The 111,095-nt window shown below is 71.0% G+C and carries 111 protein-coding genes and 2 pseudogenes (2 of these 113 only partly in view); 51 read left to right on the forward strand and 62 right to left on the reverse strand.

Going from position 1 to position 111,095, the window contains the following annotated elements; genetic code table 11:
* From AC3IX6_RS32335 to AC3IX6_RS32370, 8 genes are all read left to right on the forward strand, one after another.
* Positions 1–3,413: the 3' portion of a tetratricopeptide repeat protein gene (locus AC3IX6_RS32335; protein ID WP_489366834.1), read on the forward strand. Its footprint begins 967 nt before the window's first position; 3,413 of the gene's 4,380 nt are visible here — the last part of the coding sequence; its start codon lies off the left edge, out of view; the stop codon is at positions 3,411–3,413.
* Positions 3,414–3,502: 89 nt separating this feature from the next.
* Positions 3,503–4,342 carry a HipA family kinase gene (locus AC3IX6_RS32340; RefSeq protein ID WP_327307865.1) on the forward strand — a complete coding sequence of 280 codons (840 nt, stop codon included), beginning with the start codon at positions 3,503–3,505 and terminating at the stop codon, positions 4,340–4,342.
* Positions 4,339–4,722, forward strand: a complete 384-nt coding sequence (locus tag AC3IX6_RS32345; RefSeq protein WP_489366835.1) for a DUF3037 domain-containing protein — start codon at positions 4,339–4,341, stop codon at positions 4,720–4,722. The genes AC3IX6_RS32340 and AC3IX6_RS32345 overlap by 4 nt, the downstream gene beginning before the upstream one ends.
* 205 nt (positions 4,723–4,927) lie before the next feature.
* Complete coding sequence (fabG, locus tag AC3IX6_RS32350; RefSeq protein WP_489366836.1) at positions 4,928–5,689, forward strand: 3-oxoacyl-ACP reductase FabG; 762 nt, start codon at positions 4,928–4,930, stop codon at positions 5,687–5,689.
* Positions 5,690–5,708: 19 nt separating this feature from the next.
* Positions 5,709–6,470, forward strand: a complete 762-nt coding sequence (locus tag AC3IX6_RS32355; RefSeq protein WP_489366837.1) for an SDR family oxidoreductase — start codon at positions 5,709–5,711, stop codon at positions 6,468–6,470.
* A 152-nt stretch (positions 6,471–6,622) separates the two neighbouring features.
* Complete coding sequence (locus AC3IX6_RS32360) at positions 6,623–8,206, forward strand: ABC transporter substrate-binding protein (RefSeq protein WP_489366838.1); 1,584 nt, start codon at positions 6,623–6,625, stop codon at positions 8,204–8,206.
* 195 nt (positions 8,207–8,401) lie between these two features.
* Positions 8,402–9,070 carry a uracil-DNA glycosylase gene (locus AC3IX6_RS32365; RefSeq protein ID WP_243339745.1) on the forward strand — a complete coding sequence of 223 codons (669 nt, stop codon included), beginning with the start codon at positions 8,402–8,404 and terminating at the stop codon, positions 9,068–9,070.
* Between the two features lie 96 nt (positions 9,071–9,166).
* On the forward strand, positions 9,167–9,667 hold the full coding sequence (locus AC3IX6_RS32370) for a hypothetical protein (RefSeq protein ID WP_489366839.1): 501 nt from the start codon (positions 9,167–9,169) through the stop codon (positions 9,665–9,667).
* Between the two features lie 60 nt (positions 9,668–9,727).
* Here the strand turns inward: AC3IX6_RS32370 and AC3IX6_RS32375 are convergent, their stop codons facing one another.
* Entirely contained in the window at positions 9,728–10,315 is a 588-nt protein-coding gene (locus tag AC3IX6_RS32375; protein ID WP_489366840.1) for a hypothetical protein, read from the reverse strand.
* Between the two features lie 72 nt (positions 10,316–10,387).
* The gene (locus AC3IX6_RS32380; protein ID WP_489366841.1) at positions 10,388–10,912 is read right to left on the reverse strand and encodes a DinB family protein; all 525 of its coding nucleotides are present in this window, start codon (positions 10,910–10,912) and stop codon (positions 10,388–10,390) included.
* Positions 10,913–10,994: 82 nt separating this feature from the next.
* Between AC3IX6_RS32380 and AC3IX6_RS32385 the strand changes: the two genes are divergently transcribed.
* A complete protein-coding gene (locus AC3IX6_RS32385; protein ID WP_489366842.1) occupies positions 10,995–11,900 on the forward strand; it encodes a Gfo/Idh/MocA family protein in 906 nt (301 codons plus the stop codon).
* 19 nt (positions 11,901–11,919) lie between these two features.
* Here the strand turns inward: AC3IX6_RS32385 and lnt are convergent, their stop codons facing one another.
* The 5 genes from lnt to AC3IX6_RS32410 all read right to left on the reverse strand — a co-directional run bounded on the left by lnt (position 11,920) and on the right by AC3IX6_RS32410 (position 16,036).
* The gene (lnt, locus tag AC3IX6_RS32390; protein ID WP_489366843.1) at positions 11,920–13,482 is read right to left on the reverse strand and encodes an apolipoprotein N-acyltransferase; all 1,563 of its coding nucleotides are present in this window, start codon (positions 13,480–13,482) and stop codon (positions 11,920–11,922) included.
* A 49-nt stretch (positions 13,483–13,531) separates the two neighbouring features.
* Complete coding sequence (locus tag AC3IX6_RS32395) at positions 13,532–14,011, reverse strand: nuclear transport factor 2 family protein (protein WP_489366844.1); 480 nt, start codon at positions 14,009–14,011, stop codon at positions 13,532–13,534.
* 69 nt (positions 14,012–14,080) lie between these two features.
* Positions 14,081–14,257 (reverse strand): DUF8839 family protein, encoded by a 177-nt coding sequence (locus AC3IX6_RS32400; protein WP_243339660.1) that lies wholly within the window; start codon positions 14,255–14,257, stop codon positions 14,081–14,083.
* Between the two features lie 114 nt (positions 14,258–14,371).
* Positions 14,372–15,250, reverse strand: coding sequence for an undecaprenyl-diphosphate phosphatase (locus tag AC3IX6_RS32405; RefSeq protein WP_489366845.1), 879 nt, complete (start codon positions 15,248–15,250; stop codon positions 14,372–14,374).
* 48 nt (positions 15,251–15,298) lie between these two features.
* Positions 15,299–16,036, reverse strand: a complete 738-nt coding sequence (locus AC3IX6_RS32410; RefSeq protein WP_489366846.1) for a TVP38/TMEM64 family protein — start codon at positions 16,034–16,036, stop codon at positions 15,299–15,301.
* Positions 16,037–16,085: 49 nt separating this feature from the next.
* Here AC3IX6_RS32410 and AC3IX6_RS32415 point away from each other — a divergent pair, with 49 nt between their 5' ends.
* From AC3IX6_RS32415 to AC3IX6_RS32430, 4 genes are all read left to right on the forward strand, one after another.
* The gene (locus AC3IX6_RS32415) at positions 16,086–16,811 is read left to right on the forward strand and encodes a DNA alkylation repair protein (RefSeq protein ID WP_489366847.1); all 726 of its coding nucleotides are present in this window, start codon (positions 16,086–16,088) and stop codon (positions 16,809–16,811) included.
* Between the two features lie 272 nt (positions 16,812–17,083).
* Complete coding sequence (gene tuf / locus AC3IX6_RS32420) at positions 17,084–18,268, forward strand: elongation factor Tu (protein ID WP_489366848.1); 1,185 nt, start codon at positions 17,084–17,086, stop codon at positions 18,266–18,268.
* Positions 18,269–18,378: 110 nt separating this feature from the next.
* A complete protein-coding gene (locus AC3IX6_RS32425) occupies positions 18,379–19,269 on the forward strand; it encodes a patatin-like phospholipase family protein (protein WP_489371627.1) in 891 nt (296 codons plus the stop codon).
* Between the two features lie 67 nt (positions 19,270–19,336).
* Positions 19,337–20,128 (forward strand): spermidine synthase, encoded by a 792-nt coding sequence (locus tag AC3IX6_RS32430; protein WP_489371628.1) that lies wholly within the window; start codon positions 19,337–19,339, stop codon positions 20,126–20,128.
* Positions 20,129–20,229: 101 nt separating this feature from the next.
* Here AC3IX6_RS32430 and AC3IX6_RS32435 read toward each other — a convergent pair whose 3' ends face one another.
* Both AC3IX6_RS32435 and AC3IX6_RS32440 read right to left on the reverse strand, forming a co-directional pair.
* Positions 20,230–21,642 (reverse strand): MFS transporter, encoded by a 1,413-nt coding sequence (locus tag AC3IX6_RS32435; protein ID WP_489366849.1) that lies wholly within the window; start codon positions 21,640–21,642, stop codon positions 20,230–20,232.
* Positions 21,643–21,714: 72 nt separating this feature from the next.
* Positions 21,715–22,776, reverse strand: coding sequence for a DUF8017 domain-containing protein (locus AC3IX6_RS32440; RefSeq protein ID WP_489366850.1), 1,062 nt, complete (start codon positions 22,774–22,776; stop codon positions 21,715–21,717).
* Between the two features lie 95 nt (positions 22,777–22,871).
* Here AC3IX6_RS32440 and AC3IX6_RS32445 point away from each other — a divergent pair, with 95 nt between their 5' ends.
* On the forward strand, positions 22,872–23,333 hold the full coding sequence (locus AC3IX6_RS32445; RefSeq protein WP_489366851.1) for a DUF4442 domain-containing protein: 462 nt from the start codon (positions 22,872–22,874) through the stop codon (positions 23,331–23,333).
* 44 nt (positions 23,334–23,377) lie between these two features.
* Here AC3IX6_RS32445 and AC3IX6_RS32450 read toward each other — a convergent pair whose 3' ends face one another.
* Positions 23,378–24,679, reverse strand: coding sequence for a site-specific integrase (locus AC3IX6_RS32450; protein ID WP_489366852.1), 1,302 nt, complete (start codon positions 24,677–24,679; stop codon positions 23,378–23,380).
* Positions 24,679–24,936 carry a helix-turn-helix transcriptional regulator gene (locus tag AC3IX6_RS32455; protein WP_489366853.1) on the reverse strand — a complete coding sequence of 86 codons (258 nt, stop codon included), beginning with the start codon at positions 24,934–24,936 and terminating at the stop codon, positions 24,679–24,681. The genes AC3IX6_RS32450 and AC3IX6_RS32455 overlap by 1 nt, the downstream gene beginning before the upstream one ends.
* Before the next feature lie 341 nt (positions 24,937–25,277).
* On the opposite strand from AC3IX6_RS32455, the gene AC3IX6_RS32460 reads away from it, so the two are divergent.
* The 4 genes from AC3IX6_RS32460 (at position 25,278) to AC3IX6_RS32475 (ending at position 29,291) form a co-directional block, all read left to right on the forward strand.
* The gene (locus tag AC3IX6_RS32460) at positions 25,278–25,616 is read left to right on the forward strand and encodes a helix-turn-helix domain-containing protein (RefSeq protein WP_489366854.1); all 339 of its coding nucleotides are present in this window, start codon (positions 25,278–25,280) and stop codon (positions 25,614–25,616) included.
* A 68-nt stretch (positions 25,617–25,684) separates the two neighbouring features.
* The gene (locus tag AC3IX6_RS32465; protein WP_489366855.1) at positions 25,685–26,131 is read left to right on the forward strand and encodes a hypothetical protein; all 447 of its coding nucleotides are present in this window, start codon (positions 25,685–25,687) and stop codon (positions 26,129–26,131) included.
* Between the two features lie 128 nt (positions 26,132–26,259).
* Positions 26,260–27,189 (forward strand): bifunctional DNA primase/polymerase, encoded by a 930-nt coding sequence (locus AC3IX6_RS32470; protein WP_489366856.1) that lies wholly within the window; start codon positions 26,260–26,262, stop codon positions 27,187–27,189.
* Positions 27,186–29,291, forward strand: coding sequence for an AAA family ATPase (locus AC3IX6_RS32475; RefSeq protein ID WP_489366857.1), 2,106 nt, complete (start codon positions 27,186–27,188; stop codon positions 29,289–29,291). Before AC3IX6_RS32470 ends, AC3IX6_RS32475 begins: the two co-directional genes overlap by 4 nt.
* 131 nt (positions 29,292–29,422) lie before the next feature.
* Here the strand turns inward: AC3IX6_RS32475 and AC3IX6_RS32480 are convergent, their stop codons facing one another.
* On the reverse strand, positions 29,423–29,662 hold the full coding sequence (locus AC3IX6_RS32480; protein WP_489366858.1) for a hypothetical protein: 240 nt from the start codon (positions 29,660–29,662) through the stop codon (positions 29,423–29,425).
* Positions 29,663–29,850: 188 nt separating this feature from the next.
* Here AC3IX6_RS32480 and AC3IX6_RS32485 point away from each other — a divergent pair, with 188 nt between their 5' ends.
* On the forward strand, positions 29,851–30,204 hold the full coding sequence (locus tag AC3IX6_RS32485) for a hypothetical protein (RefSeq protein WP_489366859.1): 354 nt from the start codon (positions 29,851–29,853) through the stop codon (positions 30,202–30,204).
* 90 nt (positions 30,205–30,294) lie between these two features.
* On the opposite strand, the gene AC3IX6_RS32490 is transcribed toward AC3IX6_RS32485, so the two are convergent.
* Positions 30,295–31,005: a hypothetical protein gene (locus AC3IX6_RS32490; protein WP_489366860.1), complete on the reverse strand. Its 711-nt coding sequence runs from the start codon at positions 31,003–31,005 to the stop codon at positions 30,295–30,297.
* A gap of 805 nt (positions 31,006–31,810) precedes the next feature.
* On the opposite strand from AC3IX6_RS32490, the gene AC3IX6_RS32495 reads away from it, so the two are divergent.
* Both AC3IX6_RS32495 and AC3IX6_RS32500 read left to right on the forward strand, forming a co-directional pair.
* Positions 31,811–36,361 (forward strand): DNA cytosine methyltransferase, encoded by a 4,551-nt coding sequence (locus AC3IX6_RS32495; RefSeq protein WP_489366861.1) that lies wholly within the window; start codon positions 31,811–31,813, stop codon positions 36,359–36,361.
* Positions 36,362–36,901: 540 nt separating this feature from the next.
* Positions 36,902–38,029 carry a tyrosine-type recombinase/integrase gene (locus AC3IX6_RS32500; RefSeq protein ID WP_489366862.1) on the forward strand — a complete coding sequence of 376 codons (1,128 nt, stop codon included), beginning with the start codon at positions 36,902–36,904 and terminating at the stop codon, positions 38,027–38,029.
* Between the two features lie 158 nt (positions 38,030–38,187).
* Here AC3IX6_RS32500 and AC3IX6_RS32505 read toward each other — a convergent pair whose 3' ends face one another.
* The 3 genes from AC3IX6_RS32505 to AC3IX6_RS32515 all read right to left on the reverse strand — a co-directional run bounded on the left by AC3IX6_RS32505 (position 38,188) and on the right by AC3IX6_RS32515 (position 40,228).
* The gene (locus AC3IX6_RS32505; protein ID WP_489366863.1) at positions 38,188–38,766 is read right to left on the reverse strand and encodes a pentapeptide repeat-containing protein; all 579 of its coding nucleotides are present in this window, start codon (positions 38,764–38,766) and stop codon (positions 38,188–38,190) included.
* A gap of 300 nt (positions 38,767–39,066) precedes the next feature.
* On the reverse strand, positions 39,067–39,309 hold the full coding sequence (locus tag AC3IX6_RS32510) for a hypothetical protein (RefSeq protein ID WP_489366864.1): 243 nt from the start codon (positions 39,307–39,309) through the stop codon (positions 39,067–39,069).
* Between the two features lie 151 nt (positions 39,310–39,460).
* Positions 39,461–40,228: a transposase gene (locus tag AC3IX6_RS32515; protein WP_489366865.1), complete on the reverse strand. Its 768-nt coding sequence runs from the start codon at positions 40,226–40,228 to the stop codon at positions 39,461–39,463.
* A gap of 135 nt (positions 40,229–40,363) precedes the next feature.
* Here AC3IX6_RS32515 and AC3IX6_RS32520 point away from each other — a divergent pair, with 135 nt between their 5' ends.
* A complete protein-coding gene (locus AC3IX6_RS32520) occupies positions 40,364–40,867 on the forward strand; it encodes a hypothetical protein (RefSeq protein WP_489366866.1) in 504 nt (167 codons plus the stop codon).
* A 21-nt stretch (positions 40,868–40,888) separates the two neighbouring features.
* Here AC3IX6_RS32520 and AC3IX6_RS32525 read toward each other — a convergent pair whose 3' ends face one another.
* The 3 genes from AC3IX6_RS32525 to AC3IX6_RS32535 form a co-directional block, all read right to left on the reverse strand.
* Complete coding sequence (locus AC3IX6_RS32525) at positions 40,889–41,068, reverse strand: hypothetical protein (RefSeq protein ID WP_489366867.1); 180 nt, start codon at positions 41,066–41,068, stop codon at positions 40,889–40,891.
* Between the two features lie 340 nt (positions 41,069–41,408).
* Entirely contained in the window at positions 41,409–41,618 is a 210-nt protein-coding gene (locus AC3IX6_RS32530) for a hypothetical protein (RefSeq protein WP_489366868.1), read from the reverse strand.
* Positions 41,619–41,683: 65 nt separating this feature from the next.
* On the reverse strand, positions 41,684–41,986 hold the full coding sequence (locus AC3IX6_RS32535; RefSeq protein WP_489366869.1) for a hypothetical protein: 303 nt from the start codon (positions 41,984–41,986) through the stop codon (positions 41,684–41,686).
* A 233-nt stretch (positions 41,987–42,219) separates the two neighbouring features.
* Here AC3IX6_RS32535 and AC3IX6_RS32540 point away from each other — a divergent pair, with 233 nt between their 5' ends.
* A complete protein-coding gene (locus AC3IX6_RS32540) occupies positions 42,220–42,567 on the forward strand; it encodes a hypothetical protein (protein ID WP_489366870.1) in 348 nt (115 codons plus the stop codon).
* Positions 42,568–42,659: 92 nt separating this feature from the next.
* On the opposite strand, the gene AC3IX6_RS32545 is transcribed toward AC3IX6_RS32540, so the two are convergent.
* Positions 42,660–43,001 carry a hypothetical protein gene (locus AC3IX6_RS32545; RefSeq protein ID WP_489366871.1) on the reverse strand — a complete coding sequence of 114 codons (342 nt, stop codon included), beginning with the start codon at positions 42,999–43,001 and terminating at the stop codon, positions 42,660–42,662.
* Between the two features lie 106 nt (positions 43,002–43,107).
* Between AC3IX6_RS32545 and AC3IX6_RS32550 the strand changes: the two genes are divergently transcribed.
* From AC3IX6_RS32550 to AC3IX6_RS32570, 5 genes are all read left to right on the forward strand, one after another.
* On the forward strand, positions 43,108–43,350 hold the full coding sequence (locus AC3IX6_RS32550) for a hypothetical protein (RefSeq protein WP_489366872.1): 243 nt from the start codon (positions 43,108–43,110) through the stop codon (positions 43,348–43,350).
* Between the two features lie 185 nt (positions 43,351–43,535).
* Positions 43,536–43,838: a hypothetical protein gene (locus AC3IX6_RS32555; RefSeq protein ID WP_489366873.1), complete on the forward strand. Its 303-nt coding sequence runs from the start codon at positions 43,536–43,538 to the stop codon at positions 43,836–43,838.
* Positions 43,839–43,840: 2 nt separating this feature from the next.
* Entirely contained in the window at positions 43,841–44,419 is a 579-nt protein-coding gene (locus tag AC3IX6_RS32560; RefSeq protein WP_489371629.1) for a helix-turn-helix transcriptional regulator, read from the forward strand.
* A 332-nt stretch (positions 44,420–44,751) separates the two neighbouring features.
* On the forward strand, positions 44,752–46,005 hold the full coding sequence (locus tag AC3IX6_RS32565; protein WP_489366874.1) for a fibronectin type III domain-containing protein: 1,254 nt from the start codon (positions 44,752–44,754) through the stop codon (positions 46,003–46,005).
* A gap of 281 nt (positions 46,006–46,286) precedes the next feature.
* Complete coding sequence (locus AC3IX6_RS32570) at positions 46,287–46,847, forward strand: hypothetical protein (protein ID WP_489366875.1); 561 nt, start codon at positions 46,287–46,289, stop codon at positions 46,845–46,847.
* Between the two features lie 109 nt (positions 46,848–46,956).
* Here the strand turns inward: AC3IX6_RS32570 and AC3IX6_RS32575 are convergent, their stop codons facing one another.
* From AC3IX6_RS32575 to AC3IX6_RS32595, 5 genes are all read right to left on the reverse strand, one after another.
* Positions 46,957–47,625 (reverse strand): class I SAM-dependent methyltransferase, encoded by a 669-nt coding sequence (locus AC3IX6_RS32575; RefSeq protein ID WP_489366876.1) that lies wholly within the window; start codon positions 47,623–47,625, stop codon positions 46,957–46,959.
* A 110-nt stretch (positions 47,626–47,735) separates the two neighbouring features.
* On the reverse strand, positions 47,736–48,242 hold the full coding sequence (locus tag AC3IX6_RS32580; protein WP_489366877.1) for a hypothetical protein: 507 nt from the start codon (positions 48,240–48,242) through the stop codon (positions 47,736–47,738).
* Positions 48,243–48,336: 94 nt separating this feature from the next.
* On the reverse strand, positions 48,337–48,492 hold the full coding sequence (locus tag AC3IX6_RS32585; RefSeq protein WP_489366878.1) for a hypothetical protein: 156 nt from the start codon (positions 48,490–48,492) through the stop codon (positions 48,337–48,339).
* The gene (locus tag AC3IX6_RS32590; protein ID WP_489366879.1) at positions 48,489–48,686 is read right to left on the reverse strand and encodes a hypothetical protein; all 198 of its coding nucleotides are present in this window, start codon (positions 48,684–48,686) and stop codon (positions 48,489–48,491) included. The genes AC3IX6_RS32585 and AC3IX6_RS32590 overlap by 4 nt, the downstream gene beginning before the upstream one ends.
* A gap of 316 nt (positions 48,687–49,002) precedes the next feature.
* The gene (locus AC3IX6_RS32595) at positions 49,003–49,575 is read right to left on the reverse strand and encodes a hypothetical protein (protein ID WP_489366880.1); all 573 of its coding nucleotides are present in this window, start codon (positions 49,573–49,575) and stop codon (positions 49,003–49,005) included.
* A gap of 200 nt (positions 49,576–49,775) precedes the next feature.
* Between AC3IX6_RS32595 and AC3IX6_RS32600 the strand changes: the two genes are divergently transcribed.
* Positions 49,776–50,855: a helix-turn-helix domain-containing protein gene (locus tag AC3IX6_RS32600; protein ID WP_489366881.1), complete on the forward strand. Its 1,080-nt coding sequence runs from the start codon at positions 49,776–49,778 to the stop codon at positions 50,853–50,855.
* Between the two features lie 18 nt (positions 50,856–50,873).
* The gene (locus AC3IX6_RS32605; protein WP_489366882.1) at positions 50,874–51,455 is read left to right on the forward strand and encodes an HD domain-containing protein; all 582 of its coding nucleotides are present in this window, start codon (positions 50,874–50,876) and stop codon (positions 51,453–51,455) included.
* A 76-nt stretch (positions 51,456–51,531) separates the two neighbouring features.
* Here AC3IX6_RS32605 and AC3IX6_RS32610 read toward each other — a convergent pair whose 3' ends face one another.
* The 4 genes from AC3IX6_RS32610 to AC3IX6_RS32625 form a co-directional block, all read right to left on the reverse strand.
* The gene (locus AC3IX6_RS32610; RefSeq protein WP_489364150.1) at positions 51,532–52,761 is read right to left on the reverse strand and encodes an IS30 family transposase; all 1,230 of its coding nucleotides are present in this window, start codon (positions 52,759–52,761) and stop codon (positions 51,532–51,534) included.
* Between the two features lie 75 nt (positions 52,762–52,836).
* Positions 52,837–53,319, reverse strand: a complete 483-nt coding sequence (locus AC3IX6_RS32615; RefSeq protein ID WP_489366883.1) for a hypothetical protein — start codon at positions 53,317–53,319, stop codon at positions 52,837–52,839.
* Between the two features lie 458 nt (positions 53,320–53,777).
* The gene (locus AC3IX6_RS32620; RefSeq protein WP_405435598.1) at positions 53,778–54,293 is read right to left on the reverse strand and encodes a DinB family protein; all 516 of its coding nucleotides are present in this window, start codon (positions 54,291–54,293) and stop codon (positions 53,778–53,780) included.
* 182 nt (positions 54,294–54,475) lie between these two features.
* Positions 54,476–55,063 (reverse strand): hypothetical protein, encoded by a 588-nt coding sequence (locus AC3IX6_RS32625; protein WP_489366884.1) that lies wholly within the window; start codon positions 55,061–55,063, stop codon positions 54,476–54,478.
* Positions 55,064–55,285: 222 nt separating this feature from the next.
* On the opposite strand from AC3IX6_RS32625, the gene AC3IX6_RS32630 reads away from it, so the two are divergent.
* On the forward strand, positions 55,286–55,735 hold the full coding sequence (locus AC3IX6_RS32630; protein ID WP_489366885.1) for a hypothetical protein: 450 nt from the start codon (positions 55,286–55,288) through the stop codon (positions 55,733–55,735).
* 139 nt (positions 55,736–55,874) lie between these two features.
* Here the strand turns inward: AC3IX6_RS32630 and AC3IX6_RS32635 are convergent, their stop codons facing one another.
* From AC3IX6_RS32635 to AC3IX6_RS32675, 9 genes are all read right to left on the reverse strand, one after another.
* Positions 55,875–56,789, reverse strand: a complete 915-nt coding sequence (locus tag AC3IX6_RS32635; protein WP_489366886.1) for a GIY-YIG nuclease family protein — start codon at positions 56,787–56,789, stop codon at positions 55,875–55,877.
* Between the two features lie 382 nt (positions 56,790–57,171).
* On the reverse strand, positions 57,172–58,014 hold the full coding sequence (locus AC3IX6_RS32640) for a hypothetical protein (protein ID WP_489366887.1): 843 nt from the start codon (positions 58,012–58,014) through the stop codon (positions 57,172–57,174).
* Between the two features lie 11 nt (positions 58,015–58,025).
* Complete coding sequence (locus AC3IX6_RS32645; protein WP_489366888.1) at positions 58,026–58,688, reverse strand: hypothetical protein; 663 nt, start codon at positions 58,686–58,688, stop codon at positions 58,026–58,028.
* A gap of 302 nt (positions 58,689–58,990) precedes the next feature.
* On the reverse strand, positions 58,991–59,497 hold the full coding sequence (locus AC3IX6_RS32650; RefSeq protein WP_489366889.1) for a hypothetical protein: 507 nt from the start codon (positions 59,495–59,497) through the stop codon (positions 58,991–58,993).
* 163 nt (positions 59,498–59,660) lie between these two features.
* Entirely contained in the window at positions 59,661–59,924 is a 264-nt protein-coding gene (locus AC3IX6_RS32655) for a hypothetical protein (RefSeq protein WP_489366890.1), read from the reverse strand.
* Complete coding sequence (locus tag AC3IX6_RS32660; RefSeq protein ID WP_489366891.1) at positions 59,921–60,127, reverse strand: hypothetical protein; 207 nt, start codon at positions 60,125–60,127, stop codon at positions 59,921–59,923. Before AC3IX6_RS32660 ends, AC3IX6_RS32655 begins: the two co-directional genes overlap by 4 nt.
* Before the next feature lie 154 nt (positions 60,128–60,281).
* A complete protein-coding gene (locus AC3IX6_RS32665) occupies positions 60,282–61,496 on the reverse strand; it encodes a DUF2637 domain-containing protein (protein ID WP_489366892.1) in 1,215 nt (404 codons plus the stop codon).
* A gap of 448 nt (positions 61,497–61,944) precedes the next feature.
* The gene (locus tag AC3IX6_RS32670) at positions 61,945–62,535 is read right to left on the reverse strand and encodes a helix-turn-helix domain-containing protein (protein WP_489366893.1); all 591 of its coding nucleotides are present in this window, start codon (positions 62,533–62,535) and stop codon (positions 61,945–61,947) included.
* A 7-nt stretch (positions 62,536–62,542) separates the two neighbouring features.
* A complete protein-coding gene (locus AC3IX6_RS32675) occupies positions 62,543–63,295 on the reverse strand; it encodes a hypothetical protein (protein WP_489366894.1) in 753 nt (250 codons plus the stop codon).
* Between the two features lie 697 nt (positions 63,296–63,992).
* Between AC3IX6_RS32675 and AC3IX6_RS32680 the strand changes: the two genes are divergently transcribed.
* The 3 genes from AC3IX6_RS32680 (at position 63,993) to AC3IX6_RS32690 (ending at position 67,672) form a co-directional block, all read left to right on the forward strand.
* Entirely contained in the window at positions 63,993–64,145 is a 153-nt protein-coding gene (locus AC3IX6_RS32680; protein WP_382738637.1) for a DUF2191 domain-containing protein, read from the forward strand.
* A gap of 235 nt (positions 64,146–64,380) precedes the next feature.
* Entirely contained in the window at positions 64,381–66,897 is a 2,517-nt protein-coding gene (locus AC3IX6_RS32685; protein WP_489366895.1) for a beta-glucosidase family protein, read from the forward strand.
* Between the two features lie 61 nt (positions 66,898–66,958).
* Positions 66,959–67,672 (forward strand): DedA family protein, encoded by a 714-nt coding sequence (locus AC3IX6_RS32690; protein WP_489366896.1) that lies wholly within the window; start codon positions 66,959–66,961, stop codon positions 67,670–67,672.
* 60 nt (positions 67,673–67,732) lie between these two features.
* Here the strand turns inward: AC3IX6_RS32690 and AC3IX6_RS32695 are convergent, their stop codons facing one another.
* The gene (locus AC3IX6_RS32695) at positions 67,733–68,278 is read right to left on the reverse strand and encodes a gamma carbonic anhydrase family protein (protein WP_489366897.1); all 546 of its coding nucleotides are present in this window, start codon (positions 68,276–68,278) and stop codon (positions 67,733–67,735) included.
* Between the two features lie 125 nt (positions 68,279–68,403).
* Between AC3IX6_RS32695 and AC3IX6_RS32700 the strand changes: the two genes are divergently transcribed.
* Positions 68,404–69,162 (forward strand): acyltransferase, encoded by a 759-nt coding sequence (locus AC3IX6_RS32700; protein ID WP_489366898.1) that lies wholly within the window; start codon positions 68,404–68,406, stop codon positions 69,160–69,162.
* A gap of 65 nt (positions 69,163–69,227) precedes the next feature.
* On the opposite strand, the gene AC3IX6_RS32705 is transcribed toward AC3IX6_RS32700, so the two are convergent.
* Entirely contained in the window at positions 69,228–69,449 is a 222-nt protein-coding gene (locus AC3IX6_RS32705) for a PASTA domain-containing protein (RefSeq protein WP_489366899.1), read from the reverse strand.
* A 231-nt stretch (positions 69,450–69,680) separates the two neighbouring features.
* On the opposite strand from AC3IX6_RS32705, the gene AC3IX6_RS32710 reads away from it, so the two are divergent.
* Positions 69,681–70,634: an IS481 family transposase gene (locus tag AC3IX6_RS32710; protein ID WP_489366900.1), complete on the forward strand. Its 954-nt coding sequence runs from the start codon at positions 69,681–69,683 to the stop codon at positions 70,632–70,634.
* 161 nt (positions 70,635–70,795) lie between these two features.
* Here AC3IX6_RS32710 and AC3IX6_RS32715 read toward each other — a convergent pair whose 3' ends face one another.
* Positions 70,796–71,665, reverse strand: coding sequence for an EamA family transporter (locus tag AC3IX6_RS32715; protein ID WP_489366901.1), 870 nt, complete (start codon positions 71,663–71,665; stop codon positions 70,796–70,798).
* Between the two features lie 126 nt (positions 71,666–71,791).
* On the opposite strand from AC3IX6_RS32715, the gene AC3IX6_RS32720 reads away from it, so the two are divergent.
* Positions 71,792–72,373, forward strand: a complete 582-nt coding sequence (locus tag AC3IX6_RS32720; RefSeq protein ID WP_489366902.1) for a helix-turn-helix domain-containing protein — start codon at positions 71,792–71,794, stop codon at positions 72,371–72,373.
* Positions 72,374–72,439: 66 nt separating this feature from the next.
* Here AC3IX6_RS32720 and AC3IX6_RS32725 read toward each other — a convergent pair whose 3' ends face one another.
* Both AC3IX6_RS32725 and AC3IX6_RS32730 read right to left on the reverse strand, forming a co-directional pair.
* Entirely contained in the window at positions 72,440–73,282 is an 843-nt protein-coding gene (locus AC3IX6_RS32725; protein WP_489366903.1) for an HAD family hydrolase, read from the reverse strand.
* A 144-nt stretch (positions 73,283–73,426) separates the two neighbouring features.
* A complete protein-coding gene (locus tag AC3IX6_RS32730; protein WP_489366904.1) occupies positions 73,427–73,831 on the reverse strand; it encodes a CoA-binding protein in 405 nt (134 codons plus the stop codon).
* Positions 73,832–74,063: 232 nt separating this feature from the next.
* On the opposite strand from AC3IX6_RS32730, the gene AC3IX6_RS32735 reads away from it, so the two are divergent.
* Positions 74,064–74,690 (forward strand): YigZ family protein, encoded by a 627-nt coding sequence (locus AC3IX6_RS32735; RefSeq protein WP_489366905.1) that lies wholly within the window; start codon positions 74,064–74,066, stop codon positions 74,688–74,690.
* A 28-nt stretch (positions 74,691–74,718) separates the two neighbouring features.
* Here the strand turns inward: AC3IX6_RS32735 and AC3IX6_RS32740 are convergent, their stop codons facing one another.
* Both AC3IX6_RS32740 and AC3IX6_RS32745 read right to left on the reverse strand, forming a co-directional pair.
* Complete coding sequence (locus tag AC3IX6_RS32740) at positions 74,719–75,924, reverse strand: NAD(P)/FAD-dependent oxidoreductase (protein ID WP_489366906.1); 1,206 nt, start codon at positions 75,922–75,924, stop codon at positions 74,719–74,721.
* Positions 75,925–76,110: 186 nt separating this feature from the next.
* The gene (locus tag AC3IX6_RS32745; RefSeq protein ID WP_489366907.1) at positions 76,111–77,751 is read right to left on the reverse strand and encodes a LuxR C-terminal-related transcriptional regulator; all 1,641 of its coding nucleotides are present in this window, start codon (positions 77,749–77,751) and stop codon (positions 76,111–76,113) included.
* A gap of 200 nt (positions 77,752–77,951) precedes the next feature.
* Here AC3IX6_RS32745 and AC3IX6_RS32750 point away from each other — a divergent pair, with 200 nt between their 5' ends.
* Together AC3IX6_RS32750 and AC3IX6_RS32755 are read left to right on the forward strand one after the other, a co-directional pair.
* A complete protein-coding gene (locus AC3IX6_RS32750; protein ID WP_489366908.1) occupies positions 77,952–79,124 on the forward strand; it encodes an exonuclease SbcCD subunit D in 1,173 nt (390 codons plus the stop codon).
* On the forward strand, positions 79,121–82,132 hold the full coding sequence (locus tag AC3IX6_RS32755; RefSeq protein WP_489366909.1) for an AAA family ATPase: 3,012 nt from the start codon (positions 79,121–79,123) through the stop codon (positions 82,130–82,132). Before AC3IX6_RS32750 ends, AC3IX6_RS32755 begins: the two co-directional genes overlap by 4 nt.
* 34 nt (positions 82,133–82,166) lie before the next feature.
* On the opposite strand, the gene AC3IX6_RS32760 is transcribed toward AC3IX6_RS32755, so the two are convergent.
* From AC3IX6_RS32760 to AC3IX6_RS32775, 4 genes are all read right to left on the reverse strand, one after another.
* Entirely contained in the window at positions 82,167–83,894 is a 1,728-nt protein-coding gene (locus AC3IX6_RS32760) for a DUF885 domain-containing protein (protein WP_489366910.1), read from the reverse strand.
* A 153-nt stretch (positions 83,895–84,047) separates the two neighbouring features.
* Positions 84,048–85,505, reverse strand: a complete 1,458-nt coding sequence (locus AC3IX6_RS32765; RefSeq protein WP_489366911.1) for a GNAT family N-acetyltransferase — start codon at positions 85,503–85,505, stop codon at positions 84,048–84,050.
* 115 nt (positions 85,506–85,620) lie between these two features.
* Positions 85,621–87,219 carry an alkaline phosphatase D family protein gene (locus AC3IX6_RS32770; RefSeq protein WP_489366912.1) on the reverse strand — a complete coding sequence of 533 codons (1,599 nt, stop codon included), beginning with the start codon at positions 87,217–87,219 and terminating at the stop codon, positions 85,621–85,623.
* A 137-nt stretch (positions 87,220–87,356) separates the two neighbouring features.
* A complete protein-coding gene (locus AC3IX6_RS32775) occupies positions 87,357–88,196 on the reverse strand; it encodes an alpha/beta fold hydrolase (RefSeq protein ID WP_489366913.1) in 840 nt (279 codons plus the stop codon).
* A 436-nt stretch (positions 88,197–88,632) separates the two neighbouring features.
* On the opposite strand from AC3IX6_RS32775, the gene AC3IX6_RS32780 reads away from it, so the two are divergent.
* Entirely contained in the window at positions 88,633–89,394 is a 762-nt protein-coding gene (locus tag AC3IX6_RS32780; protein ID WP_489366914.1) for a GntR family transcriptional regulator, read from the forward strand.
* 117 nt (positions 89,395–89,511) lie between these two features.
* The gene (locus AC3IX6_RS32785) at positions 89,512–89,712 is read left to right on the forward strand and encodes a hypothetical protein (protein ID WP_489366915.1); all 201 of its coding nucleotides are present in this window, start codon (positions 89,512–89,514) and stop codon (positions 89,710–89,712) included.
* A 128-nt stretch (positions 89,713–89,840) separates the two neighbouring features.
* Here the strand turns inward: AC3IX6_RS32785 and AC3IX6_RS32790 are convergent, their stop codons facing one another.
* The 3 genes from AC3IX6_RS32790 to AC3IX6_RS32800 all read right to left on the reverse strand — a co-directional run bounded on the left by AC3IX6_RS32790 (position 89,841) and on the right by AC3IX6_RS32800 (position 92,959).
* Entirely contained in the window at positions 89,841–90,998 is a 1,158-nt protein-coding gene (locus AC3IX6_RS32790) for an ROK family transcriptional regulator (protein WP_383942172.1), read from the reverse strand.
* 112 nt (positions 90,999–91,110) lie between these two features.
* The gene (locus tag AC3IX6_RS32795; protein ID WP_489366916.1) at positions 91,111–91,761 is read right to left on the reverse strand and encodes a response regulator; all 651 of its coding nucleotides are present in this window, start codon (positions 91,759–91,761) and stop codon (positions 91,111–91,113) included.
* Between the two features lie 4 nt (positions 91,762–91,765).
* Complete coding sequence (locus tag AC3IX6_RS32800) at positions 91,766–92,959, reverse strand: sensor histidine kinase (protein WP_489366917.1); 1,194 nt, start codon at positions 92,957–92,959, stop codon at positions 91,766–91,768.
* 108 nt (positions 92,960–93,067) lie between these two features.
* Here AC3IX6_RS32800 and AC3IX6_RS32805 point away from each other — a divergent pair, with 108 nt between their 5' ends.
* Both AC3IX6_RS32805 and AC3IX6_RS32810 read left to right on the forward strand, forming a co-directional pair.
* A complete protein-coding gene (locus tag AC3IX6_RS32805; RefSeq protein ID WP_489366918.1) occupies positions 93,068–93,979 on the forward strand; it encodes an ABC transporter ATP-binding protein in 912 nt (303 codons plus the stop codon).
* Positions 93,980–94,005: 26 nt separating this feature from the next.
* On the forward strand, positions 94,006–94,755 hold the full coding sequence (locus AC3IX6_RS32810) for an ABC transporter permease (RefSeq protein WP_489366919.1): 750 nt from the start codon (positions 94,006–94,008) through the stop codon (positions 94,753–94,755).
* Positions 94,756–94,792: 37 nt separating this feature from the next.
* Here the strand turns inward: AC3IX6_RS32810 and AC3IX6_RS32815 are convergent, their stop codons facing one another.
* Both AC3IX6_RS32815 and AC3IX6_RS32820 read right to left on the reverse strand, forming a co-directional pair.
* Entirely contained in the window at positions 94,793–95,443 is a 651-nt protein-coding gene (locus AC3IX6_RS32815) for an HAD family hydrolase (protein WP_489371630.1), read from the reverse strand.
* A 394-nt stretch (positions 95,444–95,837) separates the two neighbouring features.
* Positions 95,838–96,110, reverse strand: a complete 273-nt coding sequence (locus AC3IX6_RS32820; RefSeq protein ID WP_489366920.1) for a YrhB domain-containing protein — start codon at positions 96,108–96,110, stop codon at positions 95,838–95,840.
* A gap of 59 nt (positions 96,111–96,169) precedes the next feature.
* Here AC3IX6_RS32820 and AC3IX6_RS32825 point away from each other — a divergent pair.
* From AC3IX6_RS32825 to AC3IX6_RS32840, 4 genes and pseudogenes are all read left to right on the forward strand, one after another.
* Positions 96,170–96,942: pseudogene (locus tag AC3IX6_RS32825) on the forward strand (transposase).
* Between the two features lie 577 nt (positions 96,943–97,519).
* Entirely contained in the window at positions 97,520–97,744 is a 225-nt protein-coding gene (locus tag AC3IX6_RS32830) for a hypothetical protein (protein ID WP_489366921.1), read from the forward strand.
* Positions 97,745–97,878: 134 nt separating this feature from the next.
* Positions 97,879–98,187: a hypothetical protein gene (locus tag AC3IX6_RS32835; RefSeq protein WP_489366922.1), complete on the forward strand. Its 309-nt coding sequence runs from the start codon at positions 97,879–97,881 to the stop codon at positions 98,185–98,187.
* 64 nt (positions 98,188–98,251) lie between these two features.
* Positions 98,252–99,189: pseudogene (locus AC3IX6_RS32840) on the forward strand (IS5 family transposase).
* Between the two features lie 638 nt (positions 99,190–99,827).
* Here AC3IX6_RS32840 and purB read toward each other — a convergent pair.
* From purB to AC3IX6_RS32860, 4 genes are all read right to left on the reverse strand, one after another.
* Entirely contained in the window at positions 99,828–101,261 is a 1,434-nt protein-coding gene (gene purB / locus AC3IX6_RS32845) for an adenylosuccinate lyase (protein ID WP_489366923.1), read from the reverse strand.
* A 143-nt stretch (positions 101,262–101,404) separates the two neighbouring features.
* The gene (locus tag AC3IX6_RS32850) at positions 101,405–102,196 is read right to left on the reverse strand and encodes an SGNH/GDSL hydrolase family protein (RefSeq protein WP_489366924.1); all 792 of its coding nucleotides are present in this window, start codon (positions 102,194–102,196) and stop codon (positions 101,405–101,407) included.
* Between the two features lie 71 nt (positions 102,197–102,267).
* On the reverse strand, positions 102,268–103,287 hold the full coding sequence (locus AC3IX6_RS32855) for a hemolysin family protein (RefSeq protein WP_489366925.1): 1,020 nt from the start codon (positions 103,285–103,287) through the stop codon (positions 102,268–102,270).
* Complete coding sequence (locus AC3IX6_RS32860) at positions 103,284–104,624, reverse strand: hemolysin family protein (RefSeq protein ID WP_489366926.1); 1,341 nt, start codon at positions 104,622–104,624, stop codon at positions 103,284–103,286. Before AC3IX6_RS32860 ends, AC3IX6_RS32855 begins: the two co-directional genes overlap by 4 nt.
* 320 nt (positions 104,625–104,944) lie before the next feature.
* On the opposite strand from AC3IX6_RS32860, the gene AC3IX6_RS32865 reads away from it, so the two are divergent.
* Together AC3IX6_RS32865 and AC3IX6_RS32870 are read left to right on the forward strand one after the other, a co-directional pair.
* Positions 104,945–105,376 (forward strand): GNAT family N-acetyltransferase, encoded by a 432-nt coding sequence (locus tag AC3IX6_RS32865; protein ID WP_489366927.1) that lies wholly within the window; start codon positions 104,945–104,947, stop codon positions 105,374–105,376.
* A complete protein-coding gene (locus tag AC3IX6_RS32870; protein WP_489366928.1) occupies positions 105,373–106,023 on the forward strand; it encodes a hypothetical protein in 651 nt (216 codons plus the stop codon). The genes AC3IX6_RS32865 and AC3IX6_RS32870 overlap by 4 nt, the downstream gene beginning before the upstream one ends.
* A gap of 58 nt (positions 106,024–106,081) precedes the next feature.
* Here the strand turns inward: AC3IX6_RS32870 and AC3IX6_RS32875 are convergent, their stop codons facing one another.
* The 4 genes from AC3IX6_RS32875 to bioB all read right to left on the reverse strand — a co-directional run bounded on the left by AC3IX6_RS32875 (position 106,082) and on the right by bioB (position 110,490).
* A complete protein-coding gene (locus AC3IX6_RS32875; protein WP_489366929.1) occupies positions 106,082–106,948 on the reverse strand; it encodes a DMT family transporter in 867 nt (288 codons plus the stop codon).
* 258 nt (positions 106,949–107,206) lie between these two features.
* Complete coding sequence (bioD, locus tag AC3IX6_RS32880; RefSeq protein ID WP_489366930.1) at positions 107,207–107,908, reverse strand: dethiobiotin synthase; 702 nt, start codon at positions 107,906–107,908, stop codon at positions 107,207–107,209.
* A gap of 1 nt (position 107,909) precedes the next feature.
* Positions 107,910–109,232 (reverse strand): adenosylmethionine--8-amino-7-oxononanoate transaminase, encoded by a 1,323-nt coding sequence (locus AC3IX6_RS32885; RefSeq protein WP_489366931.1) that lies wholly within the window; start codon positions 109,230–109,232, stop codon positions 107,910–107,912.
* A complete protein-coding gene (gene bioB, locus AC3IX6_RS32890) occupies positions 109,225–110,490 on the reverse strand; it encodes a biotin synthase BioB (protein WP_489366932.1) in 1,266 nt (421 codons plus the stop codon). Before bioB ends, AC3IX6_RS32885 begins: the two co-directional genes overlap by 8 nt.
* 157 nt (positions 110,491–110,647) lie before the next feature.
* On the opposite strand from bioB, the gene AC3IX6_RS32895 reads away from it, so the two are divergent.
* Positions 110,648–111,095: the 5' end (the start) of an 8-amino-7-oxononanoate synthase gene (locus AC3IX6_RS32895; protein WP_489366933.1), read on the forward strand. It continues 728 nt past the right edge of the window; only the first 448 of its 1,176 coding nucleotides appear in the window; the start codon lies at positions 110,648–110,650; its stop codon lies off the right edge, out of view.

Here is a 111,095-nt window from a genome sequence, read left to right on the forward strand (position 1 = left end):
GGATCCTCGACGACCTGAGCCGGCTCAACCTGCCCTCCGGCCACGGCCGGGCCGTGGTCTGGCTCGACGACCTGCACCGCTACCTCCGCCCCGGCGGCCTGGACCTGCAGATCCTCGAACGGCTGGCCCGCAGGCAGCCCGGCGTCACGGTCGTCGCCACCATCCCGGCCAAACAGCGGGCCGCCCTGACCGGCATGGAGAACGACCTCGGCCGCGTCGCCCGTACGGTCCTCGGCAAGGCGCACACCGTCGAACTGCCGCCGGTCCTCGGCCCGGAGGACGCCGCCGTCGCGGGGGAGCTCTATCCCCGCGAGGACTTCGCCGGGCGGGGCATCGGCGAGCAGATGGTCGCCGCCCCCGGAGTGGAACAGCGCTACGACGACGGGGCGGACAGCTGTCCCGAAGGCTGGGCGGTGGTCAAAGCGGTGACCGACTGGCACCGGATGGGCATGACAGGGCCGGTCCCCGAGCCCGTCCTCCTGGACCTCTTCCGCGCCTACATGCCCGCGCACCACCCCCAGTTCGTCCCCGACGAGGCGCTGTACCGGACCGGCCTGGCCTGGGCCCGGGAGCCGGTGGTCGGAGCCGTCGCCCTCGTCTACCAGGTGCCGGGGCCGCAGGGCCTGCCCGCGTACACCGGATTCCCCTACACCTCGGAGTACCTGGACACCCGCACCGACGATCCGTCCGCCCTCGTGCCCCGGTTCGCCTGGGACTACCTCGCCGACCGCCGGACCGCCGCCGAGCTGCTGCCGATCGCGTACACGGCGCTGGTGCGCGAGGAGCCCGACGTCGCCGAGCTGCTGCTGCGGCGGATCGCCGGATCGCTGGAGGAGGACCGGGACGGCTCGGCCTGGGCCTTCTTGGTGCTCGGTCAGATAAGGCTGGTGCACGGAGACTTCGACGAGGCCGTGACACTGCTGGACGCGGCGGCCTCCTCCGGTGCGGAGAACGTGGCCCCGCTCGCCCAGGTCGAACTGGCCGGCGCGCTGGTGATGACCGGTGAGCGCACGCGCGCCAGGGGACTGCTGGAGAGCGCCCTCGGCTCCGCGGACCCGCAGGTCTCCCAGCTGGCGCAGGTGGGCCTCGCACGCGTCCTGGTCATGCAGGGCGACACCGAACAGGCCGAGCAGCTGCTCGAAGCCGTCATCGCCTCCGGGGACATGGAAGCCGAGCCCCTGGCCACCGCCCAGCTGGTCAGATCGCTGACCGAGGGCGACGTGGCCGGCGTACGGACCGGCCGCGCGCCCGGCACCGAGCTCGGCAAGCCCGCCACCGGCCTGGGCACCCCCAGGGGCCTGGGCTCGGCGGAACCCGCGGAGCGGCCGTGGGCCCTGCCGCGGATGGTCGGCGAGGACGTCGCCGCCCAGATCACCTCCCTGGCCCGCGCGAACCTCGGTGGACTCTTCGTCCACCAGGGGAAGCTGGACCGCGCGGAGAGCCTGCTGCGCTCGGTGATCGACAGCGGCATGACCCACGTCGTGCCCTGGGCCCAGGCGGACCTGGGCGCACTGCTGAGCGAGCAGGAGAGGTACGACGAGGCCCGGGAACTGCTCACGGCGGCGATCGACTCCGGACACCCGCTGGTCTTCCCCACGGCACAGGTCACCCTGGCCATCGTGCTGCTGGGACAGGGCGAGGCCGAGCAGGGCCTGGCCGTCCTGGGCGAGGCAGCCGCCTCCGGACACCCCAGCCAGGGGCTCCGGGCGGCCTGCGCACTCGGCGAATGGCACACGGAACTGGGCGATCCGGCCGTAGCCGAGGAGTGGCTGGAACTCGCGGCCTCCGCCGGACACCCGGACTGGTCGCCGCCGGCCCGCATCGCCCTGGCCGTACTGCTGGCCCGCCAGGAGGGCGGGGTGGCGCGGGCGCGCGAACTGCTCGTGGAGGTGATCGGCTGCGGGCATCCCCACCAGGGTCCCCGCGCCGCCGGGCTCCTCGGGGACCTGCTCGTACGGGAGGAGCTCCCGCGGGAGGCCGAGGACGCGTACCGCATCGCCGTCGACGCCGGGCACTGGCACTGGTCGCCGCCCGCCCGCATCGCCCTCGCCATGGTGCTGTCCGGCCGGGAAGGCGGGGCGGCGCGGGCACGCGAACTGCTCGTGGAGGTGATCGACTCCGGACACCCCCACCAGGGCCCGCGCGCCGCGGACCTGCTCGGGGACCTGCTCGTACAGGAGGGGCTCCCGCGGGAGGCCGAGGACGCGTACCGCACCGCGATCGACTCCGGGCACCCGCACTGGGCGCTGATCGCCCGCTACGACCTGGCCGTCCTGCTCGCCGACCACGAGGACCTCGGACGCGCCGAGGACCTGCTGCGGGAACTGGCCGACTCCGCCGACCTGACGGCGGCGACCTGGGGGCGGGCCCTGCTCGGCATGGTGATCATCCGCAGCGGCCGGCGTCCCGAGGGGATCGCGCACCTGCGGGCCGCGGGTGACGCGGGCGTGCACCCCGCCGCGCCCATGGCCCGTTTCCAGCTGGCCAAGTGCCTGTCCGAGGACGGCGACGACGAAGGCGCCGCCGAGCTCCTGCGCTCGGTCGTACGGGACGAGCCCTCGGACGTCACCGAGGCCGCCAGGGCCTCCCTGTGCGTCCTGCTGCTGCGCCGGGGCGACCGCGAGGCGGCCGACGAACTCCTGATGGGCGTGGAGAACTCGGACGACGCCGGGGCGATCGCCCTGGCCTACCTCGGCACCGGCGAGTACCTGCTGGACGTGGGGGACCTCGGCGCCGCCGGCGACCTCCTCGAAGCCGCGCTGGACATCGGCGACCCGCGGACGGCGCCGCGCGCCGGAGCCCTGCTCGGGGTCGTACGGCGTTCCATGGCCCACGACGGCTCGGCGGAAGCGCGCAGGCTCCTGGAGGGGGCCCGCAGGCTGCTCACCGACGCCCTGGCCACCGGGGACCCGGCGGTCGAACCCCTGGCCCGGCGCTACCTCGGCAGCACCCTCTTCCGCCTCGGCCTGTACGCCGACGCGGAACGGGCCCTGCTCCCCCTGGCCCGCTCCGACGACGCCCGCCACCGGCCGCAGGCGCTGCTGCTGCTCGCGCAGGTCCTGGCGGTCGGCGAGCGGCCGGCGCAGGCGTACCCGTGGTTCGAGGAGGCCATCGCCTGCGGCGACCCGGACTCGGAGTCCGAAGCCCGGCGCATGTACTGCGAACTGCTGGTGAGCGCGGGCCTCCTGGAACGGGCGGGCGCCATCCTCGCAGCGGGAACCCCACCCGAATCCGCACCGCAACCCCTACCGCCCCCACCCCGCCCCGAACCCTCCGCCCCGCAGCCGAACCAGCACCCGAACGCACTCCCGGCACGGGTGCTGTCGCTCCTGGGGGACGTCGCGGCGGCCGAGGGCGACGAGAACGAGGCCCGCTACTGGTACGCCCGGGCCGCGGCCCCTCCGGGCCGGTAAGGGCGCCCGGACCAGCCTCCCCCGACCCCGCCGGCCACGGGCCGGAAAACCCGGGATCGTGGAGTCCGGCCGCCGGATAGCCTGGGGAAATGCTCACAGAAGTGATCGCGACCCGTTACGTCACGCCTCTGCGGGAGGGCGGCTCGCTCCCGGGAATCGTGGAAGCCGACGATCTCGGCACGTACGTCATGAAGTTCACCGGAGCCGGCCAGGGGCGCAAGACCCTGGTCGCCGAGGTCATCTGCGGCCGCCTGGCCCAGCGGCTGGGGCTGCGCGTCCCCAGGCTGGTGCAGATGCAGCTCGACCCGGTCATCGGGCTCGGTGAGCCCGACCAGGAGGTCCAGGAGCTGCTCAAGGCCAGCGGCGGGCTGAACCTCGGGATGGACTACCTCCCCGGCTCGATCGGCTTCGACCCGCTCGCCTACCAGGTGGACCCCGTGGAGGCGGGACGCGTGGTCTGGTTCGACGCCCTGATCAACAACGTCGACCGGTCCTGGCGCAACCCGAACATGCTGGTCTGGCACGGGGACCTCTGGCTCATCGACCACGGCGCCACCATGATCTGGCACCACAACTGGCCCACCGCCGGGAGCGCCGCGGCCAAGCCCTACAACGCATCCGACCACGTACTGGCCCCGGTCGGCCCGGACATCGCCGCGGCGGCGGCCGCGCTCGCGCCGCTGGTCACCGAGGAGCTGCTCACCGAGGTCGCGGCCGACGTGCCCGACGAGTGGCTGGTCGACGAGCCGGGCTTCGACTCCACCGACGCGCTGCGCCGCGCCTATGTGGAGGCCCTGCTGCCGCGCGCGGCCACGATCCACGAGAGGATCACGATGGAGGCCGAGGCGAAGGTCCGGTCGGGTCCGCCCGGCTGGCTCGCCGACCGCCTCGACCCCCGTCCCCGGAAGATGAAGAGCGACAGCGAGTGATCAAGCGGGACGTGTTCGAGTACGCGCTGGTGCGTGTGGTGCCCCGGATGGAGCGCGGCGAGTGTTTCAACGCCGGTGTGATCGTCTACTGCCGGGCGCGCTCGTACGTCGCCGCGCGCACCCATCTGGACGAGGCGAAGCTGCTCGTCCTGGATCCGGAGGCCGACGTGGCCGGGGTGCGAGCCGCGCTGCGCGGGGTCGAGGGAGTGTGCACGGGCGGCGAGTTCGCCGGGCAGGCGGCCGGCGACGACGCGGGGCGGCGGTTCCGCTGGCTGATCGCACCGCGGAGCACCGTCGTGCAGCCCGGCCCGGTGCACATCGGCCTGACGGCCGACCCCGCCGTGGAGGTGGAGCGGCTGCTGGACCTGCTGGTCCGGTAGTCCGGCGGCGCGGTCCCTGCCGGTCCTCCGGGTGCGGCCCCGTCGCGGGGGCTCAGCCCCCGCACCCCCGCGCCTCAACGCCGGCGGGGCTGGATCCGCTCCCCGTTGACACGGAGTGCCAGGGCTCCTAGCGTCTCCTCAGCTGAAGCTACTAAGCGGTTGCTCACCTCTGAGGGGCCGCTTTCCCGAGGCGAGGAGATCCAGCATGTCCACCACCGAGCAGCGCGTCGCGATCGTGACCGGGGCGGCCCGGGGCATCGGCGCCGCCACTGCCGTACGCCTGGCCGCCGAAGGCCGGGCGGTCGCCGTACTCGACCTGGACGAGGCGGCCTGCAAGGACACCGTGGAGACGATCACGGCGGCCGGCGGCACGGCCGTCGCGATCGGCTGCGACGTCTCCGACAGCGCGCAGGTGGAGGCCGCCGTCGAGCGGGTGGCGAGCCTGCTCGGCGCCCCGACCATCCTCGTCAACAATGCGGGTGTGCTGCGGGACAACCTGCTCTTCAAGATGAGCGACACCGACTGGGACACCGTCATGAACGTGCACCTGCGCGGTGCGTTCCTGATGTCGAAGGCTTGTCAGAAGCACATGGTGGCGGCCAAGTTCGGCCGGATCGTGAGCCTGTCCAGCAGCTCGGCGCTCGGCAACCGCGGCCAGGCCAACTACTCGGCGGCGAAGGCCGGTCTGCAGGGCTTCACCAAGACCCTGGCCATCGAGCTCGGCAAGTTCGGCATCACCGCGAACGCGGTGGCCCCCGGTTTCATCGTCACCGAGATGACCGCCCACACGGCCGCCCGGGTCGGCATGGACTTCGAGGACTTCCAGGCCGCGGCCGCCACCCAGATCCCGGTGCAGCGCGTCGGGCGCCCGGACGACGTGGCGAACGCCATCGCCTTCTTCACCGGCGAGTCCGCCGGCTTCGTTTCCGGCCAGGTCATGTACGTGGCCGGCGGCCCGCTCAGCTGACGAGAGGCAGGCGCACACCATGACGTACGACGCAACGGACAGCGGCAGGGTCGCACTGATCACCGGGGCGAGCCGGGGCATCGGCTACGGCATCGCCGAGGCCCTGGTGGCACGCGGCGACCGGCTCTGCATCACCGGCCGGAACGAGGAGGCCCTCAAGGAGGCCGTCGAGCGGCTCGGTGCGGACCGGGTGATCGCGGTCGCGGGCAAGGCGCACGACGAGGCCCACCAGGCCGTCGCCGTGGAACGCACGATGGAGGCCTTCGGCCGCGTCGACTTCCTGATCAACAACGCGGGGACCAATCCGGTCTTCGGGCCGATCGCGGACCTGGACCTCGGGGTCGCCCGCAAGGTCTTCGAGACCAACGTGATCTCGGCGCTCGGCTTCGCCCAGCGGACCTGGCACGCCTGGCAGAAGGAGAACGGCGGGGCGATCGTCAACATCGCCTCGATCGCCGGCGTCTCCGCCTCGCCCTTCATCGGGGCGTACGGGATGAGCAAGGCGGCCATGGTCAACCTGACGCTCCAGCTCGCCCACGAGATGGCGCCGGGGGTCCGGGTCAACGCGATCGCGCCCGCGGTGGTCAAGACGAGGTTCGCGCAGGCGCTCTACGAGGGCCGGGAGCAGGAGGCCGCGGCGGCGTACCCGCTGGGCCGCCTCGGGGTTCCGGAGGACATCGGAGGGGCCGCCGCGTTCCTCACATCTGCACAAGCGGAATGGATCACGGGACAAACTCTCGTCGTTGACGGGGGAATGTTCCTCAATGCCGGGGTGCATTGACCGATAATCGGACGCATTTGCCTCCGAGGAGGAGGCAAATGCGTACCGAATGGGCACGTAATCGGTCAAGTGCCGCACGAAACCTACCCATTGGTTTCGTGATGCTCTGCGGTAGGGTCTGCCGCACCCCTGGCTGATCGAGGAGCGTGCACGTGTTCAACCGGACCAGATGCCTGCAGATCACTGCGGCCCTTGCGTCCATATCCCTGCTCTCCGGATGCGGCCTGTTTTCGGACGACGGCGGCAATGGAGAACAGCGGATTGTCGTCGGAACGACGAGCGCACCCACGACCCTCGATCCCGCCGCGGCCTGGGACGGTTCCTGGGAGCTCTACCGGAACGTCTACCAGACCCTGCTGGCGTTCCCCACGGGTGCCACCAAGCCCCAGCCGGACGCCGCGCAGAACTGCGAGTTCACCGACGCCGGGAACGAGTCGTACCGCTGCACCATCCGCAAGGGTCTGAAGTTCTCCGACGGCGAGCCGCTCGACGCCAAGGCCGTCAAGCACTCCCTGGACCGGATCAGGACCATCAACGCCCAGTCCGGCCCCAAGGCCCTCTTCGGCAGCCTCGACAAGATCGAGACCCCGGATTCGCAGACGGTGGTCTTCCACCTGAACACCCCGGACGCCACCTTCCCCTTCGTGCTCGGCTCCCCGGCCGCCTCGCTCGTCTCGCCGAAGCAGTACCCGGCCGACAAGCTGCGCGAGGGCGACAAGGTCACCGGCTCCGGCCCGTACACCCTCGAGTCGTACAAAGAGGCCGGCGAGGCGGTCCTGAACCGCAACGAGAGCTACAACGGCTTCGCCAACCGCCGCAACGGCGGGGTCACCATCCGCTACTTCGCGGACTCCAAGAAGATGATCGCTGCCCTCAAGGGCAAGGAGATCGACGCGACCTACCGCGGCCTCTCCGCCGACGAGGTCAAGGACCTCCAGGCCCCCGCCTCGCACGACGCGGGCGTCCAGGTCGTCGAGAACGTCGGCTCGGAGATCCGCTACCTGATCTTCAACCCCACGGACCCGCAGGTCGCCAAGGCCGAGGTGCGCCGGGCGATCGCGCAGATCGTCGACCGCGGGGCGCTCGTCTCGAAGGTCTACCAGGGCACCGCCGAGCCGCTCTACTCGATGGTCCCCAAGGGCGTCGTCGGCCACAAGACGCCGTTCTACGACTCCTACGGCCAGCCGGACGTGGCCAAGGCCAAGAAGGCCCTCAAGGACGCCGGGATCCCCACGCCGGTGAACCTGACCTTCTGGTACACCACCGACCGCTACGGCGCCTCCACCGCGGACGAGTTCACCGAGCTCAAGCGCCAGCTCGACGAGAGCGGGCTCTTCAAGATCACCCTGCGCGGGCAGCCCTGGAAGGCCTTCCAGGAGGGCTACAAGAAGGGCGAGTACCCGGTCTTCGGCCGCGGCTGGTTCCCCGACTTCCCGGACCCGGACAACTTCATCGCGCCGTTCGTCGGCAAGGAGAACGCGGTCGGCACCCCGTACGAGTCCACCGAGATCCTGAACGTGATCCTGCCCAAGTCCCGCCGCGAGAGCGACCGGTCGGCCGGCCTCCACGAGTTCGAGAAGGCCCAGCAGATCTTCGCCGACGACGTCCGGCTGCTGCCCCTGTGGCAGGGCAAGCTGTACGTCGCCGCCCGCGACGACATCGCCGGCGCGGAGCGCGCGCTCGACCCGCAGACCGTCATGCAGCTGTGGGAGCTCTACCGCAAGACCAGCTGGTAGCAGGCCCGTACGCCGCCCCGCCCGTCCGCACCGCCCACCCGGGCGGGGCGGGCGGGCGTCGCGTTGTCAGTGGCCACCGGTAAGTTCTGGACCAGTCGCGCGAAGCAGTTGCGCGAGCGCCGATGCGTGCAGACACGCGGACGCGCAGACGTGAGTCTCGAACAACGTGTACCGGAGGTTGTCGCCGTGACCCAGATGCTGCCCGAGTCCTGGCTCCCCGTCCTCGGCGGAGAGCTGGACCAGCCCTACTTCAAAGAGCTCACCGAGTTCGTCGAGAAGGAGCGGGCGAACGGGCCGGTCTACCCGCCCCGCGAGCAGGTCTTCGCCGCCCTGGAGGCCACCGCGTTCGACCAGGTGAAGGTGCTGGTCCTCGGCCAGGACCCGTACCACGGCGCGGGCCAGGGCCACGGGCTGTGCTTCTCCGTGCAGCCCGGTGTGAAGACCCCGCCCTCGCTGCGCAACATCTACAAGGAGATGCACGCCGAGCTGGGCACCCCCATCCCGGACAACGGCTACCTGATGCCGTGGGCCGAGCAGGGCGTCCTACTGCTCAACGCGGTGCTCACCGTCCGCGAGGCCGAGCCCAACTCGCACAAGGGCAAGGGCTGGGAGAAGTTCACCGACGCGGTGATCCGCGCGGTGGCCGCGCGCCCCGACCCGGCCGTCTTCGTCCTCTGGGGGGCGTACGCGCAGAAGAAGCTCCCGCTGATCGACGAGGAGCGGCACGCGGTCGTCAAGGGCGCGCACCCCTCCCCGCTGTCGGCGAAGAAGTTCTTCGGCTCCCGCCCCTTCACCCAGATCAACGAGGCCGTCGCCGCCCAGGGGCATGCGCCGATCGACTGGCGGATCCCGGACCTGGGCTGACGCCCGACCGCGCCTAGGCGGCATTGCAGGTGCCTCCGGCTAGCGTCTTGATGATCAGACCGGAGCAGGTCTGACGGGAACAAGCCGGAGGCCGCGTTGACGGAGCAGCAGGAGGCGTCCGAGGACGCCGTCATGACCAGGATCGGCCAGGCGGCCATCCTGCTGCACGCCGGCGACCGCGAGGAGGCCCGCAACCGGCTCGGCGAGATCTGGTCCGAGATCGGCACGGAGGGCGACTCCCTGCACCGCTGCACGCTCGCGCACTACCTCGCCGACGCGCAGGACGACCCCGCCGAGGAGCTGGCCTGGGACCTGCGGGCCCTGGCCGCCGCGCACGCCGACTCCGACGGTCCCGGCCCGCCCTCGGCCGTACGGGTCTTCTACCCGTCGCTGCACCTGAGCCTGGCCGCCGACTACGTGAAGCTACGGCGCCCCGAGGCGGCCAGGATCCACCTGGCGCGGGCCCGCGCCGCCACCGGGGCCCTGGCCGACGACGGGTACGGGAACGGCGTCCGGGCCGCCATCGCGCGCCTGGAGCGCCGGCTCGCGGCGGAACCGGGGGAGGAGCCCCGGCCGTTCCCGGAACAGAACCAGTAGCGGGAGCCGGGCCCGGGGACCGGAGCCGGAGACCGGGACCGGGCCCAAGGCGCCGGGCCGTCAGCCGCCCTGCACGCCCGCGCAGATACGGGCCTCCGGGCTGTCCGGATGCCAGCGCCCGTGCCGGCGGCCCAGCGCGCACACGTCGGCCGGCCGTACCGGCAGCTCCCGCACCAGCTCCCGCGGCACCTCGCCGCCCTCGGCCCGGGGCCGCCCGGGACGCTGTTCACCGGGACGCCCGTCGGCGTGGTCCCGCTGCCCGCCGGGCCGCCGGGGCTCCGGGATGTCCGGGACCGCCGCGGCGGCCGCCGGGCCTCCGCGGCCCCCGGGCCGCCCGGTCCCGGCCGCCTCCGCGGCCCCGCCCGCGGCCCGCGGGACGGCGGCCCGGCCGGACGTGGAGGGCGCCGGACCGGCGGGCCGCCCCGGCAGCGCCTCCACGGCCTCCAGCGCCTCCAGGGCGGGTGCCCGGACGACCACCGGCGTGGTACCCGGCCCGCCGCGGGGCTCGTGCCGGGGCGGCGCGCCCGGGGTGCCGGGGGCGGGCGCCGGCTGCATGGCGGCCGGGGTCACACTCACGCAGCCGGAGACGGCCGAGACCGCACAGGCGACGCCGAGCAGCAGCTTTGTCGTGGTTCGGGTTGGATGCACTCACACAACTCTGCTGTGCGAAGACCCCGTTGCGAAAACCCGGAGCCGATATTCACCCCGCACGGGTGACGGCTACTCGCCCGTGGCGCCGTCGATGTGCTCCCGCAGCAGGTCCGCGTGCCCGTTGTGGCGCGCGTACTCCTCGATCATGTGGGTGTAGACCCAGCGCAGGCTGAACACCTCGCCACGGCGGTGGCTCTCGGGCTTCGACGCGAGGTCCAGCGACTGGCCGGCCGCGGCCTGCCGGGCCAGCTCGATCTCGGTCCGCCACACCTGCTCGGCGGCGGCCCAGGTGTCCCCGTCGGTGAAGTGGAAGTCCCCGTCCGGGTCCTCGCGGGTGCTGTACAGCTCGGGCAGGTCCTCGTCCAGCATGATCTCGCGGAACCAGTACCGCTCCACCTCGGCCATGTGCCGCACCAGCCCCAGCAGGCTCAGTGCGGACGGCAGCAGCGGAGTGGTGCGCAGCTGCGCGTCGGACAGTCCCTCGCACTTCCAGGCCAGGGTGGAGCGGTGGTAGTCGAGCCAGCCGTCGAGCATCTCGCGTTCGTCGGCCGTTGTGGAAGGTTCGGCACGGTGGGATCCGTCACTGATCGTCATACGTCTCATCCTGGTCGAACACGTCGGTGGTCACCACCGATTAGGCTGCGTACTTCCACGAGGAACAAACCTGGAGGTCCCGGTGAAGGTCGGCTGTATCGGACTCGGCGACATCGCGCAGAAGGCGTACCTGCCCGTCCTGACCACCCGCCCGGGGCTCGAACTGCACCTGCAGACCCGTACCCCGGCCACCCTCGACCGGGTCGGCGCCCAGCACCGCGTCCCGGCCGAACGCCTGCACACCGACCTCGACTCGCTGCTCGCGCAGAAGCTCGACGCGGCCTTCGTGCACGCCCCGACGGCCGTCCACCCCGAGATCGTGGAACGGCTGCTGGAAGCGGGCGTACCGACCTACGTCGACAAGCCGATCGCCTACGAGCTCGCGGAATCGCGCCGCCTGGTCGAACTGGCCGAGGAGCGCGGGGTCTCCCTCGCCGTCGGCTTCAACCGCCGCCACGCGCCCGGCTACGCGCAGTGCGCCGACCACGCGCGCGACCTGATCGTCATGCAGAAGAACCGGGTCGGCCTGCCCGAGGACGTACGGACCTTCGTCCTGGACGACTTCATCCACGTCGTCGACACCCTGCGCTTCCTGCTGCCCGGCGAGGCCGACCAGGTCGACGTACGGGCCGTGGTGCGGGACGGCCTGATGAGCCAGGTGGTGCTTCAGCTGTCGGGTACGGGCTTCACCGCGCTCGGCATCATGAACCGGCTCTCCGGTTCCACGGAGGAGGTGCTGGAGGTCTCCGGACAGGACACCAAGCGGCAGGTCGTCAACCTCGCGGAGGTCATCGACCACAAGGGCCAGCCCACCGTCCGGCGGCGCGGGGACTGGGTGTCGGTGGCCCGCCAGCGCGGCATCGAGCAGGTCGTCGACTCCTTCCTGGAGGCCGTCGCCGCGGGCACGACCCTCAGCGCGCGCGACGCGCTGCTGACCCACGAACTGTGCGAGCGGGTCGTGCGCTCGGCTCTGGACCAGGCGTCCTGAGCGGGCGGAATCCGGGAGGCTACCCGGGCGGCGTCCGCGGGGTCCCGAGGGACGCCCCGGCGGGTTTCCCGAGCCGCACGGAGCGGGCGCCGGCAGCCGCGCAGTAGACGGCCAGAGCGGCGAGCGCGGCGCCGACCGGCCAGTCCCCGAAACGGACGTACAGGGTCGTGCCCCGCGCCAGCGGGACCTCGTACACCCGCGCCGTGCTCGCCGAGGTGGACAGCGCCGGCCCGATCCGCTCGCCGGACGGGCCGCGCACCTCGCTGATGCCCGTGAGGGTGGCGTGGACCATGGGACGGCCGGTCTCGGCGGCGCGCAGCGCGGACAGCGAGGCGTGCTGCGCCGGTGCCCAGCTGCCCTGGAAGGTGGACGTGGCCGACTGGTCGACCAGCAGGGCGGCGCCCTCGCGGGCGAGGTGGCGGCTCATGTCCGGGAACGCCGACTCGAAGCAGACCAGCGGGCCGAGGCGGACGTCCGCCCGGCCGGGCAGGTTCATCAGGACCGGAGCACTGCCCGGGACGCGGTTCTCCTCCGCGGCCTTGCCCACCGAGGTGGCCCAGCCCAGCAGCGCGCGGGCCGGTACGTACTCGCCGAACGGCACCAGGCGCATCTTGTCGTACTGGTCACCGGTCGGGCCCCCGGGACCGACGAGCACCGCCGATTTGCGGATCCCCGGCCGGTCGGCGGCCCGCGCGTCCACGTTGACCAGCAGCGGAGCCCCCACCCGCGCCGACAGGTCGGCGAGCCGCCGGGCCAGGTCCGGGCGGGCCCCCAGGTCCTCGCCGACACTGCTCTCCCCCCACACCACGAGGTCCGGGCGGAGCCCGGCCAGGGTCCCGGTCAGTCGCTCCCCGACGGCGAACCGCCGCTCCGCGCTGTCCGGGGAGTCCGGGAGCAGGCCCGGCTGTACGAGGGCCACGCGCAGTGCGCCCGCCGGCTCCGGGCGGGGCGCCCACAGCCACACCACCCCCGTCAGCACCGCGCAGCCCGTCACCCCGGCCAGCGCCGGCATCCGCGCCCCCGGCGCCGTGATCAGCAGCGCCAGCGCACAGTTCACCGCCACGACCAGCAGCCCGACCAGCCAGACCCCGCCCACCGAAGCCAGCCGCAGCGCGGGCGCCACCTGCCACTGACTGGCACCGAGCAGCCCCCACGGCCCGCCCAGCCCCTGCCAGGACCGGGCCAGCTCCGACAGCAGCCAGCCCGCCGGTACGAGGACCAGCGCGGCCGCCGCCCGCCCCGGCCCCGGGGCCCCGCCGAGCAGCTCCCGCACCAGCAGCGCCCAGGGAATCCAGAGCAGGCCCACGAGCGCCGCCACGGCGAAGAGGAACACGTGCAGGCTGGGCAGCAGCCAGTGGTGGACGGCGAAGACGAAGCCGGCGCCGCCGAGCCAGCCCTCCAGGGCCGCGCGCCGGCCGGTGGGGGCCGACCTCAGCAGCAGGATCCAGGGCACGAGGGCGACGTAGGCGAACCACCACAGCGCCGGGGCGGGGAAGGCGAGGCAGGGCAGCGCTCCCGCCGTGACCGCCGCCGGCGCACGCCACCACGGGACCCGCTTCGAGACCGCCGAGACCATCAGCATTGCGTAGGGCCTCCGCTTCCAGTGTGGAACAGCCCTTCTCGTCCATCCATCAGAACGACATGTGCCGCCACTTCTCGTGGACGGTGACCCGCGAGAGCCGCCAGCCGGACCGGGCGGTACGGGCGACGGCGAAGGTGTAGCGGCCCGCCGCGACGAAGTTGGGCGCGGTCACGGGGGGCCCGCCGTCGTCGGGCTCCTCACCGGCGAGCCGCATGGGATTGAGGAAGTCGGCCCGGACCTCCGCCGTGTCACCGGGGGAGCCGCCCAGGTCCGCGATCCGGATCAGCCGGTTCACGATCAGGTGCTGGCGCACCGGGAACAGCTTCATCGTCTCCGCGAGCCAGTCCGCGACCTCCCCGGCCGGGCCCTCGATCCCGCCGGCCGAGGTGTAGTCGGCCCGCCCGCCCGGGGCGAACAGGGCGCGGTACGCGTCCCAGTCCCCGTCGTCCACGGCGATGGCGTACCCCGTGACCAGCTCGTCGATCGCCAGTCGGTCCATCACGCCCGCAAGGTCCACACGCTGCGTCATCGGGTCAGTGTGGGGGCGCGGGCCGCGAAGGCCAAGGGGTGTGCGCGGCCCGGATGCCCCGGCACCGGATCAGTGACCTGAACGCGCCTCCCGGGGACGGACCACCACGAGGTAGGCGTCGCTCGCCAGATCCATGACCACCTCCGCGGGCACGCCCTCGCGCATCCGCTGCGCCGCGTACTCCTCGGCCGGCCAGCTCCCCCTCGGACTTCCGGCCGGAAACCGCTCCAACACCACTCGACCCATGGGACACCCCCTGCTGTTCGTCTTCAGGTCTCTCCCTCCACAACGACGCGGAGGCCGCCCGGGAACGTTCCCGGGCGGCCTCCGATTCACGCGAAGCGGTGAGTGAGCCCCGTACTAGCCGGCCGACTCGCCCGCGTGGGGGCTGAGCACACCCATGCCGATCAGCACGAACAGCAGGATGCCGAGCAGCACCCGGTAGATCACGAAGGGCATGAAGCTCTTGCTGGAGATGAACTTCATGAACCAGGCGATGACCGCGTAGCCGACGAGGAAGGCGATGACCGTGGCGAAGATCGTCTGAGGCCATTCGATGTGGCCCGGGTTCTCCATCACGTCCTTGATCTCGAACAGGCCCGAGGCCAGCACGGCCGGGATCGCGAGGAGGAAGGAGTAACGGGCCGCCGCCTCGCGGGTGAAGCCCAGCAGCAGGCCGCCGGAGAGCGTCGCACCCGACCGGGACACACCCGGGATCAGGGCCATCGCCTGGCAGAGACCGAAGATGAGGCCGTCCTTGACGCCCAGTTCCTTCAGGGTCTTGCGCTCGCGGACGACGCGGTGCCGACCGCCCTCCTCGTCGCGCGCCGCCAGCCGGTCGGCGAAGCCGAGCACGAGGCCCATCACGATGAGGGTGGTGGCGATCAGCCGCAGATCGCGGAACGGGCCCTCGATCTGGTCCTTGAAGGCGAGGCCGAGGACACCGATCGGGATCGAGCCGACGATCACCAGCCAGCCCATCTTGGCTTCCTGCTCGGAGCGCAGCGCCTTCGTGTACAGCGAGCGGAACCAAGTGGAGATGATCTTCGCGATGTCCTTGCGGAAGTAGATCAGTACGGCGGCTTCGGTGCCGATCTGCGTGATGGCGGTGAAGGCCGCTCCCGGATCGTGCCAGCCGGCGAACGCCGCGGTCAGCCGCAGATGGGCGCTGGAGGAGATCGGGAGGAATTCCGTAAGTCCTTGGACGAGACCGAGGATGAGGGATTCGATCCAGTTCATGTCGGGGTGCGCTCGTCCTTGTGATCGTCGGGCAGTTCGGGTCCGATGCTAGGGCCCGTGCGGTGCCGCCGTGACCACAGGGGGGTGTACGGCCGTCAGTTCACGTACCGGCACCGGACGCTCGGGCCTCCGTACGGGCGCCAGCCGGTGCCGCTTGCGCCAGGCGACGACCGCCGCCCCCACCGCGGAGAGGGCGATGAAGCCGAACGAAGCGAGGAACGCGGGGGAGGTCGGAGAGGAGGCGCTGGCCCCCGCGATCACGTACGCGGCGGTGTTCGGGACCACGCCGATCGCGGTGGCCAGGAGGAAGGGGAGCCAGCCGCAGCGGGACAGCGCGGCGGCGTAGTTGGCCACGGCGAAGGGCAGTCCGGGGAAGATCCGGACCGCGAGCATCGAGCGGAAGCCGTGCCGGGCCAGCTGGTCGTCGGCCGCCTGCAGCCAACGGCCGCGGATCAGCGGACGCAGGGCGTCGCGCCCCATCATCCGGCCGAGACCGAAGGAGATCCCCGCCCCGATGACCGAGCCGCCGACCGCCGCGACCAGGCCGAACTGGGAGCCGAAGAGGGCTCCCGAGGCCAGGTTCAGCAGCGGGCGCGGCACCAGGGCGGCCGTGCACACCCCGTACGCCGCGGCGAAGAGCAGGACGGCGGTGCCCACCGGGAGCCCCGGCGGCCAGCCCTCCGAGAGCAGGCGCTGGGGCTCGAACAGCACGACGCAGACGCCGGCCGCGAGGAGCAGCACGACGAGCAGCGAGAGCCGCGTCCACGGCGCGAGGAGGAGGGACATTCCGGGAGACTAGCCGACCCCCCTGTCGGAGCGCCGTAATCTGGGCCTCATGCAGTCGAACGACCGGCGGCCGCCGCGGGCCGCGCACAGCGACCTGGCAGAGCTGCTGGTGGCTCGGCTCACGGAGTCCTACGGCGCCGCGGCCGACGCGGGGCGGGCCGCGCCCATGGCCGCGTACATGAAGGACGTCTCGCCCTTCCTCGGCATCCCCACCCCGCAGCGCCGCGAGCTGTCCCGGGCCGTGACCAAGGACACCCCGAAACCGTCCGAAACGGACTGCGCGGCCCTCGCGCTGCGCTGCTGGGAGCTTCCGGAGCGTGAGTACCGCTACTTCGCCGTCGACTACCTGCGCCGGCACGTCTCCCGCTGCTCCTCCGGCTTCCTGCCCGTGGTCCGGCACCTGATCGTGACCGACCCCTGGTGGGACACCGTCGACCTGCTCGCCGCGCACACGGTCGGGCCGCTCGTGGCGGCCGACCCGGCGCTCGCCGCCGTCATGGACGAGTGGATCGGGGACGAGGACCTGTGGGTGGCCCGCACCGCCCTGCTCCACCAGCTCCGGTACAAGGCCGCGACCGACACCGACCGGCTCTTCGCGTACTGCCGCCGCCAGAGCGGCCACCCCGACTTCTTCGTCCGCAAGGCCATCGGCTGGTGCCTGCGCGAGTACGCCAAGACGGACCCCGCCGCCGTACGCGCCTTCGTCACCGCCGAGCGCCCGTCCCTGTCCCCGCTCTCGGTGCGCGAGGCACTGAAGAACACCGGCGGGGCGTAAGCCGGGCGGCGCGAAATCCATTGGCCTGGCCGCGCCCGCTCCGGCAGGATCGACCGCATGTCCAGGCACGCCTTCCCCGCAGCGCCGTCCGCAGTCGCGGACGCGCCGAAGGCTGCCGTCCCCGCACAGCTCGCCGCAGGCGCAACCGCATTCGGCGGCGCACGAAGCTGACCCTTCCCGGATCGTCCGGCGGACCCCACAGGGGGAGGGTCGGTTCGCTCGGGGGGTCCCGTCATTCGAGTTTCAGCTTCGGAATCACACGGGAAGACATCATGGCCAAGACGGCCTTCGTGCGCACCAAGCCGCACCTCAACATCGGCACCATGGGTCACGTCGACCACGGCAAGACGACGCTGACCGCCGCCATCACCAAGGTCCTCGCCGAGCGCGGCGGCGCCTCCTTCGTGCCGTTCGACCGGATCGACCGGGCTCCCGAGGAGGCCCGGCGCGGCATCACCATCAACCTCACGCACGTCGAGTACGAGACCGACACCCGGCACTACGCCCACGTGGACATGCCGGGCCACGCCGACTACATCAAGAACATGGTCACCGGCGCGGCCCAGCTCGACGGGGCGATCCTCGTCGTCTCCGCCCTCGACGGGGTCATGCCGCAGACCGCCGAGCACGTCCTGCTCGCCCGGCAGGTGGGCGTGGACCACATCGTCGTCGCGCTGAACAAGGCCGACGCCGGGGACCCCGAGCTCACCGACCTGGTCGAGCTGGAGGTCCGCGAGCTGCTCACCGCGCACGGCTACGGCGGGGACGGAGCGCCCGTCGTACGGGTCTCCGGGCTCGGGGCGCTGGACGGCGACCCGCAGTGGACCTCGTCGATCGAGGCCCTGCTCGACGCCGTGGACACGTACGTGCCCATGCCCGTGCGGTACACCGACGCGCCGTTCCTGATGCCGGTGGAGAACGTCCTCACCATCACCGGTCGCGGCACCGTCGTCACCGGCGCCGTCGAGCGGGGCACCGTGGCCATGGGCGACCGCGTGGCCCTGCTCGGCGGCGGGAGCGAGGGCGCGGCCGTGGAGTCCGTGGTCACCGGACTGGAGACCTTCGGGAAGCCGATGGAGTCCGCCGAGGCCGGGGACAACGTCGCGCTGCTGCTGCGCGGGGTGCCCCGCGACGCGGTGCGCCGCGGGGACGTGGTGGCCGCGCCCGGCAGCGTCGTACCGCGGCGCCGCTTCACGGCGCGGGTGTACCTGCTGTCCGGCCGCGAGGGCGGCCGCACCACGCCGGTGGCGACCGGCTACCGGCCCCAGTTCTACATCCGCACCGCCGACGTGGTGGGGAACGTGGACCTGGGCGAGGCGGGCCCGGCCAGGCCGGGCGACACGGTCACCATGACCGTGGAGCTCGGGCGGGACGTCCCGCTGGAGAGCGGGCTCGGCTTCGCGATCCGCGAGGGCGGGCGCACCGTCGGGGCCGGGACGGTGACCGAGGTCCGCTAGCGGGCCGGCAGCGGCCGGGCGGTACCCGCTGTGGTGGCGGTGGTCGGCTTGCGCCAGACTGCCGTCACCACAGGCATGCGGGGAGGGAGCGGTTCGTGGACGACGACAGCATGAGCGGCGGCAGCGGCGAAGGCAGCGGCGGCGGGGAAGACAAGGGCACGGCTCTGGTGCTCGGCGGCGGCGGGCTGACCGGCGTCGGCTGGGAGGCCGGGATGCTCTACGGGCTCGCCCGCGCGGGCGTCGACCTGACCGGCGCCGACCTCGTCGTCGGGACCTCGGCCGGTTCGGTCGTCGGCGCGCAGCTCACCTCCGGACTGCTCACCCCGCAGGAGCTGTACGAGCGCCAGCTCGGCGACCCCGGCGGGGAGCTCCCCGCGAAGCTGGGAGCCTCCCTGATCGGGCGGTACGCCGTCGCGATGGTGCGCTCCCGCGACGCGAAGTCCTACCGGCGCCGGATCGGCGCCTTCGCCCTCGCCGCCGACACGGAGCCGGAGGGCGTGCGCCGCAAGGTGCTGGAAGCCCGGCTGGTGTCGCACGACTGGCCCGAGCGGCGCCTCGTCGTCGCCGCGGTGGACGCGCTGACCGGCGAACTCGCCGCCTTCGAGCGCGGGAGCGAGGCCGGGCTGGTCGATGCCGTCTCGGCGAGCTGCGCCGTACCCGGGGTGTGGCCGCCCGTGACGGTCGCGGGGCGGCGGTTCGTCGACGGCGGGATCCGCTCCGCGACCAACGCCGACCTCGCCTCCGGCTACGGGCGCGTGGTCATCCTCGCGCCGATGGCCACGGGCGCCGGACTGATCCCCTCGCCCGCGTCGCAGGCCGCGCGCCTGCGGGAGGCCGGGGCGAAGGTGCTGCTGATCACCCCGTCGTCGCAGGCCCGCAAGGTCTTCGGACGCAACGTACTGGACCCCGCGCGCCGCGATCCCGCCGCGCGGGCGGGGCTGGAGCAGGCCGCGGTCCACGTGGAGCAGGCGCGCGAGGTGTGGGCGGCTCCGGGGGCCTGACAATGGTGCGGTGAGTGACGAACAGATCCCGGTGATCCGGGACGTGGCCCAGGGCACCGCCAAACTGATGCCGGACATCGACCGGGAGCGGGCCTGGCTGCTCACCGTGGACGGGGCGCCGCAGTCGTACGTGGACCTCGACGACCCGAAGCACCTGGAGTTCGAGTACGTACGCCGCCTCGCGCACGTCCTGGACTGCGTGGGCGAGCCGGGGGCCGCGCTGGACCTGCTGCACCTGGGCGGCGGCGCGCTGACCCTGCCGCGGTACGCGGCGGCTAGCCGGCCGGGGTCGCGGCAGGACGTGGTCGAGTTCGACGCCGGGCTCGTCGCGCTGGTCGGGGAGTTCCTGCCGGTGGCGGCCGGGAGCGGGATCACGGTGCACGTCGCCGACGCGCGGGCCTGGCTGGCCGCGGCGCCGGACGCGAGCGCGGACGTGGTGGTGGGGGACGTCTTCGGCGGATCCCGGGTGCCCGCTTCGCTGGCCTCGGCGGAGTACGCCCGGGAGGTGGCGCGGGTGCTGCGGCCCGGCGGGGTGTACGTGGCCAACCTCGCGGACGGGGCGCCGTTCGGCTTCCTGCGCGGGCAGCTCGCGAACTTCGCCGTGGTCTTCGGGGAGTTGGCGCTGATCGCGGAGCCGGGGGTGCTGAGGGGGCGGCGGTTCGGGAACGCCGTGCTGCTGGCTTCGGCGCGTGAGCTGCCGGTGGCGGAGCTCTCGCGGGTGTGCGCGGGCGACGTGTTTCCCGCGCGGGTGGAGACGGGGGCGGGCCTCGCGCGGCTGATGCGGGGGGCTCTGCCGGTGTCCGACGCCGATGCGGTGGCTTCGCCCGAGCCGCCGGAGGGGGCGTTCAGCCTCGGCTGAGGGACGTCCCGCTGCGCGGTGCGAAGTCCCCTACCCGCCCTTCGCCCGTTCCCCGGGCTCTGCCCGGACCTGCCCCGATGCTCCGCCCCGGACCCCGCGCCTCACACGCCAGCGGGGCGGGATTCGGCGGAGCTGGGCCGGGCCGGGCCCGGTCCGGCGGTGCCGGAGTCGGCGGTGCCGGAGTCGGCGGTGCCGGAGCCGGAGGGGCCGGAGTCGGAGGTGTCGGAGTCGGCGGGGCTCGACTTGGTGAGGGCGTCGGACGGTTTGCGGGTCATGTGGCGGACGTCCGGGACCAGGAGGACGGCTGCCGTCACCAGGATCACCAGGGCCGCGCAGCCCCAGAGGGCCGAGGTGCGGCCGACCGCGGATTCGACCGGGCCGGCCAGCGCCATGGCCAGCGGGAGCATGGAGAGCGAGCCGAACCAGTCGTAGGCGGAGACCCGGGAGAACATCTCCTCCGGGATCTCCTGGTGCATCGTCGTCATCCAGCTCACGGCGAACGCCTCGATGGCCACGCCGCTCACGAACATCGCCACGCACAGCCCCCACACCGGCAGCGGCACCGCCAGCCCCGCGGCGGGGAGCGCCAGCGGGAACACGCACAGGGTGCCGGCCAGGAGCAGGCGGCGAGGCTTCCAGACCATCATCAGGACGGCCCCGCCGATGGTGCCGAGTCCGAAGAAGGCCAGGGCCACGCCCCACGGAGCCGCCCCGCCCAGGCGCTCCAGCGCGACCAGGGGCCCGTAGACCGCTTCGGCGGCGCCGACGACGGCCATGACGACGGAGAACTGGAGCACGATGCTCCACAGCCAGGGGCGGCTCCTGAACTCCACCCAGCCCTCGCGCAGATCGGACAGCAGGCCGCCGCCGGGAGCGCGTTCGGCGACGTGGCCGACGTCGAGGAAGGCCCGCAGGGCTCCGGCGACGGCGAAGGCGGCCGCGTCCACGGCGAGCACCCAGCCGGGGCCCAGCAGGGCGACCATGGCCCCGCCGAGGGCCGCGCCGCCGACGCCGGCGCCGTTCATCGCCATCCGGAAGAGGGCGAAGGCGCGGTTGGCCTGCGCGCCCGAGACGGTGGCCATGAGCATGCCCTCGGCGGCCGGGTTGAAGAAGGCCGTACCGGTGCCGCACAGCGCCGTGAGCAGCATCATCTGCCACAGCTTCGGATCGCCGGTCAGGACGAGGAAGGCGAAGACGGCCTGCGAGAGGCAGTTGAGGGCGTTGGCCGCGACCATGACGTGGTGGCGGGGGATCCGGTCGGCGACCGCTCCGCCGATGAGCAGGAAGAGGACGAGCGGCAGCGTACGGGCGGCGGCCACCAGGCCGACGTCGCCGGCGGAGCCGCCCGCCTGGACGACCGCCCAGGTGGTCGCGATGAGCGCTCCGTGGCTCCCGAGGTTCGTGATGACCGCGGCACCCGTCAGCAGGGTGTAGTTGCGGCCGGCCCACTCGGGCCTGCGGCGCACGGCGGAAGGGCGGGCGGGACCGGGGGAGGAGGCGTCGGGAGAGCTCACCTCCGGACTATCCCCGTCCCGGGCCGGGAATCCAAACGGATTTCCGGCCCGGGACGGGGAGCGCGGGGAAGATCAGCCCGCGTTGAGGCGGACGCTGCTCAGGATCTTCTCGTAGGTCTCCTTGCTCACTTCGCCCGGGACGCCGGCGGCGCCGTAGAGGACCCAGGTGGAGAGGTCACCGTTGGTGGTCAGGAAGCTGAAGGCGACGGACTTGCCGTCGGTGGAGCACTTGTTCTCCTTGGGCAGGCCGCTGACGGTCGCGGTCGCCATGTGGCCCTTGAGCCCGGAGGTGGTCGTGTACTCCTTCGCCTCGGTCACCTTGGTGGTGCCCTTCGGCGCCTTCTGCGCCCACGCGGCGAAGGCCCAGTTGCCGGCCTCGTTGTACGCGGCCTCGGCGGTGCCCTTCGCGCCCATGCCGCCCTTGGTCCCGGTGGCCGCCAGCCCGGTCGACTCCTCCTTGCCGTCCTTGTCGGCGTCGACCTTGCACCAGTCCTCCTTGAGGAAGGCGGGCGCCCCCATCATGACCAGGGCCGAGCCGTCCTTCTTGGACTCGTCGCCGAAGCCGACGGACAGACTCGAAGTCTTGACGTCCCAGTCCGGCGGGACGTCGAAGGCGGTGCCGTACTTCGGGTTGAGGACGACCTTCCAGCCGGGGATCACCGGCTTGGCCTCGGCGCCGCCGCGCGGGTTGGCGCCCGGGCTCGCCGGGGCGGACGCGGACGGGGAGGCCGGGGCGGAGGAGGAGGTGCTCGGCTTGCCGTCCGCCTGGTTGGTGGTGTCGTCGTCCCGGGTCAGGACGAACGCCCCGGTGGCGGCGGCCGCCACGACGACGGCCGAGGCCGCCACGATGGCCACGGTCCTGGTCGAGAACGGGCTCCCGCCGCGCGGGGGCGGGGGCGGCGGCGTGCCGCCCCACTGGGGTACGGGAACGGTCGGGGGCTGCTGGCCCCACCCCTGGGGAGCGGGGGGCTGCTGCGGGTACCCGTAGCCGGGCTGCTGCTGCTCCCCGTACGCCGCGGTCGGCGGCTGCTGCTGATACGGGTTCGGCGTTCCCGGCTGCTGCTGGTACGGGTTCTGATGCGCGTCCTGGGGGTTGGGTTCTCCCCCGGGCGGCTGCTGCTGTCCTGGCCACATGGCCGGTAACGATAGTGGGAGTGCGCGCCGGGATCCACGGCCGCCCCCGGACGGGTATGGCCAAGGCCTACTACTCGCGGGTAACATCGCGTCCCATGAGCGCTGAACAGATGAACGTGGGCGAACTGCTCGCCGCGACCGTGCCGATGGCCAAGACCCTGAACCTCCAGTTCCTGGAGACCACCCCCGAGCGTGCCGTCGTCCGGCTCCCGGACCAGCCGGACTTCCACAACCACCTCGGCGGCCCGCACGCCGGCGCCATGTTCACCCTCGCCGAGTCCGCGAGCGGCGCGATCGTCCTGGCCGCCTTCGGCGACCAGCTCTCGCGCGCCGTGCCCCTCGCGGTGAGCGCGGAGATCGGCTACAAGAAGCTCGCCAAGGGCGTCGTCACGGCCACCGCCACCCTCGGCCGCCCGGCCGCCGAGGTCGTCGCCGAACTCCATGCGGGCGGCCGCCCGGAGTTCCCCGTCACCATCGCCATCCAGCGCGAGGACGAGGCCGTGACGGGCGAGATGACCGTGGTGTGGACCTTGAGGCCCACTGACCTGGGGAAATGACCCGAAGCCCAGTAACTGAGCACACCGTGGCCACTTCCATTTCTCTAACTCTGTGTTGCCAAACGTAGCGTAGCGCTGAGGAAGGCGTCCACGGCACGGGCCCCGCGATCACCCGCATCCTTCCGGCCGTGCACGTAGCGCTCGAAGGTGATCTGCGGGTCTTCGTGTCCCAACCAGTCAGCCACATCGACCGGGGATTCGCCCGCCTCGATCTGGCGTGTCGCGAAGATGTGCCGCAGCATCCGCACCCCGTTCTCCGGCGACGCGGCGTACTTCGTGGCGCCGGGGCCCGGGGTGTCCGGCATCACTCCCGCCTGGACCAGGGCGGGCTTCCAGACGTCGGCGTTGAAGACCTTCGAGCTGACCACCCGCATCTGCGGCGTGGTGAACATCAGCCGCACCGACCGCTTGCGGAACTGCCGGTCCGGCCGCGCGTCGGGGTCGTACCAGGGCAGTACCACCTCCACCGCCGGGAACTCCTCCGCGTGCAGGGCGAGCACGTCGACCAGCCCGTCAGACAGGGGCGAGCGGCGCACCTTGCCGCCCTTCGGCAGCTTGAAGCACCACCCGTGCCCCGGCACCCACTGCACCTGGCGGACCACGTTGACCCAGCCGCCCTCCGGGTCGAGATCGTCGGGGGAGAGGCCGATCAGTTCCGCGGGGCGCAGGCCGGAACCTATGCCCACCGCGCCCTTCGCCCGGTACCGCTTCGGGAGGGCTCGGATCACGGCCGACGTCTTCTCGTCCGCCCACACGTGCACGCGGCGGGAGACGGGAGAGCCCCTCCTGGCGCGCGGCTTGACCGGCTGCACCGACTCCGCCCAGCACGGATTCGCGCCCAGCAGGCCGTCATCCACCGCCGCGGTCAGCATCGTCGCCAGCGTCGTGAAGATCGACTCCCCGTAGGTCGAGCCGGCGTCGAGGCACTTCACGAAATCCCGGATGTCCTTCGCATTCAGCCTCGCCACCACCCGGTCCCCGAGGATCGGGTTCACGTGCAGCCGCAGGTGGCGCCCGTACTGAGCCAGGGTGCCGACGTCGCCCTTCCTGTCCAGCCAGCGCGCCCCGTACGTCTCCACCGTCACCTCCTTCGACTCCGGCACCAAGTACGTTCCCGATCGCAGCCTGTTCTCCACGTCGGTCTTGTGCGCCAGCGCCTGCGACTTGGTCTTGAAGCACGGCGCACATTGGCGGCCATCGGGGTCTCGGTAGCGGACGCGGTGACGCTTGATCGCCAGCCCGTGCTCCGCGGTCGGGTACTTCGGCGTCCTCGCCGTTCCGCACCCGCACGGCTTGTCTTCCGGCTTCGGCCGGTTCTTGTGCCACCGGTCGTCATACGTCGCCATTAGCGCGCGCGCCTCCTCGTGTTGGTCGTAGCCTCCGGGTTGATCACCCGGGTGTTCTTCTTCTGCCACGCCTTGACGTCGGAGGGCAGGTAGTAGGCCCAGCGATGTCCGGGGAGCATTACGTACGCCGGACCCTGTCCCGCCGACCTCTTGTTGCGCAACGTCTTGGCGGCCAAGCCGAGATAGTCGGCGGCCTCCGCGGTCGTCCACAGCCGGTCAGTTGCACGGCTGGACGCGCCGCCGGCGCGTGGGCACATAAAAATACTCCGTCGTAGCAAGGAGCAGTGAAGGGCATGGAGATGCCCTGGGACTTGCTTCTTGAACGCGGAGTGGAGTCCTTCGAGATTGATGCCGGTTGGCCTGATGCGAGGGCAATGCAACCACTCGCGTCGACCGGGATGCTTGAGGACACGCCGGGCCTTTTCGCGGACTTGTCAGAGCGCGGCCAGGCGCCGCCTGTATGACCTCCTGCGGCCGCGGGTGTTGCGCGCGGACTGCGCCATTCGACTTAACCCGCCAACAGGTATTAACAACCCAAAAATGACTAGTGGTTGATTGGTCCCGGTTAGACCCACTCGATCGAACCGGGAGCCCTGCCATGCCCACCTTCTCGCCGCCCCGCCTGCGCGCCGTACGTATTGCTGCGGGACTGAGCCAGCCGCAACTCGCCGCGCTCATCGACCGGACAACCAGCGCGGTGTGGACCTACGAGCACAGTAGGGCGGTCCCGCCCGACTACGTGATCGGACTCATCGCCCAGGGCCTCGGTATCAGTGCCGTCGACCTCTATGAGCCCGACCCGACGGACCCGGTCCTCCGCGCGCTTGCCGAACTCAACGTGAGCGGGGCGCGGCGCGAGTGCGGTCACAACGACCCCGCGACGCCCCGGCAGCGGCATTGGAGCCGTCGGCCCGCGGCCGCGCCCATCGCGGTCTGACCTACCCCAAGAAACGACACCGCCCCTGGCCGGCAGCAGCGGGACCGGGGGCAGAGATGGAGTTATCCGTGTCGACTGACACTGTCCCGGCTGATGCCGACGCGGTACCCGCGCCGCCGGTGAACCCCTACGGGCTGCCCGCGGACATGACCCCCGCTCAGGCCGTAGCCACCCTCACTCGCCGCCCTGGAACCATCCCGGCGCCCGGCGGTCCCGGCGTGCCGCTCATGCTCCCCGCGGCCTTCGTGGGGCCCGTGGCGGCCTTGCAGATCGTTGGCTTCGCCCCGAGCGAGCGCCGCCCGCGCTTGGACCTTCGCGCCCGTCATCTGGACGAGGACGGGCGCGTCGTCGAGGACGGCCTGCGCCGGGTCCACCACGTCCACCTGCTGCGCCAGCTCGGCGGGCTGCGCCGCGGCGAGTGGACGGTGGGGCGCTTTGAGCGGATGACGCGGCATGGAGCCCAGTGGCAGGCCCTGCCGCACCGGGTCCCGGCCCGTGTGTGCCCCCGGACATGACTGAGGCCCCGGAGGTCATCTCCAGGGCCCGACCAGTCCAACCAAGAACATCCACGCGGCACCAACCACGGACCCGCAATGATCACAATCTGTCAGGAGCGTAATCATCTATGACATATTACCCCAAAATGTCCAATTCCAAGCAAGCGCTCAGTGCAGAATCCGCCCGCCTGGGCGAGTCCGCCGAGCGCGAGCGCATCCATGCTTCGGCCCTGCGCCTGGTGCGTGAGCTGGACTTGGCCGTCTTTCCCGTCGATCACCCTGGTACGTCCGGCGACTCCAACCGCGGCAAGCGCCCAGCCGTCTCCCACTGGCCGACGGCCGCTACCCGCAACGAGCATCATCTGGAACGCTGGTTTCTCCGCTCGACGCACAACATCGGCGTGGCCATGAAGGCGTCCGGCGTCCTCGGCGTCGACATCGACCGGGCTGGCGCCGCCGAGGCCGCAGAGGAACGGTTCCCCGGCATCTGGACCCCCACCCTCACCGTCCACTCCCGCCCTGAGGAACCGTGGCGCGCACATCTGTACTTCGAGCGCCCGGCCGCTGACGTCGGCAACGGCACCGGCTCGATGCCGAAGGGAATCGACGTGCGCGGGGTCAAGGGGGACGGCGGCTATCTCGTAGGTCCCGGGTCCCGCCACTACAGCGGCGCCATCTACAGCGTGGCTGACTGGAGCGCCCCCATCGCGCCCATCCCCGCCGAGCTGGAGAACGCGCTGCGTGCGCCGGCGTTCCCAGCGGGGCCTCTCTCCACAGGCATCTCCAGTGCGCTCGACGCCCGCCAGCACCTGGCCCAACGCCGCTACGGAGGCGATCTCCACCGCCTGATCCGGAATATCCTCTCGGTCCCTCCGGATGAAGCCCGCCATGCACGAGTCCTGTGGTCCGCCTGCCGCGCAGCCGAGGACATCACGGCCGGACACTACGACGTCGTACAGGCTCACGGAGCACTCTTGGAAGCCGCGGTGACGGTCGGGCTGGAGGAGCGGGAAGTATCCGCGTTCATCGTCCGCGCGCTCCGCCACGGCCGCGCCTCGCAGGGGGTGGCGGCATGACCACGGAGTGGACCCTCCCCGAAGAACACGACGTCGACCCGGAAACCGACGAACAGGCTCGCGAGATCGCCACCCGCCACGGCGTACCCCCTCGCGATGACGCACCCGATGCGCCCGGCCTCCATGTCGTGCCCGATCCGGAGGACGACCCCGAGTACGAAGAGGCGCGGCGTAAGCGGCGGGAGCAGAAGAAGCCCACACCGACCACCGGCACCCCGGCGAGGTCCGGACTCGACATCCCGGACCTCGCCGCGTACTTCCGCGGCGAGGTGGAACCGGTCATCCCCACCATCGGCATGGCCTTCCACGATCACGCCTTCCTCTACCCGGGATGCACCCACGAGGTGATCTCCGCACCGGCAGGCGGCAAGACCTGGTTCATGCTTGGCCACTCCATCGCCGTGATGAAGCGCGGCGGCCACGTCGTCTACATCGACCTAGAGAACAACCCGCGGTCTATCGTCGCCCGGCTCCGGTCCTGCGGGGTGGCCGAGGAGACGGGTCTGGAGCAGTTCCATTACGTTCGCATGCACGACCGGCTGACGGACGCCGACAAGACGTACCTGATCGGCCACGCCCGTGACGCCCAGCTCGTGGTCATCGACGGCGTCACCCCCTTCTTCCGCATCCACGGCAAAGACCCGAACGTTGCGGTCGACGCGTCATGGTTCACCGGCTTCATGGACCAGTTCGCCTCGCTCGGGCCGGCGGTAGCCGTGGCGGACCACCCCAACCGGCAGGGCGTCACCGCGAGCGAGTTTTCGAACGGCTCGTTCTACAAGTCCGGCGGTATCACCGGCGCCTCCTTCCAACTCCAGAAGGTGGCGCCTATGGGCAAGGGCAACCGGGGCGTATCCGAGCTGTACGTCTCCAAGGACCGTGAGGGGGAAATCGAGCGGTACGCCGAGATGGTCGGAAACAAGTACCGCCTCGGTCAGCTCATCGTGGACGCGACGGCCGACGGCGAGGTGTTCCTGAGTATCGACGCCGCTCCCTCGAACGGCGACCCGGACCGCCACGAAGAGCGCATGCCGCTCGCCCTGATGGAGCGCGTCTCCGAGGTGATGCTGGAAGCCAAGGAACCGTTGAACACACGCCGCTTGCGCGCTCTCGTCGGGGGTAACTCCAGCAAGGTAGACGAGGCCGTGGAGTGGCTCATCATCCGCAACAACATCGTCACCGACAAGGTCAGCAACGCGAAAATGCACACGCTGGTGAGGCCATTCAGCGCAGCGGCCGAGGAGATGTGCGACATCGCCCCGGCCACAGGGCCAGGAACCCCTCCTTCTGGCCGTGTCCGTGTCCAGGGCCTTAGGGGTTCAGACACGGACACGGTCAAGAATGAGGTTCTTGGCGGAGTTCCTGACGACAGTCCGGACCGTGTCCAAAGCGTGTCTGCTGTGTCCGGACACGCGTCCACAACCAGCGGGGAAGAGGTCAACAAGAACTCGGCTCTAGACCGTGTCCGTGTCCAGACCCCTAAGGAGCCGGACACGGACACGCTTCCGGAGATCGAAATTTCCGGACTCGCTGAACTCCTCCACCTGCCCATGCCCTACACAGGTGAGGGCTTCCCCGAGCACTGCTGGTCCCCCGCCAAGCATCCCTGCCGCCGCCATCCGGACGAGGCGCTGATGTGCAACAGCAGCCTCCTCCCCGCCCCGCTGTGCCCGCAGTGCCTGCGCGAGTACATCGCTGCCGGAACCGCGCCCGAGGCGCCCGTAGAACCTCCCGAGGTGGTGCCGGCCGCCGCGCTGCCACCGCCCCCTGAGCCGGTAGTGGAGTCCGCGGTGGTGGAGGACGTGGAGGAGCCCAAGCGGTCCTGGGCCCGCCGCATGCCTCCGGCCACTGCCGCCCCCGCTCCCGAAGACTCTTCAACTCCTACGCCGGTGACTACCGCCTCCAAGGGGAAGGCCGGTCGCCCACGCAACCTCGAACGCGACGAGAAGATCCGCAAGCTCCACACCGCCGCCATGGAGCAGTACGGCGCCAACCTCAGGATCAATGGCAGCCCTGGCGTGACCGCAGTGCTGAACGAGATCGCGGCCAAGGTCGGTGTCCACCGCGACACGGTCCGCAACGTCCTCAAGCAGAGCGCCTGACCCACCCGCACCGGCACCGCGAACGTCTCCGGAATCGCGCGGGGCCGATGGGGTGAGTAGCAGTCACCTCACCGCTGCCAGCCGCCGCCTAGAACAGCCCCAGCGCCACGACCGCGCCGACGTCGTTGGCGTCAGAACAACTTCTCCTCTACCGCGGCCGGCGCCACTGACTCCTCCTTGGCCCGCTCGAACTCCAGCTGCCAGGCACGCGCTTCCGCGTAGGCGACGTGCACCATGCTGCCAGGACACAGCACCAGCGCCCGGGGCTCGACCTTGTGGTCCGCGACCGAGCCATAGCCGATTCGTTTGGTGGCCAGCAGGGCGTGCGGAACGCTGCAAGACGGGCACGGGGCCTTCGGGAGCGTCGCCATGTCACCAGGATGGCCTAACAAGCCCCGGCGCGGCAGGGAGCGCACGGAGTGCGCACGGCGGCACGCCGTACGAGGGTGGGCGCAGTGACGGGCAGCCGACGTGTAGGTGTCAAGGGGCTATGGGCGGACTGCACTCGAACGGACGAGGAGGCGGGACTGTGGTTGGGCCGACTGCAAGGCTGACGGCCATGAAGACAGTTACTGATGCTTTCGCCGACTGGACTCCGCGCCACAAGACCTACGAGGAGTGGAGGTACCCGTACCGCTACTCCTGGGCCTTCCTAGTCGAGCACCCCGAGCTCGTTCCGGCAGAGATCCACGCCCGGATCACCGAGGAGGTGATGAGTAAGCCCAACTCGAAGGGTGAGCCGCGGAAGAGGCGGCACCCTGCTGATTCGATGGCCAACCTCAAGCTTCAGGCTTGGCTCAAGGAGACCGGCGAGGACGAGTGGGCGGCCTGCACAATGTTGGCAGAGGCACACCTTGAGGAGCACCAGATCGACGCCCCAGAAGGTCGGCACCAAAAAAGGCGGCTGCGCTGACCTTGTCACGCCCCACTGCCCTGCCCTCCGAACACGGAGGGCAGGGTTCGCTCGGTCCGGGAGGTGCGGAAGTTATGCCGCGGTGAGCCGTCAAGCGGGGGGTGCCTCGAAGAACACCGCAGCTGTCTCCCAGACCGAGGTGAGGGCGGCCTCGCCGTTGGTGAGCACCTGCGGCACTGCTTCGGTGACGGGTTCTCCCCGCCAGCGGAGGACGTAGTCGATCTCCCCGGCGTTGGCGACGTGCTCGCCCTGCAACGTCACCAGGTGCTCGAAACTCGGGGCGATCCGGTGCGCGAGGATGTTCCTGGCCTCCCCGAAATCCTTGTACGTGGTCGAAGCCTTCACCTCGACCAGTGCGCCGGTCAGCCGAGCTTTGTCCCACGCGGCCTCGAAAGCGGCGACGGTCGCGTCCGGCTTGATCTTCTGCCAGTTGCCCGATGCGGCGTGCTTGAAGATGTCGGGCTTAAGCTGGCCGCCGGCGAAGTACAGCCAGTAGAAGGTGCTCTCCAGTGAGGAGTGCAGCGACACGAAGAAGCTGAACAGCCGCTGCTGGGCCGCGTAGTGCCACTCCCGGCCCAGTCGGTCGCCACTCTGCTCCAGGAGCTCCTGGAGGCTGTCCGCGGCCTCATGCGCCTGCCGGTGGCGGTACACGACGGCGTACGACGCCTCTATGAGCTGCCTGCGGGCGACTTCTCCTGCTGGGTCTGCGGGAGGGGCCTCGGTGGCCGCCAGATAGGCGCGGTCGAACGCTGCCCGGGGGAAGCCGGATGCCGCGCCCTCGCTGATCTTCGTGATTCGCATGGGGCGATTCTGGCACTGGCTGCTACTGGTCGCCGCGGGCATGAGAAAGAGCGCCGGCCTCCTCCCGAAGGAGGGGGTAGGACCCGGCGCTCTTGGTGATCCCGGACACAATCTCGCGATCGGTCCGACGCTACCAGCACCGCCGCGGCGGTGTCACTACCCCCGCTGATACTGCCTGCGGAATTGTCACTGCTTTGAGGCCACGGCCTTGAATTGAATTCTGAATTTCTATTCGAGGCTCCAGGTAGAGAAATCCCGAAAAAATCGGCTTAAGGGTGCCCCTCGCCCTGGAATTGGTCCCCCGGAATTGCGATAATGGAGTCATGCCCGCGTAGGACCGGGCCGACCGGACACGCCGAATCGCGATGGGGGTTTCAAGAAAATGGCTCACGCTCAAGGGGAGAGCTCTACCCAAAATCAGGCGGCGCCGACGTCTGCCACAAGGCTGATCACGCTTGCCGAGAGGCAGGGATGGGACGTAGAGCAGGAGTGGACCGGCGACACGTTCACCCTGGATCTCTCCGCCGAGACCCTGGAGGGGTCTGCGCATCACATCCTGGTGTGGGTGGCCGGTCGCTACAGCGCCAAGGAATCTCCGGGTGAGCCGACGCTGAAAGCGGTGACGGAGGAAATCGAGCGTCTCGTGGCTGTAGAGCCCGAGGACGACTACGACGAGTGCGGCTGTGAGGACCCGGAGGAATTCGGGGGACTGTTCCAGCGCGTTTGCCTGGAGCACGCGTCTGGCCCGTCCGAGACCCGGTCCGGTGATCTCTTCCACCCGGGCCACGCCGGTTGGGGTGTGGAGATGACCCGAAACTACGAACTGGCCGAATGGCAGTCCGATGGGCTGATCTACCGGGACACCTACAAGGGAGATGCGCGGCTGGATTACGTCATCCCGCGCAAGATTTTCCGGCGCCACCTTCAGAATACGGAATTGCCGCAGCCGGTCGAGGTCGGAAATTGCAGCGTCCGGGTAGAGGGCGCGTTCGAGGACCAGTGCGAGGAGTACGGCGTGCGGCTGTACTCCGACGGCGGGAGGGCGGTGTGCGCGGCGCACGCTGCGGCCGATTACGGGTGCTCGGTCGAGTCCCTGCGGGTGCTGGAGTTCGACGAGGAGGAGCAGGTGTACGCGGCCGACCTTAAGGCGGACGCGGCGCAGCTGATCGCGTTCCGTGGTGCTGAGAAGTGGGCGGAGGAGCAGGACGAAGCGGGCCGGTACGTGCCGCAGGGGCGCGGCTGGGAGGAGTGGGCCGAGAAGCACCACCAGGGGGATGACTTCCTGGTGAGCTACCGGCGGTGGCTGGTCGAGCGGGAGTGGGACGGCAAGGACTGGGCCGCGTGGGCATTCGAGGACGCCCCCCTTTCCCCGAATTCGGTGCCGGTTTCGGTGGGGCGCGCGGGCCTAGTGGCGGTGGAGCAGGCCGCGCCGCTGGCCCTGGTGCCCGCGTACGGCTCCCCGGAGCACGTGACGGACGTCCGGGCCGTCGAGGGCGGTTACGTGCCCGCGTGTGCCTGCGGGTGGGTGCAGGATGCCAAGCCCATGCAGGAAGAGAGCTGGGCGCGCGGGCGGGCGGCAAGCCACCGCGACAACCCGTACTTGGACATGGGGGAGTCGAACCCCAACGCGTCCGTGGTGCTGCTGCCCGAGGGCATCCCGGGAGTCATGTCCCGGTACGCGCGCGTCATGGAGCTGCACGGGGCGACGGCGGTTGTCGTCACCAGCGCGTACAACGGCGGGCGCAGGGTGGCCGTGGCGAACCTGACCCCCGTCGAGGTCCCGCACCTCTACCTGTCCGGCGACCGCCCTTACCTGGGTGCGGCATGGGTTGGCGTCGACCACATGCCGGACCCCTTCCACGTCGTCACGTACGGCGGCAGGCGCGTGCGCGTGTCCGACCTGACCCCGGCCGAGGACATGCCGGAGGTCGTCACGGAGGAGCTGGGCAAGGGCTGGCAGCGGTGCACGGTCCTGGGGGAGACGTACGAATCCGTGCGGATGCCGGACAGCATCACCAACGGTCGCGGGAAGTGGACCAACCTGACCGGGGTCACCCTGAATGCGTCCGGCGCCCTGGTGGGCCGCACCTTCAACGGGGCCGACGACGAGTCGATCTACTGGGCCGCCGCGCACCCGGCGACGCTGGAGAGCCACGAGGCCGGTTACGTCTCCATCGGGGAAGGGCGGCGCATCACCGAACTACTGCCGCTCACCGAGGCGGAGCGCGCCTACATCGCGGCCGGACCGCAGCCGACGGAGACGAAGAGCGCGAAGAAGAGCACCGGCACGGGCGGGGAGATCACGATGGGCAGGGGGTCCAAGGCGCCGCGCAAGGCGGCGGCGGTCAAGGTCGGCGACATCGTGTTCAGCTCCAAGAACACGTTCCCGTGCATCGCCAAGATCATGGGGCACTCCTACGTGCTGCGGAAGTTGGCGAGGACGTTCTCGGCGCAGCACGAGCACTCGGACGGGGCCCGACTGGTCTTCGAGGACGAGGACCCGAAGAACCGCTGCCGGACCGGCGGGGACGCCTTCCCTAACCTGCCCGCGGTCAAGCGCGCCATCCTGGCCGACGCTGTGTCCCGCGGCGAGGCCGTCGAGGAGCGCCAGGAGGAGCCGGAGCCGGTGGACGCCGCGCCGTCGAGCCTGCCCCGTCCGCTGCGGCTGGCCCTGGAGCGTGAGGCTGCCGAGGAGCAGGCGGGGGAGTGCGAGGAGGACGCCTACGACCCCTTCGCCGAGCCGGGGGCGTCGCCGCTGCGGGCGGTCGAGAGCGATGCCGTGAAGCGGTTCCCCGAGCTGGCCCAGTTCATGGAGCCGCGCCCCGATGGTGCGCCGCTGCTCGTGTTGAACCTGTTCTCGGGTCCGGGCGGCATGGTCATGGGGCTGTGTGAGGTGCTGCGGCAGAAGTTGGGCCGTGACGTCGAGGTCATCAACATCGACAACGACCCCGACTGTGTGAAGACGCTGCGGGCGGCCGGGTTCTTCGCGATACAGGCAGACGTGACCACGCTGGACCCGTCCGACCCGGTGTTCAGGCAGGTGCGCGGGCTGATCGTGACCCCGCCGTGCACGGACTACACCGACTCGGGCAAGCGGCTGGGCAGGCTGCCGGAGAACGTGGACATCCTGTCGGAGGCGTGGGACTCCGCCCGCCGGGCCGCCGGGGCGATCCCCATGGGTGACATGGGGCTGTGCCCGGAGTTCGGCCGTGAGCTGGAGATGAAGCTGCCCAACGGCATGTCATGGGGCGACGTCCGCGCAGACATGGACGACTACACCGGCAGCACGGGCCACCTCATGCTCGAACTCGCGATATGGGGTCTCGGGTTGCAGGCCGCGGGGGCGCCGCTGGAGTGGGTGGCCGTCGAGCAGAGCAGCAAACTGCCGGAGCAGATCAGGGGAGAGGCTGCCGCGGACTTCCAGCTCATGGGCTGGGCTACGGCTGAGTGGATGGTGCGGGACGCGGCCGACTTCGGCTCGCCGACCCAGCGGGTGCGGGCGCTCATGGTGGCGCGGCGGGACAGCGTGACCGGGGTGACCATGGAGGCGCCGGGGCTGCGGACGGGCGCCGCGACGGCTACCGGCCTGCCAGAGGGGACGCCGGTCTACACCCGGGGAGTGGGCAAGCGGTCCGGCGGCGGGAACATCGCCACCATCAGCGACGAGCGCCCGTACACGGCCTTCACGTCCCGGATCCGCAGCGTGGACGTGGGGGAGAAGGGCGGGCGGTTCACCCTCGCTCAGATCATGCGGCTCATCACGGTGCCGGAGTCGTGGCCCGTCGTGGGCAGTAGGACGAGCGTCTGCCAGCAAGTGGGGGATGTCGTGGCGCCGGTCGTCGCCGCGGCGCTGCTCGCGATGGCGCTCGGTATCGAGTGGCTGCCGCACCTGGAGAGGTTCCTGCGCGAGCAGTATCCCGAGGTATACGGCGAGGAATCGACAGGAAAGTCTCCCGCCGACGGCGAAAAAATTCAGGGTCAGGGTCCGGCCGGCGAGCTGGCGCCGGTCATCTGCGGAGGGCTGTTCATGCCGAAGGTGCCGCGCACACTGGCCGCGATTGAGAAGCAGGTTCGGACGGAGATGGCCTACCGGGCCCACGAGGACGCCTACCGCTCCCGCCTGAACCGCCAGGAGCGCCGCGCCGCTCACGCCATGCTCGCCAAGGAGTACGGCGGCGAGCGGACCGACCTCACCGGCTACGGCAAGACCCTGCACGGCAAGCAGGAGCCGACGCCCCCGGCGGTCCTGGAGGGCGAGAGCGTGCAGCCGATGAATCCCGGCTGGGCGCAAGAGTGGTGGCTCTTCGCCGACAAGTGGGGCTACGGCTTCGAGGTTTCCCACCGGGGCGGGCGCTGGTACGGGATGGCGCGCCTTGACGAGTGGCAGAGCGACGCGGGCGTGTCCATCCCCGGGAAGCTCGTCTCCCTCACCAAGGGCGGCTGCGACACCGCCGAAGAGCTGCTGAACCTCTGCCGCGCGGTAGGAGAGCGGCGGGCGGTGCAGGACGCGGGTACCCGCATGGTGCGCAGGGTCGTCCTCCAGGGCGCCGAACCGCTCGCGCTGGCGTGGGTGCAACCCGCGGCTGCCGTGGCGGAGGCGCCCCGACAGCTGGGTCTTGAGGCCGCACCCGTCCGCCTGGCGCTGATGCCCGCGCCGGAGCCGGTGGTGCTGCCGTCCACAGGACGGGGCTTCTGGAACACCGGAGATCGCGTCATCCACCAGGGCCGCGCGGGTCGTGTCGTGGGCGCCGGTATCGGAGTCACGCGGGTGGTGCTGGACGGCGCCGAGGAGTGGCAGGTGGAGAAGTGCGAGCCGCGTGACTTGGTCGCTGAGGCATACGTGGTGTGCGGCGGCGTGATGATGCCGACCATGCCGGAGAAGCCGGAGCCGGTAGCCGTTGACCCGCGCCTGAAGTGGATGGACTACAAGCGGCCCGCACCCGTGGACCCACGCTTGGAGTGGGCGCAGTACGAGCGCCCGGCCGTCGAGGAGCACCAGGAGCAGCCGGACGTCCTCGCCGAACTGCGCGCCGAGCTGGCGGCGGAGCGGGCGGACTTCGAGCGCTGGTCGGAGGAGCTGGACGACGTGGTCTCGTACGTGGACGCGTTGGTCGTCGCGGCGGCCGAAGAGGTGGTGCGCCGGGCAGAGCGGGAGCTGATGGAGATGAGGACGGCGGAACTGGCCGTGATGCGGCGGCAGGCAGCATCCGTGCGGGAGGAGCTGGAGCTGCTGGCGCACGCGCCGATGACAACCAGGGCGAGGCCCGGGAAGGCGGTTTGGGGGCTGGCCGCGTCGGTGGTAGCGACGGCAGGGGCTGGCTGGGCGGAGGGCTGGACGCGGGGGATCAGCGGCTAGCGCGGGGGAGCAGGCCGGGGCAGTGAGTGCACCACCGCTCCGGCCGGTCGCCCGGCCCCCGGGGGAGCGGACCGGACGCGGGGGACACCCCGAGGGAGCAGCCTTCGAGGGGAGGATGAGCACGCGGGGGAGGCAGGGCGCGCAGCGGGAGAAGTCTTTCCGGGAGGGCGGGCCGGCCGCGGGAGCGAGGACGCTGTGGCAACCGCACTGCCTCGCGGACGCGAAATCAGGTTCGGGATCCGGGACCCGAATCGGGGTTGGCCGGCTGCGGTCGGAGCGGGGTGGCCCCGACGGTGAGCAGAGGCTGGCCGGCGTCGAGCCAAGGATTCGAGACTGAAGTTCTCGCGGCTGAAGTACTCGCTGCTCAACTGACTCCGGGTCGAGGTGCGAAACGGATGTTCAGATCATTCAAGGATCAGACATGGCGTAATGGCCGGTCCGATGGGCAATCTTGACGGCTCAACAGAAACACAGTGATAATCGCCGTTATCACTCTAAAAATCTGAGGCCACTCAAAAATCAGATATGGAGGTGAATTTGATGACAGAGGCACAGGGGGCGGTCGTACTGAGCGGAACGGTGATCCAGCCCCGTGAAGCGGGTGATGCGGCCCAGGCCGGGCACGACACCGGCACGACGACCACGCACGCCCTGGAGACGCTCCAGGAACTTCGGGAGTCCGGCCGGCTCGGGTTCGAAGAGCTCTGGGAGCTGGCGCAGCGCTGGGTGGAAACGCTGGAGTCCAAGCAGACCGGCCGCGCCTACCGCGAAGCCGTCCGGCAGTGGCTGGCCTGGTGCCAGATGGTGCGCGGCATCGACTCCACCCGCGCGATCTTCGCCGACGCATCCGCGTACAACGTCTACATGCGCGACGCCCCCACCGTGCTCGTGCGCAAGACCGGCGAGCTGCGGCCCATGGCCGACTCGACCCGCAAGGCCCGGTTGGGCGCGCTGTCCTCGTGGTCCGGCTACCTGATGACGCTGGACCTGATGGAGAACAACCCGTTCGACCCCCGGGCGCTGAAGCGGCCCAAGGTCGACCAGGACGAATCCCCGACCGTCGGCCTCACCGCCTCCGAGGCCGCAGCCATGATGCACGCGGCCCGCAACGACCGGGGAGGCCAACGACTCCGTACCGCGGCCCTGATCGGCTTCCTGCTGACCGGCGGCCCCCGCGTCTCCGAGGCCACCCTGGCGCCCGTCACCGCGTACGGAACCGACCAGGGCCACCGCCGCATCCGGGTGTTCGGCAAGGGCCGCAAACACCGCTCCATCCCGGTCGCCCCCGAGGTCGCGCACGACCTGGACGTGTACCTGGAATGGCGGGCCGAGCGCGCGGACTGCACCGTCGCGGACCTCGACGGAATCCTGTTCGCCACCAGCACCGGGCAGCCCATGACCCAGGGTTCGGTCTGGGAACTGGTCCAGCGGATCGCCGAAAAAGCGGGCGTCACCGCCTTCGATCAGATTTCTCCACACAGCTGCCGGCACACCGCCATCACCGTGGCACTCGACACCGGGGCCGACATCGGTGACGTGCAAGAAATGGTCGGACACTCCAACTCCCGCACCACGAAGCGGTATGACCGTAAGGGGCAGCGCCTCAACCGCTCCCCCGTGTACGGCGTCGCCACCGCCTACGCCAAGGCCGCACCGCCGGCCGAATAGCCCCAGAAGCCTGAGCGGCCACCCCTCCTACCTGTGAAGGGTGGCCGCGGCGTCATCCCCGAGGGCGACTAGCACCACCAGCAAGGCGAAGAGCCCGCACCTGTCGGCGATGGGCGCGGGCTCTTCCGGCGTCCGTGGCTACGTGGATGCAGCAGTCGTCACCCCGCGGCGCACTGAGGGTGGTTGATGCAGCTCATGTTGGCGCCTTCGAGGTTCGCGCCGGTGAGGTCGGCCTCGGCAAGGTCGGCCTCGGAGAGGTTCGCGCGCCTGAGATCGGCGCTGGCGAAGATAGTGTGCCGGCCCTTGATGCTGGAGAGGTTGGAGCCCTCAAAGTTGGCGCCGTTGGCGTCGGCGTTGTCGAGGATGGCGCTGAAGAGGAGGGCGCCCGTCGCCTTCACGCCTCTGAGCTTGGCGTCGGTGAGGTTCACCTCAGTGAGGTTCGTGTCCGTCAGGGTGGCGTCGGTGAGGTCAGCGCTGGAGAGGTTGGCCCCCAGGAGGTTCACCCCGGCGAGGTCGGCCGAAGTCAGATCGGGCTTGACGCCGGGGTTGTCCGTACGCCACTGATTCCACTCCGACACGCTCCTCTTGAGAAGGGCGAGTTGGTCGGCGTCGGCCCGCTGGGAGGCGACGGCCACGCTGACGGCGGGGGTGGCGTAGGCCGCGGGGACGGTCAGGGCGGAACCGGAGAGGATGAGCGCGGCGATCAGGGCATGGCGGACGGTGAGGTTCTTTCGCATCCTGAATTTCTTTCGGCTGGGTGAGGCTCACGCCTGGTGACGCGAACCACTCCAGATCTGCCCTCCGTAAGGGTCCCGCTCACCGTTGAGGGCTGGGAGGCACCCTTTTGGTCGCCGCCGCTGCCCCGCGAAGGCAGCGGAGCCGGCCGGGCGCGGATGCTGCTGCGCTTTCAAAAAAGGAATTACGCCACATCGGGAAATGCTTGACGGCGGCCGATTTGAGGGCACTGCCTTTTTGTGTTCAAAATACGGACGGCTAGCTCCCCTGGCCTCAGCTATCCCTGACGACCGGGGCAGTTGCTACTTCACGTGAGAGCTGCCGACACCGCTGATGCCGCCAACGTCAAGGCTCGGCACGAAGCTGTTGCTCTCACCGCTGAGAATCGAATCCCCCTTGGTGAACAGGTTCTGATTCGTGGATGAGTCCGTGTTCGTGCTGCCCGACTCCCCGAGACCCAGGAAGCCGTCAGCGTGAGCAGTGCCAGCGAAGGCCAGGGCAGCCCCAGCGAGGGCGACGGCAGCAAGTACGCGCTTGGTGTTCATGCTCAGCCAACGACCCTCGGCCGGTCATGGTCACGGAGGAGACTGCGCCCAGGGCGCGAAGGGGCAAGAACCGATCTAGAACGGCTAAGGGCTGTCCCGCAAATGCTCTCCGGGTCGCCTCGGGCATGGCCGACCGTCGTGCGCCGCTCGTCTATCCGGCGAGTGTGAGGTTGTGCAGGCGGGCGATGCCGAGCATGGCGTGGTGAACGCCGTCGCCCTTGAGGCGGCAGTCGCGGAGGATCTTCCAGGTCTTCATCCGGGCGAAGACGTGCTCAACGCGGGCACGGACCTGCTTGTGGGACTTGTTGTGTTCCTGTTTCCAGTCGGGCAGCTCTTCGCCCTTGCGCCGGCGATGGGGCATGACGAGCCCGGTGCCGGGATAGCCGCCGTCGGCGATCGTCATGGTCCTGCCGACGGCGGCTTTGGCACCGGATTCCTCCCAGGCCTTGCAGTCGTTGCGGTTCCCAGCGAGCGGCCGGCCCACCACGACCACCAGGCAGGTGTCGGCGTCGATCACGACCTGGTGGTTGGTCGAGTACCGATAGTTCTTGGACTGCTCCGCCACCGTGTGGTCCCGGGTGGGCACCAGGGTGCCGTCCACGATGAGCACAGTGTCCTTGCGGAACCGCTTGCGCGGCCGGAGCGCGAGCAGGGGGCCGAGGTGTCTAATGACGCGGTCGGCCGCGGACTTCGATACCCCGAAGAGCGGGGCAAGCTGGCGCAGCGTCAAGTTCGTGCGCCAGTACGCCGTGACCAGCAGCACCCGATCCTCCAGCGGCAGCCCCCACGGCCGACCCCGCCGCACCTCATCGGCCCCCTCGCGGCGCAGGGAGGTCACCAGCTTGCCGAAGCAGCGAGGGCTCAGCCCAGTGAACGGGGCTATCCAGGACGGGGCCGACGCCGTGATCACTCCAGTCACAGCAAGATCATGGCGCCAAGCCGGGGCCTTGTTGCACCACCCGGTCACAGGCCGCCTGGCCGGGGCCTCACCCATAGCTGCACCATGCTTAAGACACCGCCGGGGCCGGCACGAGGATCTGATGAGGAGCAGGGCGTGGGAAGTCTGTTGAGGAACGTCTCCGGGGTCCGCTGGGGAGAACTGCGCGATGCGACAGGGACTGCGGCTGGCGGTATTCCCCCTCTGCTGTCCCGGATCGCATATGGGGATGAAGCCACGGCCCGCCTCGCCATCGACGACCTGGGCGATGCCATCTGCGCGCTGGGGTTCGTCGTCGGCGAGGCGACAGCTCCCACGGTCCCGTTCCTTCTCGAACTGGCCGGGTCCCCGCACGTGGCCTGCAAGGCCGAGTTGCTAGACCTGCTGGGAAGTATCTGCCAGACCGACCAGTGGCACTCCGCCGCTGCGGCGACCCAGGACCGCAAGCACGACGCGAGCTACCGACAGCAAACCGGCTGGGAGGGAGCCGCAAGGACAGCCGTGCACGCAGGCCGGTCAGTCATCGAAGGTGTCGCCTCCTCCGTACGGCCAGAGGAGGCGACACCTGCTCGGAAGTTGTTGCAGGTGATGGACGACACCCTGCCGTTCCCAGAGCTATGAGCGGTCATTGCGGGACAGCCCTTAGGCCCCGTCGACACCGAACAGGTTGGTGAGCAACGAGCTGCCAACGAAAATGCGCTTCGCAACGAATCCGACTTGGGTGACGGTGTCTCCCACGACATCGGCCTGAGCGGGGGTGGATACGGTCAGTGTGGCCGCAGCCAGGGCGAGGGCGGTAAGCGCCCGCTTCATGTTGTTCATGGCCTGCCAACGACGTCCGGCCCGCAGGGGTCACGATCTCTGTGTCACTCTTCTCTGCTGAGCACCTCTAGAGGAAGGCTCGTCGAGCCCGCCTTTTTTCGAAATTCGTGGTGGCGACTTCGGGGCAGCAGTACCGGGTTGGCAGGGCGGGGGTTTCGGTGCTCCTGTCGGTGAATCGCGAATCGCGATCGACCGAATGGGTGAACGTGCTTGATCGGACTGGGAGGGGCGTAGGCGCACTCACCCTACTGGCCCGCGCAACAGCTCTGGGGTGTTACCTCTCTCCTATATGTTCTCTCTAGAGGGCAGTGGGTCTCACCCCGAATTTTTAGCCCCGAAATTAGTGGTCCCAGGTCTCCGGCCCTCCGCCTTCCCAACGGAACATCCCCGTATCGGTGATGTCGATGCTGTCCCAGTCGGGCAGGCCGGCACGGCGCAGGAACTCCCGCAGGTCCATCTCGCTGTACGCCAGGCCGAGGATGGTGGAGTCGACGTGTACGCGACGGCCGCCGTCGGCGTCAGGTTCGTGAATGACGATGCGGGGATCCATGGAGCCAGCCTCTAACTACTGCTGAGGGGGCGCATCCGGGGCGTTCGTGGCCGACCTGAAGGCGGTTACCCTCTCGACTCCCCCTGGGCCCCTGAAGTAAGGAAGCTCCTGACCATGGTCATGAAGTAGCGGGCGTTCATGTCGTCCGTCAGCACGGTGACATTGGCGCTTTTGGCATTCTCCTTCAGGAGCTTCACCGCGCGCAGGTAATCGCGCTGACGACTGTCGGCGCGAAGGTTCACGCCGTCACGGGCGACCTCGCCCAAATAGATGAGTTCCGAGTCACCCTGTGTGCGCGACCATTTGCCGAGCTCGCCGGTGTGGTCGTGGAGTGCCGATATGAAATGGGCCTGATTGGCCGCACTCACCTTCACAGGCTCTTCGCCGCACGCGGTGAGCCCGAGAATCGCGACCGCAGCGACCAGGGTGGTCGCAAGGGTTTTACGGATGATGTGTTCCTTTGGTGGGGGGAGCGGCGGTAAAGACGAGGCAAAGCGGGGAGGGGTTGCCTACTGTGCTCTGGATCACAAAAATGGCCGTACTCGCTTTCCTGGGGTGCCTGACTACCCGTTGGGAAATGCACTGCTAGAGGATGCCGCACATGGCGACCAACATGCAGAACATCACCCAGCCCCATATCCACATCGACAACCACCAGAACGGTGTGCCGGCCCGGATTTACTGGCCAGCCGACTCCGACCCAAACCTGATCGTGTCGCAGTTCGAACCCGGCTTCTTCACGTGGGACGACCGGGCCGGTTGCGCCACCTTCGACGCCCACCGCAGCACGGACGTACTGAACGCGGCGCACCGCGACTTCCCCAACGTCGACATGTCCTATGGCCGCTCGATCTACGAGCGCGAGTCATCGACCACCATCAAGCGGCCAGCTTCGGCGCGGCCGAAGAACTGGCAGCAGATGGGACCCCGCGTCCCCATGTCTGTCTGACCCCCAGAGCACACGCGGATCCGTTCCTGTGCCGCGTGAAGGGCCCCCGCCGTTCGTCGGCCACGGGGGCCCTGCCCATGTCCGGGCCTGGTCTACCGGTACTCGCTGCCGTCGCGGCCGGCGGGCATCTCCTGGCCGTCCTGGAGTCGGTCCTCACCGCGGTAGCTGGAGGGAGAGAACGATCCGACCGGGCGATAGCCGGTCAGACGGCCAGCATCGAACTGTGACTCGGAGAGCGTCCCCCGGTGGATCTTCTGCAATTCAGGGTTGACTTGCATATCCGAGAACGCGACGCCGGGCCGGTGGCCTGGAACGGCGTGAAGTGGCGCGGTATTGAAGGACTCCAGATTGACCGTGTGTCGGTGTTTCTCTGCCTCTACGTGGCGAGTCTGCTTCTGCTGTTCCAGTCGGGTCGTGTCGAGCCTCCATCTCATGGCGGCCTCCTTTGTGTAGTCGTTGGTACCAATACTGGCCCGCGAATTCGCTGTAGCAGTATTGCCCCAACGACCAGTTCACCACCTACTACACCAGGAGCAGGAAATGACATTCCGGGTACGCATCCAGCCCGCCGACCATATCTCTGTGGCCGGTCCGGCAAACGTGGCGGCCATGCGGCAGGACTCACATACGCGAGCAGTGATGCAGCACCAGAACACCTCTCGCCGGATTCAGGGCGGCATGGCCGAGGCCGTCGCCGACCCGGACGCGGCCGACGCCTACCGTCTGCATCTCCAGTACGGCCACGCCCCCAACGTCACCGCGCGCTTCTCAGATGTCGTGTGATGGGCCGGGGTACCTCGCCCCACCGGACCGGGGCGCAGCTGCGACGGGACGCGATCCTGGCCCGCGGTACCGAGTCTGAGCGGGAAGAGCAGCCGCCGGTAGAGGCGACTCCTCCCCGCCGGGCGCCTACGGCGTGGCGTGTGCTGCAAGGCCAGACGGGGCGGCGGCCGACGTGGCGCGATGTCGTGCAGGGGACCACGCCCTTCCTGCGCGCGATGGCGACGGCCGTCGAGGCGACGATGGTCGAGACCCCGCGGCCAGCGCCGGCGCACCGCGTGCGAGGGCATGACGGCCTGGTGGTCAGCGACGGCACGGTCATCTCGTACGCCGACGACGGCAGGGTGACCGGGGTTCGGACGTTGGCACCTACCGCGCTGCGGCCGTGGGAGCGGACAGCGGCCCCGCAGCGTGAGGCCGACCGCGACAGGATGCATCCCGAACCCGTAGTGGACGGCAAGGCCGTGTACCAGCCCCTGGGGGCTCGGTGAGCATGGATCAGGTCGGGCCCGAGAGTTTCGCCGAGCAGCTGCGCGAGGCCCGGCTGGAGGCGGGGCTGAGCCATTCCGAGATGGCCGCGAAGATCGGCGTTGGACGCCGCCACGAAATTCGTCTTGAGGCCGGCGGGCGGGCCCCGTCCAGCGGTGTCCTGCGCAAGCTGCGGGAACTGTTCGGTCTGGGCGAGCGGCGGCCCGCGAGTATGACGATCACGTTGGCCGAGGACAGCACCGAGGGGTACGTGGCCGCGGTGACCTCGGCCGCCGCCCAGGCCATCGAGGGCGGCCGGATGCCGGAGTATCTGGAGGAAGCCCCGGAGGGGTCCCTGCGGCGGGAGCGGGTGCGGGCCAAGCGGCACGCCGCCCAGGCGGCGCGGAAGGCCGTGGAGAGGACCCGGCAGCCGGGGTACTGGGACAAGAGCCTGCCCGAGGTGGAGGCGTCGGACCATCCCGGCTACCGCAGCCATGACGGCCACCTGGCCGATCAGCTGTCCGCGGCGATGTACCCCCGCAGGCCGCACACCCAGCCGGCACCCCCGAACCGGAATCCCTTCCGGGGGGCGATCGTGGACTGAGTGCTCACATGACCCTGTTTCCACGCGCGGGCCACCTGGACGGAGTTGCTGGGGCGATTACCCCGTATGAGGTGTGCGGCCCGGCCTGTACGGGCTCCAATTCGTCTCAGGGCAAACGGAGTTACCCGGTCCCGGGTCACCCTCCGGGCTGTGGTGCCAGCTGGTGGCCTGGATACCCAGGGAGTTACTGCCTCGTGCCGCACCAGGCCACCAGGACGCCGTAACTCCAGGCCACCAGTACGACCGTGTTAACAAGCCGGTCCGCCATGTTTGCGCAGTCCCAGGCCACCACCTACCCGACCACTACCTACGTACCGAAAGGGAGCACCATCATGGCTCGAGCAACCCTGGGCGATCCCGTTGTCAAGGATGAGACCGCGCAGACGCCTGTACCGATCCCCACGCCTACCTGGTACACCGCCAGCGCTGACGGCGCCGCGGCATTCCCACCGCACCGCCAGGTCCGCAAGGGCGATCCGATCCCCGGCGGGTACGCGGCCGAGCGTGAGTTCCAACTGTCCTGGAGCATGCCCTCCCCGGGCTCCAAGGGCGTCGATGTGGTCCAGGTCCGCGGGTACCACGTGTTCGTGGGTTCGTTGCCGATGCCTGCTGAGGGTCAGCCGGTACCGGTTCCCGCGGTGCCGACCACCCCGTCACTGACCCTGACGACGCCGGACAAGAACACCGTGCTGGACGGCTTTTACGTCCCGGCTCCTCCGCCGGCTCCGCAGGCCCCGCAGGCTCAACCGACCTGGACCCGCATCGCACCATCGACCGCCTACACGATTCAGCTCCAGGCGATCGGCCTGGACGGGACCCTTGGCTCCAAGTCGGCGGTGCTCAATATCCAGACACCGAGCGCGTTGCCGCGGGCCGCGTACGGGCAGCTCGCACCGCTGTCGACGCCGGGGCTGTCGTTCCAGCAGGGGCGCCCCACCCCGGACCCGGCGTCGGGCAACCCGGGGATGTATCACGTCCAGTTCAACGCGATCCAGGGCGCCGCCTCTTATCAAGTCGTCGGCAACAGCAACCCTCGGCCGGCTATGTCGAGCACGATCGGTCTCATGGAGGGTGACCAGCTGCTGGCCACCGCGACGCAACCGACGGTCGTGGATTCGCAGGCGCCGGTCCGGGTGTCGTTCGACAACCCGTTCGCGGCGGGCGACCGTGTCGAGCTGAAGGTGCGGGCGGTGCGGCCGGAGCAGTTGGGCGGGAACTCCTACTCGGCGTTCGCCTCGCTGATGACCGTGCTGCCGCGGACGTCGGCGCCCGCGCAGCCGACCAGCCTTCGCCTCTCCTCCTCGGTGACGGCCAACTCGGTGCCCGTCACCTGGAACATGGATTCCCCGGTGTCACCGCCGGTCCGGGAGTTCCGGCTGTACGAGTCGGGCACGTTCAAGATGGCGGTGCAGGCCCCTGCGACGTCGGCGACGGTAGGCGGCTACCAGCCCAGCAGCCCGTACAAGCTCACCGTCCGCGCGGTGTCGACGGCGGGCGAGAGCAGCCCCAGCAGTGTCCTGGAGGGCAGCACTGCCCCTGCGGAGACAGCCCGGGGCCCCGCGTCTGAGTCGGGGTCTCGGCGCTGAACAGGCTGCTGCTTCGCTCGGGCTGCGCGGCTGCGTTGACGGCGGCCGTGGACACCGTCAACCTGCTGGCAGCGTCTCGCCAGTGCACCGACCGATCCGCTATCGTGGTCAGCCTCGGCCGCCTCCGTCGCGGCGGCCTCGGCTCAGTCGAACGGCCCGTGACCGTACGGCGATGACGGCCCGAAGGTGCACCGCATCAACAAGGCGATGAAATCCACCAGCGTGCGTTCCTTCCCGGGCGCGCAGGGCACGGGACCGGTGCGCCGGAAACTGGAACAGTCATGGTGAAGAGGCACGCCCGGAAGAATGCTGCCCGGACCCGCCGCGCAGAGACGGGGCAGGGCCACCAGGCCGCGGTTCGTGGTGTTGCGGCCGGAGCTACCCCAGCGCAGGCATCCGACGTGTACGAGTTTGTTCTTCCCGCGCCCGTACTGGACGGGGCAGAGCCGTGCCGGACGTGCCACGGCAGCGGCGATATGCCGTACAACCGGACGCGGGTGAACATCAGCAGTCTTGGCCGCGTGGTGTCCGTTCGCTGGGCGTGCGACAACTGCGGCGGGTGTGGCCGCGCGGATCACAACAGGTGCAGCAACAACGTCCACTCCGGCGAACACTGGATCAACCCCTTCGACGGGTACGGCTACGACTACGAGAACCTCAACGCCACTGGGGTGCCTGTTTGCCCGCTGTGTCGAGGTCGACGGTTCGTGTACGAGTCCATAGAGGAACGAGTCGACGAGATCACGTGGACGGAGTACCTGCGCATGCCTTGCGCGTGTGCCGGAGACCTGCTGCGCATCAGGACCAATGGCGACAAGACGCCGGCTGAGCGCAAGGTCTGAAATCAGCACTGCGCCCCGCCCTCCGGCCGAGTGGGAGGACGGGGCGTTCGTGCGCAGGATCAGACGAGGGACGGCAGGGTGCCGCGGTGCCAGTAGCCGAGCCAGAAAGTCATGGCCGGGTGCCCTGCACGATGAGGGTGCCGATGTGCCCCGGTGTCGGCGCGTCGAGTTCGCGGGCTTCGACCTGCTTGAAACCGGCTTCGCGGAGGAAGCGCTCCCACGTCTCGGGCGTGTAGCTGTAGCGGTAGGTGAACATCGCCGGGCCCGCGAAGCCGCCCTTGTACATGCCCTGGGGACCGTAGGCGCCCGGGATTGCGGGGGGCTGGGAGAACACGAAGGTGCCGCCGGGGTTGAGGGAGCCGGCCACGAGCGGGAACAACTTTTCGGGGTCGGTGAACCAGGCGGCGCCGAAGATCGAGTACACCGCGTCGAAGGTGCGTTCCCCTCCGGCGAGGTGGGCGAGGATCTCCGCGGACACGAACTCAATGCCGAGGTGGCCGTACCGCCCGCTGGCGCTGGCCACGGCGACAGGGGACAGGTCGACGCCGGTCACCTTCACCCCCCGCTCGGCGAGGTAGGCCGCTGCACGGCCTGTGCCGAAACCGATCTCCAGCGCGGTCTCCGGGGCACCGAGGATGGCCGGGCCGGGGTCGGCGGGGTGGTCCTTGTACTGGGTCCAGCGGAACACCGGATCGCCGTTGGAGGGGTCCTTACCGGCGCTCTCGGCGAAGGCGTCCCACAGGGCGGTCTCGTGCTCGTAGTTGTGCGGTGCAGCCATGGCGGTGTCCTTCGGGAACGCGGGTGGGGCCCCGCCGATGCTCTGGCGAGGCCCCACACACTAGGGCTGGACGGTGAGGGAGGAGGCCGGTTCCGGCCGCAGTGCAGCCGTCAGTGGGAGTCGGGGACCTTGCTGTCGCACGGGGAGCAGGTGGCCCCGTCCTTGGCCCACAGCTCGGCATCCGGGGCGAAGCCGATGCTGGCCAGGAAGGCGGCGGTGTCGAGGACGGTGCCGTCGGCGCGGCGGGTGATGAACGGGGCGTGGTGCTTGTAGACGCCGCCGTTGTAGAGGTCGCAGAACGCGAAGAAGACCGGGGTGTCGAGGATGACCTGATGGACACCCTTGTCGACGATTTTGCCGACGCCGATGTGCACGTCGGGGTGTTCCATGCTGGCGATCATGTACATCACGGCGTTGCCGAGGATGCGTTCCGCGGTCTCGCGGGTGTCGACCTCGTCCCGCAGCAGCAGCGCGACCTCGCGGTCCCAGATCGTCATCCCGGAGTCCAGGATGTTGATGGTGAGGTGCTGAATGTGCGGCTCGACCGCGTTGAGCAGTTCGCGCGGGTCGCGGGACCTGGTGGTGGTGATGGTCTCGCGCTCGGTGGTGATGGTCATGGGTGGTGCTCCTCTCGATCGTTCGAGTGGTGCATGTCGGTGGTGCACCGGCCACGCCAACGCCTGCGAGATCGGCGGGGCCGGGGGCTGTGGGCTACGTGCAGCGGGGGCATTTGCACGGTGAGAGCTTCAGGGGCGCGGGCTCCAGGGCCGTGCCGGGTGCCACCTTGACGATCACCTTCGCGGTCTCGGTGATCGTCTCCCCGGTGTCCGGGTCGACGGTCCGCACCTGCATCCACATCGCGCTCATCCCGGCGTCCCATCCTGTTCGCCGGCCAGGCTGGCGAAGAACTTCTCCAGGCCGGACTCGGCGCGTTCCCGGAGCGCGGGGGACGGGTCGGGGGAGGCTTCGACCTCGCCCTCGAAGGAACCGCCCCAGGGGGTGTACTCGGGATGTCCCTCTATCTGTCGGGCGGGCGAACGGCGAGGGAGAGGCTGGGTCATGGCACGCTCCTGTCGGCGGAGGGATGGGTAGGGTGCGGAGCCATGAGCGCCCCGTATGCGACGGAAGATGACGACGAGCGGCCGGTGTGCGCGGTCTGTCCGGCCCTGAGATTTCCTCGGGCAGGGTTCGTCGTGGCCGACCGGCCGTCGTGGTGCTGGCCGTTCAACGGGGCTGACGGCTACCGGTACATGCCGGACGGAACTCCGGTGTGTGTCCACCCGGGAAAGATCGGTCTGACCCCGGAGCACATCGCCCCGCCGCCGGAGCCCTTGGAGTCCCGGCTCGCGGCGGAGCCGGAACCTAGGCGGCGCTGGTTCAGGCGGCGGTGAACTCGATGTCGTGTTCGCGGCCGGCGCGGTCCATGCCGATGCTGGCGTATCGGGCGGTGAGGATCTTCACCCGCCGCTCGACCTCGTCCTTCACCAGCCAGTACCGGGCCGGGGGCTCGCCCCACGCGAGCCGGTAGGCGAGGTGGGTGAAGTCGCCGCTGGTGTAGTCGGTGTGCTCCTGGTCGGTCTGGTGGATCAGGTGGAAGCCCGTACGGTCCGCGATCCGCGCGAACAGCTGCGGCTGCGCGATCATCGCGTGTGTCATCTCGTCCACCGGAACAGCGACCGGGATCTCCGCGAGCAGCTCGTCGCCGGTCAGGTCGAACACGGCCGCCTTGATGGCGAGTGCGCGCAGTCCCTCGGCGAACAGCGGGGCCTTGTCGGAGTCGAGGTTCCACCGGTCGATGACGGGGAAGCCCGTGAAGCACTGCCAGTCGGAGCTGTACTCCAACGTCGCGGCCTCGAACGCGCCGAACTCCTCGTCCGCCTCGATCGCGGCCAGGATCTCCTTCGCACGGTCGGCGACCCGCGCGGGGGTGGGCATCGTGCTGGTGCTCATCCGGAACTCCTTCGAGTGGAGGACAGCCGATCTCCCAGGGGGAACACACAGGGAGACCGGCTGCCGGGGGGTGCGGCGTCAACCTCGGTCCCGGGTACAGGGCCTGGTCGCTCCCGCGAGATGAACCTACGGTCGCGCTGCGTGCGGTAGGACTGACTGCGGGTACGTGTTACGGCAGGGGCCGCACCGGGGAGCGCGCGATGGCCACGAGACCAACGACCGGCACGATCGCGGGCTTTGTGCTGCGCACTGCGCGGGAATCGGTCCCGCTCACTCAGGCAGGGATGGCCGAGGCCCTGGGCGTGGACTTGGCCACCGTGCAGGGGTGGGAGTCGGGACGGCGGCCGGTTGCAAATATGAGGGCGGTGGATCTGCTGGGGCTTCGGCGGCGGCTGGCCGGCCTCGGTGCGGACGCGTCGGTCGTGGGGATGCTGGACGCGGCGATGGACGCCGATCGGATCATCAGCGCCACCCTCACCGGCACAGACGGGCCGCACCCGTTGGCCGAGTGGGTGCACACCAGGGACACCGCACACATGCTCGCCTGGGCCCTTACGGGGATCCGGCCGCCGTCCCTTGCCGGGATCCCCTCCCCGCGCCGCAGGGGGCCGGCAGCAGCCTCTCCGCTCCTTCCCGCTCCGGACCGGGCCGCGTTCTTCGAGCAGTTACGGACAACGGCAGAGGCGGCGCCCAAAACCGACCCGCAGGGAGTCCTCCTGCACCGCCAGGCCCTGTACCTGACCTCGTACGACAAGAGCCCGGAGGCGGTGGCGTGGACAGCGCAGGCTCTCCATGCCCGGCGCGGTCTGCTCGCGCGGCGAGGGTGGACTCCGCAGTGGGCGGAGGCGCGTTCGACGGCCACTGCCCTCGCACGGCTCGGTGACCCGGTGCCGCTGCTGGACTTCATCGAGCGGGCGATGGTGGACGACGACGCGGGCGAAGCCGCGAACTTGAACTACTGGGCGTATTGGTTGGGCGGGACCACGCTGCCGCAGTCCGACGACCTGTTCATGCGGGACCGGCAGCTCACCGGATGGGACCCGGTAACGCTCCTGCGCGGGCTCACGTACGGCCTCCACCACGCCCCGGGGTACGTGGACCTGTACGCGCACACCATGTGGGCCCTGCTGACGGCCCACCCGTGGCTGCCGCAGGCGTCGGGACTGCTGGTGCGGGACCTGGCGGAGCGTACCGAGCGTCTGCTGGACGGGGGCGGTATCTCGGAAAGGTCCCGCCGCGAACTCTCCACCGTGAACTACGTTTTACGTGATCGCACCTGACAGACCGGAGGTCACCACATGGCAGACGAGACGGCGAACGCCCAGGGCACGGCCGGGTTCCTCTTCGAGATGGGCGTACTCAAGAACGCCAAGCGGACCGGGTGGTGGTTCACCGGGAACAACAACCCCGAGTCGATCGCGGAGCACTCGTTCCGCGTCGGCATCGTCGGCGCCGTGCTGGCCATGATGGAGGGCGTCGACCCCGCGAAGGTCGCGCTGATGTGCCTGTTCCACGACACCCAGGAGACGCGGATCGGCGACATCCCGCACATCGGCCGCCGGTACATTGACGCGGCCTCGAACGAGACCGTCACCGCCGACCAGGTCTCTGCCGCGCACCCGGCGGTCAAGGCCGGGGTTCAGCGGGTGGTGGGCGAGTACGAGAACGGTGACACCCCCGAGGCGATCGTGGCGAAGGACGCCGACAAGCTGGAGTGCCTGGTGCAGGCGGTGGAGTACCGCGCCCAGGGCTACAGCCTTGTACAGGACTGGATCGACACCTCCTTGAACAGCCTCAAGACGGCGTCCGCGCAGGCCCTCGCCGAGGCCGCGCTGACGATGTCGCCGCTGGAGTGGCGGAAGACCTTCCTGGGGCAGTAGGCCGGGCCTGGAAACGAGGAAGCCCCCGCCGGGTCCGGGTGAATTCGAGGGGTCGTTGCAACACGTGGTCGGTTGATCAGGCCGCGAGCAGTTTAGACAGGCGCTCGGCTGGGGTTTCCCAGCCGAGCGTTTTGCGTGGGCGCCCGTTGAGTTCGGCGGCGACGGTGGCCAGGTCCTGGGGCGTGTGCCGGGACAGGTCGGTGCCCTTGGGGAAGTACTGCCGCAGCAGGCCGTTCGTGTTCTCGTTGGTGCCGCGCTGCCAGGGGCTGGCGGGGTTGCAGAAGTAGACCGGGATGTTCGTGGCGATGGTGAATGCCTGGTGGGCGGCCATTTCCACGCCCTGGTCCCAGGTCAGGGATCGCCGCAGGTGGGGCGGGAGGGTCTTCACCCTCTCCACGAGCGCGTCCCGGGTGCTGGCTGCCGTGTGGTCGACGGGCAGGTGGGCGAGCATCACGTAGCGGGTGGTGCGTTCGACGAGGGTGCCGATCGCGGACTTGCCGTCCTTGCCGATGATGAGATCGCCTTCCCAGTGGCCGGGGACGGCTCTGTCGGCGGCCTCGGCGGGCCGGTCGCTGATCATCACCATGTTCGGGATGGCGCGCGGCTTGCGCTTGTGGGACTGGCGGTGTGGCCGGCGGCGGGACCGGCCCGTCCGCAGGGCGCGGGTGAGTTCGCGGCGGAGTTCTCCGCGGCTTGGGACGTAGAGAGCCTGGTAGATCGTCTCGTGGGCCACGTGCATCTCCGGCCGGGCGGGGAACCGTGCCCTCAGAGCCTGGCAGATCTGTTCCGGACTCCAGCGGAGTGTGAGGTGGGTCTGGATGAACTGGCGTAGTTCGGCGCTCTGGCCGATCTTGCCGGGCTTGGGGCGGGGGCGCCGCTGCTCGGCGCGCCGGTGGGCTGCGTGGGGCCGGTAGGCCCAGCAGGACGAGTCGCCGCGTGGGGCAGTCCCGTTGCGGCGGATCTCCCTGCTGACGGTGGAGGGGCTGCGGCCCAGCTCGGCGGCGATGGTGCGGATCGACGCCTTCTCGCGTAGCCGGTCGGCTATGTGGATGCGGTCCTCTTCGCGGAGGTACCTGGATACGCCAGAAGCCGAAGCCTCCACGGTGATCGGAGGCTTCGGCTTCCCAGATGGCGGCGAGTGCCAACCGTTGCGCCATCTCTTGCCGGTCCGCAGGTTGATACCGACGATCCGGCAGGCTTCTCTGTTGCTGTAGCCCTGCTGCATGAGCCGGGAGTATGCCTCCCGCTCACGCGTCAGACGGCCGCCGCCCCCTGGTCCCCGGTTCTCCCGGATCTTGAAGTCCATCGCATCCCCTGAGCTGGGGTGTTGCGACGACCACTAGAACTCAAGCCGGAACGCTTCCGGGGGCGGGGGCTTTGGTCATCCAAGCAACTCCTCCGGCGGGATTACCCCGCTCAGCATCGTCATTAGCTCGTCCAGCTCTTCCTTCGTCGGCCAGTGCCCGTCCGCGGGCTTCCACTCCACCCGGTACCGCTGCGGAAGACGCCCCAGCGCCTCCTCCAGCTCCCGCAGCTTCATGGAGTACTTGGATTCCTTCCTGCCCGCCGACTCCGCCTCCTCCGCGCTCGCGGCCCACTCCGAGAACCCTTCAGGGCACCACGCGTTCCGCGCTGCCAGCGCCGCCTGCCACGCCCGGTACGGAGCGAGTTGTTCCCGCGCCCATCGCTGTTCTTCGGCCTCGCGCCTTTTGTCCTCGGATGCGGTCTCGCGCACCTTGTCCTCGTACTTGCGGCGCCAGCGCTCCGAGAACCACCAACCGCCGGTCGCGCTGATGCCGGCCCCGGCCCCACCGCCGGCCAAAGCAGGCAGCCCGTACTCCAAGAGCATGTTCAGGACTTCCAACCCAACCCCCTTGATCAACATCGCGCCGGCTGCACCATGCCACGGCGCCGTTCACTCCGGAAGAGGTCGTCCAGAAACACGAAGGCCCCCGCCGACGGTGGGCGAGGGCCTGGAGACGAAGAAGCCCTCGGTCCAGAGCGCTTGGACCGGGGGCCATTCAGTTGTGCTCTCACCGTATGCGGCTGAGGTGCCGGGTTGGTAATGCCCCGGAAAACAGCGAAGCCCCCGCGCCGGCCACTGGGGCTGACGCGGGGGGCATGGCCTGCCCTGTCTCGGGTTGGCAGGGGTGGGTTACTGAGATTTGATGCGTGATGTCGCTGGGTCGACGTCTTGAACTGCGAAGACGAGGGTTCACCGCGCGGCATCATGCGAAGATCACCAGTAACGGGCTCTCCCGCATTGGTCGTGAGGCGTGTTGGCCTTGCTCCTGAGGGAAGTGCCCGCTTCACGGAGCTGCGCTAGTAGTAGCCCTTCGTGCCGTCGAGTAGCTCCCGGACGATGTCCGCGTGCCCCGCGTGTCGCCCCGTCTCCTCGACGAGGTGGATCAGGATCCAGCGGAGGTTGGCGCTGCCGTCGCGGAAGTCGGGGTGGCGGCCGGCGTCGTCCAGGTCGGCCGCGGCAACGATCTCGTTGCTGCGGGCGCACTGGGCCTCGTACTCCGCGAGGAGCTCTGCGAGGGGGCGGCCGTCGGTGTGCCAGTCGGCGTTCTTGCTTGACTCGTCGAATGCGGGGTTCTGCTTCTTGTCGCCGCCAAGGAACAGCACTTCCAGCCATATGTGCTCGGTCCAGCGCATGTGGGAGATGAGACCGGCCATCGTCATGGCTGGTGAGGTCGGGATGACCGGGCGGCGCGCGTCCTCGTCGCTCAGCCCTTTGCATTTCCAGCGCAGGATCTGCCGCTGCAGGTCCAGCCAGCCGATGAGCGCGGTGCGTTCGTCCGCTTGGAGCGGGGGGCGTTCCAGTTCCGATGACATGCCGGCGCACGCTACCAGGGCGGTCGGGAGGGGGCCCTGGATGACGGGCTCTTCCGCGATTTGCGATCTTGGTCACGGTTGGGGACATCGGGGTGTTACTGGTGATCTTCGCATGATGCCGCGGGGCGGGCCCTCCTCTTCGCAGTTCAAGGCGTCGCCCCAGCGACATCACGCATCAAGCCTCAGTAGTTGGTGCAGCGCTTGTCCATGACGCCGAGGATGGTGTCGCCGAGGATCTTCTTGGTGATGCCCTGGGTTTCGACGTGGTCCTTGGTGACGGAGTCGCGGATGAACTGGTCTCCGAACAGCCCGCGGCCCAGGCACAGGCTCTGCCGGTCTGCTATGGGCATGTCGTCCCACACCTTGGTTCCGACGGCGTCGGCGAGGAGGCGGATGGTGGCGTCGGAGGGCGTCGTGGTGATGGCTACGGGCGTCGTGGTGACGTAGACGGTGGCGGTCTTGGTGACGGTGACGGTGGGGATCGGGTTGGCGCTGGCGCTGGCGCTGGCGGCTGCGACGGCGTGACCCTCGTCGTAGCCCTTACTTCCGGCGACGGTGCCGGAGATGGCGGCGGCGATGCCGATCAGGAGGAGCACACCGGCACCGGCGCCGACTCTGATACCGATCTTCGCGGCGGTGCTGAGTGGCTTCCTCGGCTGCTCGGGCTGCGGCTCCGGCGGGGGCGCCCAGGGGCTCGGGTGGGGGTAGCCGTACGCGGGTGGCTGAGTGGGCGGCTGCGGCGGTATCTGCGGCTGCTCGGGGGTGGTCATGCAGGGTCCTCGTCTGGAAAGTGCGCACAGGCGGCCTTCGTCGGCAGAAGGGATCCTTCGGCTGGCGCCCGCGCAGATTAGACCTTGAACGTCGGTCAATCCAGACGGGTCCAAAACGTGAAACAGCCCTACTGGACCGGGAAGTTCAGGTGACGTTCCGCAGGCCAGCGGCGACCCGAATGCTTCCTGGCGCCCAGCAGCCGGCCTTCGTACCCTCGCGGGATGACTGAAGACGAAGAGCGGTACTTGCTGGTGGGGAAGATGATCGTCTTCGCGGGCGAGCTGGAGTGGACGATCGGGACCCTGGCGGCGCACTTCACGGGGCAGGAATGGGACGGGCCGATCCTGGCGAACTCGTGGTCAGTGAACAGGAGGACAGTCCGGAAGGCCGCGGTGGACCGTGGTGAGACGCCGGAGCGGCTTGCGCTGCTGGGCAGGATCTTCGGGGAGTGCGAGAGGGCGTTTGAGCAGCGCCACCAGTACGTTCACGGACTCTGGACGTATACGCACACCATCGACAACATGTGGGAGCAGGTGGCCCCCAGTGCGACGCGGACACGCAAGGACGGCTCTCTGGAGAGGAAGATAGTCGCCGCGGACGACCTAGTGGTCCTCCAGGAGACGTTCAGCCGTCTCGGAAGGTCGATACGAGGGTGGGCGCGGGGGGAATGACCAAGGGCTGCCCGCCCGCACATGACGAAGCCACCCGCTGGCCGGCTTGGTGCCGGGGGCTTCGTCGGTGGTGCGCATGAGGGGGCGGTGGCTGGATAGATTCCGTCACCAGCTCCGAGCGGATTGGGACATCATGCGGTCAAGATGGATCTTGCTGAGGTCGCGGGTTGATCTCCTCGCCCCGCATCCCGTAGTAGTGGCGCAGACTGCGGGCGTGCCGGATGTTTTTGATCTTGTTTTCTTCGAGCTGTGCCGCTTGCCTTCTGTCGGCCCTGATGCGCTCCTTCACCCTGTCGTCCAGCGTGGGGTAGAAGGCCTCGAGGCCCATGTGTATGACTACAGGGCCCAGGGCAAACACGAAGGCCACGTAGGAACACGTGAGGATGCGGTCAGGGTGGCCCTCGGTCGCTTCCAACGCATAGCCGACGGCCGGGGAGGACGTGACGATGGCCGTCATGCCATACATCACTGCCAGCACGGGGCCTTGATCCAGCACCTGAGTCCGGTTACTGATGTCGGCGGCGACAGCACAGATGAGGAAGCATGGGATGGCGGCAGACAAGACGATCTGTGGAAGCAGTCCCATGTTCGAGACCCAAGCCAACAGCACGGCGTAGGCCGTGATGAAGACGCCGAGACCCAGGGCAAAGCGGCCGAAGCGGCGGAACCCCTTTGGAGTGCTGGTGTCGTGGGTGGCTTCGATCGAGCGGACGTAATGCTTGTTGTACGCCTCGGGGTCTTCCGCCTCCCACAGGGGATAGGCGGTGTCCCGAGTGAGCCCTGCCGTGGTCACCGCCTGGACCGGGTCCATACCGATGAAGTCGAACCACTCGCCGGAGAGGCGGCGGGTGGCGAACCGCTTATGCAGTGCACGCTCAGTGCGGGCGTTGCCGTGGAACACGGCGAAGATCACTAGTCTGGCCGGGTTTCCGGTCTGGATCTCTGACAGGCGGCGCTTCGGGTCAGAGGCTATGCCGATCTTGACCTTCATGGTCTTGGCGTCACCGATCAGGTAAACCCGGTCGGGGTCGCGGCGCGTGGCTTTGCGGGTCACGACTCTCCTACCAGGAACCGAAATCGGCGGGGCCGAATGACGTCAAGGGTGGGCGTGCCCACGGTCACAAGTCGACGCTACCGGGTGGCACTGACACTCAGTGCGGGTATGTGAAAGCCGCGCGGGAAGGCGAGCCGGTACCGCGGCAACCCACCGGAGGTGAAGCCGGTGGGGGTGGAGGAGCTGCGCGCCCTCAACGCCGACAGCGTCGCCGCCATGACCGGCCAGCACCTCCTTGCCGAGCCTTGGTCCATAGCAGGCGAGTGAGGGACTGACGGGACTCGGGAACAGGAGAGGGTTCTTCAGGCACAGCTGGCGGCTGGCACTCCGAGTCGGGTGCCGGCCGCCAGCAGTTCAAAGCAGGACACCCTGCACGGCGGATCTACCCTCCGAACGCTCCCATGACCTGGCCCACCAGCTCGCCGATCGCCTGGGCGCCGGGGGCTGCGTTCAGCGCAAGCATGATCCGCTGTCCAGCACTCAGCCGCGCTTGAGGGACCTGCTCGGTGTCTTCGAGTACCTCAACGTCGACCAGGAAGCCCTCCTGATCGGCCGGCGGTAGCGTCGTGGCGAAGCCACGCAGCTGTCGTACAACGTCGGCCAGCTGATCGGCCTGCACGCCTACGTTCTGGGTCACATTCATGCCCTGAGCGGCCGTACCGCCGTATACGTGCTGATTGAATACCGGCCCCGCAGGTGCGGGAGTCTGCTCGCTCACGTACTTGTTCACCTTCTGTCCGGACATCGCGCAGTATTCTCCGCGTGACGTCAGTGTCAGGGTCGAGGGATGGCCCTCCGCGGGTGTTAGTACCGCCAGGCCGTAGTCGCGAAGGCTCCGGGCGGCACGCAAGACCACCGCAACCTCCAGGTGCTCACCCAGGTAGACCGTGGTCGCAACGAACATCTGCAGCCGGACGGTGCCATCCGGTGACGCGAATGCCTGGGCAACCAGCCGATCGAGAACATAACCGAATCGGGCGCCGTGGTTGTCACGTACAGCCAAGATCCGATCTGCCTCGCGCAGACCGCTGTCGGTGATCGCAACATCCAAGCAGCCGGGGGCCTCCAGCACCGCGACATGGCCACATTCCTGGAGTAGCCATGCTGCTTCCTCCGCTCGCTGGAGGAGCGCTTCATCGTCGCCGGCGAACTCTTTCACACTGACGTACTCGCCTGCCCACCTATTGGTACGGCTGCTGAGCCAGATCAGCAGCACGTCCGCCATGCCCTCGGCTGTCACGAGCCCTCAGATTTCCGCTCGACGACCGTCTGGGACACATCGACGCCTTGCGCTCCTACGGCACCCGGGTGGATGTGCTGTTCGAAGTGTTGGGATTTCGGTGCGATATAGCTGCGGACTGGTTGACCTGACATTGCGCAGGCAAAGCCCTCGGGCTGCAACCAGACACCGGTCAGCGGACCGCCGGTCGTGCTGATCATCTTCAGTCCGGCCAAGTTGCTCGACGCCACAGTGATCTCAGCGACCGCCAATGGGCTGCCGTAGAAGGAGTTCACGTCCGAGTCGACGAAGCCGAGGAGTTCCACAGGACGCCCAGGTTCGGCCGTCTCGAACACCCAGGTGAGGATTGCGTTCTCGGCAAAGACCAAGCGGTCGCGCCGACTGCCGATAGCCCTCCGGCGCCGGTCAGCTTCCCGCACGCCAGCGGACGTCAAGGTATAGAAGACGATCTCACCGGCAGCGTTGCGCCCGCGAGGGCCGACGTGAGCCCACCCCCGGGCAACCAACCCATGAATGCCGTCTTGAACCGCAGCCTCGTCGGACAGCGGCGACCGGCTGGGAGAAATATGGATGTTGGGCCCAAGGTGACACGTAGTGTCACCTCCGCTCTCGTCCATCGCCCAGAACAACAGGGTGTCGACGAGCCGATCAGTCGTCATGGGGCGAGTGTAGGTCCGGCAGCCGGGCCGGTGGCCCTGCTCGGTGCAGGGGTCCGGAGACGGCTGGGGGAGACCGAAGAGCAGTAGACGGAGAACATCGAGGGCGCCTTCGCGACGCTCCGCCTTACGGGACCAGACGGCGGGCAACACCACGATGACGGTCACTGCGAGCAACATGAGCCGTGGTGCGCGGCCCGTCAGAACCTTCAGGAGACCTTCGGAGGACAGCACGATCGAGACCCCTCCAGGAGTCTCGGTTTGCCATAACCGTGAGTGTCTGCAACTGATCTGCTGCGGGCGACCTATGGAGTTCTGGTGCCGATGGGAGGCACCTCGGCGGTACCGGGACCACCCACCGTCCACCTTACGGTCTGAGTGTGGGCTCTACCGCCCCTTCTGTACTCCTCGTACGCGTCGCGGAGGTGGGCGGCCTCCATGCCGAAGCCGCCGTTGACGATCTTCTCGCCCTCGTGGAGGCGCTGGCGGACCGACCGGGTCTGCCGGCCGAAAACCGTCGATGACCACGTCGTCGATCCGGTGGGCGTTCCTGCAAGGAACAGGTCGTGCCCTTGCCGGTTACACCGGAAACCGTCAAGTACTCCGGCGAAATCCTCTCGGACGATGCTCTCCAGTAAAACCGGGAGCAGTTCACGCCTCGGGGTGCCTTCGGTAGTCACGATCATCAGCGCGTCGCTGCCCGGTGGTGCCTCCACAGCCAAGGCTCGGATGCGCCCACACCGTCCACCCTCACTAGCGCACCGGATCTCGATCGCAATCGGCCTGCCTGCCCTACGTGTGGTCTCGGGCATCCGCTTTAGGGTCAAGAGTCACCATCTACCTTGCCGTCGGCATCGTTTAGACGTCCGCGCGGCCCTCGGCGCACGCCTGTTGGAGCAAGCGTATTGCTCAGCTTCGTCCCTGACGTGCCTCATTCGACTCAACGGCTCCGAGCTGGAGAACCATTTGGCAACCCTAGATATCGATCGCGGTGTCGACGCCGACCGCGGCGGTCATCCGGTAAGCGACGTGGTTCGACCACAGCACCGCCGGGAACAGGCCCACGCCCAGTACGGCGGGGGCGCGGAGGGGCCGCAGGCGGCGGACCGTGGCCCGGACGCGGTCCCAGTCGACGGCGTGGTGCGCATCGGGGGCGAGGACGGTGATGTGGTCGGTGTGCCCGTACCGCTCGGCGGTGTCGGGCGCGGTGGGGATGCTGTGCCACTGAACGCCGGTCACAGGGCCACCACCAGCCGCAGCAGGACGGAACGCACCGCAAGTTTTTCGTGGTCGGGGACGGCGGTTTGAACCGGACCGGCGACCGGCTCCGGGGCCTGCGAGGCGTCAACGAAGCACGCGGGCAGTAAGGCCAGCAGGTAGCCCGTTGCGGTGATGCGTACGCCGCGGCGCCGTATATCGGACATCATGGTCGTGTCTCCCACGGGAGGTACTGCGGCCGGACTCGGATGCCTGCGAAGCGAATTACCGAGTCCGGCCGATCCTTTTTGGATCCGGGCCGGCGGCCCGTGGCTCCCACTCGATTCGGTGCGCTTCCCGGTGTGGCGCTGCCGTATCGAGCGGGACAATGAGCGTCGGTCAGGTGGTGCTGGTGGTGCTCTTCACGGCGGCGAGGGCGCCGTTCACCTCGCCCGTGGTCCATTTCGTCGCGCGTACAAATGCGGCTTTCGTGAGGTTTGGTTTCGTTGCGCGGGTCGCATCCCATTCCTCCCGGATTGAAGATCGCTTGGCTGCGGTCTCCCGCATGACCCGCTCCCGGCGCTCGGCCAGCGGATCGACGGGCGGGGCGGGCAGCTGGGGCGGGGTGGGCGGGTCGTTCGTCACTTCGGGAGTGACCTGCGGTTTCTCGGAGGGAATTGACGATTCGTCGGCAGACTCAATCATTCGAGCGTCCGGGCCAACCTGCGCGGGAACCTGCAACTCGTCCTCGCACTCCGGCATCTCCTCCTCCGGGGTGGCGGCCTGCGGAATGCGGGCGGTGACCTCCTCGCGGGGGGCGCTGGGGGTCTCCTTGGCCGCGTACGCGACCTGTCGGGCAGTAATGACCGGCTCCAGTCGGCGCGGATTACCGATTTTCTCGGCGGGTGCCGGCCGCCACTCGATGTCGATCCCCGCAGCGACCAGTCCGGCCGGGGCGGTCTGGGTCAGCGGTACACCCAACTTGGCCAGGCGGAGCGGCAGCACCGCCTCCACGGGGGCCTTCCAGCGCCAGGCGCGGCCGTAGTGGGCTTGGAGGCGTGCCCGGTAGATCAGCCGATCCTGCTCCATGCCGACGGCCTGCTCGTAGCTGCGCAGCTCCCACAGCTTCATCCGGCGCCACAGCTTGAACGTGGGCACCGGGGCCAGCAGCCAGCGGGTGATCCGCACGCCGTCCAGGGCCTTGTCCGCGGTGATGTCCGCGATCCGGCCCACGGCGTGCCGGGCCGCCTCCACCGTCACCACGAACAGCACCGGGATCACGGCGTGCATGCCGACGCCCAGCGGATCTGGCCAGGCTGCCGCACCGTTGAACGTGATCGTCGCCGCGGTCAGCAACCACGCGATTTGGCGCAGTACCGGGAAGGGGATGCGCATCCACGTCAGCAGCAGGTCCAGCGCGAGCAGTACGCCGATGCCGAGGTCGATACCGATGGGGAAGATGCGGGCGAAGCGGCCGAAGCCCTTCTCCACCGCGAGTTGGTGAACGGCGCCGTAGGACCCGATGAAACCGATCGTGGCGACGAGGACGCTGCCGCCGACTACGACTCCGATAAGGACCCGGTGGGTCCGAGTGAGCTGGGGGACGCTCGTCACCTCCCCCTCCTTTCCGTGCTGGTGGTGCTGTTCTGCCGCCGCCGGAGTTCGGCGAGCAGCTTGCGGATCGCCAGGATTCGGATGGCGTCGGCGAGGCGCTGGTGGTCGTTCACGAGCCGGTCCCAACGTGCAGGGCCAGCCAGACCACGAAGAGGACGACGGCGAGATTTGCGAGGACCGAGCCGCAGCCGGCCTTGTCGTCGGGGTTCACGACTCCCCCGGAAGAACTTTCCCGGGCCCCGGTCATCGCTTCGGCGGCGGCCGGGGCTTCGCCATGTCCCCGCCGACCGCCTCGCGGTTGAAGAGCGGCGGATGCACTTTGGCCGCGTGCCCCCAACCCCCACAGCGGCACACGCACGGGCTCAGCGGGTCGGCCTCGGCGCACGCCTCGCTCGCGCACGGCTCCGGGGTCATCGGAGCTTCCCGGCGGGGGCTACCTGTTGCCTGGTCATGCGGCGACCTCCATGTCGTCGTGGCTGATCCATCGGCCCTCGGTGTCGACGGACCACCCGTCGATGACCTGGCCCGTGTCGGGGTCCACCAGCTGGCCGTCCACCGAGACGTACTCGGTGGCCACGAGGGCCGGGTGGACCTCGTGGCTCGCGGTGCGACGCTTCTCTTGGGCGGCGGCGATCTGTTCGTCCCGGTGGCGGCGCTGGGCCTCATGGCGGGCGCGGCGGCGGTCCCCGGTCCCGACGGTACCGAGGCGTTGGGCGGCGTCTTCCCAGCTGATGACCGGGTCGGTGCAGTCGTCGGACTCCTCGCCGATGCCGTCCAGGGCCTGCTCAGTGAGCCGGTACAGCTCGCCCTCGCGGACGACCAAGCCCATCTCGGCAAGCTGGGCGACCCGGCGGTAGGCGGTGGCCTGCGATACGGAGGCGGACCCCTGGAGGTCGGCGACAGTCTGTCCGTCGTCCGCGGCGAGGGCGGCGAGGACCGCGAGGCCGGACCCGCCGAGCCCGAGGTGTGCGAAGGCGTCGGTGGCCATGACCTGGGCTGCGGCTCGTGAATCGAGGTTGGCTGACCTGGTGTTTCTCACGGTGACCTCACTCAGGTCCCCCCCCAGCCTTCGGCACCTGGCGGGTGGGGTCGTTGTGAGAACCCGTTCCCGTCAGCAGGTACCAGCTGGCGCCTTCGGTCGTGGAACCGTGGTCCACCTGCCACAGCAGTCCGGCCGCCTTCAACCGGGAGTTGCTCCGGCGCGCGGCCTTCTGGGAGCATCCGATGCCTTCGGCCAGGTGGCGCTCAGACAGGGCGTGTTCCCGTCCGCCGACCATGTCGCAGATGCCCAAGCGGAAGATCAGGTTTTTCAGATCGGTCTTGCTGGCCGTGCCCTTCCAGGCCGCCGTCTCCACCTTGACGCGGAGGGTCGCGAGGCCGGCGTGGGCGTCCTGACGGGAGGTGATGCCGTCCGACCCTGCGTTCTGCTGCTGACGTGCCGCCCACAGGCGCCGGAGGTACTGGTCAGTCGACGCCCAGCCCTTGCGGCCCACGAAGCGCCGGACATGATCGGCGCCGCGTCCGGGGTGCTCCATCAGCAGGTCCCGGAACGCGGGGTACTCGGCGCCGACGCGGACCGCCCAGCACACCAGGGCGTACGTCACCGCGTGGCCGTGCTCGGAATCGGACCCGCCGCGCTGGAGGGACCAGTGGGCGTACCGCTGGTCCACGTCACCTTCCACCAGCACGCGCAGCATCCGCGCGGACATATGTGGAAGGGCGGCCAGCAGATCCAGCCGGGCGCGGTATGCGGGGGCAGAGCGTTGGGCCGGAATCTTCACGGGGGTGCTGGCGGTCATCGGACACCGCCGTCAGCACGACGCGCCGCGTGTACCCCGGACAGCCCACGAGGCTCCGACAGCGCGTGACTATCCCTGGGTGTCCCGGTACGTCCCGTGTCTACATCTTGTGATCGGCCAGAGGTCGGCTGAAAAGTGACCCCCTCGAAGGGGGGAGCGGGATGCACGGCCCGCGGGCGCTGTGCCATCCTGGAGGCGTCCGCACCGCTGGGGTGAGGTGTGGCCCCCGAAGTCTTTCGAGGCATTGGGGTAACCGGGTTCTGGGTTTGCAGAACTTGAGACCGGGACGGAGTTGCTGCTCCTAGCGGTCACTGGCCTTCGGGTCGGCGTAGCCCTGATGCATGAAGGCCCGGAGCGTCCAACTCCGGGCCTTCTGCATGTGCAGAGGCCCCGCCGGGGAGCCGTTACGGCGGCATCGGAACCAACTGCTCGCCACTGAGCACCCACTGAGCACATGCCAGCGGGAAACCCCGGGATGCGTCGGGACGCGTGGGGACGTGAAACCGCAGGTCAGTAGCGGTATTGCCGGTCATTACCCCAGGTGCAAGATCACGGCATCCAAAGGACCGTCGTCTGGACGCTGCGCCCCAACGCCTGAGCCCGCTAGAGTCCCTCCTCCGACGACGGATGGAGGGGTCCCGTGCCGGGCCGAGCCAAGATCAGCATCAGCCTCGAAGCCGAGCTCGTGGTGGAGGTGATGGTCCTCGCCGGGATCGGTTCTCCCCAGGACGCGGTCGAGGCCGTCGTACGGGACTACGTCGAGCGCGGCCACCGCACCGAGGCACGGGTCCAGCTCCAGGACGAGCCCCGGCGCGAGGCCGACCTCGGGCAGCAGCCGCCGCAGGGCTGAGCTCGGGCGGCAGCCGGTGCAGGGCTGACCCAGGGCAGCTGGTGCGGGGCCGAGCTCGGGCAGCCGCCGCAGGGCCGGCCCTCGGCAGCCGCCGCCGCAGGGCTGAACATCGGCGGTGTGGTGGCGCGCCTGAAGCGGGCCCGTGCGGCGATCGGCGCACAGTGGGCGGCGGGAGCGGTCCGGCGCGGGCCGCTCCCGCCACCTGACGCCGATGCCCACGCCGCAGGGAGCGCCCATGAGCGAGGCCGTGTCCAGACGCCGTGCGATGCGCCTCCTCGGGGCGATGGGCGCCGCCCTCGGCGCGGCCTCCTGCGTACCGGCGCCGCCGCCCGGCGCGCAGCCCCGTAAGGCCGCCGCCTCCCCGGCCGCCGCTCCCGCGGCCGTCAGCGCCGCCCGGATCGACGCCCTGCTGGACCGGCTCACCCTTGAGGAGAAGACCGTCCTGCTGCACGGCGGCCCGGACCCGCAGCCGCTCGGCCAGGCCGGCTACGTGCCCGGCATCCCGCGCCTGGGCATCCCGGCGCTCCGCCTCGCCGACGGTCCGGCGGGGGTGCGCGTCGCCAGGCCCGCCACCGCGCTGCCCGCGCCGGTCCTGCTCGCCTCCGCCTTCGACCCGGCGCTCGCCCGCGCGTACGGGCGGGTCATCGGCCGCGAGGGCCGTGCGCTCGGCATCGACGTGCTCCTCTCCCCGATGGCCAACCTCATCCGCACCCCGTACGCCGGACGGAACTTCGAGACCTTCTCGGAGGACCCGAAGCTGACGGCCGACCTGGTCGCCGAGGTCGTCCGCGGCATCCAGGACGAGGGGCTCATCGCCACCGTCAAGCACTTCGCGCTCAACAACCAGGAGAAGGGCCGCGACACCGTCGACGTGATCGCCGCCGAACAGACCCTCCACGAGACGGAGCTACGGGGCTTCGAAGCCGCCGTGGCCGCCGGGGCCGGCGCCGTGATGGGCGCCTACAACAAGGTCAACGGGGTCTACGCCTGCGAGAACAAGCCGCTCCTCGACGAACTGCTCCGCGGGCGCTGGGGGTTCGACGGCTGGGTGATGTCGGACTGGGACGCCACCCACAGCACCGTCGCCTCGATCGGCGCGGGCCTCGACATGGAGATGCCCGCGGGCACCCACTACGGCGCCCCGCTCCGGGAAGCGGTGCGCGGCGGCTCCGTCCACGAGGACACCGTGGACCTCGCCGTACGCCGGATCCTGACCACCATGGACCGCTTCGGACTGCTCGCGGGGCGCCCCGCCGCCCGGCCCGCCCGGGACGCCGCCGCCGGGGCTCGCACCGCACGGCAGATCGCCACCGCCGGAGCGGTCCTGCTGCGCAACGAGCGGGCCACCCTGCCGCTGACGGGCCCCGCCGCCCGCTCCATCGCCGTGATCGGCCCCACGGGGCGGACCCCCTTCGTCGGCGGTGGCGGAAGCGCCCACGTGGTGCCGGACGCGGCCGCCGCCCCCCTCGACGAGATCCGGCGGCGGGCCGGGAGCGGCTCGACGGTGTCCTACGCGCTCGGCGAGGACCTCTACGGGCGCCCGCTGCCGGCGAAACTGCTCACGCCCGACGCCGGCCTCGACGACCGGACGGTGGCCCCCGGGCGCACCTGGGGCTTCGAGGGGACCTTCCGGCTGGCGGCCGACGACGAGTGGACCCTGCTCGTCCACTACACCGGGAAACGGCCGGCCGTCCGGCTCGACGGGGAGGAGCTCTTCCCCGTACGGCAGGGCGTGGCCGAGCAGTTCGCCGGCGGACTGCTCGGAGCCGCCCCCGACGGCCGCACCGTGCGCCGCCGCACCCTCGCGCTCAAGGCGGGCGAACACCGCCTCGCCGTCTTCGCCGAGGGCGGGCCCAAGGGGCAGCGGCTGCGGCTGCGGCACACCACGAAGGCGACCCGCGCCGCGGACCTCGCCGAGGCCGTCAGGGCGGCCAGGGCGGCCCGCAGCGTCGTGCTGTTCGCCTACGAGGACGCCACCGAGGGCAGCGACCGCACCTCCCTGGGGCTCCCCGGCGGCCAGGCGGCGCTGATCGAGGCCGTCGCCGCCGCCAACCCGCGCACCACGGTGGTGCTCAACACCTCCTCCGGTACGACCATGCCGTGGCTCCCGCGCACCGGAGCGGTCCTCCAGATGTACTACCCGGGGCAGGAGGGCGCGGCCGCCACCGCCGACGTGCTCTTCGGCGACGCGGACCCGGGCGGCCGCCTCACCCAGACCTTCCCGGCCGACGAGCGGGTGACCCCGGTCGGCGCGGACCCGGTGCGCTACCCCGGGGTGGGCGGACGGCAGGAGTACACCGAGGGGGTGCACGTGGGCCACCGCTGGTACGACCAGCAGCGGGTGGCTCCGCTGTTCGCCTTCGGGCACGGGCTCTCGTACACGACGTGGGCGTACGAGAAGCTGGCGGTCCGGCCGGGCGGCGCGCACGGGAAGGGCGCCGGGCTGCGCGTGGAGTTCACCGTCCGCAACACCGGACGCCGCACCGGCACCGAGGTGGCGCAGGTCTACGTAGGGCCGTCCCCGGACCTGAAACTGGACCAGCCGGTCCGGGCCCTGGCCGGGTACCGGCGCCTGACCCTGGAACCCGGCGAGGCGCGGCGGATCGTCGTGGACATCGACGCGCGCACCCTGTCCTCCTGGGATCCCGTGCGGGACGCGTGGGTGCTGGGGACGGGACGCCGGGCGGTGTTCGCGGGGCGTTCCTCGCGCGAACTGCCGCTGCGGGCAAAGGCTGTGGTGGCGACCGGATAGGCTGCCCGTTCGGTCCGCCACAGGGGGCGGGCCGGGCGGAACAACTCGGGAGGACGTACCGGTGCACATCCAGGAATGGCTGGAGACGATTCCGGCGGTCAGCATCTACCTCCTGGTGGGGCTCGTCATCGGACTGGAAAGCCTCGGCATCCCGCTGCCGGGGGAGATCGTCCTGGTCAGCTCGGCGCTGCTGGCCTCGCAGCAGGGGCACATCGACCCCGTGGTGCTGGGCATCTGCGCCACCACCGGGGCGATCGTGGGCGACTCGATCGGCTACGCGATCGGGCGCAGGGGCGGGAAGCCGATGCTGGAGCGGCTGGGCCGGCGCTTCCCCAAGCACTTCGGGCCGGACCAGGTGGCCATGGCGGAGCGCTCCTTCGACAAGTGGGGCATGTGGGCCGTCTTCTTCGGGCGGTTCGTGGCGCTGCTGCGGATCTTCGCGGGGCCGCTGGCGGGCGTGCTGCACATGCCGTACTGGAGGTTCCTCGTCGCGAACGTCCTCGGCGGGATCCTGTGGGCGGGCGGCACGACGGCCGTCATCTACTCGATCGGGATCGTCGCCGAGCCGTGGCTGAAGGGGTTCTCGTGGGTGGCCCTCGCCCTGGCCGTCGTCTGCGGGGTCGGCATGACCGTGGTGGTGCGCGGACGGATGAAGAAGGCGGCCGCGACGGCGCGGGCCGGGGCCGGTACCGACGCGGCTGCGGCCGGTGCGGCCCCGGACGCGGCCGCGGTGCCGGGGCAGGCTTCGACCGCTCCGACCGTGCTCACCGACTGAGGGGCCGGTTCCCCGCCCGGCCGGAGGGCGGGGCGGGGAACCGGTGCCGGGCGGCGCCGGTTACGCGCCGGGGGCCACCGAGGCGCTGTGCTGCTTGGCCAGTTCGGTGTACATGAGGGCGTTGACCTTGATGCCCTCGCGCTCCTCCGCGGTCAGCTCGCGCCGCACCTTCGCCGGGACTCCGGCGACCAGCGAACCGGGCGGGACGATCATGCCCTGCGGGACCAGCGCCTGGGCGGCCACCAGCGAGCCGGCGCCGATCACCGCGCCGTTGAGGACCGTCGCGCCCATCCCGATCAGGCAGTCGTCCTCGACCGTGCAGCCGTGCACGACGGCGTTGTGCCCGATGGAGACGCGCTCGCCGATGGAGACCGGGAAACCGGGGTCCACGTGCACGGTGCAGTTGTCCTGCACGTTGCTGTCGGCGCCGAGCGTGATCGGACCGCAGTCCGCGCGGAGCACCGCCGAGTACCAGATGCTCGCGCCCGCGCCGAGGCGCACGTCCCCGACCACGACGGAGGTGGGAGCGGTGAACGCCGTCGGGTCGATCTCGGGGTTCTTCCCGCCGACACCCGCCACGAGTGCCTGGGCCGCCTGCTGCGTCATGTGTTCTCTTCCTCTTCCGGTACGTCGCGTCGCGCTACCGGAACCGTAGGCCACGCCCCCCGCACCCCCGGGGATGGGGTGAAGATCACGGCGCGGCCCGGGCCCCGGCGCGCTACGGTGACCCGGTGGCGAAGAACCAGAACACGTTCTCTTCTCAGACGGCGCTCCCTTCCCTGACGGCGCTGCGCCGCAGGCTCGCCGGGCGCGCGGTCCACGCGGGCTGGCGCTGGATGCAGCGGGCCGGAGCGGTCACCGCCCAGACCCCCGGAGGGCTGCGCTTCGGCGCCATCGGGCACGGCACCCGGCTCGCGTTCCCGCAGGGCACGGTCTTCGGCGCGCCCTGGATCCGGCTCGGCGACCACTGCATCATCGGGGAACAGGTCACGCTCACCGCCGGGATGATGCCGGACCTCGACCTCGGCGCCGAACCGGTCCTGGTCCTGGGCAACGGCGTGGTCATCGGCCGCGACAGCCACGTCATAGCCGACACCCGGATCACGATCGGCAACGACACCTTCTGCGGTCCCGGGGTGTACATCACCTCCACCAACCACAGCTACGACGACCCGCACGAGCCCGTCGGCAAGCAGTGGCCGCGCAGCGCCCCGGTGGAGATCGGCCCGGGCTGCTGGCTGGGGACCGGCGCGGTGATCCTGCCCGGGGCGCGGCTGGGCCGCAACGTCGTGGTCGCGGCGGGAGCCGTCGTACGGGGCGAGGTCCCCGACCACGCCGTGGTGGCGGGCGCGCCGGCGCGGATCGTCCGCCGCTGGGACCCCGAGACGGGCTGGCAGCCACCGCTGCGCACCCCGGCCCCGGTCCCGATCCCCGACGGGGTGACCCCGGACCAGCTGCGCGCACTGGCGGACGTGACGGAGCCGGAGTGAGCCCCACCCGCCGCCCGTGAGGGCCGTGCCGGCCACCGGGTGGCGGGGCGGCCGGAGCCGGTGGGTCAGGGGCAGGTCTCTTCGAGCTTGACGGTGTGGAACACGATCTTCGTGCCGGTGGCGGCCTGCGTACCGGCGGCAGGCGTCTGTGAGCAGACCTTCCAGTTCCGGTCGAGGACCTGCATGCGGCTCTGGCCGAGGGCGTCCGTGGAGCCGAGGAGGAAGAACCCCGCGGCCTGCGCGTCGTCCTGGGCGGTCTGCAGGACCTGACCGACACCGCTGGGCACGGCGGCCCGGGCGGCTGCCGGTCGGAGCCGCCGGCGTGGGGTGCCGGTTTCGCAGCTGGCGTGCGGAAGGGTCCCCTTGGAGGGCCTGCGGGTCCTGGCTCGGCCTAGGTGTTCTGTCCCGGGAGATTGTGGACGGGTGATGCAGGTCTCGGCTGAGGGATCTTGAACGGGTGAGGGCCTTCCGGGTTTGGTGTGGATTGCGACGTCTACACCGAACGACAGAAGGCCCTCATGCCCCACCGTAATGCACCCCTGACCGAGACCGGACGGTTGCGCCTTGCCCGCTGTGTGGTCGTGGACGGCTGGCCGCTTCGGCGGGCCGCCGAGCGTTTCCAGGTCTCGCCGACGACCGCCCAGCGGTGGGCCGACCGCTACCGCTCCCACGCTGAAGCAGGCATGAGCGACCGGTCCTCGCGCCCGCACCACAGCCCACGCCGGACCCCGACCCGCACTGAACGCCGGATCATCAAGGTCCGACTCACCCGGCGGTGGGGACCGGCCCGTATCGCCCACCTGCTGGGCCTGGTGCCCTCGACCGTCCACCGCGTGCTGACCCGGTTCGGGCTGGCCCGCCTGTCCCACCTGGACCGGGCCACCGGCCGTGTCATCCGCCGCTACGAACGCGCCAAGCCCGGCGAGCTCGTCCACGTGGACATCAAGAAGCTCGGCAACATCCCCGACGGCGGCGGCCACAAGACCCTCGGCCGCCAGGCCGGCCGCAGAAAGCGGCCCCGCCTGGGCTACAGCTACATCCACACCGCCGTCGACGACCACTCCCGCCTCGCCTACAGCGAGATCCTCACCGACGAGAAGAAGGAAACCGCGACCGCCTTCTGGCAGCGGGCACACGCCTACTTCACCAGCGTCGGGATCACCGTCGAGCGCGTCCTGACCGACAACGGCTCCTGCTACAAATCCCACCTCTGGCGGGACGCCCTGGCAGCAGCCGGGATCACCCACAAGCGAACCCGGCCCTACCGACCCCAGACCAATGGCAAGGTCGAACGCCTCAACCGCACCCTCGCCGAGGAGTGGGCCTACGCCCGCCCCTACCGCTCAGAGCAGGAACGACGCGACGCATTCCCCCGATGGCTCCACACCTACAATCACCACCGCGGACACACCGCACTCGCAGGCAAACCACCCGCCAGCCGCGTCCCCAACCTCACAGGGCAATACACCTAGGCCCTCTCTTTCGGATCTTGCCTGGCCCGCGTCGCCCGGCACCGCACCTCGCCGCGCTGCCGAGGCACCCGAGTACGTCCAGTACGTGGGAGCCCCGGCAGCGCGGCGAGGCACGGCACCGGACGACGCGGGCCTGACCGGCAAGATCCGAAAGAGACGGCCTAGCCCGCCGCCAGGAGGACCGTGCCCGCCAGGGCCAGGCCCGCGCCCGCCGCCTGGACGGTGCGCAGGCGTTCCTTGAGGACGGCGAAGGCCGCCAGGGCGGTGATCACCGGGTAGAGGGAGGAGAGTACGGCGGCGGTGGTGACCGGGCCGTGCTGGGCGGCGATGGAGTAGGTGCCGTTCGCCGCGACGTCGGCGAGTCCGACGAAGGCGAGCGCCGGCAGCAGCCCCCAGAGGACCTGCCGGCCGCCCGTATCCGCAGGGAGGGCCGGGACGCCGCGCCGGGTCCGCACCCACAGGGCCGTGCCGCCGACGGCGACGTTGGTGACGCGCTGGACGAACAGTGCGAGGAACAGGCCGGGCAGGGTGGAGGAGGCGGGGGCGATCAGGGCCATCACCGCGCCGAAGCCGAAGGCCGCGACGAGGGTGAGGACGACGGCCTGCCGCTGTACGGGAGCGCCGCGCAGCTCGGGGCCGCCCGCGAGGACGATGCCCACGACGGCCACCGCGATCCCGGCGAGCTGAGCGGCGCCGGGCCGTTCGCCCAGGAGCAGCCCCGCGGCCATCGGCACCACCACGCCGAGGGATCCGAGCGGGGAGACCACGCCCATCGGGCCGAGGGCGAGGGCCTTGTAGAAGCTGAGCATCGCGACCGGACCGACCAGCCCCGCCCCCACGGCGAACCAGAGCTGCGGTCCGGCCTCCCGCCAGGCGCCGGTGCCCAGGACCACCGCGCCCAGCACGAGGACGGCGAGGACCTGGGAGGCCACGACCACCGTGAGGGCCGGTATCCGGCGGGTCAGCAGCCCTCCGCCGAAGTCGGCGAGGCCCCACAGGGCGGCGGTGGCCAAGGCGAACAGGGCGGTCATGGCAGGCCTCGCAGTACAGTGCGCTGAACGGTGGAGTACACGATGAAGTACGCGTGAAGTACAGCGCACCATAGTTCAGCTTATTGAACCCTGTCATCCAAAATATTGTACGGAGTGGATGGAACGGTGTCGGACCTCGAACAGCTCACCCAGGCCCTCGGCCGCAACCTCAAGCGCTGGCGCGGGGAGCGCGGGTTCACCCTGGAGGCCCTCGCCGCCCGTGCGGGGGTGAGCCGCGGCATGATCATCCAGATCGAGCAGGCCCGTACGAACCCCAGTGTCGGCACGACGGTCAAACTCGCCGACGCGCTCGGCGTCAGCATCACCACCCTCCTCGACCACGACCGCGGCCCGCGGGTGCAGGTGGTGCTCCCGGGGCAGGGGGTGCGGATGTGGTCCACCGAGGGCGGCAGCGGCGCGAGCATGCTGCTCGGCGACGACCGGCGCGGGCCGGTCGAGATGTGGACCTACCGGCTGGAGTCCGGCGAGGGGACCGCCTCGGATCCGCACCCGCCGGGCACCTTCGAGATGCTGCACGTCACGGTGGGCGAGCTGACGCTGGTGGTCGCGGACGAGACGTACGCCGTACCGGCCGGCGGGGCCGTCTCCTTCGAGGCGGACGCGGCGCACGCCTACCGCAACGAGGGGTCCGGCCCGATGGAGATGACCATGGCGGTGTCCATCCCACCGGTGACCGCGCACGGGTGACCTCCGTGCCTGACCTCCCGTGCCTGACCGCCCGTGCGCGACCGCCCGCCCGCGACCGCGGCGCGGTCAGCGCGGGCCGGCGACCCCCAGGCCGGCGGCGTCGCGGCTCGCCTCGTGGCCTGCCGCGCGGAGCACCGGGTGCGTCGCGACCAGGTCCTGGCAGACGGCCAGGACGTTGCCCCGGTCGGCCATGATCCAGTCCCGGTCCATCGCCCAGCCCCGCAGGACCGGGTCCGGTTCGAAGGCGACCGCCAGCCCGACCTGCTCGAACACCTCGGCGTCGGAGGGGGAGTTCCCGATGGCGAAGGAGCTCCGGCGGTCCACGGGGCTGCCCTTGGTCGCGGTGCGCAGCGCCGCGCGCTTGCCGCCGGGCAGGGCCGGCGCCGTGGTGAGGGCTCCGGTGCAGCGGCCGCGCCGGAACTCGGCCCGCATGCCGTGGGCCTCACCGATGCCCAGCTCCGCCGCCGCGCGCCGGACGATCTCGTACGGGCTCCCCGAAATCAGCACCGTACGCAGCCCGGCGGCGTGCAGGAGCCGTACGAGCTCGTCGGCGAAGGGCAGGATCCGCTTCCGGGCCGCCGGCCAGGCGGCTTCGGCGGCCCGCTCCACGTCGGTCCGGTCCGCGCCTTCGAGGGCCCGCGCGAAGTGGCCGTAGAAGGCGGCGGCGGTCGGGGCGTGGGCGGCCGTGCCGCCCTCCGGATCGGCGCCCTCGGCGCCCTCGGCGCCCTCGTTGTGGTAGTCCGCTATCGCGTCGAGCGCCGCCCGTCCGGCCGCCGGATCGCAGACGCCGCCGGTGATGAGGGACTCCACGAACGGGGCCGCCAGTGATCCCTCGGCCAGGGTCCCGTCGAGGTCGAGCACGGCGATGCGGGCGTGGCTGTGGGCATGGCTCTGGGCACGGCTGATCACGGCGGGACTCCCTGGTCGGGGTCGGTCTGAGGTGCGCGGCAGACCCCGACGGGGAGGCGCGGTCTCAAGTATTCGTACCGTTTGGGCGGTTTGGATACTTGAGCCGCGTTGAAAGGGTTGAAGGGCGGGCGGCCCCCGGAAGCCCTACAGGGCGGGGATCTCGATCGCCGGGCAGCGGTCCATGATCATGTCCAGTCCGGCCGCGCGGGTACGGGCCGCGGCGGCCTCGTCTACCACGTTCAGCTGGAACCAGACGGCCTCCGCCCCCTTCGCGACGGCCTCGTCGGCGACCGCACCCGCAAGGGCGCTGTTCACGAAGACGTCCACCACGTCCACCTTGAACGGGATCGCCTCCAGCGAGGGGTAGCCCTGCTCGCCGTGGACCGTCTCGGCCTTGGGGTGCACGGGGATCACGCGCTTGCCGTACCGCTGGAGCACCTCGGCCACCCGGTACGCGGCCCGGTCCTGGTTGTTGGACAGGCCCACCACGGCCCAGGTGTCACCGAGCTCGGTGAGGATCTTGCGGATGGTTGCCGGATCGCCGTACACGCGTGCCGCCTCCTGCTACTGGTCCTGCTGCGCCTGACCGCCGATTGCCGCCAGTGACTGCCGCCAGCTAGATCAACGGAAAACCCGCGCGCCGGATTCCCCGCCGACGCCCGGGCCCGGGCGCAGCCGCGAGCCTCGTTGCCGGCGAGTCAGTGCCCGGCGGGGGCGGGTCGGAGGCGCGTCCGGTTCTTCTCCGGCCGGTCAGGCGTGGGCCACGGCTTAGGGTGGGCGGGTGAAGGCAGACCAGTACGTGACGGTGGCCCGTGAGGGTGTGCACGAGTCCGAGATCAACCGTTCGCGGTTCCTGTGCGCGCTCGCGCCCGCGGCGACCGAGCGGGAGGCGCAGGAGTTCGTCGCGCGGATCCGCAAGGAGCACCCCACCGCCTCGCACAACTGCTACGCCTACGTCATCGGCGCCGACGCCTCCGTGCAGAAGGCCAGCGACGACGGCGAGCCCGGCGGCACCGCCGGGGTGCCGATGCTGCAGATGCTCACGCGCCGGGACATCCGCTACGCCGTCGCCGTCGTCACCCGCTACTACGGCGGCGTGAAGCTCGGCGCCGGCGGGCTCATCCGTGCCTACGGCGGGGTCGTCGGCGAGGCCCTCGACGTGCTCGGCACCGTCACCCGGCACCGGTACCGGCTGGTCACCGTCACCGTCGACCACCAGCGGGCCGGCAAGACCGAGAACGACCTGCGCTCCACCGGCAGGACCGTGGTCGACGTGCGCTACGGGGCCGCCGTGGAGATCGAGGTCGCCCTGCCCGAGGCGGACCTGCCCGCCTTCGCGGCCTGGCTCGCCGACAGCACCGCCGGGAGCGCCACCCTCACGCCGGGCGGGGAGACGTACGCGCCCTGAGGCGGCTTCCGAGGGACTGGACTTCGGATCAGCTCACCGGCTGCGCCGCCTCCATGAGCCGCGGGTCGGAGAAGAACTCGCCGGGCTTGGTGAGGCCCGCGTTCACCCGGACGAAGCCGTCCATGGTGTCCTGGCTCTCGGCGACCTTGCCGAGGACCTGCTGCATCTCGGGCGGCGGAGGTCCGAGGGCCGCGAACTCGGCGGTGAACTCGTACATCTGCATGACCCGTTCGTCCCTCGCCTGCTGGTAGCCGCGCATGGCGTCGCCGAACGCCCTGCGGCCCGCGAAGGTGTCGCCAAGGGCCCGTGCGCACAACTCGGCGTCCTGGAAGGCGTCCTGGATTCCCTGGGCCGTGATGAAGTCCTTCAGGTACCCGGCGTCGCCGACCAGCGCCCACCCCGGTCCGTAGGGGACCCGGAAGTGGTTCTCGACGGCGGTGCCGACCAGTCGTCCGGTACTGGTGGCGGAGGCGATCCGGTCGGCGAAGGCCGGCACCCGGTTCAGGGTTTCGTGGTAGCCGCCCTCGATGTCGGCGCGGTTCGCCTCGAAGTCCCGCATCGGCAGTCCGCAGATCACCAGCGTCACGTCCTCGTTGGTGGGCCAGGCCGCGAAGGCGCGCTCGCCCCGCATGTACGCCTCGAACCCGCCGTGCATCGGCATGTTCGCCCAGTACGTGTAGTAGCTGACCTGAAGCTTCGGCTTCTCCGCGTAGCGGGGGGCGTCCACGGCGCGGGCGACCATCGAGTGGGCGCCGTCGGCGCCGATGACGACCCGGCCGTACTCGGTGGCGGCGGCCCCGTCCGGGCCGTGGCCGCGGATGCCGGTCACCGCGTCCCCCTCCGTGACCAGGCCCTCCACGGTGAACTTCTCGCGCACCTCGGCGCCGGCCTCCGCCGCGGCGTCGACGAGGATCTTGTCGAGGACGGTCCGCCGGGGCGCGTACGAGCCCTGGAAGCCCAGCCCCGCCGGCGACCCGGAGATGACGAGGGGGCCCAGGTCGAAGGTGTACGTGGTGATCTCCGGGCAGCCGGTGGCGACGACCCGGTCCAGCAGGCCCCATCGCCGCAGGGCCGCGAGCCCGGGCGGGTGGATGAGGTGGGTGGAGAGCGTGTCGCTGGGGAAGGTCGCCCGGTCCACCACCAGGACCCGGTAGCCCTGGCGGGCCAGCAGCATCGCCGTGCTCGCGCCCGCACAGCGGGCTCCCACGATCACGGCGTCGTAGGTTCCGGTCATGTCGATCGCCTCCCCGAAGGAGTGGGGCTCTTGTGCTTCCACGGTAGGCGGCGGCCCGGACCCCTGCCTCGGGAGAACCACCCATCGCCGTCGATGGGTGGTTCTCCTCATCCGCGGTGGTACGCCGGGCGGGGGCGTCGGCCGCGCAGGGGCCGCGCCCCGCGACGGGGGCCGCCCCCGCTCCGCTCAGGCCAGCCCGTGCTTGTGCGCGTAGGCGGTCGCCGCAGACCGCGAGCCCACCCCCACCTTGGCGAAGATGTTCCCGAGGTGCCGGGCGACCGTCTTCTCGCTCAGGAACAGGCTCTCGGCGATGACCCGGTTGGACTCGCCCGCCGCCACGTGCCGGAGCACCTCCAGTTCCCGTGTGGTGAGCAGCCTCGCCGTCCGGCGGCCGGCGCCGAGCGCCAGTTCCTCGGCGCGCACCAGGTCGGGGGCTGCCCCCAGCTCCCGGAAGGTCTCCGTGGCCGCGCCGAGTTCCAGCCGCGCGGTCACCTCGTCGCCCGCCTCCCGGCAGGCCAGGCCGAGCAGCAGTCGGCAGCGGGCGGCCTCGTACGGGACTCCGAGCGCGCGGAACGCGGCCGCCGCCGGAGGCAGCACGGCCTCGGCCTTCGCGGTGTCGCCGGTGGCGAGCAGCAGCGCCCCCGCCGCGTACCCGGCGCGTGCGGAGAGCAGGGGGCTGCCGACCGTGTCGGCCCTCGCCCGCAGCTCCGCCGCGGCCTGCCGGGCTTCGTCGGTGCGGCCCTCGGCGAGGGCGATCTCCACGTGGGCGGGCAGGAGCCGGCATCGGGTGGCGGCGTCGGTTCCGGCGGCGTCCAGCGCGGTCCGTACGGCCCGGCCCGCGGCGTCTGCGTCCCCGGAGGCCAGGAGGAGCAGGGCCAGGCCGGGCTGGGCGGTGTGCCCGAGCCGGCCGGCCTCCCGGTAGGCCCGCTCCGCCTCGGCGTACTGGCCGCGCAGCCGCCGGACCTCGCCGATCTGGTAGTATGCGCCGTCCGCCGACTGGCGGGCGGGCTGGGCGAGCAGCCACCGGCAGGCGTGCTCCGCCTCGTCCAGGGCCCCGGCCCAGTCGCCGTGCAGCCGCATGATCTCCACCCGGTGGATCATGCAGACGCCCCTGTACGGCACGGCTTCCTGCTGGGCCCCGCACCAGGCTGTCATCCGCTCGGTCCATTCGCGGGCCCGCCGCAGGTCGAAGATCTGGTGGCAGGCGGAGATCACCGCGCAGTAGGCGAGCCCCGTTATCACCGGTGAGACCTCGCCGGCGGTCACCGCGACCATCGCCTCGTCGAGCAGCCTGATGCCCTCGGCGGTCCCGCCGAGCTGGACCAGGCTCTCCCCGACGCCGACGAGGGCGAAGTTCACGAGGTCGGGGTCCTCGAACCGGATGGCGCGGTCCAGTACGTCCTGGAAGGCGGCACGGGCCGGTTCGGCCTCCCCGGCCAGACTGAGCCGCAGGCCTTCCACCGCCAGGAGGTATCCCTCTTCGACGGTGCCGGGGGCCTCGGCGGCGAGCAGCCGCCGGGCCCGGGCCACCCAGCCGGTGCTGCCGGCCCACTGCCCGCGCAGCACCAGGTCCAGGGCCAGCCAGAACACGCAGCGCACGGCCCCGATGGTCTCCCCGCGGCTGAGCCGGGCGTGGTGGGCCCGGGTCCAGGCGTCCTCGGTCACCTGGTCCCGGCCGGTCATGTGCGCGACGAGTCCCAGGAGCTCCAGCTCGTCCGGGCCGAGCGGCGAGCGCCGGTCGGCCTCCGTCAGGGCTTCGTAGGCGTCCGCCCAGTCCCGTCGCGCCACCGCCTCACGGGCGAACCGCGATCCGGTCGCGGAATCCATGTCTCCAGTTTCCCAGGCCCGGGCCGGCGTGCCCGGTGGCCGGAGGGCCCGGCGTCAGGATCCGGGCCCGGCGGTCGAGGTGAGGGGTGGATCAGGGGGTGGCATGCGTTAGCGTGTCGGGGGGCGCTTGTGGGTCCTGGGCTGGTTCGTGCTGGTTTTAGAGGGGCAGTAGGGGTAAACGTGCAGGTCGGGGCGATTCTGTGAAGTTCCTGCACACCTCCGACTGGCATCTGGGGCGGAGCTTTCATCGGGTGAACCTGCTCGGTGCCCAGGCTGTTTTCATCGATCACCTTGTCGAGGTCGTGCGGGAGCACGAGGTCGACGCCGTGCTCGTTGCCGGTGATGTCTACGACCGGGCCGTGCCGCCGCTGCCTGCTGTCGAGCTGTACGACCGGGCCCTGCACCGGCTCGCCGATCTTGGTGTGCCGACCGTGATGATCTCCGGGAACCACGACTCCGCCCGCCGCCTCGGTGTCGGGGCCGGGCTGATCGGGCGGGCCGGGATCCATCTCAGGACCGACCCCGCCGGGTGCGCCGACCCCGTGGTGCTGGCCGACGTGCACGGTGACGTGGCGTTGTACGGGCTGCCGTACCTGGAGCCCGCCCTGGTGAAGGATGAGTTCGGCGCCTCGAAGGTGAGCCACGAGGCCGTGCTCGGCGCGGCCATGGACCGGATCCGGGCGGATCTGGCCGGACGGGCGCCCGGGACGCGGTCCGTCGTGCTCGCGCATGCCTTCGTCACCGGCGGGCAGGCCAGCGACAGTGAGCGCGACATCACCGTCGGGGGCGTCGAGGCCGTGCCGGCCTCCGTCTTCGACGGGGTCGACTACGCCGCCCTCGGCCACCTGCACGGCTGCCAGACGATCAACGAACGGGTCCGCTACTCCGGTTCCCCGCTCGCCTACTCCTTCTCCGAAGCCGATCAGCGCAAGAGCATGTGGCTCGTGGAGATGGGGGAGGGCGGGGAGATCGTGAGTGCCGAGCGGGTCGACACCCCTGTGCCGCGCGGTCTCGCCCGGGTCCGGGGGCCGCTGGAGGAGCTGCTCTCCGAGAGCGCGTACGACCGGTACGAGGACTCCTGGCTGGAGGCCACCCTCACCGACCCCGTCCGGCCCGAGGACCCCATGGCCCGGCTCGCCGTCCGCTTCCCGCACACCCTCAGCCTGGCCTTCGACCCCGAAGGCCGGAGCGAGGACGCGGGCGGGTCCTATGCCCAGCGGCTGAAGGGGCGCAGCGACCGGGAGATCGCCGAGGACTTCGTCGCCCACGTGCGCGGGGGCGGCGGCTTCTCCGACGAGGCCGAGCGGGACGTCCTCCAGGGTGCCTTCGACGAGGTACGGGCCGAGGACAGCCGGCAGGAGACCCACCGATGAGGCTGCACCGGCTCCGCATCACCGCCTTCGGGCCCTTCGCCGAACCGCAGGAGATCGACTTCGACGCCCTCTCCGGCGCCGGGATCTTCCTGCTGCACGGTCCCACCGGCGCGGGCAAGACCTCCGTCCTCGATGCCGTCTGCTACGCCCTGTACGGGTCCGTTCCCGGCTCCCGGCAGGCCCCGGGCACCAGTCTGCGCAGCGACCACGCGGCCCCGGACGCCCCGACCGAGATCACCCTCGAACTCACCGCGGGCGGGCGACGCCTGGAGATCACCCGGCGGCCCGAACAGGACCGGCCCAAGAAGCGCGGCACCGGGACGACGAAGGACAAGGCGCAGAGCTGGCTGCGCGAGTACGACGGGGAGAAGTGGGACGCGCTGAGCCGGTCCCACCAGGAGATCGGCGAGGAGATCGAGCAGCTGCTCGGCATGAGCCGCGAGCAGTTCTGCCAGGTCGTGCTGTTGCCGCAGGGGGAGTTCGCACGCTTCCTGCGGGCCGACGAGGTGGCGCGCGGCAGGCTGCTGGGCCGGCTCTTCGACACCCGCCGGTTCGCCGCCGTCGAGACGCTGCTGGGTGAGCGCCGCCGCGCCGCCGAGGCCAAGGTCCGCGCCGGTGACGAACAGGTGCTGCACACCGCACAGCGCCTCGCCCAGGCCGCCGGGGACGCCGCCGACCTGCGCGCCTGGCCGCTGCCCCGGCACCAGCCGGGCGACCCCGGACTCGCCGGGGCGATCCGTGCCTGGGCCGCCGTCGCGCGCTGCTCCGCCCGGGAGCGGCTCACCGTCGCCGAGTACGCCCTCGCCGCCGTCGAGGGGCGGTACCACGCCGCCCGGCGGGCCGCCGAGGAGGCGCGGGAGCTCGACCGGCTGCAGCGCCGGCACGCGGAGACCACCCGCCGGGCGGCCCTGCTCACCGAGGCCGGTCCGGAGCGGGAGCGGGTGCGCGCCCTGCTCGACCGGGCCCGGCGCGGAGCCCTGGTCGCCCCCGCCCTGGAGCTGCGCGGAGCCGCCGCCGGTGCCCACATGGCCGCCGCGCACGCGGAGTCGGTGGCCCGGGCGGAGCTGCCGCCGCAGCTCGCCGAGGCGGGGACCGAGCAGCTGGCCGCGGTCGAGCAGCGGCTGCGTGAGGATCTCGGAGCCCTCGGAGCCGCCCGCCGCGCCGAGCAGCGCAGCGCCGAGATCGGCCGCGAACGGGCCGACCTGGAACGGGAGTCCCGGGCCGCCGAGGAGCAGCAGCAGGAGACCGCCGAGTGGCTCGGCCGCTGGGACGCCACCCGGACCGAGCTGGCCGGGCGCGCGGACGCCGCCCAGCAGGCCGCGACCCTGGCCGAGCAGCTCGCCGGCAAGCTGGAACCCGCCCGGCTGCACCTGCACGCCGCCCGGCGGCGCGACACCCTCGACGCCGACGCGGAGCGGGCCTCGGGCGAACTGCTCACCGCGCGCGAGGAGTCGGCCGCCACCCGGGAACGCTGGCTGGAGCTCAAGGAGACCCGGCTGCGCGGGATCGCAGCCGAACTCGCCGCCGCCCTCGTGGCGGGAGAGCCCTGCACCGTGTGCGGCGCCGCGGAACACCCCGCTCCGGCCCGGCCCGCCCCCGGTCACGTCGACCGGGCCGCGGAGGAGGCGGCGCACGCCCGCTTCGAGGGGGCCGAGGAGCGCCGGGCCGGCGTCGAGCGCAGGCTGGCCGCCGTCCGGGAGGCCCGCGCCGAGGCCGCGGCCGCCGCCGGCGAGGCCACCACCGCCGAACTCCTGGAACTCACCTCCGGGCTGAGTTCCCGTCACGCCGAGGCGCACGCCGCGGCCGCCGGACTGCACACCGCCCGCGAGCGGCTGGCCCGCGCCGAGCGGGAGCATGCCGTGCGCAGCGCCGAGCGGAGCGAAGCCGAGGCCCGGGCCGCGGCCAGGGCTTCGCGCCGGGAGGCGCTCGACCGGGAACGGGCCTCGCTGGAAGCGGAGCTGGCCCTCGTGCGGGCGGACGCGCCCAGCGTCGCGGCCCGCGCCGGAGTCCTGGAGGACCGGGTCCGCATGGTCACGGCGGCGGCCGCCTCGCTGCGCCGGGCCGAGACCACGGCCGCCCGGCTGAAGGAGGCCGACGACCAGCTCGCCGACGCCGCCTTCAAGGCCGGCTTCGACACCACCGAGGAGGCGGCCGAGGCCGTGCTCCCCGAGTACGAACGCAGCGCGCTCCAACGCCGCACCGACACCTGGCAGGCGGAGGAGGCCATGCTGGCCGACCGCCTCGGCGAATCCGACACCGCCGCGGCGGCGGCCCTGCCCCCGGCCGCGCCGGAGGCGGCCGAGGCGTACGCGGCGCTGGCCGCCGCGAAGCTTCGTACGGCCGGGTCCGCCGTGGACGCGGCCCGGGTCCGGTGCAGGGACCTCGACGGGCTCTCCCTCCAGGCGGAGCGGGAGCTGCGCTCCCTGGGACCGCTGCGCGAGGCCTACGAACGGGTGGCCCGGCTCGCCGGACTCACCGCGGGCACCTCCGCGGACAACGAGCGCAAGATGCGGCTGGAGGCCTACGTGCTCGCGGCCCGGCTGGAACAGGTCGCCGCCGCGGCGACCGTACGGCTGCTGCGCATGTCGGGCGGCCGCTACACCCTGCTGCACTCCGACGCCAAGGCGAGCGGACGCGGGCGTTCCGGGCTCGGGCTGCACGTGGTCGACGCCTGGACCGGCAGCGAGCGGGACACCGCCACGCTGTCCGGCGGCGAGACCTTCTTCGCCTCGCTCGCCCTCGCGCTGGGCCTGGCCGACGTGGTCACCGACGAGGCGGGCGGCATGCGGCTCGACACCCTCTTCATCGACGAGGGGTTCGGCAGCCTCGACGACCAGGCGCTGGACGAGGTCCTCGACGTGCTGGACTCGCTGCGCGAACGCGACCGCAGCGTCGGCATCGTCAGCCACGTCGCCGACCTGCGGACCCGGGTGCAGGCCCAGCTGGAGATCGTCAAGCAGCGCGGAGGTTCCGTGGTGCGGCACCGCACGGCGGGCGGAACGGGCTGAACCCGGTCCGCCCGACCGCGGTGGGGTCAGGCGGTCAGAGCTTCGACAGCTCGTCCACCAGGTCGTCCAGGCCGAGCGAGCCCTGGGACAGCGCCGCCATGTGCCAGGCCTTCAGGTCGAAGGAATCGCCGTGCGCGGCACGCGCGTTGTCACGGCCCAGCAGCCAGGCGCGCTCGCCCAGCTTGTAGCCGATCGCCTGGCCCGGCATCGACAGGTAGCGGGTCAGCTCGCTCTCGACGAAGTCGCCCGGCCGGCCGCTGTGCAGGCCGAAGAACTCCTGCGCCAGGTCCACCGTCCAGCGCTCGCCCGGGTGGAACGGCGAATCCGCCGGGATCTCCAGGCCCAGGTGCATGCCGATGTCCACGATGACCCGCGCGGCGCGCATCATCTGGCAGTCCAGGTAGCCGAGTCGCTGCTCGGCGTCCTTGAGGTAGCCCAGCTCGTCCATGAGCCGCTCCGCGTACAGCGCCCAGCCCTCGGCGTTGGCGCTGACGAGACCGACGCTGGCCTGGTAGCGGGAGAGCTGGTCCGCCACGTGCGTCCACTGCGCCAGCTGGAGGTGGTGGCCCGGAACGCCCTCGTGGTACCAGGTGGAGACCAGGTCGTACACGGGGAAACGGGTCTGCCCCATCGTCGGCAGCCAGGTGCGGCCCGGACGGGAGAAGTCCTCGGACGGGTTCGTGTAGTACGGGGCCGCGGCGCCGCCCGGAGGCGCGATCCGCGACTCCACGCGCTTGACCCGCTCGGCGAGTTCGAAGTGCGTGCCGTCGAGGTTCTCGATGGCCTCGTCCATCAGGCCCTGCAGCCAGGCCTGGACCTCGTCCACGCCCTCGATGTGCGTACCGTGCTCGTCCAGGTGCTTGAGCACCTCCCAGGGACCTGCGTCCGGGAGGATCTTGGCGGCTTCCGTCTTCATCTCCGCCAGCAGCCGGTGGTACTCCGACCAGCCGTAGGCGTACGCCTCGTCGAGGTCCAGGTCGGTGCCGTTGAAGTAGCGCGACCAGCGGGCGTAGCGCTCGCGGCCCACCGGGTCGGGCTTGCCCTCGACCGCGGGGGCGTACACGTCCCGCATCCAGTCGCGCAGTTCCACGACGGCGGCGGTCGCGGCGGCGGCGGCCTCGTCCAGCTCGGCGCGCAGCGCCTGGGGGCCGGCGGCGGCGAACTCGGCGAAGTAGCCTTCGCTGCCCTCGCCGTCGGTGCCCTCACCCTCGGAGCCCTCGCCCGCCCAGGCGGTGAGCTGCTCGATGAAGGTGGTGGCGGGGCGCGGGCTGCCGAACAGACCGCGGTCCAGGCCGAGCGCGAGGCACTCGCGGTAGCCCGCGTACGCGACGGGTACGGCGCGCAGCCGCTCGGCGATCGCGGCCCAGTCCTCGTCGGTTTCGGCCGGGGTCAGGGAGAAGACCTCGCGGACCGCGTGCGCGGGGGAGTGGATGTTGCTGACCGCGCGCAGGTCCTCGTCGGCTTCGTGGACGGCGAGTTCGGCGGTGAGCCGCTCGCGCAGCAGCCGGGCGCAGCGGCGCTCGACGTCGCTGTCGGCGCCGGGCAGGAGTTCGGCGGCGTCGAGCTTCGCGAGGGTGGCGCGGGAGAGTTCGGCGGCCGCCGCGCGGCCCGCGGGGGAGAGGTCCGGGAGCTTGCCGGAGCTCGCGGCGACACCGAGATAGGTGCCCGTGATCGGGTCGATGGCGATGAGGTCGTCGACGTAGGCATCGGCGACCTGACGGGGCAGCCGTGCGGTGCTGTCACTGGTGATGATGTCTGACATGTGGACATCTTCGTATGCGGGACGGGTCCGCGTCATCACCAAAGATCGCCAGCCTGCTGACGAAATGATCGCACCCGGCCTCCATCAGCCACCCCATCGTGGCCGAGGGGACCGGCACGCCTCAGGCGTGAGCGACCGGCCGCGGGGTCCGGCTCACTGCCTGCCGCGGGGCAGGCCGCGGGATTCGCCCGGGAGCTCGTACGGCAGCCGGGAGCTGACCGGGGTCGCGTCCAGCCGGGCCGTGATCACCAGGGTGCCCTCCTCGATCTGGTAGTCGAGGGGGAGGCCGAGACCGCGCATGGCGGCGACCATGCCGGTGTTCTGGGCCTGCGTGACGGCGTACACGCTGTCGCATCCGGCCTCGACGGCCATCCCGATCAGCCGGCCCAGCAGCTCGGAGCCGATGCCGCGGCGCTGCCAGTCGTCCTCGATGAGCAGCGCCACCTCGGTCTCGTCGCCGTCCCAGAGCAGGTGGCCGAGGGCGACGAGCTTGCCGGAGGCGGTGGTCGCGGCGAGGGTGCGGCCGAAGCGCGGGCTCAGCAGGTGGCCGAGGTAGCGGTCGGCGTCGGCGACGGGCCCGTGGTAGCGCAGGCCGAGGGTGCGCTCCGAGCAGCGGTCGTGCATGGCGCGGGCCGCGGGCAGGTCGGAGCCGTCCGCGCGGCGGACGGTGATCTCGTTGCCCTCGGGGAGGGTCAGCACGTCCCGGCTGCGCGGGACCCGCGGGCCGAGCCGGGCGTCCAGCTCCACCAGCGCGCGGGCGCGGGCGAACTCGGTCGGGGTGAAGGGCAGGTAGGGCCGCTCGATGGTGATGGCACCGCCCGACGGGTCGCGCAGCTTCATGACCGTGGCCTCCAGGACGCCTTCGACGGGCGCGTCGGCGCCGGCGTTGGGGCGCCCGGAGAGGGTGGTCGCCGGGATCGAGTGGATGGTGCAGCGGCCGAGCAGCTGGCGCAGGGCGAGCGGCAGCTCGGCGGCGTCCAGCGCGGTGCGCGTGGCCAGCCCCAGGACGCGGGTCGGGGTGTCGACCAGGTCGTGGGCGTCGGCGCGCTCGATCCAGGTGCTGTGGCCGCCGGCGCCGGCGATGGCCCGGGTGAGGTCGGCGGAGGGAAGCTGCTGCGGGGCGCGCAGCAGGAACTCGTCCACCGTGCCGCCCTCGGGGAGGGGGTGCGTCTGCAGGGTCAGGATGTCGACCCCGCTGCGGGCGAGGGCGGTGCAGAGCGCGGCGAGGCTGCCGGGCTCGTCGCGCACGGTCGTCCGCATCCGCCACAGGGCGGAGGCCGGCGGGGCGTCCGTAGCGCCCGTACCGTCCGCAGCGGTCGTACCGTCCTCGCGGGCCGCCTCCCCGAGGGCGCCGTGGTCCGGGAGAGCGGTGTCCGTGGGCGGCGGCGCATGGCTGTGGCGGCGTGCCCACCAGGTGTGGAACGCCGCCGTGACCAGGAGTGCGACGGCCGAGGCGACGAGCAGCACCGGGCCGCGGGGGCCGTGCACGACGAGATTGGCGATGGCGTCGGCGACCGCGACGGCGCAGAAGAGAGCGGCGAGTTCGACGACGTCACGGCGCCAGTGGTGGCGGTGGGGACGCTGGGCAGGGGCAGGAATACGCTCAGTCATGCAGACCACTGTGACGCAAGGGTGTTGCGTGATCACGAACGATCTGTGACCGACTGGTTAAGGATCCATCTGGCCGATTTCGCCCTGTTTTCCGGCCGATTTCAGATGTCGACCCCTACTGCCCCACCCGTCCCGGCTGCAGGGTCCGCGTGAACAGTACGCCGCCCCCCTGACGGCGCAGCCGGACGGTGAGCTCGCCGCCCTCCCCGTCGATCTCGACCTCCCCGTAGTACGGGGGGTTCTCCGACGGGGACATGTTGGCGAAGGGTGCGGACTGGACGTACACCATCTCCGGGCCGAAGGTGGCGTCCAGCCGGCCGGCGGGGAACCCGCCCGCGCCGATGGGGCCCGAGACGAACTCCCAGAAGGGCGCGAAATCGGTGAAGGCGGCCCGCTCGGGCGCGTAGTGGTTCGCGGCCGTGTAATGGACGTCGGCGGTGAGCCAGAGGGTGCCGGTGATGCGCTGGTGCTTGATGTGGCGCAGCAGCTCGGCGATCTGCAGCTCGCGCCCGAGCGGCGCACCGGGGTCGCCCTGGGCGACGGCCTCGAAGTTCGCGGCCCCGTCGGCCACCACGATGCCCAGCGGCATGTCGGCGGCGATCACCTTCCAGGTGGCGCGGGAGCGCGACAGCTCGCGCTTGATCCAGGCCAGCTGCTCGGGGCCGAGGATGCCGATGGGGTCGTCGGTCTGGCGGCCGGGGGAGTTCGCGTCGCGGTAGGTGCGCATGTCGAGGACGAACACGTCGAGCAGCGGCCCGTAGCGCATCACCCGGTACATCCGGCCCTCGGCGCGGCCGCCGCGCAAGTCGGTGACCGGGAAGTACTCGCCGAAGGCCCGGCGGGCCCGGCCGGCGAGGGTGTCGACGTCCTTCACGGTGTACCGGGGATCGTCGAGGATCTGGCCGGGGTACCAGTTGTTGCGCACCTCGTGGTCGTCCCACTGGGCGAGGACCGGCACCTGGGCGTTGAAATCGCGCAGGTTGCGGTCGAGCAGGTTGTAGCGGAAGTTGCCCCGGAACTCGGCGAGGGTCTCGGCGACCTTCGCCTTCTCCTCGGTGGTCACGTTGTGCCACAGGGTTCCGTCGCGCAGCGGTACGGAGGCCTGGATCGGCCCGTCGGCGTAGATGGTGTCCCCGCTGAAGAGGAAGAAGTCGGGGTCCCGCAGCCGCATTTCGTCGAAGACGCGGTAGCCGCCGAGCTCCGGGTTGATGCCCCAGCCCTGACCGGCGAGGTCCCCGGACCACAGGAAGCGCACGTCGCGGCGGCGGGAGGCGGGCGTGGTCCGGAAGGTGCCGTGGACCGGCTCGCCGCTGCGGCGCGGATCGTCGGGGTCGGCGAGGATCACCCGGTAGTGGATCTGCTGTCCGGGCGGGAGCTCGCGCAGGGTGGTGGTGCCGGTGAAGTCGGTGTCCGGGCCGAGCAGCGGGCCGCGGTGGCGGCGGACGGCGTAGCGGAACGACTCGCTCGGCGAGGTCTCCACGTACATCCGCGCGGACCGGTCGGAACGCGTCCAGACGGTGGCCGAGTGGGCGGTGATCTCGCCGGACTGGACCCCCCAGAAGGCGTTCGGGCGGTCCGAGCGGACGAAGGCGGGCGCCGCCGAGTGGGCGGGCGTGGCGAGGGCGCCGGTGAAGGCGCTGGACAGGGCGAGGCCCACCGGAACGGCGAGGGAACCGCCGAGCAGGGAGCGTCGGGTGTGCGGCAGAGGTGCCATCGGTGCGTCTCCAGAGGCCGGCGGGGACGGGCCGGACCAGTGTGCCGCCGTACACCGGCCGCACACCGGACCGCCCACGTCGTGCACGCGAACCATGCGTGAACACTGGTGCGCACGGCTGACGCTCCGTCAATACGTCAGCGGGCGAGCTTGGTTGTGTCCAGGATGACGCGGGCGACCAGGGCCGGGTCGTCGTTCATGGGCACGTGGCCGCAGCCGGGGAGCCTGACGAGGCGCGCGCCGGGGATGGTCTGCTTGGCGCGGACGCCTTGGCGGCGCAGGAGCAGCCGGTCACGACTGCCCCAGGCGATGGTGACGGGCAGACCGGGCAGATCCGCGGTGAACCGTACGGAGCCGCCCGCGGCCAGGGTCTGGTCGAAGCCCGTGGCCTCGCGCAGGGCGACGGTCTCGGCGACCACGGAATCGGGCGATCGGCGTCCCGGTCGCGCGTAGATGCTGCCGGTGAGCGCGGCGCGTCCGGCGGCGCTGCGGGCGAGCCGTTCCACGGCGGAGTGGGGCAGCGCGCCGGCGCCGGCGCGCATCGCCCGCAGTGCGGTGAAGGCGTAGCGGCGTTCCCCCTCCGACCAGAACCCGGCGGGGGAGAGGGCGGTGACCGAGCGCGCCAGGCCGACGCGCCCCATCTCCAGGGCGAGCAGCCCGCCGAGGGAGTTGCCCGCGACGTGCGGCCGCTCTATCCCGAGCGCCGCGCAGAGCGCGCCCAGCGCCGGGGCGATGGTGTCCAGATCGTACGGAATCCCGTGCGGCAGCGGCTCCGAGACGCCGAAGCCGGGCAGGTCGACGGCGATCACGTCGTACTCGGCGGCCAGGATGCCGGTCACCGGGCGCCATGCCTGGAGGTGGTGGCCGATGCCGTGGAGCAGCAGGAGCGGCTCGCCCGCGCCCTTGCGCTCGTAGGCGGCGGTGGTGGTGCGGGGGCCCAGCGGCGAATCGATCGTGAAGGAGACCGTGGCGGTCATGCTGCTCCTCGTCGGGGGTCGGGCGGCTTCGGCGGCCGTGTGAGACGGCTTGTCAGTAGTCTCTCTCGGCTGGTTACCGCCCGGTAGCCCCCGGGGGCAGGACTTCTGTCTTTCGCGGCGCTCTCCGGGGGTCGTTCTTACGGGTCCGCGCGAGTCCTCCGGAGGTTCTCCGGGAGGTCGTTCGGGAGGTGATCCAGGAGGTCGTCCGGGGGTGACTTTCGTGACGTCTCCGACCCGCCTTCGGCCGTGCTCGCGAACATCCCGTGAACAGGTTGATGCATATGCCCGATCTGCCCGGTAAAGCGGTGAGCATTGGTCTTGACCAAGGGGGTGCGCCGTCCTATCGTCGCAGGCATAGTGCAGGAACCTTTAATAAACAAAGGCGCGGAACTCACGCTGGAACACGGCGAGTGCGGCGATTGCAGGAGGAGTCAGGGTGGGGACCATGCAGCTCGAATCGGTGCCGGAGCCGAAGTACTTGCACCTCAAGACCGTCCTCAGTGAGGCGCTCGACCAGGACTTCGCCGTGGGTGAGATCCTGCCGAACGAGCGCGAGCTCGCCGCCCGCTTCGGTGTCGCCCGGGCGACCCTGCGCCAGGCCCTGGAGCAGCTCGAGCTCGAAGGCCGCCTCCAGCGCCGCCGCGGCGTCGGCACCACCGTCGCCCCGCCGCGCGTGGGCGTCGACGTCGGCGGTGCGCAGCACAGCTGGCCCGGCGAGAGCGTCGACGGGTGGGAGCCCGTGGACGCGGCGGAGGAGGCCGTGCTGCCCCCCGCCCTCCTGAAGCTCCTCGGGACCGCCCCCGGCGAGATGGTGCTCGCGGTGCGCCGCAGCCGCGTCGAACAGGGCCAGGTCCTCGCCGCCGAGCTGCTGTACGTACCCGCCACCTCGGTGCCGGGCCTCTCCGCGATCGACGCCCCGGCCGGTCCCGCGCGCGCCCGCGCCGTCATGCGCGAGCTGCAGAAGCTGGTCCTCGACGGACAGGACCGCTCGGTGGAGCTCGGCTCCGCCCGTGCCGAGGACGCGAAGGAACTGGACCGCCTGCCGGGCGCCCCGGTCCTGCTGGTCACCACCCGCTACTTCACGGCGGCGGGCACGGCGGCCGTCTCGGTGGCCACCTACCGGGCGGACACCTGCCGGCTGACCTTCGGCGACTCGGGCGACGTGCAGATCACCCACGACGCCCGGGTTGCCTCCTGACCACCACCCGCTGACCGGGGCCGCCACCCAGCGGCGGCCCCGCCCACCGGACGGACGCCCCCCGCTTTCACCCCGCCCGGCGCTCGAGGCGCGGGTCCGGGCGGAGCCCGGGGAACGGTGGAAGGGCGGGTAGGGGACTCCGCCCCGCAGGGACTCACCGACTCCGCCTCGCAGGGACTCACCGACTCCGCCTCGCAGGGACTCACCGACTCCGCCTCGCAGGGACTCACCGACTCCGCCTCGCAGGGACTCACCGACTCCGCCTCGCAGGGACTCACCGACTCCGCCCCGCAGGCTCGACCGGCGCCCGAGCCCTGAGCACCGGCGCGCGCGTCGATCCGCAGCCCGGGAGGCACCGGCGACGGCGCGTCGCACCCGCATCACCACCGCGCCCCCCAGGGGATCCGCGGCGCCGGGCACCGGCACGTGGACCGGGCCAGAAGGGATCAGCGGCGCCGTGCGGTGACCGTCTTCTCCACCGCGAACAGTTCTTCCTCCACATGGTCCAGCGCCAGCCGCAGCGCCCCCGTGGCCACCGCCGCCTCGCCCAGCAGCGACAGCGCCACACGAGGCGGCCGCAGACAGTAGCGCTCCAGTTCCCGGCGGAGAGGATCGAGCACCCCGTCCAGCCCGGCCGCCCAGCCGCCGACCACGACCAGCTCCGGATCCATCGCCAGGACCAGCGCGGCCACGTCGTGGACCAGTCGCTGGATGAACCGCTCCACCGCTGCCACCGACCCCACGTCCCCGCGCTTGGCCATCGCGAAGACCTCCGCGACCGCCCGCTCGTCCAGCGGGTGCAGCGGTTCGCCGGTCGTCGAGAGCAGCTTCTCCGGGGTGACCTCACGTCCCAGCAGGTGCAGTGCGCCGATCTCCCCGGCCGCCCCGCCGAAGCCGCGGTGCAGCCGGCCCCCGATCAGGGAGCCCGCTCCGGGGCTGAGTCCGGCCATCACGAAGACCATGTCGTCGGTGTCGGTCGCGGCGCCCTTCCAGTGCTCGGCGACCGCCGCGGCGTTGGCGTCGTTCTCCACCTGCACCGGGCAGCGGAACGAGCGCCGGAGCCGTTCCCCGAGCGGCAGCCCGGTCCAGCCGGGCAGGGCCGTGCCGAGGCGGACGGTGCCGTCGGCCTCCACGATCCCGGGGCTGCCGACGCCGACCGCCCGCAGGGAGTCGCGCGGTACCCCGGCGCGGCGCAGCAGGTCGGCCACCGCACCGCGGACCCGTTCGAGCCGTTCGTCGGCGGAGGCCGTCTCGGCGACCTCCTTGGTGCCGGCGCCGATCACCCGGCCGTCCAGCCCTGACAGCAGCACCGCGATCCGGTGCGCGCCGATCTCCACGCCGAGCAGGTGCCCCGCCTCCGCGCGGAAGCGGAACCGCCGGGCCGGGCGTCCCTGGCGCCGCGCACCTTCCTCCGCGCCCGCCTCGACGACGAGGCCCGTCCCGATGAGCCCTTCGACGACGCCCTCGACGGTGGGCCGCGAGAGCCCGGTGACCCGGGTGAGGTCAGTGAGCGTCGGCGATTCGGCCGCACGCAGGGCCCGCAGCACCACGGCGGAGTTGATCCGCCGCAGCAGAGAGGGGTCCCCGCCGGTCAGCTGCCCCAACGTGTGTCCTCCCAGCTAGCGAGCTTGTCAGCCGGATCGTACTGCTCACCGGCCGCGGCGGCGAGAAGCGGCCCCCCATCGGCCGGAATCCGGCCTTCCCCTCGTGGGCCGGTCAGGCCGGAGCGACGAACCCCGACTCGTACGCGGTGATCACGGCCTGGGTCCGGTCACGCGCCCCCAGCTTCCCCAGGATCGCGCTGACGTGGGACTTCACCGTTTCGGTGCCCACGATCAGCTCGCGGGCGATCTCGATGTTGGTCAGCCCCTTCGCCATCAGCCGGAGCACGGCCTCCTCGCGCTCGGTCAGCGCCGCACGCTCCAGTACCGTCCGCGCCTGCCGGTTCCCGTACTCGGCGGCCAGCGAGCGGACCGCCGAGGGGAAGAGCAGCGTCTCGCCCTCCGCCACCAGCCGGACCGCGTGCACGATCTCCGACGGACGGGCCCGCTTCAGCAGGAACCCGTCCGCGCCGGCCCGCAGTGCCTGGTAGACGTACTCGTCGTTCTCGAAGGTGGTGACCACGAGGATCTTCGGCGGCGAGTCCACGCTCCGCAGGACCGCCCGGGTCGCCTCGATCCCGTCGAGCAGCGGCATCCGTACGTCCATCGCCACGACATCGGGGCGCAGTTGCCGTACGAGCGGGACCACCGCGGCGCCGTCGGCGGCCTCGCCGATCACCTCGATGTCGGGCTGGGCGTCCAGGACGGCGCGCAGACCAGCGCGCACCAGGGGTTCGTCGTCGACGAGCAGTACGGTAACCGGCATCCGGTCAGCGTATTCGCTCCAGCGGCAGCCGCGTGCGCACCCTCCAACCCCCCTTGTGCGGACCGGTCTCGGTCTCCCCGCCGAGCAGTGCGGCCCGCTCGCGCATCCCGCGCAGTCCGGTGCCGCCGCCGGTCATGACGGAAGGCCGGTCCGGCAGCGGATTGGTCACCTCCAGGTCCAGCCGGTCGGCGACCATGCCGATCCGCACCCGTACCGGTACGGGACCGCAGTGCCGCAGCACATTGGTCAGCGCCTCCTGCAGGATCCGGTACCCCTCCTGGCTCACCGGGTCGGGCAACTGGTCGAGCGGGCCGACCAGTTGCGCGTCGACGGTGGCGCCGGAGGCGCGCGCGGACTCGAACAGCCGGTCGGCCTCCGCCAGGGTCGGCCGCTGGGAGGGCCGCTGGCCGGACTCGCGCAGGACGCGCAGCACCCGGTCCAGGTCCTCCAGTGCGGCCCGGCCCGTCTCCTCGATCGCACTCAGCGCGCGGTCCGTGAACTCCGGATCGCCCGCCGCCCGCGCGGCCCCCGCCTGGACGACGGCGACGGTCAGGGCGTGGCCGATGGAGTCGTGCAGCTCCCGCGCGATGCGGGTGCGCTCCAACAGCTGCTCGGTGCGCACCTCCAGTGCGGTGAGCCGCTCCGCGGCCGAGGGCCCCAGGAGCCGGCGGGCGATGGCCGTGATCATGTCGCCGAGCAGGACCACGACGACGATCAGGATGACCGGCGGCAGCGGAGCCAGCGCCCACGCCGCCCAGACCGGGAATCCGGCGGGTATCACGTTCTCGGAGGTGACCCTGCTGCCGAGTCCGGCCGTTACCAGCTGGACCGTCAGCATCGGCAGCCACACCGTGGCCATCATCACGGCGAAGGAGACGACGAGCCGTATCTCCAGCCACAGCAGGGTCCGCCAGCGGTCGCTCCAGGTCTGGGACCCGACGGCGCTGAAGTTGTTCTCCTCGGCCTCCCGCGTGCCCCGGGCGCCGCGCTCGGAGGGAGTGAGGAGGAACTGAGCCTGGAGTCCTTCGGCCACCCGCATCCAGGGCAGCAGTCCCAGTGGTACGACGAGGACGAGCGGTACCCACGGAGCCTCGGGCTCGATGAACATCCAGACGGCCAGCATCAGCATGGGCACGCACAGATGCACCCAGCGCGAGTAGGTCACTGGGCGCAGTGCGGCGCGGAACAGTCGGTGCATCCCCTGATCGTCGCAGTTCGGGGCGGTGCGGCTCCTCCCCCACGTGGGGGAGGAGGAACCCTCGCATGGGGGAGGAAGAGGGGTGGGGCCGGCGGCGAACCTTGAGACATGAACAGCATCGAGATCCGAGAACTGACCAAGGAATTCGGCCGGACCCGGGCCGTGGACCACCTCACCTTCGATGTCATGCCCGGCCGCGTCACCGGCTTCCTCGGGCCCAACGGGGCCGGGAAGTCGACCACGATGAGGCTGCTGCTGGGACTGGACCGGATCACCTCCGGGACGGCCACCATCGGCGGCCGGCGGTTCACCGAACTCTCCGATCCCCTCCACACGGTCGGGGCCCTGCTGGACGCGCAGTCGGCGCACGGAGGCCGTACGGCCCGCGATCACCTGCGCTTCCTCGCCGCGGCCAACCGCATCCCGATGAGCCGGGTGGAAGCGGTCCTGGAGCAGTCCGGGATCGCCTCGGCGGCCAAGCGGCGGATCAAGACCTTCTCCCTGGGCATGCGTCAGCGCCTCGGCATAGCGGCCGCGCTGCTCGGAGACCCGGAAGTGCTCCTCCTGGACGAGCCCACCAACGGCCTCGACCCCGAGGGCATCATCTGGATCCGCGAGCTCATGCGAGGCCTGGCCGCCGAGGGGCGCACGGTCCTCGTCTCCAGCCACCTGATGACCGAGACGGCGGCCCTCGCCGACCACCTGATCGTGCTGGGGCGGGGCAGGTTGCTGGCCGACACCTCCATAGAGGAGTTCATCGACGCCCGCAGCACCCCGAGGGTGCGGCTGCGCACCACGGACCCCGTCCGGCTCCGGGCGACCCTGGCCCGGGACGACTTCGAACTGGTCACCGCCGAGGGCGGGCGATGGACCGTGGACGGCATGCAGGCCGAGCAGCTCGGCGTCATCGCAGCCCGCGAAGGCATCCCGATGCTGGAACTCATCGACGAGCGGGCCTCCCTGGAGCAGGCCTACCTCGATCTCACCGCGGACAGCGCCCAGTTCGCCGCCACCCGCTGACCCATTCCTTCCAAGGAGGCTTCCCCATGAGCACCGCTCTGCCCACCGTCCCCGTCCTGCACTCGGAATGGATCAAGATACGGTCCCTGCGCGGCACCTTCGGGGCGCTGATAGCCGTCTTCGCCGCCACGGTGGGCATCCAGGTGCTGACCGCCTCGCTGATCGGCACGGCAGAGGAAGGCAGCATGGGAGAAGACCCCCTCCTCGCGGCCTTCTACGGCCTCAACTTCGGGCAGATAGCCGCTTTCGCCTTCGGGGCGACCGCGCTGTCCGCGGAATTCCACAACGGCGCCCTGCGCACGTCGCTGACCGCGGTGCCGAACCGTACGCGGCTCTACCTGTCGAAGATGGCCATGGTGGGAGGACTGGCCTTCCTGGTCGGCCAGGTCACCGCAGTGGCCACCTTCGTCGGCGGGCAAGCCTTCATGGGTCCGTACACCCTGGAACTGGGCAGCCCGGGCACCTACCGTGCGATCTTCGGCTGCGGCGCGTACCTCGCCCTGATGGCTCTGCTCGCGGCGGGACTGACGGCGGTGCTGCGCAGTGCTTCGGCCGTGCTGAGCCTGCTCATACCCTTCGTGCTGATCCTGTCGTTCGTTCTCGGTCAGGCTTCCGAGGGCGTTGCCGGCTACCTGCCGGACCGTGCCGGCCAGATGATGATGCGGCTGGACACCTCGGTGGGCCTCGCCCCCTGGGCCGGGCTCGGAGTGCTGGCCCTGTGGGCGCTGGTCGCGGTGGGCGGCGGATGGCTGTCGGTGCGGCGGCGGGACGCCTGACGCAGGACCGGCTGCCGGACCCCGCCGCCCGGCGGGGTCAGTGGTCGGCGAGGAGGGCGGGGAGGTGGCGCATATCGTCGAAGACGACCGTCCCGGGGCCTTCGAGCTGCTCGGCGGGGGTCAGCCCGCCGGCGTAGCCGAAGGCCCGCATCCCGGCGGCGCGGGCGGCCTGGACGCCGGGCCGGCTGTCCTCGACGACCGCGCAGGCGGCGGGATCCACGCCCATCCGCCGCGCGGCGTACAGGAACAGGTCCGGGGCCGGCTTGCCGCGGGAGACATCGGTGGCGCTGTGGATGCGACCCGCGAAGCGTCCGTAGAGGCCGGTGCGGCCGAGGGTGTGCCGCATCTTCTCGTGGGAGCCGCTGGACGCGACACACGTCGGCAGCGCGATCGCGTCGAGCGCCTCCGGCAGCCCTTCGACGGGGGACAGCGCGATGTCCACCGCCTCCCGGTGACGTTCCTCGAACAGGTCCCACCAGAGGGCGGCCGTCTGCGGGCCGAGCCGTTCGGTGATCTGCTCACGGATGGAGACGGAGGAACGCCCGATGAACCGCTCGACGACCTCGGCCTCGGTGAGGGGCCAGCCGAGCTCCGCTCCCAGGGAGACCTGCACACGGGCGGCTATCCGCTCGCTGTCGACGAGAACCCCGTCGCAGTCGAATATCACGAGCTCTATCGGCTTGAAGATCACCCCCGGAGAATAGACAGCCCTCCAGACTGACCGCGGGCGAGGGTGGTCCAGGAGCCGGCGTCGGCAGGCCCAGGGTGTTCGGCGGCTATGCGGAGACGGGCGTTAGTCCCGGGCCATGGCGGCGGCGGCCCAGCGGGCGATGAGCCCGCTGCAGTTGGGCAGTACCCAGATAGGGGCCGGCTACAGAGCAAGGGGGCCTGCGGGGCGTGGTGGGACCTCCGACGGCCAAGGAGTAGTCACGCGATCACGGAATGTCGCGACAGGATCCATAGAGGCATCCAGCCGTCACAACGCTGCGCACCATGGCGGACGGGGACACGGTCGACGTGACCCTCGAACCGGTCGGCTAAGGGCTGTCCCGTAACTGTGGTCGCGGACAGCTGCAGCCATTTCAGGCGGTCGGCTTCCTCCAGAGATGCCGCTCGTCGAGGGTCCCGAACCGTACGTCTCCGCGATCAAGGTCGACGAGGATGGGCCAGCAGTCCAGCAGCATGTGCCTGTCGTTCCGCGACGCCAGGTACCGCACGGAGTTGTAGGGCACGATCAGCAGCCGACCACTCTCGCGGACTCGCTCTGCGTCGACGGCAAGAGGCGGCTCGTCCTCCCGCTGGCTGCGCGCGAGGAACTCCACGGCGAGCTGCAGGGCTTCGTCCTGCTGCATCATGCATCTCCAGTTCGTTGGCTCAACGAAACGCACCCTACTGGTCCTGGAATGATCTTCGCGTGGCTGGTGTGATCACGGCGTCGGAGCCGTCCTGGATAGCCCTGTTCACCGGGCTGAGCCCGCGGCAGTTCGGGAAGCTGATGACCGTGCTGCGGTGCGAGGGCGCTGACGCGGTCCGCAAGGGCCGGCCGTGGAGCCTTCCGCTGGAGGACCGGGCCCTGCTGGTCGCGGCGTACTGGCGCACAAACCTCACGATGCGGCAGATCGCACCGCTGTTCTGTGTCTCGAAGTCCGCTGCCGACCCGACCGCATCATCGACCACCTCGGACCGATGCTCGCACTCCAGCCCCGCAAACGGTTCGCCAAGGAGACCGTCCTCATCGTGGACGGCACCCTCGTGCCCACCCGCGACCACACCATCGCCGCGCAATCGAAGAACTACCGCTACTCCATCAACCACCAGGTCGTCATCGCCGCCGGCATTCGCCTGGTCGTCGTGGTCGGCTGGCCGCTGCCCGGGAATCGCAACGACTGCAAGGCCTGGGACGAGTCCGGCGCCAGGGCCGCCGTCGGCAAGACCCTCACGATCGCCGACGGCGACTACCCAGGCACCGGACTCGTCATGCCACACCGCCGGCGCAGGGGCGAAGACCTGCCCGAGTGGAAGGAGGCGCACAACGAGTTCCACACGCAGGTCCGAGCCCGAGTCGAGCACGTCTTCGCCCGCATGAAGACCTGGAAGATCCTCCGCGACTGCCGCCTCAAAGGCGACGGAGTCCACCACGCCATGCTCGGCATCGCCCGCCTGCACAACCTCGCCCTCGCCGGATAGGCAACCGGACCCGACCATCACCACCCGGCCCCGGCGATTCAGAGATCATTTACGGGACAAGCCTTAGACAAGCCCGCCTTGGGTGGGCCTACCGGGCATTGGGGCACCTCCTGGCATCCCCGATTCCGGGGGTACTTCATGGGGAGATTGCTTGTCACTGCCACCAAAGTGAGGCGTGAGCATGTTGGGAAATCCTGAAGGTGTAGACCCGTCGGTAGTCGCCGAAATCGGCGCCGCCGTGGACGGCGTCGACGGGATGTTTTCCGTCGATGCTGGGGAGATCACCCCGCCGGAACCTGCAACCGACGCTGTAGCGGGCGAAGTCTAGGAACCCGCTGCTGACCTGCCTCCGGTGCGGCGCGCCGGCTCCGTACCGGGGCACGCGTGTCGCAGGGTGCGCGGGATCGATCCGTGTCCGTAGCCGTGTTCAGCTCAGGGACCAACCGGGCGCCTCCTACTGTCTGTGTGCGCGCCTACTCCGCACTCCTTCCGCTCAGTACAGGCCTGGTTGGAGCCGGTACGGGGCGGTGTCTGCGTGCCGGCCGTGACCCGGTCGTTTGAAGATCGTTGGCAGCGCATGAACAACACCAAGCGCGTACTTGCCGCTCTTGCCCTCGCGGGCGCAGCCCTGTCGGCTGCCACGTCAGCGCATGCAGCCGATCCGGTCCCTGGTACGGAGCGGAGCCGACTCGCTTCGCATGACGCCATGCTTGTTGAGGCCATCCGCACCGACACGGTCGGCGGGTTTGGTCTGGACGCCTTGTCGGGTGACCACGACTTCTTCCCGAACGGTGGCAGGTAGCCCCAACGGCTGGAACGTCGGACCAGCGGCTCCGAAATCCTGGGCAGGCGGCTAGGCAGATTGTCTGCGTCACGGGCAGGTTGCTACGGGCTGGGATCTTCGTGACAGATCACGGTGCCCGTCGTTTAGCGTGCATGCTCAACATCATCAAGCGCACCGCCGCTACCGTCGCCCTGGCGAGCGCGCTCGTGCCCCTCCTGCTGTCCTCCGCGGCTCGTGCTGACGAATATCCGGAATACCCGGACGAAATGCCTGCCTGCGCGGTGCGTTGCGCGGATGTCAATGACGTCGTCTGCGGAGGGCCCGTGGACGGCAACGGACGGTTGATTACCTTCAAGAATCCGTGCCAGCTGGCCAGCTGGAATTGCAATCACCCAAGCCGCCCGTTCCGAATCGTCTACCGAGGACCCTGCTACCCGGGAGATGCCCCCATCGGGGAGTAACGGCCTAGGTTCTGTTTCCTGGATCTCCTGACGTGATCATGCTGTGGGGTTCAGGCTGGTCGGCATGGTGGGGCGGGGAGATCTGACGACTGCGGAGTGGGAGCGGCTGGAGCCGTTCCTGCCTCGTGGCGGGGCGCGTGGTGGCCGGTGGAGCGAGCACCGGAAGGTCATCAACGGGGTGTTGTTCCGGGTGCGGACCGGTGTGCCGTGGCGGGATCTGCCGGAGCGGTTCGGGCCGTGGGAGACGGTCTACAAACGGCATCGCCGCTGGTCGGCCGATGGAACGTGGCAGTTGCTGCTGACGCGGGTGCAGGCCGCGGAGAACTCCGCGGGCAGGATCGACTGGGACGTGTCGGTGGACTCCACCACGGCACGTGCCCACCAGCATGCGGCTGGCGCGAGGAAGGTGGCCCCGCCGCCGATTGCTCCCCAAAAGGGGGCCAACAGCGGGGCAAACCAGGGCGATCCGGTGCTGCGGAGGCTGTCTGCCCGCCTGGCGGAGGTGGTGCGGCAGGCGAGTGCTTAGGGCGCTCGCGGGGCGGCTTCACCACGAAGATCCACCTGTCCGCTGACGGCCGGTGTCGCCCGCTGTCGCTGATCCTCACGGCCGGGCAGTGCGGGGACAGCCCGCAGTTCGAGGCGGTGCTGGAGAAGATCTTGGTGCCCTGCACTGGGCCGGGGCGGCCCCGAACCCGGCCCGACAGCGTCAGCGCCGACAAGGCGTACAGCTCCCGGAGCAACCGCCGCTATCTGCGGAAACTCAAGATCCGGCACACCATTCCCGAGCCCAAGGACCAGCGGGCCAACCGCCGCAGGCGCGGCTCGGCCGGCGGACGCCCGACCGGGTTCGACAAGGACCGGTACAAGAAACGCAATGTCGTCGAGCGGGCGATCAACCGCCTCAAGAACTTCCGGGCAGTCGCCACCCGCTACGACAAACGCGCCTACGTCTACCTCGGAACCGTCACCATCGCAGCCCTGACGATCTGGCTCCGCACCTGATCCAGGAAACAGAACCTAGGCGTGTTGAGGGCCTTCTGGCTCGGTGTGGATGGCGACGTGGACGACGGCTGGCCGCCGCGACGGGCCGCGGAACGTTTCCAGGTCAGCGAACAAGGGCCGCCGGGGCGGTGCTGGACCCGGTCCTGGCGCCCGCAGGCCAACGGCAAAGGCATCATCCGCACGTCGCTGCGGCTTGCGTACGGCCACTGGGTTGGCGCTGACGGTGATCCGCGCCTCGTAGCGTCCGGCGGCCCGGGGGGGGCGACGGGGGAGGGGCGGCGGAAGTGCGTCCGTTTCTCAGGCCGCGGAACTGCCCTGAGCCTGGCGAGAGGTATGCCCGGCTGGAATGCCGTCGTCTCGGGTGAGACCTGCCGCACGCGCTTCAGCGTGAGCTGCCTCGGACTTCTCGCCGGCCTGACCGTTGATCTTCATCAGGTGCGGGGATCTGCGTGGGCGTTGCCGACATCGGCGGTTGCCTTCCCCCGTGTGTCCGAGCCTGGCGGTCGGTCGGTAGGTGCTGTTGCTCGGCGGGGAGAGGGAGAGGGGGTGCGGGTTGATGCCGCAGAAGGGGGATACGAAGACCGCCCGCGGTCGTGTCCGGGGGACGCGGGCGCGGGCGGTGTTCGGTTCTTCGGGGGTTAGAGGATCGACCCGGGGGTGTAGCCCGCGGCCTCGGGGTGCTCCTTGGTGATCTCCTCGATGCGCGAGACCACCGCGGCGACCTGGTCGCCCGCCGCGCCGGTGAAGGACAGCTTGTCGGCCATCAGGGCGTCCAGCTGGGCCCGGTCCAGCGGCATGCGCTCGTCGGCGGCCAGCTTGTCCAGCAGCTCGTTGCGCTCGGCACCCTGCTCGCGCATGGCGAGCGCGGAGGCCACCGCGTGCTCCTTGATGACCTCGTGGGCGGACTCGCGGCCCACCCCGGCCCGCACGGCGCCCATCAGGACCTTGGTGGTGGCGAGGAAGGGGAGGTAGCGGTCCAGCTCGCGGGCCACGACGGCGGGGAAGGCGCCGAACTCGTCGAGGACCGTCAGGAAGGTCTCCATCAGGCCGTCGAGAGCGAAGAACGCGTCGGGCAGCGCGACCCGGCGGACCACGGAGCAGGAGACGTCGCCCTCGTTCCACTGGTCGCCGGCCAGCTCGCCGGTCATCGACGCGTAGCCGCGCAGGATGACCATCAGGCCGTTCACGCGCTCGCAGGAGCGGGTGTTCATCTTGTGCGGCATCGCGGAGGAGCCGACCTGGCCGGGCTTGAAGCCTTCGGTCACCAGCTCGTGGCCGGCCATCAGGCGGATCGTCTTGGCGATGGAGGAGGGCGCCGCGGCCAGCTGCACCAGGGCGGTGACCACGTCGTAGTCGAGCGAGCGCGGGTAGACCTGGCCGACCGAGGTGAAGGCCTGGCCGAAGCCGAGGTGGGCCGCGATCCGCTGCTCCAGGTCGGCCAGCTTCGCGGCGTCGCCGCCCAGCAGGTCGAGCATGTCCTGCGAGGTGCCGACCGGGCCCTTGATGCCGCGCAGCGGGTAGCGGGTCAGCAGGTCGTCCAGGCGGCCGTACGCGACCAGCAGCTCGTCGGCCGCGGTGGCGAAGCGCTTGCCCAGGGTGGTCGCCTGAGCGGCGACGTTGTGGGAGCGGCCGGCCATGACCAGCTCGGCGTGCTCGCCGGCCAGCTTGCCGAGGCGGGCGAGGACGGCGACCGTGCGGTCCCGGATCAGTTCCAGCGAGAGCCGGATCTGGAGCTGCTCGACGTTCTCGGTGAGGTCGCGCGAGGTCATGCCCTTGTGGACGTGCTCGTGGCCGGCGAGGGCGTTGAACTCCTCGATGCGGGCCTTCACGTCGTGCCGGGTGATCTTCTCGCGCTCGGCGATGGAGCCGAGGTCGACGGTCTCCAGGACGCGCTCGTAGTCGGCGAGGGCCTCGTCGGGGACCTCGATGCCGAGATCCTTCTGGGCGCGGAGCACGGCGAGCCACAGCCGCCGCTCCAGCGTCACCTTGTACTCGGGGGACCACAGGACGGCGAGCTCCGCGGAGGCGTAGCGGCCGGCCAGGACATTGGGGATGCGGGGCTTGGCAGTCACGTAAAGGGATTCTACTTGGGCCTCGGCTGTGCGTTTACGCAGGTAGGGGACCCGGCCGGGATTGTGCCTTGCTACGAGAACGGGCGGGGGCGGGCCGGGGGGCGAGCCGGGGGTGGGCACGGGTCCCCCGCGGCCGCCCCGGGCTATACGAGCCGGTCGCCCGCCTGAGCCTCGTAGGGCAGCAGTTCCGGGCGCTTGGCGGGCCGGCCGTCCCCGCTGGAGCGGCCCGTCAGGCGGCGGCCGACCCAGGGGAGCAGGTGCTGCCGGGCGAAGCTGAGGTCCTGGGAGCGGCGCGCGGCCCAGCCGGGGGGCACGGCGGGCGGCAGTTCGGCGTTCCAGTCGGCCTCGGGCGGCAGGCCCAGGGTCTGCCAGACCGCCTCCGCGATCCTGCGGTGGCCTTCGGCCGTCAGGTGAAGCCGGTCCACGTCCCACATCCGCGGGTCGCCCAGCGCGGAGGACCCGTACAGGTCGACCACGAGGGCGCCGTGCCGTGCGGCGAGCTCCTCGATGATGACGAAGAGCTCCTCCATGCGGGGGCGGAAACGTTCCATCACGGGGCCGTTGCGGCCCGGCGAGCGCATCAGGACCAGCGTCCCGCAGGAGGGCGCCAGCAGGCCGACGGCCTCTTCCAGGTGCCCGCGCACCCGGCCCATGTCCACCTTGGGGCGCAGGGTGTCGTTGAGCCCGCCGACCAGGGTCACCACGTCGGCGCCCATCTCGGCGGCCGCGGGCGCCTGCTCCCCGGCGATCTGCCCGATCAGCTTGCCGCGGACCGCGAGGTTCGCGTAGCGGAAGCCCGGCTCGCGGGCGGCGAGGCGGTCGGCGAGCAGATCGGCCCAGCCCCGGTAGGAGCCGTCGGGCAGCAGGTCCGACATGCCCTCGGTGAAGGAGTCGCCGACCGCGACGAAACTGGTGTAACGCGCATTCATCTCCATGGCGGGAGCGATGCTACCGCGCGGTACCCCCGCCCCGCAGGCGGGGCGGGGGTACCGCAGACAAGACACCCCTACGTCGAAGCCGGTCGGCCGAACAGCTCCCGCAGCACGTCCTCCATCGTGACCAGGCCCGTCATGACCCCGTCCGGACCGAGTACCGCCGCCAGGTGCGTACGGCTGCGCCGCATCGCGGTCAGCACGTCGTCCAGCGGAGTCTCCGCCCGGACCTGCGCGATCGGCCGCAGCGCGGTGACCGGGAAGGGCTCGTCCCGCTGCGTCGCGTCCAGGGTGTCCTTGACGTGCAGGTATCCCAGGATCCGGCCCTGTGCGTCGATCATCGGGAAGCGGGAGTACCCCGACTCGGCCGACAGCCGCTCCAGTCCGGCCGGTGTGATGCCCTCGCGGGCCGGAACCACCCGGTCCGCGGGCAGCACCACATCGGTCACCGGCCGCCGCCCCAGTTCCAGGGCGTCGTGCAGCCGCTCGCTCGCACGGCCGTCGATGAGTCCCGCGTCGCTGGAGTCCTTGACGATCCGGGCCAGCTCGTCGTCCGAGAAGGTCGCCGCGACCTCGTCCTTGACCTCCACCCGCAGCAGGCGCAGCAGCGTGTTGGCGAAGGCGTTGATCGCGAAGATCACCGGCTTCAGCCCCCGGGTGAGGGCCACCAGCGGAGGACCCAGCAGCAGGGCGGTCCGCACCGGCTCGGCCAGTGCGACGTTCTTCGGCAGCATCTCGCCGAAGAGCATGTGCAGGTACGTGGCCAGGGCCAGCGCCACCACGAAGGAGATCGCGTGGGTCAGCCCGGACGGCACCCCGAAGAAGTCGAACGCAGGGGTCAGCAGGTGGGCGATGGCCGGCTCGGCCACCACGCCCAGCACCAGGGTGCACAGCGTGATGCCCAGCTGGGCCGCCGCCATGAGCGCCGACACGTGCTCCAGGCCCCACAACACGGCGCGCGCCCTGCGGTCGCCCTGCTCGGCGTGCGTCTCGATCTGGCTGCGGCGCACGGAGATCATGGCGAATTCCGCGCCGACGAAGAAGGCGTTGACGACCAGGGTCGCCAGGCCGATCAGCAACTGGACGGCGGTCATCGGGCCTCCTCCACACCTTCACCGGGGGTCGGTTCGACCGGCACGTGCAACAGCACCCGCGCGGCCCGCCGCCCACTCGCGTCCACCACGTCCAGGCGCCAGCCGTTGAGCTCCAGGCTGTCGCCGACCAGCGGGATCCGGCCGAGCTCGGTCGCTATCAGGCCGGCCAGCGTCTCGTACGGGCCGTCCGGCACGCGCAGCCCGATCCGCTCGAGCTGGTCGGTGCGCGCGGAGCCGTCCGCGGAGAACAGGGCGCGCCCGGAGCCGTCCTCCCCGGCCGGGGCCAGGTCGGGGGTCTCGTGCGGGTCGTGTTCGTCGCGCACCTCGCCGACGACCTCCTCGACGATGTCCTCCAGCGTGGCCACACCGGCCGTGCCGCCGTACTCGTCGATGACCACGGCCATCGTCTGCTTCCCGGACAGCCGGTCCAGCAGCCGGTCCACGGTCAGCGACTCGGGTACGAGGAGGGGTTCGCGCAGCAGCTGCGACACCGGGGTGCGGTGCCGTTCCTCCGCCGGCAGGGCCAGTACGTCCTTGATGTGGACGGTGCCGACGACGCTGTCGAGGTTGCCCCGGTAGACGGGGAACCGGGACAGGCCGGTGGCGAGCGTCGCGTTCGCCACGTCCTCGGCGGTGGTCTGCAAGTCCAGGGCGGTGACCTGGACCCGCGGGGTCATGACGTTCTCCGCGGTCAGGTCGGCGAGGTTCAAGGTCCGCATGAACAGCTCGGCGGTGTCCTTCTCCAGGGCGCCGGCCCGTGCGGAGTGCCGGGCCAGGGCCGCCAGCTCCTGCGGGGTGCGCGCCGAGGCGAGTTCCTCGGCGGGCTCCATGCCGAACCGGCGGACCATGTGGTTCGCCGTGGTGTTCAGATGGCTGATGAGGGGCCGGAAGGCACGGCTGAAGACCCGCTGGAAGGTGGCGACCCGCTTGGCGACGGCCAGCGGGGAGGAGATCGCCCAGTTCTTGGGCACGAGCTCGCCCACGACCATCAGGACGATCGTCGACAGCACGGTGCCGAGGATCAGGGCGGTGGAGGACGCCGCTCCGGCGGACAGCCCCATGGCCTCGAAGGGGCCCTTGAGGAGGGCGGCGATCGAGGGCTTGGAGATCATGCCGATGACCAGGCCGGTCACGGTGATGCCGAGCTGGGCGCCGGAGAGCTGGAACGTCAGGCTGCGGACCGCGGCCAGGGCGCTGTCGGCGCCGCGCTCGCCGCGCTCGACGGCCCGTTCCAGTTCGCTGCGCTCGATGGTGGTCAGCGAGAACTCGGCCGCGACGAAGACTCCGCAGGCAAGGCAGAGCAGCAGCGCCACGACGAGCAGGAGCACTTCGGTCATCGGTCCTTCACCTCCGTCCCATGATCAGCCAGGAGGAGGGGTGTCGCGCGCTGTCGCGGACGGGAAGGGAGGGGACTGGGAGGCTCGCCCATGGACGGACGCTCACACCTTTCGTTCGGGGGAGGAGTGGAACAACTGCCTACAGGGTAAAGGAAGAGCAAAGTAGGCGGATCATTCCTTCGGTGGGGGGCCGTAGGTGAAGGATCTTCGCATCCCGCCCGCACCGGCGTCCGGGAGACGGGATCGGGTGCGCCCGCGCAACGTCTCGGCAGGCGGAAGTCGGTGGCGGGCCACGGGGCGGGCGTGCTTGGCTCCGGGGCATGACCGATCTGCGCATACGGGCCGCATCGCCGGCCGACGCCGAGACCGTGCTCGCCTTCTGGAAGGAAGCGGCGGAGGGCACGTCGATCACGGACGACGCGGACGGCGTGACCCGGCTCGTCACCCGGGATCCCGAGGCGCTGATCCTCGCGGAATGCGACGGGGTCCTCGTCGGGTCCGTGATCGCCGGCTGGGACGGCTGGCGGGCGTCCCTGTACCGGCTCGCCGTACTGCCGTCCCGTCGTCGCCAGGGGATCGCCACGGCGCTCCTGGAGGCGGCCGAACGGCGCTTCGTCGCCGTCGGGGGCCGCCGCGGTGACGCGATGGTCCTCGAAGAGAACGATCGCGCGCAGCGGGCATGGGCCGCGGCCGGCTACCACCGCGAGGATCACTGGCGGCGCTGGGTCAAGCCGCTGGTGGAGACGGCGTGAGGCCCCGCAGCCGCACCCGTACCGGCACGCGTACCCGCACCAGGGTCGGGGCCCTGCTCCTCGCCGCCGGAGCGGTCGCGCTGACCGGCTGCGGCACCCGGACCGCGGGGGCCGGGGACGCCGCGGAGCCCCCGGCGCCCTCCGTGACCCCCTCCGTGGACTACGCGGCCCAGGCCGCCGCGGCGGTCGCGCGCCACGACGCGCTGTTCCCCGCGACCGCGGCCCGGTGCGCGGACGAGGCGACGGGCGTCGCGAGCCCCGGGGCCACGGCGGGAGAGCTGCCCGCGGATCCCGAGGCACGCAAGTACGCGGAGAACCACGCCTACGAGCAGCAGACACGGCTCACCCCTCAGGCCCGCTGCCGGGGCGACGCGCACGCCGCACGGATCAGGTCGGCGCTGGCCGGCGGATCCGGCGGGAAGGGCGCGCCGCACACGGTGGACGAGGTCCGCGCGGTCCTGACCGGGCTGGGGTACGGGTTCGACGCCGGGGGCGTGTACGGATCCGGGGCGGTGAACGTCTCCTTCGTCCTGTCGGTCCCCGAGAGCGGCCCGTGCGTGACGGGCCGGCTGGGCCCGCCGCTGACCGTGGAGGCCCACGGGATGTACGTCGAGGGCGGCTGCCTGGAGCCCCGCGGAGGCCACTGATCCCTCCGGTGACCGCTCGGAGGCAGGAGCCGACGGCTCCGCGGCCGGAGCCGTCGGCTCACGTCGCGTCGGCATCGGCCCCCGAGCCGTCCCTGGCCAGGGCGAGTACGCCGGCACAGATCAGGGACAGGCCCAGCAGCTGCGGAAGCAGCCACCAGTGGGTCCGCAGGTGTTCCTCGTACAGCAGCACGCCCAGCGCGACGCTGACGCCCGCGTCCCCGAGCGTCAGCGCGGGCTGCGAGGCGACCAGCGGGCCGCCCTGCATGGCGTGTTCGAGGAGCAGCAGGGCGCAGATGCCCGTCGCGGCGAAGGCGTAGGTCTCCCAGGTGTGCAGGAAGGCGCCGATGCCGCCCCCGTCGAGCACGTGCATGGCCGACTTCATCAGCGCGGCGGTCAGCGCGTAGCAGACGGCGGTGGCCGCGCCGAGGCATCCGGCCCGCATCCGGCCGGGCCGCCGCCGCAGGCCGACCGCGGCGAGCACCGCCACCGCCACCGCGCACGCGGCCAGGGCCAGGATCCACCGGTCGGCGGGAACGTCCGTACGGTTCCCCGCCGGCGAGGCGGCCACCAGGACGATCCCGAGCCCGGCCACCACTGCGCCCACGGCGAGCCACAACGGCCCCGGCATCCGGGTCCGCGTCACCAGCGAGGCGATCAGGAGCGCGAGCGGCAGCTCCAGGACGAACAGGGGCTGTACGAGGGCCAGCGCGCCGGTGGCGAGCGCCACGGCCTGCCCGACACCGGCCGCGATCACGGCCAGGATGCCGCCGATCCAGAGCGGCCGGCGCAGCAGGTCGAGCACCAAACCGAAGCGGAACCCGTCGCTCTGCGGCACGGTGAGCGCCGCCCGCCGCTGGAGCACGGTCGCGAGCGCGTTGCTGAGCGCCGCGAACAGCGCGAAGAGGACCGGCACGAGGAAGCCCACGCACCGATACTCATCCGCCCCGTGGCGACTCCCCACCACGACACCGCCGGGAGACCGCGCGGTACGGCCCGTTCCCCCGTCCGGCCCCACGGGCCGCGGCGGCGCGACGCCGTAGGGGCCGCGGCCGCCCGGTCCGCCTCCGGAAGCGCCGCGCCCTCCAGGGCGCCGGAGCCGCACTGTCGGCCCGCGGAGGCGGGCTCCCGCCCGCGGCAGCCGGGAGCCCGCCTGAGGGCGCCGGGTCAGCCTGAGGGCGCCGGGTCAGCCGGAGGGCGCCGACCAGGTGCCGTGGAGGGGGGCGGCGAGCCAGGCGGGCGCCGAGCTGCGGAAGGCTTCCGGGGGCAGGGTGCCCGCGCCGGCCGGGACCATGCCCAGGAGGGGGAGCGCGGAGACCGAGGGCAGGTCGGCCAGGTTGCAGCGGGATGCCAGGTCCGGTTCGGCCGGCCAGCTGCCGATCACCACGCCCGGGGAGGCCAGGCCGCGGGCCCGGAGGGCTTCCGCCGTGAGGGCGGTGGAGTTGAGCGTGCCGAGGCCCGCCGGTGCCACGATCAGCACCGGGGCGCCGAGCAGCCGGGCCGCGTCGGCCAGGGTGTGGCCGGACTCGTCGAAGCGGACCAGGAGGCCGCCCGCGCCCTCGACCAGGACCAGGTCGTGGGAGAGGGCGAGCTCGCGTGCCGCCCCGGCGATCCGCTCCGGGGAGAGCGTCGGGAGACCCGAGCGCCGGGCCGCCGTGTCGGGGGCCAGCGGCTCGGGGTAGCGGGCCAGCTCCACCGCGGTGACGGCGGAGCCGGCCAGCCGGCCGACCTCCGCCGCGTCTCCGGGCTCGTCCGGGCCGACGCCCGTCTGGGCCGGCTTCAGTACGGCCACCGAGAGGCCCGCCGCGAGCGCGGCCGCCGCGACGGCGGAGGTGACGACCGTCTTGCCGATCTCGGTTCCCGTCCCCGAGACCATCAGTACCGTCATGTCAGGCCTCCTTCGCGGCCGCGATGACGCCGCGGCAGATGCGGGCCACGTCGTCGTCGCCCGTCACGAACGGCGGCATCGTGTAGATCAGGTCCCGGAACGGGCGCAGCCAGACGCCCTCCCGGACCGCCGCCGCCGTGGCGCGGGCCATGTCGACCGGGTGGTCGAGCTGGATGACGCCGATCGCGCCGAGGACCCGTACCTCCCGGACGCCGGGCAGGTCCGCGGCCGGGGCCAGGCCCTCCAGCAGGCCCGCCTCGATGCGCTTGACCTCGCCCTGCCAGTCCTGTCCCAGCAGCAGGTCGATGGAGGCCAGTGCCACCGAGGTGGCCAGCGGGTTGCCCATGAAGGTCGGCCCGTGGGCCAGGACCGGGACCTCGCCCTGCGAGATGCCGTCCGCGACCCGCTCCGTGCACAGCGTGGCCGCGAGGGTGAGGTAACCGCCGGTCAGCGCCTTGCCCAGGCACATCACGTCCGGGGTGATCCCGGCGTGGTCGGCCGCGAACAGCGCGCCCGTGCGGCCGAAGCCCGTGGCGATCTCGTCCAGGATCAGCAGCACGCCGAACTCGTCGCACAGCTCCCGCAGCACCCGCAGGTAGTCCGGGTTGTGGAAGCGCATGCCGCCCGCGCCCTGGACCACCGGCTCCACGATCACGGCCGCCAGTTCGTCCCGGTGCGCGGAGAACAGGGAGCGCAGGTGGGCGACGTAGGACTCGTCCACCGGAGCGGAGAAGCCGCTCGGCGGGGCGTCGGCGAAGAGCTGGCGCGGGAGGATGCCCGACCACAGCTCGTGCATGCCGCCCTCGGGGTCGCAGACGGCCATCGGCTGCCAGGTGTCCCCGTGGTAGCCGCCCCGCCAGGTGAGGAGGCGGCTCTTCTCGGGGCGCCCCACCGAACGCCAGTACTGCAGGCACATCTTCACCGCGACCTCGACCGAGACCGAGCCCGAGTCGGCGAGGAAGACGTGCTCCAGGCCGGGCGGGGTGAGCTCGACGAGCTTCGCGGCCAGCCGGACGGCGGGCTCGTGGGTGAGCCCGCCGAACATCACGTGCGACATCCGGCCGAGCTGGCCGGTGACCGCCTCGTTCAGCGCCGGGTGGTTGTACCCGTGGATCGCCGACCACCAGGAGGACATGCCGTCGACCAGCTCGTCGTGCCCCTGCGACGGCTCGGCCAGCCGCAGGCGCACCCCCGAGGCGGAGGCGACGACGAGCGGCTCCTGCCGCCCGGGCATGGGGCCGTACGGGTGCCAGACGTGCTGCCGGTCCAGCGCGAGCAGTTCGGCGGCCGGCAGCGCGTCGGGCGAGTGGAGCTGATCAGGCATTGGGGGCGAGATCCGTTCCCGCACCGCGGCGGCGCACCGCCACCAGACCGGGCCGCACCTCGCCCGCTTCGGCCTGCGCCGGTACGGGGCCCGCCGCCGTGGCCGCCACGGGGGCCTCGTGCCCGGCGTGTCCCGAGCAGCCGCCGCACGCCGAGCCGCAGCCGGCCTCGTCCGCCGTGGCGGAGGAGCCGCAGACGGAGGCGCCGGAGCCCTTCGAACCGCATCCCCCGGTGGTGGCCGCCGCCGCGACGTCGGAGCGGTGCGCGGGCAGGGTCGTCGTACCGGCGCCCTCCACCTCGAAACCGGCGTCCGCGATCATGTCGAGGTCGGCCTGTCCGGCCTGGCCCTCACTGGTCAGGTAGTCGCCCAGGAAGATCGAGTTCGCCACGTGCAGCGCCAGCGGCTGCAGGGTGCGCAGGTGCACCTCGCGGCCGCCCGCGATGCGGACCTCGACGTCGGGGCAGACGAAGCGGACCATCGCGAGGATGCGCAGGGCGCGCTGCGGGGTGAGGTTCCACTCCTTGGCGAGCGGGGTGCCCTCGAAGGGGATCAGGAAGTTGACCGGGACCGAGTCGCTGTCGAGCTCGCGCAGCGCGTAGACCACGTCGACGAGGTCCTCGTCGCTCTCGCCCATGCCCGCGATCAGGCCCGAGCAGGCCGACAGGCCGGCGGCGTGCGCCTTCTGCACCGTGTCGACCCGGTCCGCGTAGGTGTGGGTCTTGGTGATCTGGCCGTACGTGGCCTCGGAGGTGTTGAGGTTGTGGTTGTAGGCATCCGCACCCGCGTCCTTCAGGCGCTCGGCCTGGCCGTCCGAGAGCAGGCCGAGGCAGGCGCACACCTCGACGCCCTCGTTCTGCTCCTTGATGGCCGCGATCGTCTTGCCGACACGGTCCACGTCGCGGTCCGTCGGACCGCGCCCGCTCGCCACCAGGCACACCCGCTTGGCCCCGCCGGCGACGCCGGCGGCCGCGGCCTGGGAGGCCTCGTCGGGCTTCAGCCACGTGTACTTGAGGATCTCGGCCTTCGATCCCAGCCGCTGGGAACAGTACGAGCAGTCCTCGGGGCAGAGCCCCGACTTCAGGTTGACCAGGTAGTTCAGCTTGACCCGGCGTCCGAACCACTGTCGGCGCACCTTGCCGGCCGCGGCCACCACGTCGAGCAGTTCGTCGTCAGAGGTCGCCAGCACGGCGAGTGCCTCTTCGCGGGTCGGCAGCTCACGCCGCAGCCCCTTGTCCACGAGGGTGTTCAGCAGGTCCATGATGCCGATCCTGTCCCACCCGGGCACTCCCGGCCAAGGAGAGATCGAACAACATGGCCGGAAGAGAGTGTGTGTATCGCCACACCTGACGCAGGGGTCACGGGCGGTTAGGGTCGGGCAGGTCTGTGGACTGCCGACAAAAACTCGAGGACCGTCGATGCCGCACCAGCACACCCCCGCCCCCGTGGACGTCTTCTCCTGGATCGACGACGCGGAGCGGGTCAGGGAGCAGGCCGGACTGGTCCGGACGCTGCGTCCGCGTCCGGCGCACTCCCCGCTCCTCGATCTCGCGAGCAACGACTACCTCGGGCTGTCCCGGCACCCGGAGACCGTACGGGGGGCGCGCGAGGCCGCCGAGCGCTGGGGTGCGGGGGCCACCGGATCGCGCCTCGTCACCGGCACCACCGAACTGCACGCCGAGCTGGAGAGGGAGCTCGCCGCCTTCTGCGGTTTCGAGTCGGCGCTGGTGCTCTCCTCCGGATACGCGGCCAATCTGGCCGCCGTCACCGCGCTCAGCGACCGGGGCACCCTGGTGGCCTCGGACGCGGGCAACCACGCCTCCATCGTGGACGGCTGCCGGCTGTCGCGCGCCGATACTGCCGTCG

It is taken from the genome of Streptomyces sp. GL_141 (genome assembly GCF_057834385.1).

Bases quoted from the DNA above. Each gene is read 5' to 3' on its own strand.
- AC3IX6_RS32850 (WP_489366924.1), bottom strand. From the start codon at position 102,196: ATGGAGATGAATGCGCGTTACACCAGTTTCGTCGCGGTCGGCGACTCC.
- AC3IX6_RS32380 (WP_489366841.1), bottom strand. From the start codon at position 10,912: ATGACGATCAGTGACGGATCCCACCGTGCCGAACCTTCCACAACGGCC.
- AC3IX6_RS32820 (WP_489366920.1), bottom strand. From the start codon at position 96,110: ATGATGCAGCAGGACGAAGCCCTGCAGCTCGCCGTGGAGTTCCTCGCG.
- AC3IX6_RS32590 (WP_489366879.1), bottom strand. From the start codon at position 48,686: ATGACCCAGCCTCTCCCTCGCCGTTCGCCCGCCCGACAGATAGAGGGA.
- AC3IX6_RS32605 (WP_489366882.1), top strand. From the start codon at position 50,874: ATGGCAGACGAGACGGCGAACGCCCAGGGCACGGCCGGGTTCCTCTTC.
- AC3IX6_RS32610 (WP_489364150.1), bottom strand. From the start codon at position 52,761: ATGGACTTCAAGATCCGGGAGAACCGGGGACCAGGGGGCGGCGGCCGT.
- AC3IX6_RS32485 (WP_489366859.1), top strand. From the start codon at position 29,851: ATGAAGACAGTTACTGATGCTTTCGCCGACTGGACTCCGCGCCACAAG.
- AC3IX6_RS32540 (WP_489366870.1), top strand. From the start codon at position 42,220: ATGGCGACCAACATGCAGAACATCACCCAGCCCCATATCCACATCGAC.
- AC3IX6_RS32500 (WP_489366862.1), top strand. From the start codon at position 36,902: ATGACAGAGGCACAGGGGGCGGTCGTACTGAGCGGAACGGTGATCCAG.
- AC3IX6_RS32645 (WP_489366888.1), bottom strand. From the start codon at position 58,688: ATGACGACTGATCGGCTCGTCGACACCCTGTTGTTCTGGGCGATGGAC.
- AC3IX6_RS32460 (WP_489366854.1), top strand. From the start codon at position 25,278: ATGCCCACCTTCTCGCCGCCCCGCCTGCGCGCCGTACGTATTGCTGCG.
- AC3IX6_RS32430 (WP_489371628.1), top strand. From the start codon at position 19,337: ATGCCGGACATCGACCGGGAGCGGGCCTGGCTGCTCACCGTGGACGGG.
- AC3IX6_RS32480 (WP_489366858.1), bottom strand. From the start codon at position 29,662: ATGGCGACGCTCCCGAAGGCCCCGTGCCCGTCTTGCAGCGTTCCGCAC.
- AC3IX6_RS32475 (WP_489366857.1), top strand. From the start codon at position 27,186: ATGACCACGGAGTGGACCCTCCCCGAAGAACACGACGTCGACCCGGAA.
- AC3IX6_RS32675 (WP_489366894.1), bottom strand. From the start codon at position 63,295: ATGACCGCCAGCACCCCCGTGAAGATTCCGGCCCAACGCTCTGCCCCC.
- AC3IX6_RS32800 (WP_489366917.1), bottom strand. From the start codon at position 92,959: ATGCACCGACTGTTCCGCGCCGCACTGCGCCCAGTGACCTACTCGCGC.
- AC3IX6_RS32685 (WP_489366895.1), top strand. From the start codon at position 64,381: ATGAGCGAGGCCGTGTCCAGACGCCGTGCGATGCGCCTCCTCGGGGCG.
- AC3IX6_RS32575 (WP_489366876.1), bottom strand. From the start codon at position 47,625: ATGGCTGCACCGCACAACTACGAGCACGAGACCGCCCTGTGGGACGCC.
- AC3IX6_RS32620 (WP_405435598.1), bottom strand. From the start codon at position 54,293: ATGTCATCGGAACTGGAACGCCCCCCGCTCCAAGCGGACGAACGCACC.
- AC3IX6_RS32650 (WP_489366889.1), bottom strand. From the start codon at position 59,497: ATGCCCGAGACCACACGTAGGGCAGGCAGGCCGATTGCGATCGAGATC.
- AC3IX6_RS32580 (WP_489366877.1), bottom strand. From the start codon at position 48,242: ATGACCATCACCACCGAGCGCGAGACCATCACCACCACCAGGTCCCGC.
- AC3IX6_RS32860 (WP_489366926.1), bottom strand. From the start codon at position 104,624: ATGACCGAAGTGCTCCTGCTCGTCGTGGCGCTGCTGCTCTGCCTTGCC.
- AC3IX6_RS32525 (WP_489366867.1), bottom strand. From the start codon at position 41,068: ATGAACAACATGAAGCGGGCGCTTACCGCCCTCGCCCTGGCTGCGGCC.
- AC3IX6_RS32440 (WP_489366850.1), bottom strand. From the start codon at position 22,776: ATGTGGCCAGGACAGCAGCAGCCGCCCGGGGGAGAACCCAACCCCCAG.
- AC3IX6_RS32765 (WP_489366911.1), bottom strand. From the start codon at position 85,505: ATGACTGAGCGTATTCCTGCCCCTGCCCAGCGTCCCCACCGCCACCAC.
- AC3IX6_RS32450 (WP_489366852.1), bottom strand. From the start codon at position 24,679: ATGGCGACGTATGACGACCGGTGGCACAAGAACCGGCCGAAGCCGGAA.
- AC3IX6_RS32830 (WP_489366921.1), top strand. From the start codon at position 97,520: ATGAACAACACCAAGCGCGTACTTGCCGCTCTTGCCCTCGCGGGCGCA.
- bioD (WP_489366930.1), bottom strand. From the start codon at position 107,908: ATGACGGTACTGATGGTCTCGGGGACGGGAACCGAGATCGGCAAGACG.
- fabG (WP_489366836.1), top strand. From the start codon at position 4,928: ATGTCCACCACCGAGCAGCGCGTCGCGATCGTGACCGGGGCGGCCCGG.
- AC3IX6_RS32795 (WP_489366916.1), bottom strand. From the start codon at position 91,761: ATGCCGGTTACCGTACTGCTCGTCGACGACGAACCCCTGGTGCGCGCT.
- AC3IX6_RS32695 (WP_489366897.1), bottom strand. From the start codon at position 68,278: ATGACGCAGCAGGCGGCCCAGGCACTCGTGGCGGGTGTCGGCGGGAAG.
- AC3IX6_RS32530 (WP_489366868.1), bottom strand. From the start codon at position 41,618: ATGGATCCCCGCATCGTCATTCACGAACCTGACGCCGACGGCGGCCGT.
- tuf (WP_489366848.1), top strand. From the start codon at position 17,084: ATGGCCAAGACGGCCTTCGTGCGCACCAAGCCGCACCTCAACATCGGC.
- AC3IX6_RS32835 (WP_489366922.1), top strand. From the start codon at position 97,879: ATGCTCAACATCATCAAGCGCACCGCCGCTACCGTCGCCCTGGCGAGC.
- AC3IX6_RS32805 (WP_489366918.1), top strand. From the start codon at position 93,068: ATGAACAGCATCGAGATCCGAGAACTGACCAAGGAATTCGGCCGGACC.
- AC3IX6_RS32400 (WP_243339660.1), bottom strand. From the start codon at position 14,257: ATGGGTCGAGTGGTGTTGGAGCGGTTTCCGGCCGGAAGTCCGAGGGGG.
- AC3IX6_RS32505 (WP_489366863.1), bottom strand. From the start codon at position 38,766: ATGCGAAAGAACCTCACCGTCCGCCATGCCCTGATCGCCGCGCTCATC.
- AC3IX6_RS32355 (WP_489366837.1), top strand. From the start codon at position 5,709: ATGACGTACGACGCAACGGACAGCGGCAGGGTCGCACTGATCACCGGG.
- AC3IX6_RS32755 (WP_489366909.1), top strand. From the start codon at position 79,121: ATGAGGCTGCACCGGCTCCGCATCACCGCCTTCGGGCCCTTCGCCGAA.
- AC3IX6_RS32625 (WP_489366884.1), bottom strand. From the start codon at position 55,063: ATGACCACCCCCGAGCAGCCGCAGATACCGCCGCAGCCGCCCACTCAG.
- AC3IX6_RS32570 (WP_489366875.1), top strand. From the start codon at position 46,287: ATGGTGAAGAGGCACGCCCGGAAGAATGCTGCCCGGACCCGCCGCGCA.
- lnt (WP_489366843.1), bottom strand. From the start codon at position 13,482: ATGCTGATGGTCTCGGCGGTCTCGAAGCGGGTCCCGTGGTGGCGTGCG.
- AC3IX6_RS32680 (WP_382738637.1), top strand. From the start codon at position 63,993: ATGGTCCTCGCCGGGATCGGTTCTCCCCAGGACGCGGTCGAGGCCGTC.
- AC3IX6_RS32395 (WP_489366844.1), bottom strand. From the start codon at position 14,011: ATGACGCAGCGTGTGGACCTTGCGGGCGTGATGGACCGACTGGCGATC.
- AC3IX6_RS32715 (WP_489366901.1), bottom strand. From the start codon at position 71,665: ATGACCGCCCTGTTCGCCTTGGCCACCGCCGCCCTGTGGGGCCTCGCC.
- AC3IX6_RS32630 (WP_489366885.1), top strand. From the start codon at position 55,286: ATGACTGAAGACGAAGAGCGGTACTTGCTGGTGGGGAAGATGATCGTC.
- AC3IX6_RS32710 (WP_489366900.1), top strand. From the start codon at position 69,681: ATGCCCCACCGTAATGCACCCCTGACCGAGACCGGACGGTTGCGCCTT.
- AC3IX6_RS32550 (WP_489366872.1), top strand. From the start codon at position 43,108: ATGACATTCCGGGTACGCATCCAGCCCGCCGACCATATCTCTGTGGCC.
- AC3IX6_RS32595 (WP_489366880.1), bottom strand. From the start codon at position 49,575: ATGAGCACCAGCACGATGCCCACCCCCGCGCGGGTCGCCGACCGTGCG.
- AC3IX6_RS32865 (WP_489366927.1), top strand. From the start codon at position 104,945: ATGACCGATCTGCGCATACGGGCCGCATCGCCGGCCGACGCCGAGACC.
- AC3IX6_RS32510 (WP_489366864.1), bottom strand. From the start codon at position 39,309: ATGAACACCAAGCGCGTACTTGCTGCCGTCGCCCTCGCTGGGGCTGCC.
- AC3IX6_RS32340 (WP_327307865.1), top strand. From the start codon at position 3,503: ATGCTCACAGAAGTGATCGCGACCCGTTACGTCACGCCTCTGCGGGAG.
- AC3IX6_RS32640 (WP_489366887.1), bottom strand. From the start codon at position 58,014: ATGGCGGACGTGCTGCTGATCTGGCTCAGCAGCCGTACCAATAGGTGG.
- AC3IX6_RS32545 (WP_489366871.1), bottom strand. From the start codon at position 43,001: ATGAGATGGAGGCTCGACACGACCCGACTGGAACAGCAGAAGCAGACT.
- AC3IX6_RS32415 (WP_489366847.1), top strand. From the start codon at position 16,086: ATGCAGTCGAACGACCGGCGGCCGCCGCGGGCCGCGCACAGCGACCTG.
- AC3IX6_RS32495 (WP_489366861.1), top strand. From the start codon at position 31,811: ATGACCCGAAACTACGAACTGGCCGAATGGCAGTCCGATGGGCTGATC.
- AC3IX6_RS32855 (WP_489366925.1), bottom strand. From the start codon at position 103,287: ATGACCGCCGTCCAGTTGCTGATCGGCCTGGCGACCCTGGTCGTCAAC.
- bioB (WP_489366932.1), bottom strand. From the start codon at position 110,490: ATGGACCTGCTGAACACCCTCGTGGACAAGGGGCTGCGGCGTGAGCTG.
- AC3IX6_RS32470 (WP_489366856.1), top strand. From the start codon at position 26,260: ATGTCCAATTCCAAGCAAGCGCTCAGTGCAGAATCCGCCCGCCTGGGC.
- AC3IX6_RS32425 (WP_489371627.1), top strand. From the start codon at position 18,379: ATGAGCGGCGGCAGCGGCGAAGGCAGCGGCGGCGGGGAAGACAAGGGC.
- AC3IX6_RS32585 (WP_489366878.1), bottom strand. From the start codon at position 48,492: ATGAGCGCGATGTGGATGCAGGTGCGGACCGTCGACCCGGACACCGGG.
- AC3IX6_RS32490 (WP_489366860.1), bottom strand. From the start codon at position 31,005: ATGCGAATCACGAAGATCAGCGAGGGCGCGGCATCCGGCTTCCCCCGG.
- AC3IX6_RS32885 (WP_489366931.1), bottom strand. From the start codon at position 109,232: ATGCCTGATCAGCTCCACTCGCCCGACGCGCTGCCGGCCGCCGAACTG.
- AC3IX6_RS32405 (WP_489366845.1), bottom strand. From the start codon at position 15,250: ATGAACTGGATCGAATCCCTCATCCTCGGTCTCGTCCAAGGACTTACG.
- AC3IX6_RS32565 (WP_489366874.1), top strand. From the start codon at position 44,752: ATGGCTCGAGCAACCCTGGGCGATCCCGTTGTCAAGGATGAGACCGCG.
- AC3IX6_RS32410 (WP_489366846.1), bottom strand. From the start codon at position 16,036: ATGTCCCTCCTCCTCGCGCCGTGGACGCGGCTCTCGCTGCTCGTCGTG.
- AC3IX6_RS32745 (WP_489366907.1), bottom strand. From the start codon at position 77,751: ATGGATTCCGCGACCGGATCGCGGTTCGCCCGTGAGGCGGTGGCGCGA.
- AC3IX6_RS32770 (WP_489366912.1), bottom strand. From the start codon at position 87,219: ATGGCACCTCTGCCGCACACCCGACGCTCCCTGCTCGGCGGTTCCCTC.
- AC3IX6_RS32560 (WP_489371629.1), top strand. From the start codon at position 43,841: ATGGATCAGGTCGGGCCCGAGAGTTTCGCCGAGCAGCTGCGCGAGGCC.
- AC3IX6_RS32760 (WP_489366910.1), bottom strand. From the start codon at position 83,894: ATGTCAGACATCATCACCAGTGACAGCACCGCACGGCTGCCCCGTCAG.
- AC3IX6_RS32775 (WP_489366913.1), bottom strand. From the start codon at position 88,196: ATGACCGCCACGGTCTCCTTCACGATCGATTCGCCGCTGGGCCCCCGC.
- AC3IX6_RS32455 (WP_489366853.1), bottom strand. From the start codon at position 24,936: ATGTGCCCACGCGCCGGCGGCGCGTCCAGCCGTGCAACTGACCGGCTG.
- AC3IX6_RS32365 (WP_243339745.1), top strand. From the start codon at position 8,402: ATGCTGCCCGAGTCCTGGCTCCCCGTCCTCGGCGGAGAGCTGGACCAG.
- AC3IX6_RS32600 (WP_489366881.1), top strand. From the start codon at position 49,776: ATGGCCACGAGACCAACGACCGGCACGATCGCGGGCTTTGTGCTGCGC.
- AC3IX6_RS32445 (WP_489366851.1), top strand. From the start codon at position 22,872: ATGAGCGCTGAACAGATGAACGTGGGCGAACTGCTCGCCGCGACCGTG.
- AC3IX6_RS32740 (WP_489366906.1), bottom strand. From the start codon at position 75,924: ATGACCGGAACCTACGACGCCGTGATCGTGGGAGCCCGCTGTGCGGGC.
- AC3IX6_RS32810 (WP_489366919.1), top strand. From the start codon at position 94,006: ATGAGCACCGCTCTGCCCACCGTCCCCGTCCTGCACTCGGAATGGATC.